Here is a 115,343-nt window from a genome sequence, read left to right as displayed (position 1 = left end):
CGCCAAGGGCGAAGAATTCAACCATGTGCTGAAAATGGGTCGTACTCAGTTGCAGGACGCCGTGCCAATGACCCTGGGTCAGGAGTTCCGCGCCTTTGCCACCACCCTGACAGAAGACCTCAACCGCCTGCGCAGCCTGGCACCGGAGCTGTTGACCGAAGTGAACCTGGGCGGCACGGCCATCGGCACCGGCATCAACGCCGACCCTGGCTACCAAAAGCTTGCCGTCGACCGCCTGGCGCTGATCAGCGGCCAGCCTCTGGTGCCGGCAGCCGATCTGATCGAAGCGACCTCCGACATGGGCGCGTTCGTACTGTTCTCGGGCATGCTCAAGCGTACTGCGGTCAAGCTATCGAAGATCTGCAACGACCTGCGCCTGCTTTCCAGCGGCCCGCGCACCGGGATCAACGAAATCAACCTGCCGGCACGCCAGCCCGGCAGCTCGATCATGCCCGGCAAGGTCAACCCGGTAATCCCGGAAGCGGTCAATCAGGTTGCTTTCGAAATCATCGGCAACGACCTGTCGCTGACCATGGCCGCTGAAGGCGGACAATTGCAGCTCAACGTGATGGAGCCACTGATCGCTTACAAGATCTTCGACTCTATCCGCCTGTTGCAGCGCGCCATGGACATGCTGCGCGAGCACTGCATTGTGGGCATCACGGCCAACGAACAGCGCTGCCGCGAGCTGGTCGAGCATTCGATCGGCCTGGTGACCGCACTGAACCCCTACATCGGTTACGAAAACTCCACCCGTATCGCCCGCATCGCGCTGGAAACCGGCCGCGGCGTGCTGGAACTGGTGCGTGAGGAAGGTCTGCTCGACGATGCCATGCTCGACGACATCCTGCGCCCGGAAAACATGATCGCTCCGCGTCTGGCCCCCTTGAAGGCCTGACAGGAAATGACCTGCGCACCAAGCTCACCAGATTGAGGGCCTAGACACCCCTCAATTTTTTGAGGGTCTGGGAGTGATTCTCCAGACCCTTTTTTTTGCCTGCAGCAAAGGGCTCCGACACTGGACCCAGAGCCTTCGGCAACCCACCTTGGCGGAGTAATCCGTGGAAGTATTCATTCATCGTCGCGAATGAAGAATCAGACGTCCAAGAAAGCGACTACAGACGTAAAAACTTTGCACCGGTATAGTGCGCCCCCTCAAAAGTAGCGAGGAATAACAAAAATGCTGGAAATGATTAACGACTTTCTCTCCGGTAAGGTACTGATCGTACTTATCGTTGGCCTGGGTAGTTACTTCACGATCCGCTCGCGTTTCGTTCAGTTTCGACACTTTTTCCACATGTTCTCGGTTTTTCGCGACAGTCTGCGCAGCAGCGCGGGTCAGTTGAGTTCGTTCCAGGCCCTGATGCTCAGCCTTGCGGGCCGCGTCGGAGCAGGCAACATCGCAGGCGTCGGCATTGCCGTAACGCTGGGCGGTCCGGGCGCCGTATTCTGGATGTGGGTCACCGCACTGGTCGGCATGTCCAGCAGCTTCATCGAGTGTTCACTCGCTCAGCTCTATAAACGCAAGGATTCCGAAGGACAATTCCGCGGCGGTCCGGCGTTTTACATCCAGCACGGTCTGGGCAAGCGCTGGCTAGGCATGGTCATGGCCGTACTGTTGCTGGTGACCTTCGGTTTTGCCTTCAACGGCCTGCAATCCCACGCCGTGACCGACTCGCTGAAAAGCGCGTTCAACATCGACACCCGAACCACCGGCATCTGTCTGGTCGTGCTGCTGGGTCTGGCCTTCGTCGGCGGCATCAAGCGTATCGCGGCAATTTCCGACCTGCTGGTTCCAGTCAAGACCCTGATCTATATCGCGGTCACCATCTACGTCATCGTTCTGCAGATCGACCACGTTCCCGGCATGCTGATGACCATCGTCAGAAGCGCCTTCGGTCTTGACCCGGTATTCGGCGGCCTGATCGGCAGCGCTATCGTGATGGGCGTCAAGCGTGGCGTGTTCGCCAACGAAGCCGGTCTGGGCAGTGCGCCCAACGTGGCTGCCGTGGCGCATGTAGAGCACCCGGTTGCACAAGGGTGGTTCAGGCGTTCAGCGTGTTCCTCGACACCTTCGTAATCTGCACCTGCACGGCCTTGCTGATCCTGCTGTCCGGTATCTACGACATCGGTTACGACGGCAACGGCATCGTTCTGGCGCAGAACTCGCTGGCCGCAGTGGTCGGTGACTGGGGCCGAATCTTCATCAGCGTGGCGCTGGCACTGTTCGTCTTCACCTCGATTCTCTACAACTACTACCTGGGTGAAAACAGCCTGCGGTTCCTGTTTGGCGAGAAGATCCAGACCATCATCATCTACCGTATCGCGGTGCTGGTACTGATCATGTGGGGTGCCGTCGTCGACCTGAAAGATGTACTGGCGTTCGCCGACATCACCATGACCATGCTGGCGTTCGTTAACCTGATCGCACTCGCCATGCTGTTCAAAGTCGTCAAGCGCATTCTGAACGACTACGATTCGCAGCGTCGCGCTGGCATCAAGGCGCCGGTGTTCGATTCCAGCCAGTTCCCTGATCTGGACCTGGATCGCAATGCATGGCCAGCCAATCCGACCCGTCAGTCGACACAGGACGCCGAAGCGGCAGCCAAGCCTGTACCCGAAGCACGATAACCAACGCGACCTTACGCCGGAGAACAACCATGACTGATCATGCACATAAACCCGCTCAGAGCGTCATGGTTCTTTACACCGGCGGCACTATTGGCATGCAGGCCAGCGCCAACGGCCTGGCACCCGCCTCGGGTTTCGAGGCGCGGATGGCCGGGCAACTGGCCGAGCACCCGGAGCTGGTGGTGCCGCAGTGGCGCTTTCGCGAGATGTCGCCGCTGATCGACAGCGCCAACATGACCCCTTCCTACTGGCTGCGCCTGCGTGAGGCGGTGATCGAGGCGGTGGAGGTCGATGGCTGCGATGCGGTGCTGGTGCTGCATGGCACCGACACCCTGGCGTACAGCGCAGCGGCGATGAGCTTCCAGTTGCTGGGGTTCAGCGCACCTGTGCTGTTCACCGGCTCTATGCTGCCTGCCGGCGTGCAGGACAGCGATGCCTGGGAAAACGTCAACGGTGCCCTGCTGGCGCTGGGTTCGGGTCTGGCGTCAGGCGTTCAGCTGTATTTCCACGGGCAACTGATGACGCCTGTGCGCTGCGCGAAAATTCGCAGCTTCGGTCGTCAACCGTTCGCACCGCTGCAACGCTCGCGTGGCGGTCATGCGGTGGTTTCGCTGCCCGATGCACTGAACTACCTGCAGGAGAAGACGCTTGCAGAGGTCGCCGTGTTGCCGCTGTTTCCCGGCGTCGGCGCAGCTCAGCTGGACGGTCTGATCAACAGCGGTATTCGGGGTCTGGTGCTTGAGTGCTTCGGCAGCGGCACCGGGCCAAGTGATGATCCGCAGTTTCTGGCCAGCCTGGAAAATGCACGAGCGCTTGGTATCTGCGTGGTGGCGATTACCCAGTGCCACGAAGGCGGTGTCGAGCTGGATGTCTACGAAGCGGGGAGCCGTCTGCGCGGTGCAGGCGTGCTCTCCGGTGGCGGCATGACCCGTGAGGCAGCGCTTGGCAAACTGCATGCACTGCTGGGGGCAAGCCTGACGACCGAGGAAGTCAGGCGGCTGGTCGAACTGGACCTGTGTGGCGAGTTGCGTTAAGCCGCCGCAATCTCTGCGTTATCCGAGGCGTTCTGCACACGCGTAACGCCTCACCCTCTTTACGAAGCCTTGCTTTCTTCCTGCGCACCCCTGAGCATCGAATCCAGATTACGCTCGATGTTTTCGCACAAAGCCGTCATCTGAATCTCATGTTCGCTGGCACGGAACGGACTCTGCAGGTCGGTGCCGATCTTTTCGATGGCCAACAGCATGAAACCCACCACCGTCGACGCCAGTGGCGTGAACCAGCCCAGGGTCTCCACCAGGCCAATCGGTACGATCAGGCAGAACAGCGTGATGAACAGACGCGGAAAAGCGACGTACGGATAAGGCAATGGTGTGTTGGCAATACGCTCCATACCGCCCTGGCAATTGGAGATGTCCACCATGGTCGACTCAAGACGCGCCAGACGAATGCTGTCCAGCCGCCCCGCCTGATACTCCTTGGCCAACAGCGCTGCGGAGGTGTTGAGCAGGTCGTTAGGGAAATTGTTGGTGTCGTGACGGCGCTCGAATTCCTCGCGGGGAATCAGCATCTGAATCTCGTCGCCACACTTGGCGCCTTTCAGGTGCGCGGACAGGCATTTCACGTAGGCGACATGGCGACGCAACAGCGTGGCCTTGACCGGGTTGATCCCGTCGTCATCCTCGACCAGCGTCAACACCTGCCGAGCGAAGCTGCGCGAACTATTGACCAGCGCGCCCCACAACGTTCGTGCTTCCCACCAGCGGTTGTAGGCGCTGGAATTACGAAAGCTGGTGAGGACCACAAGTGCCGAGCCCAGCAGGGTCAACGGCATGGAAGGCAACGTGATCTTGCGCTCCAGATACAGCATGAAGTCGACCGTGACGATCACATCCCAAATCAACAACCAGAAAAGCGACCAACCCACGTAACCGATGGTCTTGCCGAGAAAACGGATTTTCGAAATGATCGTTTGCTGCAAAAGAACTACCCCATCGAAAAATAAGCGAATCGCAGGCTGACATCTGCCGCATGGCCTTTGAATGCCAAACCGGCAGATGGTTCGCAAACGACCCGCTTTATCTTGGGATTACAGACTTCCTCAGCAGCCAGTCAGCGCCACTTGCGGGCGTTCGCCAGCAAAGAAAATCGGCCTCAAACGCACGCCGATCACGTTACCGGCGTAGGCTGCAACCAGCCATAGCCAGCCGTGCAGGCTACCCGAGGCAATACCGCTGAAGTACGCGCCGATGTTGCAGCCGTAGGCCAGTCGAGAGCCATAACCCAGCAGCAACCCGCCGATGACCGCAGCAACCAGCGAGCGCGTGGGAATGTCCAGGCTCGGCGCAAAACGGCCGGCCAGCCCTGCCGCCAGCAAGGCACCGAGCATGATGCCGATGTCCATCACACTGGTGACGTCTTCCCACACCGGAGCCGCCAACGCCTTGGCATTCGCCGCGCTCTGCCAGAACACCCAGCTGCCGACGTCCACACCCAGACCACTGGCTACCTTCGCGCCCCATAGCGCAAACGCCGAGGTGATGCCCCACGGACGACCCGCCAGCGCCAGTGTTGCGTAATTGAGCAGCGCCAGCGCGACAGCGCCCCAGGCCAGAACCCATGGCCCGCGCAGCACCCGGCTCAACCCACGATGGTCAGTGGTAACCGGCGTTTCAAGCTGTCCATGACGCCGCTTTTCGAGCTTCACGGTTATGAAAGCGATCAAGGTGAACAGAGCGAGATTCACGATCAGCGCAGGCAATACGCCGAAGGTCTTGACCACCGAAACTGCCGGGAACGAAGGCAGGGCCAACCACCAGTCGACGTGATGGGTCGCAATCAACGAACCGAGGATGAAAAACAGCAGCGTCACCAGCATGCGTGCATTGCCGCCACCTGCGGTGAACAACGTACCGGACGCACAGCCACCGCCCAGTTGCATGCCGATACCGAAGATGAACGCCCCCACGACGACCGAAATTCCGACCGGCGCAACCAGTCCGGTAACGGGCTGACCGAACAGCGTGCCAGCACCCAGCGCAGGGAAAAACAGCACCACAGCCACCGCCAGCATGACCATTTGCGCCCGCAAACCCGCACCGCGCCGCTCACGGATAAACACCCGCCACGCCGAGGTGAAGCCGAATGCCGCGTGATACAGCGTCACGCCCAGCGCTGCACCAACGATCCACAGCATTACCTGGCGGGTGCCGACACTGAGCAGCAGAAACTGGGCGCCCATCAGCAGCAGGAACAGCGCAGCCAGCGGCGCGCCGAACTTGCGTCCGGGTGTTGCAGTAAGAGAGTTGTTCATGGGTATCTCAAGGACAAGTAACAGAAAGTGCAGATTATACGCCTGCCAGCGGGACTACTCGGACCAGGCCTTGCGCAGCCTGTTCAATGCATCGGCAATCTCGACCTCGGGCACGGCGGCGAAACCCAAAACCAGCCCGGCGCGGTTATCCACAGGCTCACTGAAGTCGGGCAGCCAGTAATCACTCAAGGCATTCATCTCGACGCCAACGCTACCAGCCTTGGCAATCAGTGCCTGCTCACGCGCGACACTGTCTACCTTGACCATCACATGCAGCCCTGCAACCACCCTGGGCATTGCAGCGCACCCTGCTATGTCGGCAGGCCAGTTATCCAGCAGCGCATTGCGACGACTCAGCGCCGCGCGACGCATACGACGGATGTGTCTTTGGAAATGCCCCGACGCAATGAATTGCGCCATGACCGCCTGCACGCCAATCTCGGTATGGCGCATGTCTACCGCCTTGCGCTGGCTGAACGGGCGGACAAGTTGCTCAGGCAGAACCAGATACCCCAGGCGCAGCGCCGGAAAGGCGACTTTTCCGAATGTGCCGACATAGAGCACTCGACCACTCTGCTCCAACGCAGCCAACGGGGCCAATGGCGAACCGCTGTACCGATACTCCCCATCGTAATCGTCCTCGACAATCCAGCTCTGGTGCCTCTCGGCCCAGGCCAGTAACTCCAGGCGCCGTGCCAGGCTCATGACTACGCCAGTCGGGTACTGATGCGAAGGGGTCACATACGCCAATCTGCAATCGGCCTGCTCAAGCTCGGCGCAACGCATGCCCTCGTTATCCACAGGCACGCCGTGCAATCGCGCACCTGCCAGTGCAAACGCATGACCCGCCGCGCGATAGCCTGGATTTTCCACAGCAACGCTATCGCCCGGCGTCAAAAGCAACTGTGCACAAAGGCTGATTGCATGTTGCGCGCCGCTGGTGATCACAATTTGCTCAGCCGTGCAGTGCAACCCACGCGATGAACGAAGATAAACGGCAATCAACTCACGCAGCCGCAAATCTCCCGCAGCGGGGCCGTAACCCAGCTGAGCAAGGTCCGGCTTGCGCCAAAAGGCCGTATACAGCTTGCCCCACAAGGCAAATGGAAAAAGATCGAAGGCTGGAACGCCTACTCGAAAAGCCCGCGGCCTACCCGTCGGCGGCTCGTGCAAATGATGCTTTTCGAGCAGCACGCGTGTCGCGCTGTGGATAACTTCATCGGAACAATTCGACGGCATTTCCGCCGCAATTGTGGACAAACCTGTGTGTAACCCTGTGGATACACCTGTGGGTAAGTTGGTGGATAGTTTTTTACGGCTTGGCCGTCGAGGCGCAGCGCTTCGTTCAGACAGCTGCGCAACATACGTACCGTCGCCAACGCGCCCTTCAATAAAACCCTCGGCATACAGCTGGTCATAGGCCCGTATGACGCTGTTACGGGAGATGCCCAGTAAATGCGCCAAATCGCGACTGGCGGGCAGACGCATGCCGCCACTCAAGCGCCCATCCAGCACTTGCTGGCGCAAAATCTCGTAGAGCTGCTTGCTCAAGCCGTGATTCGGGTCCAGCTCAATGCCGGTAAGCGTGGGTGGAAACGCGACAGGGGCGATGGGCATGAATTGGCCCCATGAAAATTATAAAAAATGGATCTTACATCAGATCAACCTTGCCTACGATCGTTTCATCAGCCAAGGAACATGGACCATGTACATACCTGCTGCCTTCAAGGAAAACGACACGCTCAGCCTGCACGAGCAGATGGATCGAACTCGCCTGGCTATTCTTGTTACACAGGGTGAAGAAGGATTGCACGCGACTCACTTGCCGCTGCTGTTGCGCCGCGATGAAGGCCCGCACGGCACGCTTTACGGGCATCTGGCCAGAGCCAACCCACAGTGGCAGCAGTTGAACTCAGGTGTCGAGGCGCTGGTGATTTTTCCCGGCGGCGATGCCTATGTGAGCCCGTCTTTCTACCCGAGCAAGGCAGAACACGGCAAGGTTGTACCTACCTGGAATTATCTGGCCGTGCATGCCTATGGGCAGGCCACGGTTTTTACCGATGCAGCGCAACTGCACCAATTGCTGGCTGACCTGACCCATCGCCATGAATCCAGCCGCCCGCAACCCTGGTCAATCGAGGATGCACCTGCGGACTACATTGCAAAAATGCTGGGGGCGATTGCAGGGTTTGCAATTCCCGTGCAGCGGCTGCAAGGCAAACGCAAACTCAGCCAGAACCGCAGCGCTTCGGACATGGCCGGTGTACGCGACGGCCTCGCAGCAAGCGAGAATGCAAACGACCAGCAAATCGCTCGTTTGATGAGCGCAGGGAGAACGTTTTGACCGATGTCCGGATTCGCGTCGTTACTGTCAACGACCATAAAGCCTGGCTGCCGCTATGGCAGGCCTATCTGCGCTTCTACAATACCGAGCTGGACGAAAGTGTCAGCGACGTCACCTGGCAACGCCTTGTGGATTCGCACGAGCCGACCCACTCGGCGCTGGCCTGGCTGGATGGCGAAGCGGTGGGCATGGTGAACTTCATCTACCATCGCTCCAACTGGAGCATCAACAATGCCTGTTACCTGCAGGACCTGATTGTCGCGCCCGAACAACGCGGAACAGGCATTGGCAGGCAGCTGATCGAGTTTGTTTACGCCACGGCCAAGTCAGACGGTTGCGACAAGGTGCATTGGCTGACCCACGAAACCAACGCCACGGCCATTCAGTTGTACGAAAGGATTGCCGAACGACCTGGCCTTATACAATTTCGCAAAGCGCTCTGAAACAGGAAGTGATTGATGTCCGACACTCTGCTGGACTGGCAAGCCGCTGCATTGCCCACCACCAACACACTGACAGGCCGTTTCATTCGCCTGGAAAAACTCGATGCCACACGTTACGCCGATGACTTGTGGGCTGCGCTTCAGGGCCCGAATGCCGACCCGAAACTGTGGGATTACCTGCCTTACGGGCCTTTTATCGAGCGCAGTGCCTTTGATGCATGGCTGTCCGGGCATCAGGCAGCGTCCGACCCATGGTTTTATACGGTCGTCGATCAGCAGACCGGTAAAGCCGAAGGTGTCATCAGCCTGATGTCGATCGTCGCCGCCCATGGGCGTATCGAAATAGGTCATGTCACTTTCAGCGCGGCCATGCAACGAACCCCCAAAGGCACCGAAGCCATTTACCTGCTGGCCAGGGAAGCATTCACGCTGGGCTATCGCCGCCTGGAATGGAAGTGCAACGCCAACAACGCCCGCTCCAAACGCGCAGCCCAACGTTTCGGCTTCAGCTACGAAGGCGCCTTCCGCCAGCACATGGTAGTCAAGGGCCAGAGCAGGGACACAGAGTGGTACTCGATACTCGACAGCGAATGGCCTGAATTGCAGAAGGCCTTTGAATGCTGGCTGGCTGTGGATAACTTCGCGGACGGGCAGCAGATCAAAGGGCTTGAGGCGTTTCGCTGATCCTGAGGACGCAGAGCGTCGAGAACGGCATTCCCACGCTGGAGCGTGCGCAACGATAGCGGTGACAACCGGGCCCGCCTGCACAGAATAAAAAAAGGGAAGCCACGAGTGCTTCCCTGAGGTAAATCGTTGAATTATCTGTATGTGCCCGGTCAGCCTTCGATCTCGACCAGAACCTCACCCGGATTGACGCGGTCGCCCTTGGCAACGTGAATCGCCACAACCTTGCCCGCGACCGACGCCTGGACCTCGGTTTCCATCTTCATGGCTTCGGTGATCAATACCGCCTGCCCTGCTTTGACCATATCGCCTTCCTTGACCAGCACATCGACGATATTGCCCGGCATGGTGGTGCTGACGTGGCCCGGTGCATGAGCCTGCTTGCGTTTGCTGGCACCGCCGCCGACAAATTCGTTGAGCGGTTCGAACACCACTTCTTCCGGCATGCCATCGATGGATAGGTAGAAGTGGCGCTTGCCCTCGGCTTTGACGCCCACGCCGGTGATGTCGACCCGATAGGTTTCGCCGTGCACATCAATCACGAACTCGGTCGGCACGCCCTCGCCGCCCGCTCTGGCCACGCTTCCGGCTTCGGGAATCGGCAGCAGCGCTTCCGGCGTCAGCGTTCCAGCTGCACGCTCTTCAAGAAACTTGCGGCCGATGTCCGGGAACATGGCAAACGTCAGCACGTCCTCTTCGGATTTGGCCAGTGCGCCGATATCGGCACGCAGCTTGGTCATCTCCGGCCTGAGCAGATCGGCCGGGCGAACATCTATCAGTTCTTCATTGCCAATGGCCTGACGACGCAGCTTTTCATCCACCGGCCCCGGCGCCTTGCCATAACCGCCCTGTAGATAAAGCTTCACTTCATTGGTGATGGTCTTGTAGCGCTCGCCAGCCAGCACATTGAAGAACGCCTGAGTACCGACGATCTGTGAGGTCGGCGTTACCAGCGGTGGATAACCGAGGTCTTTGCGCACGCGCGGAATTTCAGCCAGCACTTCGCCCATGCGATTGAGCGCGCCCTGCTCCTTGAGCTGATTGGCCAGGTTGGAAATCATCCCGCCAGGCACCTGATTGACCTGCACACGGGTATCGACCGCCGTGAATTCGCTTTCGAACTGGTGATACTTCTTACGCACCGCGTAGAAATACAGACCAATTTCCTGCAACAGCTCCAGGTCCAGCCCGGTGTCGAACTCGCTGCCCTTGAGCGCCGCAACCATCGACTCTGTGCCCGGATGACTGGTGCCCCAGGCAAAGCTGGAGATCGCCGTATCAATATGATCCGCGCCGCTTTCAATGGCCTTGAGCTGGCACATGGCAGCCAGGCCTGCGGTGTCGTGGGAGTGAATGAACACCGGCAGCGACTGTTCGGCTTTCAGCGCCTTGACCAGTTCACCCGTGGCATAGGGAGTCAGCAGACCGGCCATGTCCTTGATCGCCACCGAATCGCAGCCCATCGCTTCCATCTGCCGGGCCTGTGCGACGAACGCTTCGATGGTGTGCACCGGGCTGGTGGTGTAAGCGATGGTGCCTTGCGCATGCTTGCCCGCAGCTTTTACCGATTCGATGGCAACGCGCAGGTTACGCACATCGTTCATGGCATCGAAAATACGGAACACATCGATACCATTCACCGCCGCCTTGGCGACGAACGCCTTGACCACGTCATCGCTGTAATGCCGATAGCCCAGCAGGTTCTGGCCGCGCAGGAGCATTTGCAACCGGGTATTGGGCAAGGCCGCGCGCAGTTGACGCAGGCGCTCCCATGGATCTTCCTTGAGAAAACGCACGCAGGCATCGAAGGTCGCGCCGCCCCAGACTTCCAGCGACCAGTAACCGACCTTGTCGAGCTTGTCGCAGATCGGCAGCATGTCCTCGGTACGCATGCGGGTCGCCAGCAATGATTGGTGAGCGTCACGCAGGATGGTGTCGGTTACGAAAATCTTCTTGGACATTTCACTATTCCTTACAGACCGGCGTGTGCGGCAATGGCGGCGGCGATGGCCAGAGCCAGCTCTTCGGGTTTGCGCTTGATCGAATAATTGGTCAGCTCGGGGTGGCTCTCGACAAAGCTGGTGTTGAATTCACCGCTGCGAAATTCCGGGTTACGCAGAATTTCCTGGTAATAGGCAGCCGTGGTCTTCACTCCTTGCAGGCGCATGTCATCCAGCGCACGCAGGCCACGGTCCATCGCCTCCTCCCAGGTCAGCGCCCAGACGATCAGCTTCAGGCACATCGAGTCGTAAAACGGCGGAATGGTGTAGCCGGTGTAAATCGCCGTATCGGTGCGCACGCCTGGTCCTCCGGGCGCGTAATAGCGGGTGATCTTGCCGAAACTGGGCAGGAAGTTGTTCTTCGGGTCTTCGGCATTGATCCGGAATTGCAGGGCAAAACCGCGGTGAATGATGTCTTCCTGCTTGATCGACAGCGGCAGGCCGGACGCAATACGGATCTGCTCGCGAACAATATCGATGCCGGTGATTTCTTCGGTGATGGTGTGCTCGACCTGAACCCGGGTATTCATTTCCATGAAGTACACCTCGCCCTCGGCGAGCAAAAACTCCACGGTCCCTGCGTTCTCGTAACCGACAGCCTTGGCCGCACGCACCGACAGATCACCGATATAAGCACGCTGCTCGGGAGTCAGTTGCGGGCTGGGGGCGATTTCGATGAGCTTCTGGTTACGGCGCTGAATCGAGCAGTCGCGTTCGAACAGATGCACTACATTGCCGAAGCTGTCACCGAGAATCTGCGCTTCGATGTGCTTGGGATTGACGATGCACTTCTCGAGAAACACTTCCGCCGAGCCAAAGGCCTTGGTTGCTTCGGAAATCACCCGGGGGAAGGCCTGCTCGAGCTCTTCGCGGCTGTTGCAACGGCGTATGCCGCGCCCGCCGCCGCCGGAGGTGGCCTTGAGCATTACCGGGTAACCAATACGCTCGCCTTCGACCAGCGCCTCGTCGATGTCCGCGACGTTGCCTTCGGTGCCGGGCGTAACCGGCACACCGGCCTTGATCATGCTGCGCCGCGCTTCGGTCTTGTCACCCATGCGACGAATCACTTCTGCGGACGGACCGATAAACTTAATGCCACGTTCAGCACAGATGTCGGCCAGCTCGGCGTTCTCCGACAGAAAGCCATAACCGGGATGCAGCGCATCGCAGCCAGTCTCTACCGCCAGATTCACCAGCTTGCGCGGGTTCAGGTAACCGGCCAACGGTTCGGCACCAATGCTATAGGCTTCGTCAGCACGCTTGACATGCAGGGCATGCCGGTCGGCATCGGAAAAGATCGCGACCGAGCGAATACCCATCTCGGCGCAGGCACGCACGATCCGGACGGCAATCTCCCCGCGGTTGGCGATCAGAATTTTTGTTATCACTGGCGTTTTCCTCGACCCGTTTTTGTAACAGGGCATGTGACTGAATGCCGCAGGGACACCCTATGCCGAATCAAGGATTAACAAAAATGAGTAAAAGTTGGGACATGCATAAGTAAAAGCTTATAGTTGACGCTTCTTGTCGTCTCAGGAAGCTTGTATAAATGCGTAAGTCATTGATGCGTATGACATTGCGTCAGCTGCGTATTTTCAATGAAGTATGTGATCTGCGCTCATACAGCCGTGCAGCCGAAGAGATGTCTCTGACGCAGCCTGCCGTCAGCCTGCAGATTCGCCAGCTTGAAGAGCTGATCGGCCAGCCGCTGTTCGAATACGTCAGCAAAAAGCTCTACCTGACTGAGGCGGCGCAGGCACTGCAACTGGCCAGCCGGGATATTTTCGGACGCCTGGAAAGTCTCGACATGCAGCTTTCGGACATGCAGGGCTCGCTGCAAGGCCAGTTGAAGCTGGCGATTGAATCCAGCTGCAAGTATTTCATCCCTCACCTTTTCGCTGCATTCAAACGCCAGCACCCGGAAGTCAGCCTGAGCCTGATGGTTGTCAATCGTGCACAGATAATCAGGCGATTATCGGACAACCGCGATGATCTTGTAGTGATGTCAGCGGTTCCGCTGGATATGGGTCTGGAGTTTCTACCCTTTCTCAACAACCCGATTGTGGCCGTAGCACCACCCGACCACCCGCTGAGCAGCCATGCGACGCTGAATTTGAAAGACCTGGAGCCCTGGCCGTTGCTGACCCGGGAAACGGGGTCAGGTACACGCCGGGCCTGCGAGGAGTACTTCAAAGAGAAACGCGTGCATTTCACGCAGACGCTGGAGGTGTCTTCCAGCGAGGCGCAACGTGAATGCGTGGTCGCCGGACTGGGCCTGGCGATGCTGACACGGCATGCGGTCTGCCAGGAACTCGCCACCGGTGCCCTCGTGGAGCTACCCGTGGCGGAGCTGCCGCTGTATCGAAGCTGGTGCGTGGCTCAGGCCCGAGACAAACGCCTTTCACCCGTGGCACATGCCTTTCTTGCGTTCATCCGCACCGAACGTGCGCAGATCAACCAGCTTGTCGAGCGTTTCGACGGTCGACCGCGGGCAACTTGATAGTCTGCCATACAGCGTTGTCGATACCATCCATGTAGTCACACAGCTCCTGATTAAGCTGACGCGCTTCACTGTAGCTCTCAATAGCCCGACGAAACTCCATGCGGCGCTGGTCTTCCTGCTGGCGGCGGGTTTTCACGGTGCTGGTAGGTAAATCATCGTAATGCCGAGCCATATCCTGTCTCCCAATACGTTTTGTGGGAGCACCAGAATGGAGCGCGACAGTGACAATCAGGCGGCATGCAGATGACAGATCGATGAATTACGCTCGGTTGAGCGATCAGTCTTCGTGAGTCTTTATCGACTTCGGCGACAGACGCAAGCCGCGCAGGCTGCGCTTGACGCTCTTGAGGTGATTGACCAGGCTCGGGCCGCGGGCCATTGCCACGCCCATCGCCAGCACATCGATCACCACCAGGTGCGCGATACGGGACGTCAGCGGCGTGTAGATTTCGGTGTCTTCATGTACATCGATGGCCAGATTGACCGATGACAGCTCGGCCAGCGGCGTCTGGCTTGGGCACAAGGTAATCAGCGTCGCGCCGCTCTCGCGGACCAGATTGGCGGTGATCAGCAAGTCCTTGGAGCGCCCCGACTGGGAAATGCATACCGCGACGTCTGTCGGCTTGAGCGTGACCGCCGACATCGCCTGCATGTGCGGGTCGGAATACGCTGCCGCGGTCAGCAGCAAACGAAAGAACTTGTGCTGCGCATCGGCAGCCACTGCACCGGAAGCGCCAAACCCATAAAATTCGACCCGATTGGCCCCGGCCATGGCCGTGACTGCCATCTGTAAAGCATGGGGGTCGAGGTTTTCGCGCACTTCCATGAGCGTGTGCAGGGTAGTGTCGAAAATCTTCAGGCTGTAGTCGGCGACCGAATCGTCTTCGTGAATCGCGAACTGGCCGAAACTCGCACCCGCTGCCAGACTCTGCGCCAGCTTGAGCTTGAGGTCCTGAAACCCGGTGCACCCAATGGCGCGGCAGAAGCGCACGATGGTTGGCTCGCTGATGCCGACGCTGTGCGCCAGATCCGCCATGGAACTGTGCATCACAGCCGCAGGGTCAAGCAGCACATGATCGGCAACCTTGAGCTCCGATTTGCGCAGCAAATTACGTGACTGGGCGATGTGTTGCAGCAGATTCAAGGGGCAGACTCGGCAAAAGGAAGATGGGCTGGGTTGTAGCTTTCTTGTAGTTATACTACATGACCTGCAAACCGCCCAGTTAAACGACGCTGAAACCTGTTACACGGGCCCTGAATGGGTGAATCGAAAAAAATTGTGGGAATAATCCTACATTAAGCGGAATCCTGCGCCTGGCCTGCGAATGGCCAATCTTCAAGGTCGACTGACCGCGCTCGACCCTGCAACGCTCGACGACCGGTCGTCAGCACCCGGTCATTTTTATTGCCTGACGCAAAGCATGGTTTGCCCGGCATGACGCAGCACCCTAGAATGCGCGGATGCGCGATGATCTCTCTCTTCTTCTGAATTCCCTCAACGATGCCCAACGTCAGGCCGTAGCCGCCTCATTGGGTCGTCAGTTGGTCCTGGCTGGTGCTGGCTCCGGCAAAACCCGTGTGCTGGTGCATCGCATCGCATGGCTGATGCAGGTCGAGCAAGCCTCCCCGCATTCGGTTCTGTCGGTGACGTTCACCAACAAGGCTGCCGCCGAAATGCGCCACCGCATCGAGCAGCTGATGGGCATCAGCCCTGCTGGCATGTGGGTGGGCACCTTCCACGGTCTGGCCCACCGCCTGCTGCGAGCGCACTGGCAGGAAGCCGGGCTGGTGCAAACCTTCCAGATTCTCGACAGCGATGACCAGCAGCGCTTGGTAAAACGCGTGATGCGCGAGCTGGGCCTGGATGAGCAACGCTGGCCTGCACGTCAGGCACAGTGGTTCATCAACGGCCAGAAAGATGAGGGCCTGCGCCCGAAACATATTCAGGCCAGCGGCGATCTGTTCCTGACCACCATGAAAAGCGTCTACGAAGCCTACGAGGTCGCCTGTCAGCGGGCTGGCGTCATCGACTTCTCCGAACTGCTGCTGCGCGCACTCGACCTGTGGCGCGATAATCCGGGTTTGCTCGCGCATTATCAGCGTCGTTTCCGCCATGTATTGGTGGATGAATTCCAGGACACCAACGCCGTGCAATACGCGTGGCTACGCCTGCTCGCTCAGGGTGGCGACAGCCTGATGGTGGTCGGCGACGACGATCAGTCCATTTACGGCTGGCGTGGCGCGAAGATCGAGAACATTCACCAGTATTCCTCTGACTTCCCGGACACCGAAGTCATCCGCCTGGAGCAGAATTACCGCTCCACAGCGAGCATCCTCAAGGCCGCCAACGGCTTGATCGTCAATAACAGCGGCCGACTGGGCAAGGAGTTGTGGACTGACGTCGGCGATGGCGAGCTGATCAACCTGTATGCCGCTTTCAACGAACACGATGAGGCGCGCTATGTGGTCGAGACCATCGAAAGCGCGCTGAAAACCGGCATCTCGCGCAACGACATCGCCATTCTGTACCGTTCCAACGCCCAGTCGCGGGTGCTGGAAGAAGCCCTGCTGCGCGAACGTATTCCATATCGCATTTACGGCGGGCAGCGCTTCTTCGAACGCGCCGAAATCAAGAACGCGATGGCGTATATGCGCTTGCTGGAAGGTCGTGGCAACGATGCAGCGCTGGAGCGGGTGATCAACGTTCCGGCTCGCGGCATCGGCGAAAAGACCGTCGAAGCGATTCGCGAACATGCGCGTCATGCCGACGTCTCCATGTGGGAAGCCATGCGCCTGCTGGTCGCCAACAAGGGCCTGACCGGCCGCGCCGCCACGGCCCTGGGCGGGTTCATCGAGCTGATCGAGAACCTGTCGGCGAAGGTCATGGAGATGCCGCTGCACCTGATGACCCAGACGGTTATCGAGCAGTCCGGGCTGATCACCTATCACGAGCAGGAAAAAGGCGAGAAAGGCCAGGCGCGGGTAGAAAACCTTGAGGAACTGGTCAGCGCGGCCCGTGCTTTCGAGAATCACGAAAGCGAAGAAGACCTGACGCCACTTGCAGCGTTTTTGGGGCATGCCTCGCTGGAAGCAGGCGACACCCAGGCGCAGGAGCATGAAGACAGCATTCAGCTGATGACCCTGCACAGCGCCAAGGGCCTGGAGTTTGCGCATGTGTTCCTGGTGGGCATGGAGGAAGGGCTGTTCCCGCACAAGATGAGTCTGGAAGAGCCGGGGCGCCTGGAAGAAGAGCGACGTCTGGCTTATGTCGGCATCACCCGCGCCATGAAACAGCTGGTGATGACCTACGCCGAAACGCGTCGTCTGTACGGCAGCGAAACCTACAACAAGGTCTCGCGTTTTGTACGCGAGATTCCGCCGGCGCTGATCCAGGAAGTACGCCTGTCCAACAGCGTGAGTCGCCCGTTCGGTGGCACTCCGAAGTTCAACAGCAGCAGCCTGTTCAACGGCACCGGCATTCCGGAAACCGAGTTCACCATGGGCCAGCGTGTACAGCATGCGGTGTTCGGCGAAGGCGTGATCCTCAACTTCGAGGGCGCTGGCGCTCAGGCACGGGTGCAGGTCAACTTCGCCGAAGGCAGCAAGTGGCTGATGATGGGCTATGCGAAGCTGGTGCCGTTGTAGCGTTCAGGGTTTGGGCGCGGTGCCAGTTCTTGTTCCCGCGCTCGGCGTCATACATTAGTCCGCTTTTGATTCTGGCCGCAGGCCGTGGGAGCGAGCTTGCTCGCGAAGGCGCTGTTTCAGTCGATACATTTTCGGCGATTATAAAGACCTTTTCGCGAACAAGTTCGCTCCCACGCCCTTCGGGCAGAAGCACAGAGGCCATTTATTCCGGGCGTTTCAAGACCTGTGTATAACCTCGGTGCGTGGGGCTAATCACAAGTCTTACGAAGCGTGCTGAAAAGTCCTACGCTATTTGTGTAAAAGTCCGAAACACTAACGCGCTGGTCATGTCGTCGCACGCTGTGCAACATGGCGCGCGTGCAATCACAAAACGGGAATACCCTTATGCAACGTTTTTTAAGCATCGCGATGGCGCTGTGCATCGGGCTCACCATGAGTCTGGATGTGAACGCCGCGCGTTTCGGTGGCGGCAAAAGCATGGGCTCGGCGCCTACGCATCAGACACGTCAGGCCGCACCCTCCACGCCTGCGGCAGCGCCTAACGCTGCGGGCCGTCCTGCGCCTGCGGCAAGCGGTGCGTCGCGCTGGCTGGGCCCATTGGCCGGTATCGCTGCCGGTGGCCTGCTCGCGTCGATGTTCATGGGTGACGGCTTCAACGGCCTGCAACTGTTCGACATCCTGATCATGGGTCTCATCGCCTTCCTGATCTTCCGCTTCATTGCGCGTCGTCGTCAGCAGCAACAGCCGAAAATGGCCGCTGCCGGCGCACCGTACCAGCGTGAAAGCAGCCAGCCTGCGCAGAACCCGATCTTCGGCAGTTCCTCACCGGCCTCCGCTGCGCCAGTGATCAACGCCCCGGCCTGGTTCAACGAAGAGCGCTTTCTGGAAGCCGCTCGTGGCCACTTCCAGTCGCTGCAGCAGCACTGGGACGCCAACGAAATGGACAAGATCGCCGAGTTCGTTACCCCGCAAATGCTGCAGTTCCTGAAAAAGGAACGTGCGGACCTGGGCGATGGCTTTCAGTCGACCTACATCGACAACCTCCAGGTTCAACTGGACGGTGTGGATGATCGCGCCGACAAGACCATCGCTACCCTGACCTTCTCGGGCGTGTCCAAGTCGTCGCGCTTCGACCAGGGCGAAGTGTTCAGCGAAAGCTGGAATATGGAGCGCCCACAGGGTGATAACCAGCCGTGGCTGGTAGCAGGAATTCGCCAGAACGGTTGAACCAGATTCCTTTCTCGCGTTCAGAACCCCGGACATGTCCGGGGTTTTTGCTTATCCGTTCGGATAGTTATTTTGAGAAAGGCTTTACGCTACTGTATAACCCGCGCCATCAAGTGAGAGGATCTGTGTCGTGGAAGAAGTCATCGAACAACTGCGTGAAGCAAACGAACCGGTCCCGGTTCCGCTTGAGCTGCCAGACGAAGACCAACTGGTCGAAATTGAAGAACAGCTGTTCATCAATATTCCGTTCGTCTTCAAAGAGTTTCTCCTGACGGTCAGCGATGTGGTGTACGGCAGCCTTGAGCCCGTCACCGTGACCGATGCGCAGTCGCACACCTATTTGCCGGACGTGGCCGCCACGGCCTGGGATCTGGGCGTGCCGCGCGAGCTGATTCCGATCTGCCAGGACGGCGACGACTACTACTGCGTCGAAGAAGACGGCACGGTAGTGCTGTGGTCCGCCGAAGAGGAACTGGTCACCGAGGAAAGCTGGGAGTCAGTCTGGCACTGGGCTCGGGATATCTGGCTGGAAAGCTGAGACACCCCGTTTGGTAAAGACTGTAAGGTAATCGCCGGGCTCAATGCCCGGACGATTCCTGATTATTGCCCAGCGTCTCCAGCAGCGCGATCTGCATCCGCGTATGCACGCGGATCAGCCAGCGCCAAAGCAGTGCCGCAACCAGAGCGGCAATCAGGGCGATGACCAGCAGCAATTCGTTGGCAGGCAGAATGCTTGCCGACAATGCTGCCAGCATCACGAAAATCACCACCAGCGACAACAGCGGAATCACTTCCGCCACGACCTTGCGCACCCGCACGGTATGTCGGCCCGCCATCTCGGGTTTGACGCCCATCTCCGCCAACAGCATCGACAGCGCCTTGAGCTTGCGATACGCCGCAATCAGAAACGGCAGCGACAGCAGCAACGCCGCGCCGCAGATCCAGGCTTTCTGGTGACTGACATCCGCCACCCATTCGTCCATGTACCCGCCAAGATGCTCGGCAAAATAGCCGCCGCTGAAGAAAATCGCCATTACCAGCGCCAGATTGACCCCGACCTGTAGCAGAATCCTCCGGATCATTCCGGCAAGCACTGCACTTTGCCCTTGTGGCTGAATACTGCGCAGCCATTCACCGTACATGCCGAACACCCGCGCAACCCGCCGGGGCATGATCGACGCCAGCTTGAGTGACAGCGGATCAGCACCGCGAATCAGATAGGGCGTCAGCAAAGTAGTAATGGCTGATACCGCCACTGCCACCGGGTAGAGAAAGTCGCTGGTGACCTGCAGGGTCATGCCCAGCGCCGCGATGATGAAGGAGAACTCGCCAATTTGTGACAGCCCCATCCCCACGCGCAATGAGGTGCGACCGTCATTGCCGGCGATAAACGCCCCAAGGCCGCAAGACAGCATTTTGCCCAGCACCACAGCGACAGTGATGACTGCAATCGGCCAGGCATATTCCAGCAGGATTTTCGGGTCGATCATCAAACCGATGGCGACAAAAAAGATTGCGCTGAACATGTCGCGAACCGGTTCTATCAATCGCTCGATTTTCAGCAGCTCACGCGACTCGGCCATGATAGCGCCGATCAGGAACGCGCCCAGCACCATGCTGTATTCCAGCTTGACCACCAGCAGGCAGAAGCCGAAACACAGGCCCAGCACGGTAATCAACAGCATTTCATTGCTTTCGAACCTGGCGACATAAGACAGCAAACGGGGCACCAGCAGAATCCCGACCACCAGCGCTACGATCATGAACAGCGACAGTTTGCCGACCGTGGAAAACACTTCCCCCGAACTGACGGAGCCGCTGACTGCGATGCCGGACAACAGCGCAATAATGCCGATGCCGAGAATGTCTTCGACGATCAGCACACCGAAGATCAACTGGGCAAAATGCTGGTTCTTCATCTTCAGGTCGTTGAGCGCCTTGACGATGATGGTGGTGGAAGAGATCGCCAGAATCGCGCCGAGAAACAGCGAGTCCATGGTTTTCCAGCCAAAGAACTGGCCGATCTCGTAGCCGATCCAGATCATCAGGGCAATTTCCAGGAAAGCCGCGATGAACGCCGTCGCGCCGACCTTGAACAACTTGCGCAGGCTGAATTCCAGCCCCAGGCAGAACATCAGGAAAATCACTCCCAGTTCGGCCAGAATCTTGATGGTGTCCTCATCGTGAATCAGGCTGACCGGTGGTGTATGCGGACCGATAATGAAGCCCGCCACGATATAACCGAGCACCACTGGCTGCCTGAGACGGTGAAAAAGGATGGTCACCACGCCGGCCACCAGCATGATCACTGCCAGGTCCTGAATGAAATTGATGGCATGCATGGGGATACGGCTCCTTGTGGGTGATGACTCCTAAAACCGCTGGCGCTGTTCTTGCAACGGCGTCGGCGGGTAATTGCGCCATCAAAATCGGATGAAAGCGTAGGAAAATTCCCGATCCACGGTTTTTTGCAGGTTAACACCGCCCCCTTCGACATAAAGCCGGTGCAATATATGGAAACAGATAGTTATGACGCGTGACGGCCGCCTGCTGGCCAGCGTCCCGATAACTGTCGCAAGCCCCATTGAGCGCCAGCATAGGCGCCCCTTGAACACCTTGACCGTGTGAGTACGCTATGGAACCCGGAAACGCCCAGCTGTCGATGACTGTATTGATGACCCCGGACATGGCCAACTTCTCTGGCAATGTACACGGCGGTACGTTGCTCAAGTACCTGGACGAAGTGGCCTACGCGTGTGCCAGCCGCTACGCCGGACGCTATGTGGTAACGCTGTCGGTGGACCAGGTGATTTTTCGCGAGCCGGTGCATGTCGGCGAACTGGTGACCTTTCTCGCCTCGGTCAATTACACCGGCAACACGTCCATGGAGGTGGGCATCAAGGTGGTCACCGAAAACATCCGCGAGCGCTCGGTACGCCATTCCAACAGTTGCTTCTTCACCATGGTTGCCGTGGACGACAATCGCAAACCCGCCAGCGTACCGCCTCTGGAACCGGAAACACCGGAAGGCAAGCGTCGTTTCATTCAGGCGCAACAACGCCGCCAGATTCGTCAGGAACTGGAAAAGCGTTACCAGGACATCAAGGAAGAAGCCTTGTAAAGGACAGGCTCAGACATGGATGCTGAGCCCTCGGTTGCATCTGAAGGTTACAGACGCACAGCGTCGAACTTCACCCGTGGGTGCGCGATGCGATCCTGGGCGCGCACCAGTTCCAGCTCGTAACTGCCGCAAGCCTGCGTTTCGAGCAGCACTTCGTGGACTGCCGCTGCGGTGAATTCGAACGCTGCGACCAGATCGTCGCCCAATAAAATGCGTGACAGAAACAACCCGGACGTCAGATCCCCCACACCGACCGGCTGGCGTGGAAATGCCAATAGCGGGCGACGCAGGTGCCAGCTTGCCTCGGCGGTCACCAACAGCATTTCAAAGCCGTCGGCAGCCTTGCCGGGGTAATCAAGGTGTTTGACGACAACCGCTTTGGGGCCACGCGCCAACAAAGCCCGCGCCATCGCCAGGCAGTCGGCCAGCGATTCGGGCTTGCGGCCAGAGAAGCTGTCCAGCTCCAGTTGATTGGGGCACATGAAATCAGCCATGGCCGCAGCCTCTTCCAGCAGGAAGTCGCTGACTTCAGGCGCAACGATGCAGCCTTTTTCAGGATGGCCCATCACCGGGTCGCACAGGTACAGCGCCTTCGGATTGGCAGCCTTGATGCGCGCCACGCCGGTCAGAATCGCCCTGCCCTGCGCCGCACTGCCCAGATACCCGGACAGCACGGCATCACAGTTGCCCAGCTCGCCGATGGCGGCTATCCCCTCGATCAGCGCGGGAATCTGCTGCGGGGCCAGCACTTCGCCTGTCCACTGCTTGTATTGCGTGTGGTTGGAAAACTGAACCGTATTGAGCGGCCAGACATTGACCCCGATACGCTGCATCGAGAACACCGCTGCGCTGTTGCCGGCGTGGCCGAATACCACATGGGACTGGATAGCGAGCAAGTGAGGCGTACGTTTCATTGGGGGCGGAATCCTGAACACGATGCAAATGCAATAATGAGAAATATAAGTTGCGCAGTATGGCTGTAAATCACTCAGGGCAGTTAAGCTGGTAACTCCTACGCTGGAGCACTCCGTCATGCTGACCCTGGGAAACATCTTCGTGCTGATGCTGTTCGCAAGTGCTGCGGCCTGGTGGTGGCATGCCCATGGTCTGCGAGAGAAAGCGCTGGCGCGCGTCAAGCAGCATTGCGCACGCCTTGAGCTGCAACTGCTGGACGACGCCGTTGCCCTGCGCCGCCTGACCTTCGCCCGCGACGCTCAAGGCCGCAAGCGCCTGGCCCGCGTGTATGGCTTCGAGTTCACCGTGACCGGCGAGCAGCGTCACCCTGGCACGATCACCATGTTCGGCGCGCACACTGCGCAAATCGAACTGGCACCCTACCCGTTTGAAATCAAGACGCCACCACCCAGCGCTGAAATTATTCAAATGAGCGAGTGGCGTCAATCGCATCAGAAATGGAAGCAGTAGCGGCTGGTTAAATGCAAATCGTTGTGGGAGCGAGCTTGCTCGCGAAGAGGGCGTCAAAGCCCCCGAAAAGAGGGCGTTGAAGGGTCGCCTTCGCGAGCAAGCGGCGCATCACGCCAGACACTCCACCATCTGCGCCTGCAACTTATCCACATCCTGCGGTGTAGAGAAGATCAATTCCAGGCGTGAATCCTGACGCCATTCGCTGATTTGCCAGGCCAGCGGAGCACCGTCGACCACATTCCCGGAATACCAGCCGCCTTCGCTGTGGATAACCATCTTTGCCCGCCGCCACTCAATGCTTTCCAGCCAGTACAGAATGCGCTGCAGGTCGAAGCGCTGCGAGGGATGCCAGCGCCAGCCGATGCTCCAGCCTTCAGCACTTGCCTGAATCAGGCAGATCGGTACCTTCGGGTCGACCCATAGCGCAGGCAACTGGCCAACGCTGTTGGGCAGCATCAACTTATCCACAGCCTGTTTATCCACAACGGCAGCGGCGTTGAACCCCGGTATTTGGCTCGGGTGCAGCTCCCCGTATCGGGTCCAGATCAAGGCGTGCGGCAGCAACTGTTCGGCCAATGCCAAGCGAGAGACTTCATCCAGCTGCTCGGACTTGTTCATGACCACAAGCCCTGCATCCGCCAGTGCTTCCTGTTGAGTGCTCGGCAACGGTTGTCCGGCGAGCATTGCTTGCGCGTCCAGCACCACCACTCCGGGCTGAACATTCAGGACGCCACGCCAGGGCGCCTCGCGCAATTGCGCCATGAGTTGCGCAGGATGACCCAACCCCGAAGGCTCGATCAGCAGACGATCAGGCCGGGCCTTGCGCAACAACCGCCCCAGACCGATCTGGAACGGCACGCCATTGACGCAACACAGGCAGCCGCCAGCCACTTCGCCAAGTGCGATACCATCGGCATCCGTGGTCAGCAGGGCGGCATCCAGACCGATCTGTCCGAACTCATTGATTAACACGGCCCAGCGTTCATGGGCGGGTTTCTGCGCCAGCAGGCGTTTGATCAGGCTGGTCTTGCCGGCGCCCAGCGGGCCACCGATGACATGCGTCGGTATGTTTTGCAGCATGGGATCACTTTTGACGAATGCGTGGGTCATTGAAGAGCAAGGAAGGGTAATGATGCAAGTGATGTGGCTGCCCGCCCGCCTGGCACTGACGCTGCTGGCGGTGAGTTCGGGGACGGCGTGGGCCGAGGCGTGTCTGGTCCACAGCCAGGCCGAAAGGCTGGATGTGAAAGTCTGCCAGGAAAATATCAATATCCCGGCAGACCTGTTCCACGACAGCTTCTGCAAGCCACAACTGGCCGGGCAGAAGACCGAAACGACCTACTCGCAACAGTGCCCGGCAGGTGCCTTCGGTGTCTGTCGCAATGCGCAGGTCGCCAATCTGCCGTATCGCGAGCACATTCACTATTACGGGGTCGCCCGTGACGCGCTGTACCTCAAGCCCTTCTGTGAAGGCCAGAGCAAGGGGCAATGGGTAACGCCTGAATAAAGCTTCAGTCCAGCCAGTCCAGCGTCAGAATCAACCTGCGCTCGTTACGCAGCAGTTGCGGCGAGCGATGGATCAAACCGAAGCCTTCGTTACCGTGCCAGCGTTCACCTTTGAGCAACGCCACTTCCCCGCTGTTGATCTGCTGGATGTCGGCGGCATTGGTGGGCTCGGCATCGAGGCGACCGAGTTGTTTGCGGTCCATGACGTCTTCATGCAGCCACTGGCTGCCCACCCCGCCGTAAGTGGTGATGAGGCGCACCGGCACATGATCGACATGGAAACGCGGGCACATGGCTTTATCGAGCACCCGCAGGCGCAGGCCAACGCACTCGGCACCCAGCAGACAGGCATAAGCGCTGACCAGCCAGGAAACGTCGGCAATGAAACCCTGATACCCCTGCAAATCGGAATATCCCCGAGCCAGCGTGGTCAGGTCAGGCTCGACTTCACCCCCCCTTACTTGCAGGGGCATGGACTCGGCAAGGGGCTCGCCCATCGACAGCAACAAGGCACCGAAATCTTCGATGTGCGCAGGCAGCTGACGCTGCCAGACCGCAAGGTTGACGTCATCCTGGAGGATCTCGCTCAATACCTCAGGCGTGCCGCCGTGTGCCTGACGAACGGCGTTCTTGTCATTCAAACGATAGGCCAGCATCAGGCAGCCACCTCTTCTTCGTACCAGTCGCCAAAAGGATCGGCCAGCGTGCGCCAGCGCTCGACACCCGCCGCCATTTCCGCATCGGTGAGCAGGCAGTTATCCAGCTCGGCGGTCAGCCGTGCAAAATCGATGTTCTGGCCAATGAACACCAGTTCCTGACGGCAGTCACCGGTTTCAGTCGACCAGTTCTCCAGAATGGATTTGACGCTTTCTCTGTCCTCTGGCCAGCTTTCACGGTTCACGAAGCGCCACCAGCGTCCGGCAAAACCGTGGCGCATCAAGCCGCCCGCCTGCGACCAGCTACCTGCATCCTTGTATTTGCTGGCCAGCCAGAAGAAGCCTTTGGAGCGCAGCAGTTTGCCATTGGTCCACGGGCGATTGATGAAATTGAAAAAACGCTCCGGATGGAACGGGCGCCGGGCACGATAGGCAGTTGATGCTATGCCGTACTCTTCGGTTTCCGGCGTGTGTTCGCCGCGCATTTCCTTGAGCCAGCCCGGTGCCTGAGACGCGCGCTGGAAGTCAAAACGCCCGGTGTTGAGAATCGTCGCCAACGGCACCTGGCCCATCACCATCGGCACAATCTCGGCTTCGGGGTTGAGGCGCTTCAGGATCGCCATCAGCTCTTCACGCTCACTGGAGCTGATCAGGTCGATCTTGCTGAGCAGGATGACGTCGGCAAATTCGATCTGCTCGATCAGCAGGTCGGTAATCGAGCGGTCATCGTCTTCACCCAGGCTTTCACCGCGTGTGGACAAGCCGTCCGCCGCTTCGTAGTCGAGCAGAAAATTCACGCCATCGACGACGGTGACCATGGTGTCCAGACGCGCCAGATCCATCAGGCTTTTGCCAGCTTCGTCACGAAAAGTGAAGGTCTCGGCCACTGGCAGTGGTTCGGAGATTCCAGTGGATTCGATCAATAAATAGTCAAAACGACCGTCCTGAGCGAGGCGACTGACCTCTTCGAGCAAGTCCTCGCGCAAGGTGCAGCAGATGCAGCCATTGCTCATCTCGATCAGCTTTTCTTCGGCACGGTTCAGGCTGACATCGCGCTGAACTTCGCTGCCATCGATATTGATCTCACTCATATCGTTGACTATTACGGCAACCCGCAGGTTTTCACGATTGCGCAGCACATAATTGAGTAAAGTGCTTTTACCGGCCCCTAGAAAACCGGACAGAACGGTAACGGGTAGAAGATTTGCCATCAGGATTCTCCAGGCAGCTGCAAGGCTTGAACCTTGTTCATGTCGGCTGCAACGAATCCCTCAGGCAGCCGGTTCTAATCACATCGAGATGTTATAGTATAACAACACACAATAGCTACGGCCTTGGTGAAGGGATCTTCATGAGACGGGTTTCAAGAGGTTTGTTGGCGATGTTGATCAGCGCACACTTGATGGCAGCACCACCCAGGCCTTCTGCCGACCTCGCCACCTGTACGCGTAGCGCGACGGTGCTGGCGTGCAGCGATGCCCAAGGCAATAGCTACAGCGTGACCACAGCCGGATCGACGACCTGGTTGAAGGGTTACGAGGTACTCAATAAGCGCCGCTGGACGCAGACCAACAGTCGCTATGGTCAGCTGACGTTTTTTACCGGGCTGGCTTCCAATGGCGAAGCCTGGGTAGGCACTGTCCAGCGCGTGGGCTGGACAACAATCACGCGGGTGTCCAGCTCAAGCGGTACGCGCAGCAAGATCACCTGCAGCCGGCTGAACGGCTGCCGTTGACCTGATCAGACCTGCTGCTCCTGCTCCTGCTTCTGCGCTTGCAGCCAGGCCATGTGCGAATCCACTGGCGGGTTGCGCTGGAAATAGCGCTGCAGGCCATCGAACAAGCCGTCTGCAACGGCCTGCTGATGACGCGCTGTGACCAGACGCTGACTGTCTCGACTGTTGGAGATAAACCCGGTTTCGACCAGAATCGACGGTACGTCCGGTGACTTGAGCACGGCGAACCCGGCCTGCTCGACACGCTTCTGATGCAACGTGGTAATGCCTTCCAGACTGCCGAGAACGGTGTGGCCCAGTTGCAGGCTGGCTGCAATGGTAGCGTTCATCGACATGTCGAGAATCACCCCGGCAAGCATCGGGTCCTTGTCCTTGAGGTTGAGCAGCGACGAGGCACCCAACAAATCGGCACCGTTTTCTCGCTGAGCCATAAAACGCGCCGTTGCCGAGGTTGCACCGCCTTCGGAAAGGGCAAACACCGAAGCACCAGAGGCCGTCAGACGAGGCGCTGCGTCGGCATGTACGGAGATGAACATGTCTGCGTTGGACTTGTGCGCGAACTCGACGCGCTTGCGCAGCGGTACGAAGAAGTCATCGTTGCGCACCAGACGCACGTCGAAACCCTTCTCGCGCTTCAGGCGTTTGGCCAGCAACTGCGCGATGGAAAGCACCACATCTTTTTCGCGTTCACCCCGAGAACCTACAGCGCCCGGGTCCTTGCCGCCATGACCGGCATCGACCACCACCATGATGTCGCGTCCGGTGTGCGCCTTGTTGGTCTGGATCGGGACGGGCACCGGTGGCGGCAGCTCAGCCATCTGCACGGGCGCATGGGCCGTGGAACTCATGTCCAGCACCAACCGGTGTCCCTGCCCACCTTCCGGGCCGAGCAGGAAACTGTTGAGTTGCACTGGCGCGGTCAGGTCCAGCACGATGCGCGTGTCGTCACCCTGGCCGTAGTGCCCGGAGCGAATGGACTTGATAACGGTACGGTCCAGCGCCAGTTGGCTGAAGTCGCCGGTCAGCCGCGAACCGCTGACATCGATGATCAGACGGTCGGGGGCGGTAAGCGTGAAAGTTTTGTACTGCACCGGGCCGCTAAGGTCGAGGACCAGGCGCAGCTTGTCGTTGGTACGCCACAGGCGGGCGTTACGAATCTGTGTGGCATAGGCACCCAACGGCAACGTCAGAGCCGCGCTGGCCAGCAGCATGTTGAGCAACACTTGGCGTCGGTGCATGGAACATCTCAAAGAGCAAATTGAGCATCCCGGCTCACGAAGGGTTCATCCACATCATTAGTAATAATATAACATGCAGTTACGAACGAAAGATGAAGCCCTTCATGAAGATTCCGTCATCTGGCGCCCCGCCAACGTGACAAAAAATCACCGCCTTCAGACAGAGTGTTCCACGTGGAACATAACCCTCTGAATTTGATCAGGTACGCGGGGCGACATTGCCGCACTGTGGCCCCAGCCATACAGCGCGAGTGTCCATGCTGCCATTCTGTTGCTGACCAGTGGCGTTAAAAGTACCTACCACGTTTGTGGTGAACTCACGATCACTAAGGAACTGCGCCTGCCCGGTGCCCTGAGCTTTTGGGCAGCTAAACTGAAAGTTCCAGGTCTTGCCATTTCGCGCGGTGATTTTTTGCGTGCACCCGGAAGCCGGATCAGTCAGCGGGATGTTGTCAGACTGTACCTGAGCCTGTGTCAGGCAGGCTCTCACGCCCTTGCCGCCGAGCGACACGCCCTGCTTCTTCATCATCTGTTCCATCATGGCGCGCTGCTCAGGCGGCAGATTCTGCAATTGCCCCAGCATCAATTGCATGTCCGGCAATTGCTGTCCGTCCACCTTCATATTGCTCGACGTCAGTTCCCACAAGCCGGGTTGCAGCATCTGCGCTTGAGCCAGGGGGGTAGCCAGGCAAAACATCCAGGCCAATATGCGTTTGTTCATTTCAAGATTCCTGATGGACGATTGCAGATGTAAACGGGGCCGGAATCATCCAGCCGGAAGATAAGCCTTAGACGGCACAGGAGTCGCCCAGTTGCATGGGGAATAAAATACGTTCAGCTGTGGTCTGTTAGGCAGCAAAGACGAGGAGCATTGTTCCACATGGATTATCACGACCCGTACTTTTTTGGTTATGTCCTCGGCTTCATTCATTTGCTGGGCACAGGCGCCGCCATTCACGCCCTGCTGACGGTGCGTACCTCTCAAGGTGCGATTGCCTGGGCGATGCCGCTGCTGTTCATTCCGTATTTCACCCTGCTGCCTTATCTGGTGTTCGGCAGAAGCTCGTTCGACGCGTATATCAAGGCGCGTCGACAGGCCAACCAGGAAATGCGCATTGCGATTGGCAGCCTCAACTGGCGGCCGTGGATCGAGGAAGCTGTGGCAGCACGTCGCTCGGATGCCTATGCAGCGTTGCGCGCCATGCCCAAGTTGGGAAACATGCCTGCACTGGCCAACAACAAGGTCAGGTTATTGATTAATGGTGAGGAAACCTTCGGAGCGATCTTCAAAGCCATCCGTGAGGCGAAAAAGACAATCCTGATTCAGTTCTTCATCATTCATGACGACAACCTCGGTCGCCAACTGCAAACACTGCTGCTGGAAAAAGCCGCCGAGGGCGTAGGCATCTTTGTCCTTTATGACCGGATCGGTAGCCACGCACTGCCGGGGGCCTACATCGACAAATTGCGCGACGGTGGCGTGCAGATAAAAGCCTTTGCCACACGTGGCGGCTGGCTGAATCGCTTTCAGATCAACTTCCGCAACCACCGCAAGATCGTCGTCGTCGATGGCCTGAAAGGCTACATGGGCGGGCATAACGTCGGTGATGAATACATGGGGCTGAAGCCGCCGCTGGCACCCTGGCGCGATACCCATGTAGAAGTCATCGGCCCGGTGGTCGCCTGCCTGCAGGAGTCGTTCGCCGAAGACTGGTTCTGGGCCACCCGCGAGCTGTCACCATTGAGCCTGCCTGATGAGTTTCCCGAGGATGGTGTGCTCTGCCAGTTGCTGACCAGTGGCCCGGCCGATGCGCAGGAAACCTGCTCGCTGTTCTTCGTCGAAGCCATCCACGCTGCCGAAGAGCGCGTATGGATCACCAGCCCTTACTTCATACCTGACGAAGCCGTGACCGCTGCGCTGACCCTGGCGGTACTGCGCGGGGTGGATGTGCGCCTGCTGCTGCCCTCACGACCTGATCATTATGTGGTCTATGCCGCCTCCAGCCTGTACGCCTTCGATGCCGTGCGTGCCGGCGTGCGGGTATTCCGTTACGAACCAGGCTTCCTGCACCAGAAGGTCGTGCTGGTCGACAACGACATCACTGCCATAGGCAGCGCAAACCTCGACAACCGCTCGTTCCGCCTCAACTTCGAACTGATGCTACTGACGGTCGACAGCGACTTCTCCAGCCAGGTGGAATCCATGCTCACTGCCGACTTCAACCTCGCCCGCGAAATATCCGTGCAGGAAAGCCACGAAACGCGGCGCCTGCATCAACTGGGTATGCGCGTGGCGCGGCTGATTTCGCCGATTCTGTGACGCCCCTGCTCACTCAACACGCATGAGCGGGAACAACAGATAAGTCTCATCCATAAATATCCTCCCGCGTCAGCGGCAACCCGGTCTTGCCATCGGCAAAGGGCTTCACGGCGAGTATCTGGTGCAGGTTGATCCAGCCCTTGGCGAATCCATAGGCGCAGCCCGCCAGGTACAGACGCCAGATGCGCAGGGTATGTTCGGGCACGATACGGGCGGCTTCGCCGAGCCTTGATTCAAGCCGCGCGCTCCAGTGTTCCAGCGTTCTGGCGTAGTGCGGGCGCAGGCTTTCCACGTCGACTATTTCCAGCCCGGCTTCACTGATATGGGCGCTGATCATGGCCAGGTGCGGCAGCTCGCCGTTGGGGAATACATAGCGGTCGATGAACTCCCCGGCACCGCGCCCGACAGGACGCCCGTCCGTATGCCGGGCGGTGATCCCGTGATTCATGACCAGGCCGCCCTCCTTCACCGCACCGAACAGGCATTGCGCGTACAACGGCAAATTAGCGTGCCCTACGTGCTCGAACATACCGACGCTGACCACCTTGTCGAAGCGCGCATCCTGCGGCAGGTCGCGGTAGTCGAGCAGTTGCAGGTCGACCTTGTCCTGCAAGCCCTCGGCCTGCACTCGTTGACGGGCCAGCGTCAGTTGTTGCTCGCTGAGCGTGATGCCGAAAACCTTCGCGCCATATTCGCGAGCGGCAAACCGCGCCAGTCCGCCCCAGCCGCACCCCACGTCCAGCAGATACTCACCTGGCTTGAGCCGTAACTTGCGGCACAGGTGGTGGAATTTATCCTGCTGCGCCTGCTCGAGCGATTCGTCACCGGTCTTGAAGTACGCGCAGGAGTAGACCATCTCTTTGTCGAGCCAGAGCTGGTAGAAGTCGTTGGATACGTCGTAATGGTAGGCAATCGACGCGGCGTCAGTGTCCTTGTCATGCTGGACGCGGATCGGGTTGTCGGTGCTGTCATCATCATCCACAAGGGCATGAGTCAGTTCATCGCAAACCCGGACAACTTCGCTGATCGAACCTTCCAGCTCCAGCCGCCCCTCTACGAAGGCACTGCCCAGCAAGCCCAGGCTGGGGTGGTTGAAATCGGAGACCAGTTGCGGGTCCTTGACCACTATCGTGACGCTGGGCGCAGGCCCCAGGTCCATCTGATGGCCGTCCCAGAGCTTGAGCCGTAACGGCAGATGAAGATTCTGCAAGGTCGTTGGAAGTTGTGTAAGCATTCAAAATCACCCCCTTATCCAGAAACTCAAAAAGAGTAATCCAGCAAGGGCCCCGCAAAAGGGCCCGCAAAGGCTATTGGCGACGGCAAAACTGCAATGAATCAACTTCGGGGAACAGCCCTGTGCCCACTGATTCGAGCCGAAAGACAGCCTGAATTTGGATCACGCACTGAAATACAGCGCTTAATTTGTAACAGAATTCGTCAAAGCTCAAGCCGTTTTATAGCGCTGATCAGCGCCGCTAGCCTGAGCCTTGTCGTTCACCAAATGCCTAGAGCTTCAGCAATGGCTCCTGAAAGCGCAGCAGGCGACCGGCATTGCCCAACACCAATAAGGTGCTCAGATTGTGCAGGATAGCCGCGACCATTGCGCCGGCAGCGCCGAGCAGACCAAAGGCGGCCAGCGCAACGATGGCCAGCGTCCAGCCCAGACCGATGATCACGTTGACCTGTAAGGTCTGACGGCACTGACGGCTGAGCCGCACACAGGTGCCCAGACGACGCAGATCGCTGCCGATCAGCACGATATCGGCGGAAGCCAGGGCAATGTCCGCCCCGCCCGCCCCCATCGCGACGCCGACCACGCCTGCCTTGAGAGCCAGCGAATCGTTGACCCCGTCACCGACCACCATCGGCCAGAAGCCACTGGCGATCTCGCCCATGACACGGTTCAGTTTGTCCTCCGGCAATGCCTGCGCCTGAACGTCTGCTATGCCAATATCGTGTGCCAGGTTGTCGGCCACGCTTTGTCGGTCGCCGGTCAACAGCAACTGCCGTCCCATGCCCAGCTCACGTAATTCAAACAGCGCAGCCTGCGCTTCAGGCTTGACGCTGTCGGCCAGCAGCAGCCAGGCCAGGAAAACGCCATCCAGCGACAACCCGGCCAGCGGGCCGTCATGTGCAGGTACGCCGGGGGTGACAATGCCCAACTGCTCGAACAATTCCGGACGACCCAGCGCTGCCTCACCCTGCCCGGTGGACGCCACCACACCCAGTCCCTGCCGCTCACGGGTGTCCAGCAACGGCAGCAGCCGAGTGTTATCCACAAGCCCGGCCAATGCACGGCTGACCGGGTGACTGCTGGCCGACCCCAGGCTGGCCGCCAGTTCGAGCAATTGCGGATGCTGCACCCCGTCAGCCTGCACCGACTGCAAGCGCAGTCGGCCATAGGTCAGGGTGCCGGTTTTATCCACAACCAGTGAGTTCAGGTCAGCCAGTTCTTCGAGAAACGCCGAACTACGGATCAAAATACCGTGCCGTGCGGCGACTGCGATACCGGCGATAGCCGTGGCCGGAGCCGAAAGCACCAGTGCGCAGGGACAGGCAGCCACCAGCACCGCCAGCATCGCCTGAGCATCCTGAGTAATAAACCAGGTCAGCGCCGCGATCAGCAAAACCAGCACCATGTAGCTGCCTGCGTAGCGTTCCAGCAGGCGTGTGATCGGCGGCTTGGAGCGTTCCGCGCTCTGCATTAGCGCGATGACCTTGCCCAGCGTAGACTCATCGCCGATGCGGGTCACTTCGATACGCAGCAGCCCGTCCAGGTTGATCGCCCCACCAAACACTTCGATGCCGATACTGGCTTCCAGCGGCACCGACTCGCCGGTAATTGATGAAGTGTCCAGACTGGCCTGCCCGGAAAGAACCCGACCATCGGCCGGGACGCGGTCACCCGCACGCACTTCAACCTGATCGCCAGCCTTGAGCATTGCGTTGTCGACCTCGCGAATATTGCCGTCAGGCCCGAGTAAACGTGCCTGACTGCGGGTCAGACGACCCAGCGCTTCGATGGCTTCCTGCGAGCCGATCACGCTGCGCTCTTCCAGCACATGGCCAAAGATCATGATGATCGGCAGCAAGGCGGCGGTCATCAGATCGCCAGTGGCCCAGGCACCGAGCATCGCCAGCGCGATCAACTGATCGGTGATGCCATGCAGGCTTGGATGCCGCAGGCTGTGCCAACCGGCGCTGATCACAGGTATCGCCACCAGCAGCGAGGCAGCGCCCAACAGCAATTGGCTGACACCTGCCTGTTCCGGAGCGAAAAAACGCCAGACCAGACCCAATGCCAACAGGCCCAGCGCCAGCATCGCGAGGGTCAATTGCCGGGCTGCGCTACGCTGCTCTGCGTTGCTCAGCAGACTGCCATCCGCTTGCGGTTTGATGGCGTGATGGGTGTGAACGGCTTCGCCACTCATTGCGGTGCTCCCTGAATGATCAGGCGGGAATTGTCTTTGGGATCGACGGTGGTGACCGAACCTGCCTGATGCAGAATGCCCGGCACACGTTCACGGTAAAGGCGCTGCATGAGGCCGGGATCGCTGCGGTTCTCGGCAGATTGCGTCAGGCTGACGACGGTCGCGGTGGCTGCCTGTGCCTTGGCCAGGCGCTCGGAAGCTTGTGCGTGCGCCACTTGCAGGGTCCGATCAGCGTGTTGATTAGCGGTCTGGGTCAGTTTTTCTGCATCCGTGCGTGCGTTGGCCACGGCCTGGTCGGCCTGCTGACTGGCCGTCAGCACGGCATTGAAAGCATTGACCGCCGACGTCGGCAGGCTCGACTGCACATCCACCCGAGCGACTTCGACGCCAATGCCCATCCCGGTCGCGTTGAGTTCAGTCAGGTGTTGATTGATACCGCGCACCAGGTCGCCGCGCAGCCGCTCACGGCGCTCTGCTGCCTGGCTGTCAGCGCCGATCAGCTCGGGGCGGGCAACCAGAATGGTGTCCAGGTCTCGCGCTGCAGTCAGCGCCACGGCGCTGCGATTGACCAGCCGGTCCAGTGCGGGCAATACATGATCGCCCTGCAATACGAAGGCGTTGGGGTCAGTCACTTTGTAGAACACGGTGACGTCCAGCTGCACCACACCGGCATCACCGGTCAGCAGAAAACCGGAACCAGCCAGAGCATCGCTCATTGGCGCCGACAGGGTCGCGATTTCATCGGCTTTCAGTGCCGCTGGCGAACGCAGCAAGGTTTCCACCCGTCGCTCGATCACCCGATCAGCCGAGGGCAGCAGTACTACCTGCTCGAACGGCTGCGGCCAGGCGGTCAGCAATCCTGCGTTCTGCACCCGCTCGAGCGCGCCGAAGCGCATGACCACGGCACGGTTCTGCGGATCGATCTGGCGCACGTTGGACGTCGCCCAGGCAAGCGCAGCCAGCAGGGTCACGCCATACAGCCCGATGAACGCCAGTCGGCTCGCCTGCAACCATGGGCTATTGGCAGGCGGTCGTTGCGTTACGGGCTCGTCGACCGGTTGGCTCATGGCTGAGTTCCGCTCTTGCCGTCCAGCGTAGGCGGGCCATCTACCAGCACGCGGAATGGGGCGGCGTCGGTGCGCAGTATCAGGCGAGCACCCGGCGTCACGATGGTGCCCAGCGTGTCCAGCGAGCGCAGCAGGTTGTAGAGCTGCGGCGAACCCGCATAGGCGCGGCCATAGATCTGCGCGGCTTCAACACGGGATTGCGCTTCGATATCGGCCGCCTTGACCGTGGCATCGGCCTCGACAATGCGCGCGTCGCGCTCGGCTGCCGAACGAATCTGCGCCGCTTCACGCTTGCCCACGGCGGTCCGCTCGGTGGCGATGGTCTCGCGCTCGGCGCGCATGCGGTCCACCGTGGCGTTGAGCGTCACCGACGGCAAGGTCAGTCGTTCTACGCCTACCTGCAGAACACGAACGCCATAGGTCGCCAGCAGTTGCTGATCGATCTGCTGACGCAACTGATTTTCGAACGCGGTGATATTCACCTTGTTGGCGTCGGTGTTCACCAGGCTGGACAGGTCGAAACTGCTCGCGGTGGTTTCCAGCGCCGAGCCTACAAAGGTGCGGATCTGCCGCGCTGCTTCGTCGGGCTGGTTTTGTACCGCGCGCATGAAGCGCTGCACGTTGTCGGCATCGCCCTGTACCTGCCACGCCACATAGGCCTGAACGATGATGCGCAAGCCGTCACGGGTGCCGACATCCTGCAAACCGCTGGACGTGGTACGCAGGCGCAGATCCACCGGAATGGTCGCTTCGAACGGTGCGGGCCAGCGCCAGTTAAGGCCCGGGTCGAGCAGAACGCGGGAAGGATTGCCGAAGCGGGTGACGACGGTCGCTTCACCCGAGCGCACCTGCACCAGGCTCGCCGCCGCAATCGCGAAGGCGATCAGCACCGCCGCCAGGCTTGCCCGTCGCCAAGGGAACGCTGCCGGACCGGTCGCGCCATGATGATGGTGATGATGGCCGTGGCCGCCATGACCGTGACTGTCATGGCTATCGTGGTCGGCGTGATCGTGATGATGATGAAACAGACTCAAGGGACGACTCCTTACTGAACGGCTTTACGCGGCGCCGTTGGGTCTGCCGGTGGGGTGAAGGTACGCAGGTCGATGGTCGGCGCGTTATCGCCGCCCAGACGGTGGTCGAGTATCAGCAGCTTGGCATTGCCCAGGCCTTCGGTCAGTTGCGCCAGGTATTGTTCCAGCAAAAACGCCTGCCCTGCCTTGGCATAGGCCTGGCGCTCGGCACTGAAGCGCAGGTCCGCGCCTTGCGCTGTGGCCAGAACTTCACGGGCTGCGGCACTGGCCTGATCGCGGGCAACGCTGGCATTGAGTTGCGCCTGGTTGGCCTTGTCACTGGCCGCACCGCGTTCGCGGGAGATCAGCGCCTGTGCGCCGATCTGCGCAGCCTGCACGGCATGATAGGCATTGGCGGCACCTGCTGGCGGATGGATGGCTTCGACCACCGTGGCGAGCAGTTCAACGCCGCTGTCCAGACGCTGCAAGTCAGCCTGCACGGCTTTGCCGATGTCATCGGCCAGCCCGCTGCGCTGTTCGCCGAGCAGCTCGTCCAGCGTGCGCGAGGCAAAGTCATGCACCAGCACGCGGCTGGCCGTGCTGCGGATCAGAGAAGAAATATCGGCGCTGTTATAGGTCGAAGCCATCGCCGCGGCATCTGTCAGGCCGATGCGGTAGACGAACCGCACATCCATATTGACGATCTGAAAGCTCTGCTTATCGCCGACACTGCTGGCAATGACCTGGGATTTTTCGTTGATATGGCTGGCATCCCACAGCCGGTTGGCGCTGCCCGGCGGCGGGCCTTCGGCCGGGTCCAGCGTCTGCTCGGCCGCGTCGGCCGCAGAAACACTGGTCGCAAGCTCATGTACCACGCCGTTTTCAACCGCCAGAACCCGGCCGAACGGCCAAGGTAAACCGACATGCAGACCCGGTCCGAAGACTTCGACCGGCTTGCCGAACCGCTCATAAATGCCTCGCCCCTGCATCGGAATTTCATGCACGCCGCTCAGCGCCCACCCCAGCGCTGCAACCACCGCCAGCACCGGCAAAAAGGCGCGGCGCATGTAGGTAAAGGCCCAGATCTGGCGCAGATCAATACCGAAGCGGTTGTGCAGCTCATGCTGCAAGGCGAGCAACGGGCGCGGCGGCCAGCGCAGCAGGTCAGCGATAAAACTGGCGGCCAGCAGGCGCGGCTCGAGACGCGGAGTGCGCGGGCTGAACACCGACAACACAGCCCGCAACAGAAATTCAAGCGCCACACCCAATGGCAGCAGGCCGGTCAACACAGCCAGCCGTGCAGACCAGACGCGATCAGCGCTGGAGAAGAACAGGCACAACGCGCCGACCAGCAGAACGATAAGCGTCATGCGCACCAGCTGCGCCAGCGCCCCGGCCTCTGGCGACTGGCCTTCGGGCTCGCTGCTCAGTTGCCGCTCGATGACCAATAGCCCGAACGCCAACAGCAACAGGATACTGCCCACCAGATTGCCTGAAGTGGAAAGGTCGGAGCCAGACAACGTCAGGTTCCAGAAGGCGCGGATGACGATCAACGCCAGCACTGCCCACCCGGCAAGCCACAGGGTCGAGCTGCCGATGTGCCGAACCAGTGACTCGCCCGAATCGCTCAGCCGGGTAAGCAGGCGCTCATACCAGCCGGTTTCATCGAGCGCTTGCGCCGTTGCGGGAGAGTCTGCGGCAACAGGTGCAGCCAACGCGCGGGCACGCCACATCGCGACGTGCCTGGCCGACTGCAGGCCCGCAGCGAGCAGTATCAGCGCCGCCGACGCATTGCCCAGCACGGCCATCCACAACGAACCAGGGGAAAACAGATCGATGGACAGCGCCAGCAGCAGCCCGAACGCGCCCACCCCACCGCTCACATACATCAGTCGCCCGAGACGCCGAACCTGTTGCACCGCCATTTGAAAACGCGGCAGGCCTTCGAGGCCATCGTGCTCACCCAAATCAACCCGCATCACTACCCCGGCACCCGCTGATTATTGCCCTGTGGAGAGCCGTGTATCGGCATCCATTAATGCAGCTGCATCATAGCGTTACGATATAACACGCAGAGTGAAACTTTCGTCAGGACTATTGCCTGAACGAATGCGATATAGCGGCAAATGATTGGGCTGGATATCGTGCAGATGCTCCGCGCCAGCATGCGGTACTGGACGCTCTGCCTGCGGCAGACTGACATTTGCTCAGTCTGCGACCCGGCAAAATGGTTGCTGAATATTGCGCGCATATTCGGGCGCTCTGCGCCAACGCACCCTATCGTCCTGACCGGCGCTGCGCGCCCACCTCGCTCGCAAGCCTTGCGCCAAGCGGTGCCGAGCGCATTCAACCCACCCCAACAGGCCTGAAAAACGTCCATTCCTGCCATCTGGATGCCGCTTCCATTGAGCACAATCGGCGATTTTTTTTGACTGATTTCCGAACGGGATCTCGTCTTTGTTATCTGTTGTGGGTAGTTTGCGTTCGGCAAGGAGTCGTTGGCGCGCCATTTTTTGTGCAGGACGCACAGAATTACTCAGAGGCTTCACCCTTATGAATCGCAGAAATCTCCTGAAAGCGTCCATGGCGTTGGCCGCTTACGGCAGCGTGTCGGCCTCAGGGCTTTATGCTGCGCGAGCACTGGCCGCCGCAGCCGATGGCGAGATCGAACACTTCGATTTTGCAGAGCTGCAAGCCCATGCCAAGAAGCTCGCAGGCAAAGGCTATGTGAGCAACAAGCAAGTGCTGCCACCCGTCCTGGCAGATATGACGCCGCTGCAATTCAATGCCATTCGCTACGACCCGAACCACTCACTGTGGAAAGACGTCCACGGTCAGCTCGACGTGCATTTCTTCCACGTCGGCATGGGTTTCAAGACGCCGGTGCGCATGTACAGCGTCGACCCGCAGAACAAGCAGGCGCGCGAAGTGCATTTCCGCCATGACCTGTTCAACTACGAAAGCAGCGGCATCGACAAGAATCTGGTCAAGGGCGATCTGGGCTTTGCAGGCTTCAAGTTGTTCAAGGCGCCGGAAATCGCCATCAACGACGTTGCTTCGTTCCTCGGTGCCAGCTATTTCCGGGCCGTGGACAGCAACAAGCAATACGGTTTGTCGGCCCGCGGCCTGGCCATCGACAGTTACGCCAAGCGTCAGGAAGAATTCCCCGACTTCACCAAGTTCTGGTTTGAAACGCCAGACAAGAACGCCACACGCTTTGTGGTTTACGCACTACTCGACTCGCCCAGTGCAACCGGTGCCTACCGCTTCGACATCGACTGTCAGGCTGGCCAGGTAGTCATGGAAATCGACGCGCACATCAATGCCCGTACCGATATCCAGCAACTGGGCATTTCGCCGATGACCAGCATGTTCAGTTGCGGCACTCACGAGCGCCGCATGTGCGACACCATCCACCCGCAAATTCACGATTCGGATCGCCTGTCGATGTGGCGCGGTAATGGTGAGTGGATCTGCCGTCCGCTGAACAACCCGGCCAAACCGCAATTCAGCGCGTTCGCCGACACCGACCCGAAAGGTTTCGGGCTGGTGCAAAGCGATCACGAGTTTTCCAGCTATCAGGACACCGTAGTCTGGTACAGCCGCCGTCCGAGCCTGTGGGTCGAGCCGATTACCGCGTGGGGCGAAGGCGAGGTCAGCCTGCTGGAGCTGCCGACCACGGGCGAAACGATGGACAACATCGTGGTGTTCTGGACACCGAAGACGCCGGTCAAGGCCGGGGATTCGATGAACTACGGCTACAAGCTGTTCTGGAGCCCGTTGCCACCTGTAAGCACGCCGCTGGCGCAGGTCCACGCCACTCGTTCAGGCATGGGCGGCTTCCTCGAAGGCTGGGCACCTGGCGAGCATTACCCGAAAACCTGGGCGCGCCGCTTTGCTGTGGATTTCAACGGCGGCGGTCTGGATCGCTTGCCGGAAGGCACCGGGATCGAGCCCATCGTCACGGTCACGCATGGCAAGGTGCAGGACTTCAACATCCTCGTATTGCCGGACATCAAGGGCTACCGCGTCACCTTCGACTGGGTACCGGACAGCGACTCGGTCGAGCCGGTTGAAATGCGCATGTTCATCCGCACTGGCGACCGTACGCTGAGCGAAACGTGGATGTACCAGTACTTCCCGCCAGCACCGGACAGACGCAAGTACCCGTAGTCCGCAGATAGGTGACGCAGAGCGTCACGAAAGGCATTCCCACGCAGTGAACTGCCCCCAAGAAGTTGGACACCAATCCGACCTCACGGGGGTGTTCAAATGGGTAAGTATTCAGAGCAGTTCAAGCTCACTGTCGTCAAAGCGTATCTTGAAGACAACATGGGCTTTCGTATGGTAGCCCGCCAGTTCTCGATCGATTTCAGCCTGCTTCGACGCTGGGTCGCTAACTACAAGAGTCATGGTCACACCGGCCATCGCAAGCCTGGTCTTCGATACAGCGAAGCTTTCAAGCGCTCAGTGCTTGAGCACAGGCGTGAACACAAGCTATCGCTCCGTCAGGCCGCTGCGCATTTTGGTATCGGGGATCCCGGCCAAATAGTCATTTGGGAAAAGCGGCATTACAGTAGCGGTACAGCCCCGTATGTTCCTGCCAGAAGAAAGCCTGTCGCCATGCCAAAAAGAAGCCTTATCCCGCCAAACCAGTAACCGCCGACGATACGCAGAAGACGCGCGACCAGTTGATGAGCGAGCTTGAATATCTGCGCATGGAGAACGCTTACCTAAAAAAGTTGGAAGAGCTGAAGGAGCAGAAACGACGGCAACCGAAAAAGCCCTGAGCATCAAGCAACTGAGGGGCCGGTTCCCGCTTTGCGCTCTGCTGAGGCTGGCGGGCTTGGCACGCAGCACGTTTTACTATCAGGTTCAGGTGCAATCCAGACCCGATCCCTATGCTGCTTTGAAACAGTTAGTCGAAAGCATTTACCACGAGGAGAAAGGCCTTTATGGCGCTCGGCGTATCACGGCGGTCATTCGCACTGCAGGTATTTTGGTCAACAAGAAGGTTGTAGAACGACTGATGGCAGAACTGGGCCTGCGATCAGTGGTGCGCCCCAAAAAATACCGCTCCTCTAAGGGCGTAATCGGAACCATTGCGCCGAATTTGCTGGAGCGCAATTTCAGCGCGCAACGCCCGAACCAGAAGTGGGTGACCGATGTGACTGAGTTCAAGGTAGGCAATCGAAAGCTGTATCTCTCACCCGTGATGGACTTGTACAACGGTGAAATCGTGGCGTATGAAGTGTCGACAAGGCCGAGCTTTGAGCTGGTCACCAGCATGCTGGACAAGGCGCTTCAGCAGTTGCAGGACGAGCCGAAGCTTGTGATGCACTCGGACCAGGGCTGGCAGTATCAACACGCGCAGTATCGCCATAAGCTATCGGTACGAGGCGTCAAACAAAGCATGTCCCGTAAGGGCAACTGCCTGGACAATGCGGCAATGGAAAGCTTTTTCGGTACACTGAAATCCGAGTTTTTCTACCTGAAACAGTTTGAAAGCATCGATGAGTTGAAAGCAGGTCTGGATGAGTACATCCACTACTACAACCATGACCGCATCAAGCTGAAGCTCAACGGCCAAAGCCCCGTAAAATACAGGGCTCAGGCGGCAAGCTAAAACCGTCCAACTATTGGGGGGCAGTTCACGGAGCGTGAGGAACGATAGGTGCAACTATCGTGCGACGCTCTGCGTCGCATGCCTTTCTGGACGCTCCGCGTCCAATCCCTGGCACAAAGTGCAGCGCATAGCCCTTAATCCTGACTAATTAATTGACAGTTGCCCGAACTGCGACTGATATACCTGTTGTCACGCCGTTGCGAGCGTTCGCTCCAGACCTTTCATCTCCCAGAGCCTTCCTGTGTCGACACATGCCCGTGATCGTCGGGCGGTAGCTTTGTCCGCGCAATTCCCCTGACGCATATCCAGAAGGCAGCCAGCATGGCGTTGACTACTGCGAACAGCGCCGACACCAGGTCGTCGGTGATGTCCTTTGATAAATCCACGGTGGTGGTGTGGGTCGCCATCAGCCTGATTCTGGTCGAGACCTTCTCCGGCGGAGCCTTGCGCTTCTACTTCGATCAGGCAGGCATCAGCCCCCTGCTCTACATGCCCAAAGCTGCCTGCATCCTGTTGTTTGTGCTTGAGCTGTGCACCTTCAAAGCGGGACGGTTGTTCTGGGCGTTCATGGTGGTGTGGCTGATTTCCGGGCTGCTGGCCATGCTGCATCGCGCCAGCGTCCACAACCTGGCGTTCAGTCTGTTCGCCCTGAGCCCGCTGGTGTTCGGCCTGGTGTGCAGCAAGCACCTGCTCTACCGCCGCACGCTGTTGTACCGCGCCATCGGCTTTTGCCTGCTGGCCTCACTGCTGGGCATTGCTCTGGACAAGTACACCTCGGTGCCCTGGAAGGGCTACAGCTACAGCGTCGGTGAAACCGAACTGAGCGCCAACACCACATGGAGCGCGGACGAGGTAGACCGCATTGCCGGTTTCGCCAGAGTGTCCAACGTGCTGTCGATCATGATCGCCTTCTACACGCTGTACCTGATCATTTTCGTGCGCTCACGCCTGATGATGATGCTGCTCAGTGCCGTGGCGCTTTACGCCATCGTGCTGACCACCAGCAAAGCGCCAGCCGCGGCATTCGCCCTGACCCTCATTCTGCTGTTGCTGCGGCGAATGAGCTGGACCTGCCGAACGCTTTGCATCGTGGTGGTAGGCATCGGCCTGCTGCTACCGACTCTGGGGCTGATTGTGAGCCCCGATGCCTATGCGGTGAGTAGCGGCGGCTCTCTGGCCTCGCTGTATGACCGGATGATCAATACCTGGCCCAACCTGATAAATGCCATGAGCCGCGAAGGCTGGATGATCAGCGGCGCGGGCTTCGGCATGGTCGGCAGCACAATGGGGCTGTTTCCGGTCGAAGGTGCCGGCGTATTTCTCGGCATGGACAGCTCGGCCCTGTATCTGTGGGCGATGCTGGGCGTGCTGGGGCTGTTGCTGTATGCGCTACAGATTCCTCTGTTGTTCCGACTGATCGATGATCAGACCCGCATCGGCCACATGCTGCTGGCGATCAGCTTCTGCTGGTGCCTGATCAGCTGGACCACCGACATGTTCGAGGTCGCTGTCGCCAATCTGTTTATAGGCGTGGCCATTGGTCATGTGATTGCCAGCAGACAATCCGCTGCAAGCCATGCGCTCAGGCTGCCCTCCACTGCCCACTGACGGACCGCCAGATAACTTCCCGGCCGCTGCGCTGCACTGCGCCACTCTCCCTCACGATCATCCACCGGATGGCTTTCTCAAATGGACTTCAGAAAAGACATCAATGGGCTGCGCGCCATCGCGGTGGCTGCGGTGCTGCTCTTTCACTTTCAACCCGCCTGGCTGCCTGGCGGTTTCGCCGGGGTGGACGTGTTTTTCGTGATCTCGGGGTATCTGATTACCGGGATCATCCTGCGCGGCCTGAGGAGCGGCAAATTCAGGCTGGCAACGTTCTACACGTCACGGGCCAGACGCATCGTCCCGGCCCTCGCGGTGCTGTGTCTTGCCTTGCTGCTGCTGGGCTGGTTCTCTTTGCTGCCGCTGGACTACAGCGCGTTGGGCACTCATGTGGCCAGCAGCCTGGGATTCGTTTCCAACGTTGTCTATTGGCGCGAGGCCGGTTATTTCACCGCCAGTGCTCATGAGAAATGGCTGCTGCACACCTGGTCGCTGTCGGTGGAGTGGCAGTTTTACCTGCTGTACCCGATTGCACTGTTGCTCCTCAGTCGCGTTGTCGCGCTGCACAACCTGCGCTGGTGGGTGCTGGGCGCAAGTCTGGCGGGCTTTGTGCTTTGTGTGTTTGCCTCGTCCCGATGGCCAGAAGCCGCGTTTTACCTGCTGCCGACCCGTGCCTGGGAGTTGCTCGCGGGTGGCGTGGCCTGCCTGTTCCCGCTGCAACTCAGGCCCCTACAGCAGCGAGTTCTGGAACAGGTCGGACTGGCGCTGATCGTTGCCGGTTTCTGTCTGCTGTCCGTACAGGATACGTGGCCAGGGTATCTGGTGCTGATGCCGGTGCTGGGGACTTTCGCGGTGATCGCGGCGGCCCGCAATGATTCGCTGCTGACCTGCAACCCGCTGTTTCAATGGGCAGGCAAACTGTCGTACTCGTTGTACCTGTGGCACTGGCCGGTGGTGGTGTGGATGAACTACACCGGTTTGCTGGGCGACACCCGCACGGTGCTATTGGGCATTGGTGTGGCCCTGACACTGGGGCTGATCTCATGGCGGTTGATCGAGCGGCCCGCCAGCCCACATCAACCTGACCAGCGCCGGAAATTTGCCATGCCCGCCGCACTGGTCGCTCTGGTCTTCGTGGCGGGGGCGCTGGTGGGTGCGACGCGAGGCGCGGTATCGCCACTTCGCCCGATCAGTGTTTCGGACAAGGCGCATTTCATCCAGGAATACGTCGATCGACAGCACAACCTGTACGAGCCCTACTGGCTGAAATGTGACGCCTTTTCCGCCCTGACCCAGCGTGGCCAGTCGGCCATCGACGAGACCTGCACGCGCAAACAGGGGCCGGGCGGAGTGTTCTTGTGGGGCGATTCTCACGCCCAGGCGTTGTCACTCGGGCTGCGTACCTTGCTGACACGCACGACCCCCTTCTATCAGGTGGCCTCGGCCAGTTGCGTTCCCGACCTGAATGACCACGAGGGACGCGCGTCAGCGACCTACTCCAACAGGACTGCCCTGCAGAGCATCGAGAGGCTGCGTCCGGACATCGTGGTCATCGCGCAGAAGGATGGCCACGACAAGACCGACTGGAAGCGGATTGCGACCCGCCTCAAGGGCTTTGGCGTGAAACATATCGTGTTGATCGGCCCGATGCCGTCGTGGAGCCCATCGCTGCCCAGTGTCATCGTCAACCGTCATTGGGGGCTGAGCGAGTCGTATATCCGCGATCCGGCGCTGGATCAAAGCGTCATGCGGGTGGATCAGGCAACCCGCGCGCTGGCTGTATCGGCGGGCATCCAGTTTGTGTCGCTGATCGACAAGCTGTGCATCGCCGATGCCTGCCGGGTACGCCTGGAAAACAGTAGCTCATTGCTGCAGATCGACTCGGGACACTTGAGCGCAGAGGGTTCGTTGTACGTGGTGCGCAACTACGTATTGCCACAACTGGTGAATGAGTCGAGCACGCAGCGCGGCGCAGAGTTGTGACGCGGAGCCTCACGCAAGGCGGTCACACGCTGGAGCGCAAGGAACGACAGGTGTGCGGGCGTGGGTTAATCAACGGAGCTCTTTGAGCCGCTCGGCAAACTTGACCAGGTCAGCCAGCGAGTCGGCTTCCATCTTGCGCATGACCGAGCCACGCCGGACCTTGACGGTGATTTCACTCACGTTCAGGCGGGCTGCAATCTGTTTGTTGAGCAAGCCACTGACGACCAGTTCCATCACCTGCTGTTCGCCATGATTCAGGCTGGCGTGACGGCGCTGCAACTCGGCTTCCACGGCTGAGTTGCGGCGACGGCTGCGGTCTCGCTCAAGCCCTTGTTGGAGCGCGTCCAGCAAGTCCTGGTCACGGAAGGGTTTGGTCAGAAACTCCACCGCACCGGCCTTCATCGCCCTTACGGACATAGGGATGTCGCCATGCCCGGTGATGAAAATGACCGGCAGAAAAATCCCCGACCTGGCCATGTGCTCCTGAAAATCCAGGCCACTCATGCCGGGCATGCGAATGTCCAGAATCAGGCAGCCCGGCGCATCAGGACGAGGGGTGTCAAGGAACTCGCGGGTCGAGCCGAACAACATGCTGCGCAAGCCGACTGACGCCAGCAGGTCTTCCAGCGAAGAACGCACCGAGAGGTCGTCATCGATGACAAAGATGACCGGCTCTTCGGCCTGCGGTGCAGTGGCGGCTGTGTTCATCAGGTTTCCATTTTTCCAGTGGGCAGCGTGAAATGAAACGTGGCCCCGATTGAGGGGTTGGGCGTCACCCAGATTCGCCCGCCATGGGCTTCGATGATAGACCGACTGATCGCCAGTCCAATCCCCATGCCTTCCTCTTTGGTGGTGTAGAAAGCGTCGAAAAGCCGGTCGGCTGCTTCCGGCTGAATCCCTACACCGCTGTCGCTGACAGTGAACTCGATTTCCCCTCCTCCGCGCCACTCGGCCCGCACGTCCAGTTGCGCCTGTTCCGGTTCGACTTTCCTCATCGCGTCCATGCCGTTGAGCATCAGGTTCAGCAGCACTTGCTGGATCTGCACCCGGTCAGCCAGCAGCGGTGGCATTCCCTCCGGCACGTCAACCGACAGTGTGACGCCCTGCCCGTCTATCTCGCTGTGCGCAAGCGCGACAATCTCGGCCACCGTGTCCGCCACACTGATCCACTCTTTGTGCGTCGACGAGCGCTTCGCCAGGGCGCGCACGCGCACAATGATGTCCCCGGCGCGATTGGCATCACCGATCATGCGCTCGACTGCCTGACGGGCCTTTTCCAGATTGACCGGCTCGGTGGCCAGCCAGCGCTGACAGGCGTTACCGCTGATGACAATCGCCGACAGCGGCTGATTCACCTCATGGGCAATGGACGCAGCAAGCTCACCCAACTGATTGACCCGTGCGATGTGCGCCAGCTGCGAGCGCGCTTCATGAACCGTGCGGATGGCCCGCGCCATACGCAGCGCCAGCCAGGTGGTCATGGCGATGGCGGCCAGGCTGATGACGCAGTTGATCAGCCCGGACGCCTCGCTGCCTCTGGAGGTGGTCATTTCGTAACTGACCACCGTCAGCAGCATGCACACCGCCGCCATGACAATAACGCCCCTGACCGGCAAAAGCCTGACCGCCAGCAACACCACCGCGATCTGGAACACCCCCACGGCGATCTCCAGATCGGTCAGGGTATCGGCAATCGCGATGACCAGCGCCAGCGCCAGCAAAGCGACCCACCTGACGACCATCGCGGCTCTGCTACAGGATTCTGGCTCGTGCATCTGCACCATCTCGCTCTTCAAAAGGCCTGCCGAGTATGTCGTACAAACCTCAGGACGGGTTATCCAGACTGAACTGATCGGCCAGCTCATCATAAGCGAACAGCTCGGCGTAACGCCCCCATTGCGTAACGACATTCAGGGTCTGCATGGCATCGCTTTCCGACATGAAGTCTTCCAGTTGATCGCGAAAACGCCGCGCCGGTGCCGTGTGCGTGGGGCGATCATCCAGCACTCGCCGAATGTGCGCGACCAGCGGCACGAAGCTCAGCAGGTGCTGGGCAAACATTTGCTTGCGTTCGTCCACATCCGCCAGCGCATAGCGATTTGCGGCAGGCAACAAGCGAATATCACCGCCCTTGAGCTCTGCAAAACGCAGCAGTTGCAGGACCTCGGCAATCGGGAACAGCTCGTCGGCGTTGTAGTGCAGCGCGCTGGCCAGTTCCGGCAGGTCCGCTTTGAGGCTGTAGGGCGGCGCATGAATGGCTTCGATCAGCCCTGCCAGCGCATTGGTGGACACCTGCGGCAAGACCATGCCCAGCCCGGTGCCTGGAAACACGCCCTGACGTATTTCGCCTGCATCGTTGTCCTGGGTCATCAGCACGTAGATCTCCTCCACCAGCGCCCGGAAGATCGGGTCCTGGCGGTTGCGCGGCTGAGGCAGATCGACCTTGATCTCGCTGATCACCCGACCCGGATTGGAGGAGAACAGCAGAATGCGATCGCACATCAGCACGGCTTCGGCAATGTTGTGCGTCACCATCAGGATCGACTTGATGGGCATGCGCCCTTCGCTCCACATATCCAGCAAGTCGGTGCGCAGGGTTTCGGCCGTCAGCACATCGAGCGCGGAAAACGGCTCGTCCATCAGCAGTACATCAGGGTCGATGACCAGCGCACGTGCCATGCCCACGCGCTGGCGCATGCCGCCTGAAAGCTCTTTGGGGTAAGCACTCTCAAAGCCGTCCAGACCGATCAGGTCGATGGCCGCCAACGCGCGCTTGCGACGCACGGCAGGTGGCACACGTTGCGCTTCAAGCCCGACTTCGACGTTTTCCAGCACCGTCAGCCACGGGAACAGGGCAAAGCTCTGAAAAACCATGCCTACCGACATCGCCCGCCCCTGCACGCGGCGAGGAAAATTCACTTCGCCTTCCGTGGGCACCACCAACCCCGCGATGGAGCGCAGCAGGGTGGACTTGCCCGAGCCGGAGCGACCCAGCAAGCCCACAATTTCGTTCTCATTGAGCGTCAGTGTCACGTCATCCAGCACCAGGCGCTCTTTGCTGCCTTTGCCGTACACATGTCGGACTTTCTGAACATCTACCAGGCAACGCGTTTCGACAGCCATCATGATGGCGCCCTCCTCAATCAAAATCACACAAGACTCAGACGCCGCTCGGCAAACCCGTACAGCGGACGCCACAGCAACCGGTTGAACGCGATGACGAAGATCGACATGACAACAATGCCCAACGCAACGCGTGGAAAGTCTCCCGCCTGAGTCGCGTTGGCGATGTAAGAACCCAGCCCTGCCGCTTCCAGATGCTGATCACCCCAGGACACCGCTTCAGCGACGATGCTGGCGTTCCATGACCCACCCGATGCGGTCAGCGCCCCGGTGACGTAGTAGGGGAACACCCCCGGCAAGGCCACACGCCGCCACCACTGCCAGCCGCGCATGTTGAATATCGTGGCCGCTTCGCGCAGGTCAGTCGGCAAGGCGCTGGCCCCTGCGATCACGTTGAACAGGATGTACCATTGGGTGCCGAGCACCATCAGCGGCGAAAGCCAGATGTCCGGGTTCAGGTGCAGGCCGACAATCGCAATCACTGCAAAAGGGAACAGTACGTTGGCTGGAAAGGCCGCCATGAACTGCGCTATCGGCTGCAAGCGTTCAGCCCAGACCGGACGCAAGCCGATCCATACACCGACAGGGACCCAGATCAGGCTGGCAATGACGATCAGGACAATCACCCGCACCATTGTTGCCAGCCCCAATCCCAACGCGGTGACCAGGTCGCTCATGCCCAACGATGTCTCGATGAACCTGAACAGGTAAACACTGCCGGTCAGGCAAGCAGCCATCACCAGGGCCAGCCATAGATAGTCGAACAACCGGGCAACGCCAGGCGTGAGCTTTACGTTCCACAGCCGGGATACCACGCGCCAGTCGATCAGCATCAGGCATTTGCATGGCGTAGCGAGGATCGAGCCCAGCATCGGTGCCACCCGCGAGCGACCCAGCAGGCTGTACATCCAGGAGCGCGGACGCTTTGACGACGCGGTTTGCTCGAAGCGAAACTTGTCCGCCCATGCCACGATCGGCCTGAACAACAATTGGTCATAGGCCAGGATCACCAGCGCCATTGCGCCCACCGCCCAGGCAATCGCAGCAAGGTTTTTCTGCTCGATGGCCAGCGCCAGCCACGAGCCGATGCCGGGCAAATTGACCGTGGTGTCACCGACCGAAATGGCTTCGCAAGCGACCACAAAAAACCAGCCGCCGGACATCGACATCATCATGTTCCACACCAGGCCCGGTACGGCGAACGGCAGCTCCAGACGGGTAAAACGCAGCAGTGGAGACAGTCCGAACTGCCGGGTGACTTCATTCAGGTCGCTCGGCACGGTACGCATTGACTGATAGAAACTGAATGCGAGATTCCATGCCTGGCTGGTGAAAATGGCAAAAATCGCTGCGCATTCGACACCCATTTGCCGACCGGGGAACAGGCCCATGAAGAAGGTCACTGTGAACGTCAGAAACCCCAGGACCGGAACCGACTGAAGAATATCCAGCGCCGGGATAATCACCTGCTCGGCCTTACGGCTTTTGGCCGCCAGCGTGGCCACGACAAACGTGAAAACCAGCGAAGCCGCCAGCGCGATGAACATGCGCAGCGTGGTGCGCAATGCATATTCGGGCAGGCGCGCAGGGTCGAGGCTCATCGGGCTTGAGTTCAGCGCGGCAAGTGGCTGCATCATCTGGCCCACGCCATACAGCACCAGCGCAATAAACACGGCAATAACGACCAGGCAAATACCATCGGCCCAATAAGGAGTGCGCGCACCGGGTTTTACAAAACGGGGCGTGCGCAGGCTTTTACCGAATTCAAATATCGAATGCATTGTTCACCTCGAATCGGCTGTGCAGGCGCGTACCCGCCAGCGTGATAAACAAACAGGCGGTCGGCGATAACAGAAAAAGGCAGTGAGTTAATAGTTGCCGGACAGTGAGTAAAGCTTATCGAGTTTTGAACAACTGTTAAAACCTGCAAAAGTAGGTCATGTTTATCTGTGAGTATGAGTTATATATACCAACGTATATTTGCAGGACTAACGGGTATGCCGTTCTGAATGTTCTGCGCCCGATCGTGAACAGTCGGCGCGGCGCAGAGTTGTGACGCAGAGCGTCACCCAAGGCATTCCTACGCTGGAGCGTGAGGAACGATAGGTGTCTGTGAGAACGCAAGCTATCGTGCGACGCTCTGCGCCCGTTCCCGATTCAGCGGCGCTGCGTAGATTTGTGACGCGGAGCGTCACCCACGGCATTCCACGCTGGAGCGTGAGGAACGATAATCTAAGCTATCGTGCGACGCTCTGCGTCGCATGCCGTTCTGGACGCTCTGCGTCCTCTTTATGACTTCTTAGCTGGAGCGCAGGGTAACGATAGGTATCCGAAAGAACACCTCACGCGCCCCGCGCCGCACGGGCACAACAGTGCGCTGGTTCAGACGCGGAAGTGGCTGACCATCGTTTGCAACTGGCCTCCCAGACGCGCCAGTTCGACGCTGGAGGCTGCGGTTTCTTCGCTGGCTTCGGCGGTCTGTTCGGATACGTCGCGAACGTTGACGATGCTGCGGCTGATTTCGTCGGCCACCGAGCTTTGTTGCTCGGCGGCGGCTGCGATCTGCTGGTTCATCGCCTGAATATTCGACACGGTCCGGGTGATGCTTTCCAGTGACGTACCGGCCCTGCGCGTCAACTCGACACTGCTGTCAGTCAGTGTGCGGCTGCCAAGCATGATGCCCGACACCTGACGCGTGCCATTCTGCAATGCAGCCACCAGGCCCTCGATCTCCTCGGTGGACTGCTGGGTCCGTTGCGCCAGGCCGCGGACCTCGTCGGCCACCACGGCAAAACCGCGACCGGCTTCCCCGGCACGCGCGGCCTCAATGGCCGCGTTGAGCGCCAACAGATTGGTCTGTTCGGCAACCGCCTTGATTACATCCATAACCTTGCCGATCTTGTCGCTTTCCTGCTCCAGCACGTTCATTGCATCGGATGAGCGAACCACCTCGGCGGCCAGTCGCTCGATCTGCTGGATGGCTTCGCCGACGACCTTGTCACCCTCACGGGCCTGCTTGTCGGCATCGGAGGCAGCGACGGACGCCTGCTCGGCATTGCGTGCCACTTCGTGCACGGTGGCCGACATTTCATGCATCGCGGTCGCCACCTGATCGGTCTCGACCTTCTGGCTGTTGACCCCGGCGCTGGTCTGCTCGGTAACCGCCGACAGCTCTTCGGCAGCGCTGGCAATCTGCGTGACGCCGTCACGAATACCGGAAATCAGCTCGCGCAGGGTGGTGCCCATGCGCTGGATGCCCTGCTGCAACACGCCCAGTTCGTCACGTCGGGTGACGGCTTCGGTATGAGTCAGGTCGCCAGCAGCGATGCGCTCGACAATCGCCAGCGTGTCGCGCAGCGGCCGGGTGATCTGCCGGGTAATGACGATGGCCGCAAGAATGCCCAGCAACATGACCAACAGCACGCAACCGATCTGCAGATTACGCGCCTGAGCAGTGTCATCCTTGCCCATCTGCATCTGAATGCCATACAGCTCTTCGCCCAGTTTGACGATGGCAGCCCCTTGGGAAGTCAGGTCCTTACGCACGCTCGCAGCAGTCTGAGTGGTGGCCTTGAAAGCGTCGACCGAGCTGCGGTAGCTACGAAGAGCGCTTTCAAACTGGGCAATCTGTTCGCGGTTGGCAGCGCCAAAAGTGGTTTTGAGCCTGTCCAGATGACTGATCGCCGTATCCAGTTGCTGAAAAGCTGCTGTCTCGGTCTTGTCATTGGGGTTGCTGGTATAACCACGTACTTCATAGCGAACCAGAATCAGGTCTTGCCTGGCGGCAGTCGCCAGTTGGGCCTGATCAAAACGCGCCGGGTCCGCAGGATCGATCTGCGTGACGGCATCGTTCAACGAGTCGACAGCCCGCATGGCAACCATGGCATTGGCGGTCATCTCGTTACGCACTTTGGCGCCAGCCTGAAACGCAGCGCGCATGCTGTTCAACGAGGCTTCATAGTCACGGGTGACATCGGCCAGTTCGCGCAGAGGCTTGAGGTTGAGCGGGTTGTTGAAGCTGATGAGCAGTGATTGCTGCTGCGCCTTGAAGACATCCAGCTTGCTCTGCATGTTTTGTGCGGCGGTTTCATCGCCGTCAGTCAGCATATATTGCAGGCGCGCGACCCGCAGATTGGTCAAGTTGTCACTCAACTCAGTGATGTCGCCGATTCTGTCGGTGCTATTGATGAGTTTATCGAGGCTGGTCCAGCCAACCAGGGCGAGAATGGCAGTGAAAAAAAGAACCGTCCCAAAGCCCAATGCCAACTTCATGTTGACGCTGATATTCGCAAAGCTGCTGTTCATAAAATCTCCTGAAAATGCTTTTTGTGCGCGACGAAAGAGCTGAAGATTTGTTTTTATGGACAGCAAACCCGCGCGCCAGAGCTATCGGCTGCAGAAGAGCAAAACTTGATCAAAAAAAAGGCAATCAGCGTTCGAACGCCGATTCGAGAGGAGAATCGGGGGGCTGCAAGCCCCCGATCCGGTCAGGCAGTCAGCTTGAAACGCGCCACGACATTGCGCATGTCAGTGGCAACTCGCGCCAGTTCTTCGGCAGTGACCGCATTGTTGTCGATACCCAGCATCAAGGTCCCGGAGCTGTTGCGGATCTCCATGACATTACGGTTGATGTCTTCGGAAACCGCATGCTGCTGCACCGCGGCGCTGGCGATCTGAGTGTTCATCTCGACGATACGCTCGACGCCCTGGCTGATGCTCGACAGGCTGCCAGAAGCATCGCTGGCGGCACTGATGCACGCTTGAGCCTTTAGCTGGCCGGCCTGCATCTGCTGCACGGCAACATCGGTGGCACTTTGCAGTTGCTGGATGATGTTGCGGATTTCTTCGGTCGACGCCTGAGTTCGCGAAGCCAGTGTGCGGACTTCATCAGCCACCACAGCAAACCCACGGCCTTGCTCGCCAGCCCGGGCCGCTTCGATGGCAGCATTCAGGGCCAGCAAGTTGGTCTGATCGGCAATCGTACTGATGACCTGAATAACCCCACCAATAGACTGACTGTGCAGGGCCAGCGCCTGGACTTTCTGGGCGCTGACTTCCACTTCTTCAGCCAGAGCCTGAATGGTCGAGTGGGCCTGATGCATGATGCGCAGCCCGTTACGCGAGGCGGTGTTCGCTTCATCAGCAGCCAGCGCAGCACCTTCGGTGTTCTGCGCTACGTCGGCCACGCTTGTGGTCATTTCGTTGATGGCCGTCGCCACTTGCTCGGTTTCAGCCTGTTGCGCGTTCATCGACTGCTTGGCCAGACCGATGGAGGTGCCCAGTCGGGCAGCCACATCAGACAGTTCGTATGACGTGCGGTCCATGTGCGAAATGGAGCTGGCGAATGCTTCGGCCATCAGGTTCAGACCGTTGGCGATGTCAGCCACTTCGTCCTTGCTGCTCACCTGTACACGGGCACTCAGATCACCGTCGGCCAGGCGACGGGTGACGCCCAGCAGACCATCAATGGTCAGGCGCAGGGCACGGTAGATGCTGAAGAACGCATAGAGCAACAGCAAGCCCATGATTACGCACATGGCAATCACGACTTCGCGTTGCAGCAAGAGCGCGTCGTAACGCGTATCCAGTTCACCTTGAAGCGCACTCTGGATTTCGTCCTGGGCCTTATAAAGCCCGGCTACCACGGCGTTACCGCGCGCGCTCAGCGCCTGCCCCTGCTGCACCGAGAACTCTGTACCTTTGACGTAGGCGTGCAGGTCGTTGCGAAAACTGTCCATCGTCGAGGTGGCCGAAGCGATAGGGTCGCCAATGCGGGCAGCAAGCTCTGGAGCACGACGCTTGAGCAGTCGAATGCTTTGCTCCAGCTCCGCGCGAAATTGCAGTTCGATCTTCAACAGGCTTTCAAGCGAGCCGCGCATCGGTACGCTTAGCCCCTGACCGGTACTCAAACCGGCTGTGATACCCCGGATCTGACCAGCCACGTTGATTTCTCTGGGCATACGAATGGTGCTCAGGTCGATCAGAAACAGCGACGCATAATCTTCGTCGAGCACCATGCCCGAGGTAGCCGAGACGTAATAGATAAAGTTGAGTGTCTGGGCCAGTTGCTCATTCCACTGTGCAAACACCTCGTCTTGCGAAAGACCAGGCTTGAGACTTTCCATCAGGGAACGCGCACCTTCGCGAAGACGCTGCACGCGACTCTCGGTCTCCAGCAGACGTCCTTGACGGGCATCCATGTCGGCGAGGTTACCAAGCGCTGTTTCAAGCTGGGTGCGGTTGCTGGCCAGATCCTGGGCAGCGGAGGCATCACCGGCGAGCAAACGGTTGGTTGCTGCACGCTGCAGCATGGAGAGTCGCAGAACGGGTGTCATGACATGCAGGTATTCACGACCGATACGTTCCTGGGCAACGGTGTCGATGCTCGCATTCAGACTGTTGAAAACCCGAAGACCAAGAACGATCAGCGGGATGACGATGATGATGGCTAAAACGGCAAACTTGGCAGGGAAGCGCAGGCGATTGGTAAGGTAAATACCAGGCGAAAGGATGTTCATAGTGGTCTCTATTTTAATTAGGGTGCCCGATCCAGCTGAAAAAGCTCCTTTATTTCTTTGCATCACGGCAGGTGCAAGGTCAGTGGTACCACCTCGAAGGGAATCATCCATTCAGATAGAGGCATAGTGACATCACTTCAGAGCTGTGCCCTATCGGGGAAGTTCAATGAGGCCATAATCTGATACCGGGCTATCGGCAGGGCCACGTAGAACGTGAGGTTGCGGGGATTTGCGGCGGGGAGCGGAAGCGGGGTGTGAGGTGCGGAGCTTGCGATGAACGCTGATCCAAATGAGGTGAATTCAGCTCAGTATGGCGGGAAACGGGTGTCCATCCGGCAGATCTGCCGACCACAGATTTTTCAGCGCGTACACCGTCGTGCGGCATCGTGACGCACGACGGTGAGCTTCATAGCGTTTTGAACGAGGACCTTTCAAGCCCTCGTCCACTCCACGTTCGACAACCCGAGCTTTTCAGCTTGAGGCTTGCTCAGCTTTGGTACCGGGTCGGAACGGTACTTGGGGATCGCACCGAATCCTGCATCCACCGACGCCCAGTGCCAGGCTTCTTTATTGTCCATGACAACCGCTCTTATATAGAACGTCTTGTAACTGCCATGCAGCAGGTAATCGATACGGTAGTGTTTTTCATCAGCCATTGTGGTGCTCCTGCTTTGTCGACTCGCAAAACAGATCGCAGGGTTTTCGAAAAATTCAAAATATTAATGCCATCATGTAAGCGATATCATATAGCCACCCTCACTCATGCCGATAGGGATGGCCGCAAGGCTATGACAACTAATAGACTTTGTTTATAACCCGTCTTTTTTGAATTTTTCGCCAACACAGACGGCTTACGCTCTGAGCATTACCTGCGGGGCCTCTGAACTAAGAGTGTGTTGTTTTTCAAACATTCAGCGAATAAGAAAATTCTATTGAACCCGGATTTTCAGGCCGTTCATCCCGTTCACTAAAGTTATACGCAACGTCTACATCCCCGCTTTCTCATATCCAGTGACTGCGTTGAATAAAACCCATCCAGGTGGGTTGACGCTTCCCAAAAGATCACGCCTGAGGACACGACATGTTTATTCATAACAAGCGGCTTCAATATACCGTGCGGGTAGCTAGACCAAACCCTGGACTGGCCAATCTTCTGCTGGAACAGTTCGGCGGTGCCCAAGGCGAGCTGGCAGCAGCTGGACGTTATTTCACTCAAGGGTTGAGCGAGGAGGATCCAGGCCGTAAAGACCTGCTGATGGACATCGCCACCGAAGAGTTGAGCCACCTGGAAATAGTCGGCTCGATTATTGTCATGCTCAACAAAGGCGCCAAAGGTCAATTGGCTGAAGGCATCGAAGAAGAAGGCGAGCTTTACCGCTCCATCAACGGCAATGGCAACGACTCCCATATCACCAGCCTGCTGTACGGGGCCGGTGCGCCGTTGACCAACTCTGCCGGTGTGCCTTTTACGGCGGCCTACATCGATACCATTGGCGAGCCAACGGCTGACTTCCGCTCCAACATCGCTGCGGAATCCAGAGCGAAGATTGTTTACGAGCGTTTGATGAACGTGACAGATGACCCGGGCGTGAAAGAGGCACTGGGCTTTCTGATGACACGTGAAATCGCTCACCAGTTGTCTTTCGAAAAAGCCCTGCACGCCATCCAGCCCAACTTCCCGCAGGGCAAGCTGCCAGGCATGCCGGAATTCACCAACAAGTACTTCAACATGTCCGGTGAACCCAATGTACGCGGTCCGTGGAACCAGGGCGGTGTCTGGGAGTATGTGGAATCGCCACAACCGGCTGTCGATGGCGGCGATGGCACTGCTTCCGTCACGCTGGATGCCAAGGATGCAGAAGTGCTGGAAATGATGAAGGAGCGGACCCAGTCCGATCCGACTGCCAACCCTATTACCGGTGCGGATCTGGGTTCTGGTTTTGTACAGGGCAAAAATGTTTGAAACGGGTTTAAGCCTGCCTTGTTCAGGAGAACGGAATCATGAAAAACTTCGCTCCCGCAAACCTCTCCCGTCTCAGGGCGAGTTGGATACTGCGTTGACCGACGCGGTGTTTGTAAAAGGGCTTCGTGCTTTCGAGGCTCAGGCGCTGCTCGCACGTCGGGGTCTTCAGGTGGTGATGGCTATGAAGGTCTTCGGGGTTGGAACCTTGCTTGATAACAACCTGCCCGAACGCTGATCACATCTGGTCACCAATGGCATACGGTCTATAAGACGAGTCCCCGGGCAGGCTGGACACCAGCCTTGCCTGTGGATAAGTCACTCGGTTACTGAAAAGGGTATAACCATGACTCGTATGACCATAGAAGATTTGTTCATTCACGAACGCTCAGATGTTTGCAGCGCAGAGAGTCATATCATTCAGTGACGTATCAATAGCCGCATGACGTTACCTCTCGCCAGGAAGATGTCATCATGTGCAATATCCCATCACGTTTTTACAGTTACATCACTTTTTGGCAGCGTCGTCGCCATGCGCAGCTGCAAGTTTTTTCGCATGTTCAAGATGCTGCTCAAGTGTTGGCAACGTGGCTTTGGCAAACGCCTTGAGCTCGGGGTCATCACCGTTCTCGGCCTCTTCCTTGTACAGTTTGGTCGCCTGCTCATGCGCAATGACCTGATTATTGGCATACGCTTGATCAAACGACTTCTTGTGCATTTCCAGAATGGCGGCCTCGGCTTTGTCCATCAGTATGGGGTCCTCGGACAGTTCAAGGTTCTTGCTTTTGGCAATCGCTGCCAGCTTATCGTTAGCAGCCGTGTGGTCTGTGACCATTTGCTGAGCAAACTTCTTCACGTCGGCAGACACACCCTTCTCATCCTGTACAAGCTTGCCGACCAGAACTTCTGCGATCCCTCCTGCAGAAGCATCTTTTACAAAGTCATCAGCGTCCTGCGCAGCGGTAGCCACTTGAGAGCCTAGGGTCTGTTCCCGTTTCACATTGGCAGCCACAGAAAAGCGCAGGCCATTGCTATGACGCTTTCATAGTTTCTCTTGAGTTTGTCGAACCGAGAAGCCGCCGCCCGGAAATGCTTCAACCGGGCAAAGGCGTTTTCTACGAGATGTCGATTGCGATATAACCCTTTGTCCAGATCTGCGTTCCCTTTCAGAGAATTGCGCTTTCGTGGAATCACCACTTTGCTGCCTTGCTGCTCGACCTGAGCGCGTATCGCTTCAGTGTCGTAGCCCTTGTCCGCAATGATCACTTCTGCATTGGGCATCTTGGCAATCAACGAGGCCGCCTGCGAACAATCATTGGTCTGGCCTCCGGTCACGTCAAATGCAATGGGCAGCCCACAAGCGTCTACAGCCAGGTGAATCTTGCTGGTGTTACCGGCTCGGCTTTTTCCGATGGCCTGGTCCTGCGTGCTGGCAGCACCTGCACTGTGCTGATGAGCCTTTACATAGCTGCCATCAATGAAAACCCACTCCATGTCAGGATCGGTCATCAGCACCTCAAGCACCTTGACCCACTTGCCTGAAGCAGACCAGGCATTGAACCGCTTGTAGACCTTGCTCCAGTTTCCAAACGCTTTCGGCAGGTCTCGCCAAGGGCAACCCACACGCATGCGGTACAGCATGCCTTCAACCGTGGTGCGCAAATCTCGCTTGTTGTAGATCGATTCGTGCAGCAAAATTTCTCGAAGCTTCGGCCAGTGCTCATCACTGAGCATTAATCGGGGCATTGCAGGCTCGTATTGGTGTTGTGTGAGAACTCCAACAATACGGGCCTGTTCTCATAGAGATCAATGGGTTACGTCGAAACGGGAACAGACCCTAGCGAAAGCACGATGGCAATGGCGCTCATGCGAAAATAATTGTTCATTTTCGATCATCCTTGTGTGGGCTGAATACGTCATCGTTATCGACGATATAGACGTTTTGACCCACGCCCAAAACCTGTGTTCAGCCTGTCCGACCGCTTGCAGCAAAAGGCCGATGTCGATGATCCTGAACCCAGCAGGTGAGCCAGCCAGCTTATGTATTCAGACTGAGCAGTCGTAAAACTCGCTCAAGACAGTCATCCATTGATAATTGACTGGTATCAAGACAAAGGGCGGCGCCAGCAGGCGGTTCGTAAGGGGCGCTGATGCCGGTAAAATCTTTCAACTCGCCTGCCAACGCCCGGCGATAAAGCCCTTTAGGGTCACGCTGAATGCAGGTTTCAAGCGGTGTGCTGATAAACACTTCGATGAAGCGTTCGTGGCCAATGATCGAGCGAGCGGCTTCCCGGTCGGCCTCATAGGGCGAAATGAATGACGAGATAACGATCAGGCCTGCGTCATTCATCAACCGGGCGACTTCAGCGATGCGCCTGATGTTCTCCGCAGCAAACCCCAGATCCCGGCACAAACCCTGACGTACGTTGTCGCCATCCAGGGTATACGCAAGCCTGCCACGATCCATCAACGCTCGCTCCAGTGCAAACGCTATGGTGGACTTTCCGGAGCCGCTGAATCCGGTCAGCCAGACTGTTTTCGGCGTTTGCTTCAAATGCTGCTCACGGTCTGTCGAGGACACTTGGCTGGTTTGCCAGACAAGGTTCTGTACGCCATGTGAGTTGTCCATGATCGCCTGTTCCTGATGTGCACACAGAACGAGAATACATTTTTTCCGCGAGGCATTCGTGCTTATGGAATAACCACATCTGCCACCTATCGGCCCTCGGCAAAATACGCTGAATTTCCCCGTATCACGATACTCACTTATCTACGCTGCATAGAAAACAGAAAGTCTCGCGTGACCGCGTCAATCGTGATTTTCAACTGCCGAGGTACGATTTTCATGACGTCTCTTCAAGTGATGACTGGCAATGCCGTCGTCAAAACCGTCGTTGAAGAAGCCTGTTCAAAAACCGTCTATCAATCATGGATGAGTGAACGTGCTCCAGAATATCAACACGATGCGGTCATGTTTCTGAATCACTGCCTGGCCCAGGCCGAGCGGGAAAACTGCGACCTTCCGGCTCAGCCTGAAGCGCTGGAACACTGGATGGAGCAGAACGTAGGGGTCGTAGCCGATCACTATGCGCTCTACCTTGAACAACGTCGCGCCGGGCAGCCCAGGCGATTTTTCAAGACCAAGGCTCACGCGATGTATTTCATTCAGCAGGTCGCGCCGACCAAGCTGGTTGACGGCGCATGGCTGTATGGCTTGCTGCCGCATTGGGCAGACTACCGTTTTCACGGTCTGATTCGTACTTACCTGGAAGAACTGGGCGACGGCGAACAGGCGCAGAATCATGTCTCCCTTTATCGCAAGTTGCTGGCCGACCTGGACTGCGACACCAGCGCCCCACTGGCAGATGACGCCTATCTGCAAGGCGCCATTCAGCTGTCATTGGGGCAACTGAGCGAGCAGTACCTTCCCGAGGTGATTGGTTACAACCTGGGCTATGAACAGCTGCCGCTGCATTTGCTCATCACATCGTTCGAACTGAATGAACTGGGCATCGACCCTTATTACTTCACGCTGCATGTGACGATCGATAACGCCAGCACCGGCCACGCACGCAAGGCTGCGCAGAGCGTTCTTGAGCTGTTGCCTGTGGGCCAGGAACGCGACGAATTTTATCGCCGTGTCGCCAATGGCTACAGGCTGAACGAGTTGGGCATGGGCTCGACTGCTGTGATCCAGTCGTTCGATCTGGAGCAGGAGGTGATCGCCATGCTGGAGCGCAAGCGGACCTTCGGTCAGCACATGCATTCCGACTATTGCCGTCTGGACGGCAAGACAGTCAACGAGTGGCTTGCCGAGCCCGACCAGATCCCGGAGTTTCTTGCCGTGCTGCAAAACAGGGGCTGGATCAAGCGTCACGAAGACCCTCTCAATAGCCGCTTCTGGAAACTGTTCGAAGGGGTCGGTGCACCGATGTTCGGCGTGTTCAATGGCTACGAAAAGCAATTGGTGCACGACTGGATCGCCGGCGAATGGCTGTCGGATGGCAGCGCTCAGCAGCCTGTCGGCAAGCGGCTGCCGGAAGCATTTCGATCCCGTTTCCGCAATCTGCAAGGCGGTGCTCAGCCATTGCCGGTTCTTGCCGTGCCTGCATCGGCGGATGCTGACCCGGATGTGCGCGAGCTGCACATGAAACTCGAGTCGGCAGCAGCGTCCGAGAAGATGTCTACGTTGATCGAAAGCATGTCTCCGGCAAGGCACGCGACAGCCGCCGGGCTGCATGCCACTCGCCTGTTTGTCAGCAGCATGGCCGAACGAGTGACAGGAGCCCGCCCATGACTCAATCACTGCCCGACAGCGCCGCGCTGATTGCGCTCGCCCAGCGCCTCAAAACCAGTGGCTATCGTTTCATCACGCCCACGCCGTTGACTCATCAACACGTCAATCAACGCCCGGAGAACCGCACTGCGGTATCGCTGCGGGATGTCTTCGGATGGAGCCGTACGATACCGGAGTCCATGCTTCCGGTTGCAGAGGCTCAAGGGCTTTTGGAAGCCGGTATTCTTCAACGCAGCGAAGACGGCTTGAAGAGCCGGGTGAGATTTTCAAGCCTGGATGACTTGTTGCTGGTGCATTCCGCGTTTCCTACCGGCGATGAAGACTCGGTGTTTTTCGGTCCGGATACCTATCGCTTTGCGCACTCCATCAATCGTCATCTGCAAGGCACTTCACACTCGATCAGCCGTGCTGTCGACATCGGCTGTGGCACCGGCGCTGGTGCCCTGCTGATCGCAGTTGCGCGCCCGCAGGCGCAGGTATACGCCGTCGACATAAACCCCAAGGCCCTGCATTTCGCTCAGACCAACGCCAGGGTGGCCGGGCTGGAAAACATGCAATGCTGCCACAGCGACATCCTCTCGGGTCTGACGGGCAACTTCGACCTCATCGTTGCCAACCCGCCGTACATGAAAGACGCCAAACGCCGCGCCTACCGCCACGGTGGTGACGCATTGGGCGCGGACCTGTCAGTGCGCATCCTGCGCGAATCACTGGATCGCCTTACCCCGGGCGGCTCGTTGGTGCTCTATACCGGCGTGGCCATGGTGGGCGAGCACGACCCGTTCTTCGAGGCCGTACGCGGCGATATCGATCATGCGGCGCTGGCATGGACCTATCGCGAACTGGACCCGGATGTGTTTGGCGAAGAGTTGCTTGAAGAGGGTTACGAAGACGTGGACCGCATTGCAGCGGTGGAGCTGGTGGTGACAAGGCGGGCATGAGTAGCCAGAACCATGCAGCCTAGGTTCTGTACGAAAAGTCGGCGAGCGAAGGCCAGGCAAGGCAAAAACAGGCGAGGAACGGCCGGGGTCGCGCTCGACTCTACGTGTTGTAAATGAGCATTCCGATCGGACTCGCGCTCGAGCCTGTTTTTAACGCAGCATCACCGAGCGCAGCCACTTTACGTACAGAGCCTAGTGCCCCCTGAGCCAAAAGCCTTTCTTAAATACGATCATAAATACTGGTGCTGGTCATCGGCTCGCTACCTCAGTCATTGACTCTGACCGGCGCGCCGGTGATTTGAGTTGTGCCCTTGCTCACTGTGGTAATGGCATTGCCTTTGATCTCTATTCCGTCCGGCGTAAGGGTGATGCTGCTTTCGCCTACCTGAAGAATGATGTGCTGCTTGGCATTGACATGGATGAACTGGTTATCAACCTGAATCGTCAGTGAGCCTTCCTGAACACTCATCACAGCGTCTTTCTTGATGATCTCGGTTTGCATGCCATCAATTGTCATCAAGCGGTTGTTACCGACTTTGTGCGTCTCGTCGAATTCAATCTCGGTGTCCATGTTGCGCTCGGCGTGCATGATGACTTGCTCAGCACCGGCCTTGTCTTCAAAGCGAAAGAAGTTCGCTGTGCCGCCATGGCCTTTCATCGACCGGGTCAGGAAGCCACTTTGAGTCTTGTTGGCCGGGAGAGACCATGGCGGCGTGTTCTGGCTGTTGTAGAGACTGCCCATGATCAGCGGGCGGTCAGGGTTACCGTCGAGGAATACCACTACGACTTCGTCGCCGACACGAGGGATCTGAATGCTGCCGAAACCGCCGCTGGCACCGGATTGGGCAACGCGGACCCAGCAGGAGCTTTTGTCGTCGAACTGGCCATAGCGGTCCCAGTGAAACTGCACTTTTACACGGCCCATTTCATCAGTGTAGATTTCTTCGCCGGGGGGGCCGACGATGATGGCGGTTTGCGGGCCGCGGATTGCAGCCCGCGGTGTAGAAAGTCTATGCCTGTAAGGGATCTTACGACGGATGCACTCAAATGAATTCTGGTAACCGGGCTCACCGTGACTGAGATAGTTGTTCTGGCCTGAGTGATTTACGCTCAGCAATAAAAACTGCCTGTCCTCCTGGCTATCTTGGTCATGATCGTAGTGCTGCGTCAGCTCAAAGAAATATCCAGGCTCCATGACACGGCAGTTACTGGAACCCGAAAACTGCTTGCCTAATACCTCCATCGCCTCTAGCCGGTTTCGGGCTTTTTGTTGGCCATCTTCAAGATCAGTGTAACCGTATACCCCCTCATAATCGAAGGTTTCAAACTCTCCCACCTCGCCCTGTTTGGCGATTGATTTCATCTGTACCAGTTGCGGATCTCTGGGCTGTTTATAGTCGAAAGACTTCATGGCCAACTGAGTAGGCTGTAGGTTACGAGAGGACGACCACGTGGTGATCGAGTCAGCCTCTTCGGTGACAGATGCGCGATGATACCGAATGACGGGTTGAGCAGGCAGCGCAGGAAGATCGCGACTGTCATCCATGATCATCATGCAGTGTTCATCTTGGGAATGTTGAAACGTAAAAAATAAACCTTCAGCTTCGAGGAGACGAAGAATAAAATTTAAGTCTGACTCCATATACTGAGTACAGTAACTCATTTTCTTTAGAGGACGAGTCAGACGAAACTCAAATACTGCGAGGCTCTGATAATAGGAAAAAATTTCCCTTACAACCTCTTCTACTGTTTTGTCCTGAAAAACGCGCGAATCACTGCGCCTGCTAAGCAGCCAGACCCACGGCACCAGCCGCGCATGATAGCTGGCGACGCCTCCATCGGCCCCCAAATGCACGAAGTCCGATACGTGAGCACTAAGATGACGCACATTTCCATCAGCAAGGGTGAGACCGAGGGAAACCTTCTTGCCCACAAGCTTTTTCAACTCAATTCGAGCGTCACTTGATATCAGCGTGGCCTCAAACGCAAAAAGTTCAGAAATCGCTTCACGTCCTGAAAAATTTTCCAGACGCAGCTCTTGCTCGGGAGGCAGTGGCGAGTCAAAGGTGATTAGTCGACTGTTCTGCTGAGTCAACTGTTCATGTATAGGAATTTCAATAATTCCTATACAAGGTAATCCGCCAAAAAAGGTCCCCTCGGCGTGATGCCAACGTGGCGTCGATGGCGGCAAAAAGCTTTTTTTACCCATCACCCACGCCGAAAAATGGATTGAAAGCGACTTTTCTTTACCTTTTCCAGATTTTGGACGCACCTCTCCCGTATCAGGCCGGCACGTACCTCAATTGCGCGATGCTGTGGGCATTGTTGACCAGGCCCTGCACGGTCAGGCCGGCGATGGCTGCGGTGTACACCATCCGCGCTCCGCACAGCACGCAGCTGAACGGATCCCGATGCAAGAACGCTTTACTCATCTGCGCAAAATACAGTTTTGGCGCTTTGCCACGCCTTTCCATGCGTAGCGCCTCATACACCCGGGGTAGCTGTCGGCCACAGACGCGGTTGGCCAGAAATCCAAAATACCGGATCATCCGAAAGTGCTTCTCCGGGATGTGCTGCACCACCCGGCGCAGCATGTCGGTCTGGCTCAGCGTTTCCTGCTGATAGGTCTTGGTGCGGTGATCCAGGTAGGTAAAACTCAAGGTCGCGCTGTTGGTGTAATGGGCCAATCGGCTGCCCGAGATGGGCGGTTTTTTCAGGTAGCGGCCCAGGTAATTGACGGTCTTTCGGCCGTTTTTCGTCTTCTTCGACAAGTGGATGTGCCAGTGCTGGCCACCAGCGGTCAGTATCAGACGGCGCCAGTCGCTTTCACAGTGGATGTGGGCCAGCTGCGGCGGCATCGTCAATTGCGAAAGCGGCTGTCCCAGCAGGTAATCGCGCACCAGCCACATCCAGCGCCGCCGCAGGGCCTCTTTGTGGAACGACAGATTTTTCCAGACGCCCTGCTCATCCAGGCCGCCCGCGGTCACCGACAGGTGGACGTGGGGATGCCAGTTGAGCCGCCGGCCATAGGTGTGCAGCGCACCGAAAATCCCGACGCGCAAACCGCGCCGCTTGGCGGTGTAGATCAGGTTATCGGCCGCCAGACGAAACAGCGCATCGAGCAGCCAGCGGTTGTAGAAGAACAGGGACCACAGCGTGTCGGGCAGCGTGAACACCAGATGCTGCCAGGGGCAGTCGGGCAGACGGTTGTTTTGCACGGCGATCCACTGGTCGGTGGCCTTTTTGCCGCAGGAAGGACAGGCCCGGCAATGGCAGGTGTTGCACAGGTATTTGACGTGCGGGCAATGCTCATTGGCACAGGTGTAGTGTTTGACGCCCAGTATCGAGGTGCCGCAGGCGAGCATTTTGCTGATCGACTCCACTTCGATTTGGCGCAGACCGCCGGCTTCCAGCAAATCTGCCCAGCAGCCGTTGGCCGTGAAGAGGTTTTTGAGCGGTCGAGGTTTGTAAGCAGGCGGTGCAGAGGCCACGTCAGCAGGGCGGCTCCTCATCGTGGTGAATGACGGCGGTGATGGCGAATCCGCCTGGCCCTTCTCTCATCTAAACGCTTACGCAAGAAGCGTCGGGAAACCTGTCGTTCAGATACGTTGTCTGGCAGCAACTACAAAGATCGACATCACCGAAAGGATCGATATCGAAGGAAAAGTCGGTATCGGGCACGAAGGTAGTATGCCCGGCGCGTTGGAGACGGGTCTGCTTTGCCTTGGCTTTTGCCCGGCTCGCCCGTTTACGTTTTTTGGTCTCTGACGCCATGTGTAAGCCTGTGCTGAGGAGGGATCGACTCGATTTCGGCTATGATAACCGATTTCAAAATCCCACAATTTGCAGCCGCAGGCTGCCCAGTTCAACAGGCTGGACATCACCGATGCCGAAGGTCTGTCCGCCCTGTTCTCGCACAATGAATTCGAACAGGTCATCCACCTGGCAGCCCAGGCCGGTGTGCGTTATTCGCTTGAGCAACCGAATGTTTACGCCCAATCCAATCTGGTCGGCTTTATCAACGTGCTCGAGGCCTGTCGGCAGTACAGACCAGCGCACCTGATCTACGCGTCGAGCAGCTCGGTCTACGGCGCCAATACGCGCATGCCGTTTCAGGTTGAGGATGCCGTCGACCGGCCGCTGTCCCTGTATGCCGCCACCAAGCGCGCCAATGAACTCACCGCCTACAGCTATTCCCACCTGTACGGCCTGCGCGCCACAGGGCTGCGTTTTTTCACCGTCTACGGACCTTGGGGCCGGCCTGACATGGCGCTGTTCAAGTTCACAAAAGCCATGTTGGCCGGACAGCCTGTGGATATCTACAACCATGGCGAAATGGCCCGGGACTTCACTTACATCGACGATATTGTCGAAAGCATCCTGCGTCTGCGCTTGCTGCCGCCCGACACGGTTGGCAGCGAGCCACCTCACCAACTCTTCAACATCGGCCGCGGTCAGCCCGTCAAGCTGCTGGAGTTCATCGATTGCCTGGAGGCCGCGCTAGGCCTGCGCGCCGAGCGACGCTACCTGCCTTTGCAAGCAGGCGACGTATTGAAAACCTGGGCTGACGTCAGTGCGCTGAGCCAATGGATCGACTTTCAACCACAGGTCTCGGTCGACACCGGCGTCAGGGCCTTCGTCGACTGGTATCGGGAGCATTATCAGGCCCGGCTCTGTGTGCCACTTCAATAACAAGGACTTCCATGACCACGCCCACCTTTCTCTCCGTCGTGATACCGGCCAAAAATGAAGCCGATAACCTGCCCAGCCTTATAAAAGAGATTTGCACAGCGCTGGACGGTGAGCGCTACGAGATACTGGTCGTTGACGACGGCAGCACAGACGACACCTTGAAAGTGCTGACTCACCTCAAGGACAGCGGGCTGACCGTGTTGCGGATCCTGCGCCACGAGCAGTCGCTCGGGCAGAGCACCTCGGTCTATCACGCGGCACTGGCGGCCAACGGCACCTGGCTGGCGACCCTGGACGGTGACGGTCAGAACGACCCTGCGGACATTCCAAGAATGCTGGCGTTGGTACGCGCTCACGAAGCAGGCCCCGGGGCGATCCAGCTGGTGGCAGGGCACCGTGTGAATCGTCGCGATACGGCCAGTAAACGCTGGGCCTCGCGATTCGCAAACGGCCTGCGTAGTCGCCTTCTCAAGGACGCTACCCCAGACACCGGTTGCGGTCTGAAACTGATTGAGCGAGCAGCTTTTCTGCGCCTGCCGTACTTCGACCATATGCACCGGTTCATTCCAGCGCTGATTCAGCGGCATAACGGCCGTATGGTCACGCACCCCGTCAACCACCGCCATCGCCAGGCCGGCGTGTCCAAGTACGGCAATCTGGACCGCGCACTGGTGGGCATTCTGGATCTGGTCGGCGTCTGGTGGCTGATCCTCGGCTTTGTCGGGCAGGCCGTCTTTACCGGACGCTTTGTCCTGCAATGGCTGTACAGCGAATTCAAGAAGCGCAGCATCATTCCGGTGGGCTTCTGGTACCTGAGCATGCTGGGCAGCACTATCTTGCTGGCTTACGCCATTTATCGACAGGACCCGGTCTTCATTGCCGGCCAGTCCTTTGGTCTGCTGGTGTACATGCGCAACCTGCAGCTGATCAGCCGACAGGCCAAGACACCCGAGGGGCAATGACATTGCGAACTCAACTTTCGCCTCGCCTCGAGGGATGGCTACTGGTCGCACTGGCCGTTTTACTGGTCGGTGCCGGCCTGGGCCTGCGTCTACCGCAGAACGTGGACGAAGAACGTTTTCTGGGCGTTGCTCTGGAAATGCTGCAGAACGGCTCGTGGTTCGTCCCGCACAGGGCCGGGGAGATTTATGCCGACAAGCCGCCGCTGTTCATGTGGGCTACCGCATTCTTCATCTGGTTGACGGGCAGCCCGAACATCGCGCTTTACCTGCCCGGGCTGCTCTCTGCAGGCGCGACCACCGCAGTCCTCTACGATCTGGGCAGCCGTCTGTGGAACCGACGTATCGGACGGTACGCCGCCTTGCTGTTCCTGGCGACCTATCAGACCTACAGCATCCTGCGCACCGGACAAATCGATAGCTTCCTGTGCTTATGGATTGCGCTGGGCTTCTATGGGCTGGTTCGCCACTTGTTGCTCGGACCGGCCTGGGGCTGGTTTTATTTCAGCTGTGCGGCCATGGGCCTGGGCATTATCACCAAGGGCGTCGGTTTTGTTCCCGCATTGATGTTGATCCCTTACGCCTATGCCGCGCGTAAAGGCTGGTCCGGTGTCGTGGCCATGCCTGGACAGATAGGCCGCTGGGCGCTGGGTCTACTGGCGTTATTACTTGCATGCTGCGTGTGGCTGGTGCCGATGGTTATCTCGGTCGTGCGTGATGGCGGGCCGGAAGGCTTCGCCTATGTGCAGGAAATACTCTTGCACCAGACGGCTAATCGCTACGCCAGCGCCTGGGACCATCGCGAGCCATTCTGGTATTTCTTCGTCAAAGTCATCCCCCAGTATTGGCTGCCATTGGTGCTGGTGCTGCCCTGGCTGATCCCGGCATGGCGCCGACAACTGAGCAAGCGGGATGGCCGGGTTATGGTACTGCTCGGCTGGGTCTTGCTGGTGCTGTTGTTCTTCAGCCTCTCCAGTGGCAAACGCAAGATCTACATCTTTCCGGCGCTGCCCGGTCTGGTACTGGTCGCTGCCCCCTTGCTGCCCTGGTTGTTGAAACGCTGGTTCCACGACCGCGTCAGGGCTGGGCGACTGGTCCCCGCAGTGGTGGTTGTCTGGCTCAGCCTGTGGTTCGCCAGAGGGTTCATCGAACCCGTCATAGAGGGAGAAAATCCACACAAGAGCCTGATGGAACAAGCCGCCAGCGTCACCCAGGGAGCCGACCTGGTACTGGTCAACTGGCGCGAGGGCCACTGGCTGTATGCACGCCAACCCATCGTGCATTTCGGTTTTGCCAAGCCGTCGGCAATCGAACAGTCAGCCCGTTGGCTACGAGAACATCCCGACACCTTTGCTCTGGTCCCGGGTGAACAATTGGCCAATTGCTTCTTGCCGGAAAAAGCCCGGCCGCTGGGTCAGACCTCCAGAGCTGACTGGTTCATCGTCGATGCCGATGCCGACAACGGCCTGTGTAAACCGGAACCGCTCATGAAAGCCTATCGCTTCGCCTGGCAGCAGAATGTTGATTAATCACCCGCCCAGCCGCCCGACACGCGGGAGTGCCTGAAGCCATGCAGTCGGAAACGATCAAGGCAAAGCGGCTGACGTGGTCGAATGTCGCTCGAAGGCAGGTATCACTCGCACAGATAGTGCTGAGTGCAGGTGCTCTCGGGGTTCTGCTGCTGGCTTACGCCGTGTCGGCACACTTTCATGTCCACCAACAGCTGTACCACTACGGTCGCACCTGGTTGAAGGGCAATACGGCAGCCGAAAAGAATATCTGGTTGCCGGATTTCCATGTGGTTATCGACGCCAAACCACTTGCCCCGGACGTCGCCAATATCTCCGGGATAACCTACGACTACGACAATGATCGACTGCTGGCAGTGACCAACAAAGGCCCCATGCAACTGCTGGCGCTTGACGCGAACGGCGACATAATCGCTCGTTACCCATTGATCGGTTTCGACGACACAGAAGGCTTGGCTTATCTGGGTAACGGTCGCATCGTGCTGTGCGATGAAGATCTCCAGCAACTGGACATCATCACGTTGCCGACGCAAGCACGCCCAATCCACGTCGAGGAAGCCCAGTTCATTGCGCTACTGATCAACCCAAGTAACCAGAACAAGGGATTCGAGGGCGTGACCTATGATCCTGCCAACGACCGCCTGTTCGCGATCAAGGAACGCGATCCGCGCCAGATGTTCGAGGTTTCCGGAGTCCTGCGCTCCATTGATCAGGGCCGTTTGCAGATCAAAATTGCCGACCGGCTGGACTGGATCACGAAAAGCGTCGCTGCACGCGACCTTTCAGACGGTTACTTCGATCCGCGTACCGGTCATTTACTGCTGCTCAGCGATCAGTCACGCTCGATCACAGAACTGGACGGTAAAGGGCGTTTCGTCAGCATTCGATCACTGCTGGGTACATTTTCCGACCTCCAGAACAGCGCTCCCCAACCTGAAGGCCTGACCATGGATCACGACGGCAACCTGTACGTCGTCAGCGAGCCAAATCTGTTTTACAAGTTCTCTAAAGTGCCGAAACAACCCGTTGAAGAAATCAGGCCCTGAGCGCAGCGATGAGTTGAGAGCCTGAATTTTCACTGGCACATCTGAACTACCGCACTAGAACCAGGTTTCCATCTGGATGCCGAACTGCCAGACACCACCGGAGTTGAAATCACTTTTGCCGAAGTTGCCGGTCGTGCTGTAGCGGTCCAGATCCGAAGACCAGTTCATGAGGCTTGCGAACACTCGCAATTCGGGACGCGTTAGCAGGTCACCCATGTCCGGCTTGAAGGTCGGCGCAACCGTGAACTTCCAGAAGTTGCCGTCGACTGCATTGCGTTGCAGGTAGCCTTTGGGGTCAAGGTCCATGGTTTGCCAACTCAACTCGTAGGCCATCTCGAAGTTACTGTTGATCTCGTTGGCCAGGCGCATGTTCAGAGTGAGCCAGCGGTAATCGTCGCCTTTGACGTAGCGGTCTTTGCTCTGCTCGGCCAGCAAGCTCGGGCCGATGCGCCATCCCGGCGCAATAGGCGTCTCGCCGTACATCGCCAGACGCACCGCGCGGGCGTCGTCGATCAGTTCACCATCTGCGCCAATGTCCTTGACCTGAGCCCCCAGGCCCTGCCCATAGAGCAACGCCGTCTTGAAGAAGCCTTCCCTGCCGAAAAAGTCTTTCTGGTGATTGGCCAACATGGTGTGCAGGCCTGAATCTGCAGGCGCAAAACCCGCTTGATTAGTGCGCGTACCGACGTCGTTTTTCTTTGCGCCAATGGCGTTGAACATCCACTGCCACTGACCATTGTCGAAGAATTGGTTGGAGGTCAGGATGTAGCTTTCCACATCGGCATCGACGCCGCCCTCACTGAAATCGCCGTAGTTACGTCCGATCAGGGAGTAGTTCGAGCGCCAGTCCTTGGTCATCTGCACATCGTAGATACCGCCACCGGTCCCGGCCAGAAAGACCACGTCCGAGTCCAGCCAGTGGATATCGAAATTATCCCTGTCGAAGCGCTTGCCGGCCCACAGCGTGGCGTTTTCGAACACTGAATTCCCCTTGAAGGCGGCAATGTGGTCGAGTTCGGTAAATACCTGACGCACGTTCAGGCTGCTTTCGGTGGCCGTCCAGTCGTTATAGCTTTCAACGCCGTCGGCGATGGAGACGGTGAACTTGGAGCGCGTGCCGTTCTGCGCGTAGATCTCTTTCGACAGATCGAAGCGCATGTAGGTGTCGTCTTCGTTACCCAGGCGCCCGACCGCACCACCGACTGAACCTGCGGGGGTTGTATAAGGCCCACCGCGACCGCCGCCCAAACCGTCGTTGATCAACAGACCGGAACGAGCGTAGCCCTTGAAGCTGAACCCGTCGGTGAGGTGTCCGGCACTGCCTGGCTTCTCCATGCTTTGCTGGCGGGCTTCGAGTTTTGCCACGCGATCATCCAGAGCCGGCTGTGAACTGGCCGCAACGGTGGACGCAGAAGTGGGTGCGGCAGGCTGCAAAGCGGGGGTAGAGAGTTTGAGTTGCTGAAGCTCCCTGGCGAGCGCCTGGGTTTGCTGTTCGGCTGCGGCTGCACGTTTTTCCGCAGCGCTGGCACGGGCTTCGAATGCGGCCATCCGCTCTTCCAGAGTCGCGGCCTGAGAGACGGTTGTCGAGGTGCCGAGTACCCCTGCGAGTAGCCATCTTGATGCGTTCTGCATGTGGACTTCCTGTTTTGTTTTTATTGTTTTCGTGACGTTGGCCGAGCCCTTTTCCTTCAGCACAAAATTGTGCAAATCGGAGAAAAAAGGGTGCCACATCGAAAATACGCTGTTACATTGATGATGTTAACGTTAACTTTTATAAAAACAAAAATAAAGAGGGCTCTATGAAACAGCTGAAATCTCTTCTTCCCGCCGCGCTGCTCACCCTGTCTGCCGGGTTTTCTGCGCTGTCGAACGCATCTGATCTAACGATCTCGTGCGGGGCCGTCGGCGCTGAATTGCAACTGTGCAAGGATGCAGTCGATAGCTGGTCAAAACAGACCGGCAACAACGTTCAAGTGGTTTCCACGCCTAACTCGGCAACCGAACGCCTGTCGTTCTACCAGCAGATCCTCAGTGCCAAGTCCACCGACATCGACATCATTCAAATCGACATGGTGTGGCCGGGGATGCTCGCCAAACACCTGACGGATCTGCGCGAACTGCTTCCGGCAAATGCGACACAAGGCTATTTCCAGGCACAGGTGGACAACGCCACCGTCGACGGCCGGCTGGTGTCGATGCCCTGGTTTACCGACTCGGGGCTGCTGTATTACCGCAAGGATCTGCTCGACAAGTACCAGCAGCCGGTCCCCCAGACCTGGGAGGACATGACCGCTACCGCCAAAAAAGTGCAAAAAGCCGAACGCGATGCGGGGAATGCCACTATGTGGGGCTACGTGTTCCAGGGGCGCGCCTATGAAGGCCTGACGTGCAACGCCCTGGAATGGATCAGCAGCCAGCCGGACGGCGGACTGGTCAACCCGCGCGGAGACATCGTGGTCAACAGCCAGGCCTCACGAGTCGCGCTGACCCTGGCAAAAAGCTGGATCGGCGAGATCTCACCGCCCGGCGTACTTAACTACACCGAGGAAGAAGGCCGTGGCGTATTCCAGTCGGGAAATGCGCTGTTCATGCGCAACTGGCCTTACGTCTGGGCCTTGGTGCAAAGCAAGGACAGCGCGATAAAAGACAAGGTCGGCGTCGCGCCCCTGCCCAGTGGCGGCGCAAACGGCACCCACGCTTCAACGCTCGGAGGCTGGGGCCTGGCGGTTTCGCGCTACAGCCGCAACCCCAAACTGGCGGCAGAACTGGTTGCCTACCTTACCAGCGCCCAGCAGCAAAAACAGCGTGCCCTGGCAGGTGCCTACAACCCGGTCATCGAGTCCCTGTATGCCGACCCCGAGTTGCTCGCGGCGATGCCTTACTACCCGCAGCTGCACAGCATCCTCAGCAATGGGGTCATGCGCCCCGCCGCGATAACGGCCAACGGCTACCCACGCGTCTCCAACGCATTCTTCGATCGGGTGCATAGCGTGCTGGCGGGCGATATTCCGGTCGATCAGGCACTGGTCGAACTGGAACGCGAACTGACCCGCATCAAACGCCGGAACTGGTAAGCCACACGTAAGGAAATCAACATGCCCGTCTCTTCTACCGACTTCCCCGGAGACGACGAACTCGTCACCCGGGAAACGCCTGTACAACGTCGCAGGCTACGCGCCGCCTGGCTGTTTCTGACGCCGATGCTCGTGTGCCTGGTCCTGGTGGCGGCCTGGCCGTTGCTGCGCACATTCTGGTTCAGCCTGACCGATGCCGATCTGTCGGATACCGGCAGTGGCTCATTCGTGGGCCTGAGCAATTATCTGCTCTACGACGGCGTCATCTGGTCTGGCGTGCTGGTCGATCCGCAATGGTGGAACGCGGTGCGCAACACCCTGCATTTCACCGTGGTGTCGGTCGGGCTGGAAATGGTCCTGGGACTGATGGTGGCGTTGCTGTTGAACGTCAAGTTCACCGGCCGCGCGCTGGTCCGTGCGTTGATTCTGATCCCTTGGGCGATTCCGACCATCGTCTCGGCGAAGATCTGGTCGTGGATGCTCAATGACCAGTTCGGCATCATCAACCATATGATGCTGAGCCTGGGCCTGATCGACGCGCCGCTGGCCTGGACGGCAGATGCGGACCTGTCGATGTGGGCAGTGATCATCGTCGACGTCTGGAAGACCGTACCCTTTGTCACCCTGCTGATGCTCGCGGCACTGCAGATGCTGCCAAGCGATTGCTACGAAGCCGCCCGGGTCGACGGCATTCATCCGGTGCGGGTGTTCTGGCGAGTCACCTTGCCGTTGCTGATGCCAGCCTTGTTGGTCGCCGCGATCTTTCGCATTCTCGATTCGTTGCGGGTCTTCGACGTCATCTACGTCCTGACCTCCAACTCTTCGAGCACCATGAGCATGTCGGTCTATGCCCGCCAGCACCTGGTGGAGTTCCAGGACGTCGGCTACGGCAGCGCCGCCTCCACCCTGCTGTTTCTGGTCGTGGCAGTGATTGCCATGCTTTATCTGTACCTCGGACGTCGCCAGCTGGAGGTGCGCTCATGAACCTGCACCCACTGAAGAAAGCGCTGCTGCGCCTGGCCTTCTGGGGCCTGGTCGGGGTCGTGCTGCTGTACGCGATCTTCCCTTTCTATTACGCCATCCTGACCTCGCTGAAACCGTCCAGTGCCTTGTTTGAAGTGAGCTACTGGATCACCGAAGCCGACTTCTCCAATTACGCAGCGGTCCTCAGTCAGGCGTCATTCCTGCAGGCCATCGCCAACTCGCTGGTGGTTGCGCTGAGTGTGGTAGTGCTGGCGCTGTTCCTGGGCCTGACGGCGTCCTACGCCCTGGGCAGGGTCAAGTTCCGAGGCCGCGGCACGGTGCTGATGATGGTGCTCGGCGTCTCGATGTTTCCTCAGGTCGCGGTGCTGTCGGGGCTGTTTGAAGTCATCCGCGCACTGGGTCTGTACAACACCTCATGGGCACTGATCCTGAGCTACACGATTTTTACCCTGCCCTTCACCGTCTGGGTGCTGACCACGTTCATGGGGCAACTGCCGCATGAGCTGGAAGAAGCGGCAATCATGGATGGCGCATCGCCCTGGGTCACGCTCACCCGTGTGCTGTTGCCGCTGCTGTGGCCCGCGCTGGTCACAACCGGCCTGCTGGCTTTTATTGCCGCGTGGAACGAGTTCCTGTTTGCCCTGACCTTCACCCTGACAGACGCGCAACGAACGGTCCCGGTCGCCATCGCCCTGATTTCGGGTGGCAGCTCCCACGAATTGCCTTGGGGCCTGTTGATGGCGGCGTCGGTGCTGGTGACCGTCCCACTGGTGATTCTGGTGCTGATCTTCCAGCGCCGCATCGTTTCCGGCCTCACTGCCGGCGCGTTGAAAGGTTGATGCACACAACTGACAAGGAACAGCATCGTGATGAAATTGAAGCTAGCCAACATCAACAAGCAATTGGGCGGCACGCGCATTCTGCGCGATGTCAGCCTGGAGATCGCTGCGGGTGAGTTCGTTGTGTTCGTCGGCCCTTCGGGCTGCGGAAAGTCGACGCTGCTGCGCTTGATCGCCGGACTGGATTCGATCTGTGCAGGCGACCTGCTGATCGACGGACGACGGGTCAATGACCTGGAACCGCGCGAGCGTGGTGTTGGTATGGTCTTTCAGTCCTACGCCCTGTACCCGCACATGAGCGTCTACGACAACATCAGTTTCGGCCTCAAGCTGGCCAAGACGGAAAAAAGCAGCCTGCGCGAACGCGTGCTGAAAACCGTGCAGATCCTGCAACTGGACAAACTGCTGCAGCGCAAGCCCCGGGAATTGTCCGGCGGGCAGCGTCAGCGCGTGGCCATGGGCAGAGCCATGGCGCGGGAACCGGACATCCTGTTGTTCGATGAACCGCTTTCCAACCTGGACGCCTCGCTGCGGGTCCAGATGCGCAACGAAATCGCCCGGCTCCACAAGCGGCTGGGCTCGACGATGATCTACGTCACCCACGATCAGGTAGAGGCCATGACCCTGGCTGACAAAATTGTCGTCCTCAACGGCGGTCAGGTCGAACAGGTTGGCTCACCACGCGAACTCTATGAGCGCCCCGCCAGCCTCTTCGTCGCCGGTTTTCTGGGCTCGCCAAGAATGAATTTTCTGCCAGTCCGCTTGCACGCACCAAGCCGCAACAGCCTGATCGATATCCCGGCACTGGGCATGACATCCCTGCCCTTCGACAGCTCGAACCTGGCCGACGACGCGCAATTGACCCTGGGTGTCCGTCCGGAACACATATCTCTAAGTGCAGCGAACAGTGGCACTGGCGTCACCGTGACCAGTGTCGAATACCTGGGTAGCGAGGTCTATGTGCATCTGGCTACAGACGAGAACGAACCCTTGATCTGCCGGTGCGAGGCAAAAGCCGGATGGCAGGTGGACGACCGGGTCGCGCTGCAGTTCGATACCGAAAATCTGCACGTGTTCGACGCCGATGGCCTGGCCTTGAAACGCCACTCTGACGCCGACCAACACCTGACACACGACACCACGCCGCACTTCGTACAAGCGGGTTCCCTATGAGTTTTTCTGTGAATGCCATGAACGGTCCAATATCCACCGCCCTTGAGCGCGCGCACCATGCATTGAGGGATAGCCTGGCGCAGGTAATCCACGATTATCGACCCGGTTATCACCTGGCCCCGCCTGCGGGCTGGATGAACGACCCTAACGGGGTGGTGTTCTTTCGTGGCGAATATCACGTGTTCTATCAGCACCACCCGTTCGACGCGAAATGGGGCCCGATGTACTGGGGCCATGCAAAGAGTGCCGATCTGGTCCATTGGCAGCACCTGCCCATTGCCCTGGCACCCGGTGATGACTTCGACCGGGACGGTTGTTTTTCCGGCAGCGCAGTGGTGTGTGGCGACACCCTGGCACTGATCTACACCGGGCACACCTGGCTGGGTGAGGTAGGCGACGAGCTTTTGATCCGTCAGGTGCAGTGCCTGGCCACCAGTCTCGACGGCATCAACTTCGTCAAACACGGTGCCGTCATCGACAGCCCGCCGCAAGACACGATCATTCATTTCCGTGATCCGAAGGTCTGGCAGCAGGATGACCACTGGTACCTGATTGCCGGTGCGCGTCTGGGCGACAGGCCGTTGCTGCCGTTGTATCGGTCTGTGGACCTGCACGCGTGGGAATTCGTGAGCTATGTATCCAGCGGCAACGAAGGCGATGGTTATATGTGGGAATGCCCTGACCTGTTTCGCCTTGATGGACGCGATGTACTGCTTTACTCCCCCCAAGGCATGCCAGCCCAGGGCTACGAGCGACTGAACAAGTTTCATACCGGCTACCGAGTGGGCCAAATCGACAGCCAGTGGCAGTTCAACGGCGGGCCTTTTATCGAACTGGATAACGGCCATGACTTTTATGCTGCGCAGACCCTCGTGGCTGCCGATGGCAGACGTCTGGTGTGGGCGTGGCTCGATATGTGGGAAAGCCCGACCCCCACAGCAACCCATCACTGGCGCGGAATGCTCGGCCTGCCACGCGAACTCGAACTGCGCGACGATCGCCTTTGCGTGCACCCCGCACGCGAACTGACAGCGCTGCGCAATGCGTCATTGCCAGGCACTCCCTGGTGGAGCGAAGCGGGCACTCAGTGGCTGAATGACGTACACGGCGATCTGCTGGAAATCCACGTGCACCTGGACCTGCTCGACTGCATCGAAGGTCACCTGGGAGTGGCGTTGCGTTGCAGTTCAGATGGCAAGGAGCAAACTCTGCTTTACTACGATGCGTCGCTAAAACGTTTGATACTGGACCGCGATCAGTCGGGCAGCCACGTCAGCGGTCAACGCAGCGTAGCAATAGATCCACAACAGGACCGGCTTGAGCTGCGAGTCTTCCTGGATCGCTCGTCGATTGAGGTGTTTGACCAAAACGGCAGCTTCAGCTTCAGTAGTCGCCTTTATCCAAAGACCGACAGCCTGGGGGTCAAGCTTATTGCCAACGGAACCGGAGGCCGGGTGTGCATTGCCAACGCATGGGAACTCTCTTCGGGATGCTTACAGGTAAATCATTGAAGTCGCGAAAAAAATCAGGCCTCTGTAGCATGATAATTATCAGTCAACCTGACAGGCCCCGCCTTGCATGACCTCAGTTAAAGACGTTGCACGATTGGCCGGTGTGTCCCTGATGACGGTATCCCGGGCGCTCAATAATCCGGAAAAACTGAGCCCCGAGACGTATCAGCGAGTCCGTAGCGCGATTGACGAGCTTCAATTCGTACCCAGCCTGTCAGCGCGCAGGATTCGCGGCGACAACTTGCAGACACGAACCATCGGAGTGTTTGCGCTGGACACCGCGACAACGCCGTTCGCAGTAGAGCTGCTGCTGTCCATCGAGCAGACCGCACAGCAGGCAGGCTGGAACGTATTTATCCTCAACCTGCTAAGCAACCCGCCCACTGACCAGAACGTCGACCTGATGCTGTCCCACCGACCTGACGGGTTGATCTTCAGCGCCATGGGGTTGCGCGAAGTGACTATTCCCCAGCGCTTGAAAAGCAAACCGCTGGTGCTCGCCAACTGCGTAGCCGATGACAGCAGCCTCGTCAGTTATGTGCCGGACGACGAAACAGGGCAGTACCGCGCCTTGCACCATGCGTTCAGCCAGGGCTACCGACGTCCGTTGTTTATCAATCTGCCAAAAAAGAGCCTGGCCTGGAAAATTCGCCAGGCGGGTATGCAGCGTGCCTGCCAGGCATTCGGCCTGGCTACCGGCGAACTCTTGCAATACGACCTCTCCGAGCATGACGCCTATGGGGAAACCGCAGCCATCCTTGAACGGCACATGATTGATGGCCGTCCGCAGTTCGATATTCTGATCTGCGGCAATGACCGCATAGCCTTTTGTGCCTACCAACTGCTGCTGGGCCGTGGCCTGAAAATCCCCGGTGATGTCGCCGTGCTGGGCTATGACAATATGATCGGCATTTCCGAACTGTTCATCCCCGCGCTGACCACGGTGCAACTGCCGTATTACGAGATCGGTCGCAATGCCGCCCGGTACTTGATCGATGGCCTCGAAGTCTCGGGTGCCCAGCCGGTAGATTGCCCGCTTGTGGCCAGGGAATCGTTATGAAGGGCTTGCGGTTTCGGTAACGTCAGTTCGAAGCTGGCTTTGTAACCGCCAACATCATCACAGAGCAACTTGATCAGCGATCGGTTGCTATCGACTCGCGTCAACCCAGCGCTTGACGACCCGACGATGACAATCGGCCGGAGTCAGCACCTTGCCCGCCTTGGAACGTACGGCGATGGTTTCTACTGACTCCGACAATTCATTGTCGAGCAGCACCGAGTAGCTCTCCCCTGCGTTGAACAAGTAGCGCTCCCCCCACTGGCGCATGCTGACGACGATGGGGAACACCGCGCGGCCCATATCAGTCAGCACATATTCTTTGTAGGCACTGCCGTCGGAGGCCGGCTGAATGTCGAATACGCCCAACTCCACGAGCATTTTGAGCTTGACCGTGAGGATGTTCTTGGCGAGACCAAGACGTTTCTGAAATTCACTGAAGCGGCGAACGTCGTCGAACGCGTCGCGGATGATCATTAAAACCCAGCGATCTCCGATTGCTTCAAGCGTGCGGGCGACAGGGCATTCGCTCTGCGCCAATAATTGCTGTTTGGCCATGGGGCTCCTGGAGGCGAGGTAGCAGGAAATGTAAAAAGTTCTAACGTCAGACGAAAATGTTTTACACATGTGGTTGCATTTAACAACCTCGTTTGTTAAAAGTTCACACAAGGTTTTCTTTTGCAACCACATATTCCAAGGATGGAGCGATGCCGTTCAAGTCTCGTGCCCCGGTAAAGATGGAAATCGAAGCCGAAAAATCCAGCGGTGGGTACACGCAAGCTCCCCAACCCCGGGACACCCCCAAGCTTAGTCGCTATCAAACTTTTCTTTTTGCAATTACCTGCGCCATGGCGGTCGCAAACGTCTACTTCGCCCAGCCTTTGCTGGAATCGATGGCTGCCAGCCTGTCGGTTTCGCCGGGCACGATTGGTATCGTAGTGACCGCGACGCAAGCGGGTTATGCGGTCGGATTGTTGTTCATCGTTCCGCTGGGTGATTTGCTCAATCGCAAGAAACTTATCCTTACACAAATGCTGCTGTCGGCTCTGGCCCTGTGCGCAGTTGGTCTGTCGCAGGATTGGGGCATGTTGCTCGGCTCGATGGTGCTCGTGGGCCTGATGGCAGTCGTGGTGCAGGTGGTGGTTGCCTACGCCGCTTCGCTGGCGAGTCCCGAGCAGCGTGGCGAAGCCGTCGGCACCGTGACCATTGGCGTGGTGCTGGGAATTCTGCTGGCCCGCTTCGTCTCCGGTGCAGTGGCTGATCTGGCCGGCTGGCGCGGCGTTTATTTTGTCTCGGCCGCCCTGATGACCGGCATGGCACTGGTGCTGATGCGCGCCATGCCTGCCTCCACAACGCCACCAGCTAAAGGCGGCTACTGGCAATTGCTGCGATCGGTGTTCCAGTTGTACCTGACCGAACGTGCATTGCGTGTCCGGGGCACCTTCGCCCTGCTGATCTTCGCCGCATTCAGTGTGTTATGGACGTCGATGGTACTGCCGCTCAGCGCCCCCCCGTTGTCGCTGTCACACACCCAGATTGGTTTGTTCGGACTCGCCGGTGTGGCCGGTGCGCTGGCAGCGGCACGGGCCGGACGGCTCGCCGACCAAGGGCTCGGCAATCGCACCACGGGCGTCGCGCTGGCACTGTTGACCTTGTCCTGGTTGCCTACGGCGTTCGTTGAACACTCATTACTCGCCATGGTGGTGGGTGTGGTGTTACTGGATTTCGCCGTGCAAGCCGTCCATGTCACCAATCAGAGCCTGATCTTTGCCGCACGCCCCGATGCGCAAAGCCGACTGGTGGGTGCTTACATGTGTTTCTACTCGGTAGGCAGTGGTCTGGGTGCCATCGCTGCGACTTATACATATGCACACTTTGGCTGGGTCGCCGTTTGTAGTTTGGGTGCCGCCATCAGCGCAGTTGCCCTGCTGTACTGGACCTACCTGGAACTGACGTCCACATAACGTTCAACCCTTAATAAACTTCTCGCGATCGTCAGTTAACGGATGGCGTGAAACAGTGGGAAGCCGGTGGCAAGAACATCATCCCGCTGGGCTGCCGCGTCGGGGATGACCACCTTCACCAAGGCAAATAATCCATGAAACCACTGCACGTAGTGTTGGCTGTATTGATAACGGCAATCTGGGGTGTGAATTTCTCGGTGATCAAACTGGGACTGGCCACCGTCGATCCGCTCATCCTGGCGGGTATACGCTTCAGTCTCTGTGCATTACCGGCGATTTTCTTCATCCGTAAACCCGACGTGCCGTGGCGCTACATCATCGGCTATGGCCTGGTGTTCGGCATTGGTCTGTGGGGCGTGGTCAACCTGGGTATCAAGGCAGGGCTGTCGGCGGGCATCGCGTCCTTTGTGCTGCAGTTCAGCGCGTTCTTCACCATCCTGCTCGGCGGTTGGGTGTTCAAGGAAGCGCTGACCCGCTTCCAGGTGCTGGGCATGTTGATCGCCCTCGCGGGGCTGTTGTGCATCATCAAGATCAGTGACGGTTCGGTGAGCCTCACCGGCGTGTTACTGGTGCTGATGGGCGCAGCGTCCTGGAGCGTTGCCAACATCATCAACAAGAAAGCCAGCACCAAGGATGTCTTCGGCTTTCTGGTCTGGTCCAGCGCGTTTGCACCGATTCCGCTGTTCGCCCTCGATTACGCGGTGAACGGCAGCGCCGGCTACACCGCGTTTGTCAGTCAGGTGAATACGACTGCCGTGTTGTCGATCCTGTTTCAGGTCTATCCCAACACGCTGTTCGCTTACTGGATATGGAACTCGCTGCTCAAAACCTATCCGGTTTCCACAGTGGCGCCGCTGTCTCTGCTGGTGCCTATCTTCGGCATGCTCGGCTCGGTATTCGTGTTCAACGAAAATGTGCCGGTGAGCAAAGTACTAGCGGTGGTGTTGATCGTACTCGGCCTAGCAGTCGGCCTCTACGGTCAGCGTATGTTCAATGCTATGTTCGCGCGTCGTGCACGCACTTCAATGTGAGCCCAAGGGGCAAGATTTAACAACTCGAACACGACAAGAAAGCGGTTCTGACACAGCACTCTTGGCATGGTCTGTTTTATGCTTTTTGGCCCCTGGGGGATTCAAGCGCAGCGGCTAAGATGCTTGAGCGAAGTCTTGGCCGCCGGCCTGCTTCCGTCCCAATGAAACCTCAAGGATATGAGTGCAATGTCGCGTAAAGTTTTCGTAGCCGGCGCATCCGGTGTAATCGGCAAAGCCCTGCTCAAGCTCTTGGTAGCTGCGGACTACAGCGTATATGGCGCTACCCGTCGCGCCGAAAAAGTGAAGGACATTGAGGCCACGGGTGCTACGGCAGTGGTGGTCGATGTCTATGACGCCGAGCGTTTAAACCAAGAGTTGGTGCGCATACAGCCATGGGCTGTTATTCATCAACTGACAGATCTGCCTCGTGGCCTGAGTCCCGAATTGATGGCAAAAGCGGTCGAGAACAACGCGCGTATCCGTACAGAAGGAACGCGTAATCTGGTAGCCGCCGCTCGGGCTGCTGGCGCTACGCGTCTGATAGCTCAAAGCATCGCCTGGGCCTACCGTCCAGGCGAAACCCCTTATCTGGAAACCTGTCCTCTGGACGAGGAGGCACAAGGCAGTCGCGGCGTCAGCGTGGGTGGTGTGGCGGCCTTGGAACAGCAAGTGCTGAGCGAGCCTGCATTGAACGGAACCATCTTGCGCTATGGCCAGTTATACGGGCCCGACACTGGCACTGACGAGCCGACCGGCACCAGCCCTGTACACGTACAAGCCGCTGCCCGCGCAGCACTGCTGGCGTTGCAAACAGAGCAAAGTGGTGTTTTCAATATCACCCAGGACAGCCCGACCGTCAGCAACGAAAAAGCCAAGCGCGTACTGGGGTGGTCGCCTACCGAAGAGGCTTGACGCGCCAACGCAGCTATTCCGTACGAAGACAGGCTTTCTATCTCCAGTTGCTTGCCTGCCAAGGTCAACAGATGGCAACTTTCAGACAGGAAGTGCTATGAAACCACTGGACAATGTTTTTCATGAGTTGCACAAGAATGGCCTTTTGATCCTGGCCAATGTCAGCGATGCAGGCGGCGCAAGAGTCGTAGAGTCATTGGGTGCCACCGCGATCGCCACCAGCAGTGCGGGCATGGCATGGGCGCATGGTTACGCCGATGGCAACCAGCTCCCCCTTACGCGGCTGGCGGCCAGCGTTGAATCCATGACGCGAATACTGCACGTCCCCCTGACCGTAGACATTGAGGCCGGTTACTCCGACGACCTCCAGCACGTTGTCAGGGTTGTCGAAGCAGTTGTCACTTCAGGTGCGGTGGGTATCAACATCGAAGACGGTACCGCACCACCGGAGGTACTTGTGCGCAAAATCGAAGTTGCCCGAGAAGTCGCCAACAAACACGGCGTTAACCTATTCATCAATGCACGCAGTGACGTCTACCTGAAAAGCCTGGTGCCCGCCTCCCAGCGTCTCGATGAAATCATCCGGCGTGCAGCGCTTTATGCACAAGCAGGAGCCAACGGCCTTTTCGCCGCAGGTATGGTCACGCCCGCCGAGATTTCCACACTGTGCAACGCCTCCACACTACCGGTGAACCTGCTTGCCCGCGACGGGCTGTCGGCACCCGAAGAATTGCAGCGCCTAGGCGTTAGACGCTTGAGCGCCGGTTCAAGTATTGCGGAGTTCCTGTACGGCGCGATGGAAGGGCTGGCCCGCTCTTTCATCGAGCGCGGACAGCTGGATACGCAGGCGCTCACGGGTTTTACGTATGGGAAGTTGAATGGGTTAATGGGGGAGCGTGGATAAAGCGACAGGCCCTTGGGCAGATTGAGCGAAAAGTGCTCAGGAGCATGGGGCCATGACGTCTTCCGCGACATCCCTACTTAGGTAACGCGGCGCGGTGATAGGCCATTTAATGAACATCACCGCGGATGCAGAACACTCCGGACCGGTGCTTTTCAGGGACCTAAGCCAGCGATGTTCGTGGCTTAAGGGAAACACGTGGGGAAAAGCGGCGGCGTGCGAAAGTTTTAATTCACAAAAACACTGATTTTAGAGAATTAAAACTGTCTCAGCCAGTAACGACGCGGCTTTCACGTAGTTTTGTCAGCACCGGTGGCTAGTTAGTCGCCGCCAGATCGCGCTGGGCGCTCATCCAGGCTTGCAGCATGTCCATGATCGAGACGGCTTTTTCTTGCCGTATTCGGCGCCGTAAATCCAGTTCCAGGTCGCGGACTTCGCTCTCGATTTCGTACAACAACTGGATGTAACGCAGTGCTTGCTCAGCAAGCTTGCTTTTATTCGTAGCGTGTAGTTCGAAGAACTTGCGCCGCGTATGAGCCACGCAGCCAATCTCGGTCACGCCTAGTTCGAAGCTGGCTTTGTAATCGCCAAAATCATCGCAGACCAGCTTGCCCGGCCAGTCATTCAGGAAGTTGCGAGCGTGCTCTCCGGCGCGGCTAGGGGTGTCTTTGCAGAAGCTTGAGCCGTGTGCTGGAAAACTCCCATGCAAGGTTCTTAGGGGTTGGACACGGGCAACTGCGTCTGACTACCCTACAACCAGATGCGGCCATGACCCGTATGCGTATATGAAAGATGTTCTCACGCGCCTGCCGACGCATCGGGCGAGTGAGATTGGTCAATTACTGCCGCATAACTGAAAACCGGTTTAATTACGCGAGAAGGGATGCCCGGACGGATACCTTTGACGGGCTTTTTCCAAGGAAGGCTGATGCGGTTGCATTCGGTGAGGCCAAGCGTGCAGCGCTTGCCGGAAACCTGAAGAGACGTCAGGAAGGACTGCTAAGGCAACTACTGGAGTTGCAGAAATACGAATGAGATTTACTTGGATAAAGCGTCTACAAGAGTAGGTAGCGGGTCTCTCCAGAATCGGAGGTGCATTTATGCCGACCCGTTGCCCGTGGACTCGCCAGCTATTCGTGGCACACGCAACCAGGCGGTAGCGGCACGAACAACACATGCCTTGAGCAACAGTCACCCATTCACTGTGCCTAGAAAGCTCTTGGGATATATTACCGGCTAACACGTGCGCTACGCACCCGCATATCCTCGATGCCCGGTTCGCCGCGGCAGTCAAAGGCATTCCAAATGCGTTCCGGCCCAATGGCGTAGACCTCACCGCTCAGTAAGGTCGCTCAACTGCCTCATGGCACCACATAATCCACTTGGTGACGCGCCACCCGCAGCGCTCCCAGCTCTTGCTTCACCCGCAAGTGCTCCGGGTGTACAGCGTAATTGGCCAATGCCTGTTCGGACTCGAACTCGGTGTAGAGCACGACATCACAGGCGTAATCAATACGGCTAATGTCCACCCCCACCTCGATTTTAATCAGGCCTGGAATCCGGCCTGCGAGGCCCTCGAAACAAGCTTTGAGAAACATGCAGGCCTTAAGATTTGCTTGCGGGGTTTCTCCCGCCAGATTCCACATTACGATGTGCTTGATCATTGAGGCCCCCTTGCGGTGCTGTCCAGGCTTGGCATATCAACCCTTGTTTTTTTGATAGACGTCGACGAAAACCGCTGCGAGCAACACGGCGCCCTTAATCATTTGCTGGTAGTCGATGCCGATGCCCATGATCGACATACCGTTGTTGAGCACGCCCATGATAAAGGCGCCGATCACTACGCCGACCACCTTGCCTACACCGCCCGACGCCGATGCACCGCCGATGAACACGGCAGCGATTACGTCCAGTTCAAAACCGGTGCCCCCCCGGGGGGTCGCGCTGTTGAGGCGGGCGACGAAGATCAGTCCGGCCACGGCAGCCAGCACGCCCATGTTGACGAAGGCAAAGAAGGTCACCTGCGAGGCATTGATGCCCGAGAGTTTGGAGGCCTTCAGGTTGCCGCCCACCGCGTAGACCCAGCGCCCGATGACAGTACGGTTCATTACAAAGGTGTAGACGCCAATCAGCACGCTCATGATCACCATAACCGTCGGAATGCCGCGGTAGGTCGACAGTAGGTAGCAGAAGTACAGAATGAGAGCAGTCACTACACCATTCTTGAGCACAAACACAGCCAACGGCGCGACCACGCTACCGCTACGTACCGTGCGTCGGCGGCTACGGTATTCAACGACGCAGAACAGTGCGGCCACCGCCGCGCCCAGCAGCAGCGATGTCAGGCGCAAACTGTCATTGGCGAATAGCTCTGGAATAAAGCCCGAGCTCAGCGCGGTAAAGCTCGGTGGAAACGGCCCAATGGATTGCCCTTGAGAAATAGCGATGGTGGCTCCACGGAAAATTAGCATTCCGGCCAACGTCACGATAAAAGACGGCATACGCCAAACGGCCACCCAGTAGCCTTGGGCAGCCCCGATCAGGCCACCGGCAATCAGACAGATGACGGTCACGCTGAAGAAATCCATGTTGTACTGCACCATCAGTACCGCAGCAATGGAGCCGATCACGCCCACCACCGAGCCGACCGATAGGTCGATGTGTCCGCACACAATCACCATCAGCATGCCGAGCGCCATAACCACGATGTAGCTGTTTTGCAACAGTAGGTTGGTCAGGTTTAACGGCTGCATCAAGGCGCCGTCGGTAGCCACCTGGAAGAAGATCATGATGACGATCAAAGACGCCAGCAGTCCGTACTCACGGGCGCCGCGTTTGAAAGAGGCCATCGCCGCAGGTTGGGATGAGTGAGGCAAACTGACTTCGCTCACTGGATCACCTCGTTTTTCATGATTGCTTGCATTATTTTTTCCTGGGACGCCTCGGCAATCGTAAACTCGCCCACGAAACGGCCTTCATTCAACACATAGATGCGGTCGCAGGTGCCGAGCAGTTCTGCCATTTCTGAAGAAATCATGACAACGCACCTGCCCTCGCTGACCACTTGATTGACCACGGCATAGATTTCATATTTGGCGCCTACATCTATACCCCGGGTGGGCTCATCGAGAATCAGCACTTTGGGGTCGGAGAACAACCATTTGCCTAAGACGACCTTCTGTTGGTTCCCGCCCGAGAGCGTCTCCACGGATTGTTCAACGTTGGGACTGCGAATGTGCAGGCGCGAACGAAAGTCCTGGGCCACGGCGGTTTCGGCCAGACCATTCATCACCCAACGTTTGGAGACAGCCGCCAAGTTCGCCATGCTGGTATTGCGGGTAATGCTGTCACCCAACACCAAGCCGGCGTCCTTGCGGTCTTCGGTGGCGTAGGCCAGCCCAAGGTCAATGGCCTTGCGCACGGTGCGCACATCGACTTCCCTGCCTTCCAAACGCGCCGTGCCGCGAAAGTGAGTACCGTAGGAGCGGCCGAACACGCTCATGGCCAGTTCGGTACGGCCGGCCCCCATGAGCCCGGCAATGCCGACGACCTCGCCACGCCGTACATGGAAACGAACATCGCGGATACGATCACGGCCGGGCTGGTCGGGGTCCCCGACCGACCAGCCTTCGACCTCGAACAACACCTCGCCGATATTTGGCACTCGTGTGGGATAGCGGTCCGACAACTCCCGCCCGACCATGGAGCGGATCACCCGTGTTTCGTCGATGGGTTCGGCACGGCAGTCGATGACATCCACCGTCCTGCCGTCGCGAATCACCGTGATTTCGTCCGCTACCCGTCCGATCTCGTTGAGTTTGTGCGAAATAATGATGGAGGTGATGCCGCGTCCCTTGAGCTCCAGCATCAGTGCCAGCAGGGTGTCGCTGTCCTGTTCATTCAGGCTGGCTGTGGGCTCGTCAAGAATCAGCAGGCGCACATCTTTGGCCAGCGCCTTGGCGATCTCGACCATTTGTTGCTGGCCGATACTCAGGCTAGCCACAAGCGTCTGGGACGGCACTTTCAGCCCCACGCGGCTGAGCAGTTCGCGGGCGCGCCGATGCGCCCTGTCCCAGTCGATCACGCCGCGGGTGGCTATCTCGTTGCCCAGAAAAAGGTTTTCGGTCACCGACAACATTGGCACCAGGGCCAGCTCTTGGTGAATGATGCAAATGCCCAGGGCCTCGCTGTCGCGCAGATTGTAGAAGGTGCGCGCCTGACCGTCGAAGAGCACCTCACCCTCGAAGCTGCCGTGCGGATACACGCCGCTGAGAATTTTCATCAAGGTTGACTTGCCTGCGCCGTTTTCGCCACAGATGGCATGGATGTCGCCTTCATCCACCTTGAGGCTCACGCAGGTCAGCGCTTTGACCTCACCGAAACTCTTCTGGATGTTGCGCATGTCGAGAATTGTTTTAGTCATGATCGTTCTCCCGCCCGACCACGGTCGTCAGCGACCGTGCTCTGTACACTTAACTAGCGCAACTGTTCCAGGGTGTAGAAGTGAGCGTCGTCGACAAGAATTTTTTGCCAGTTGCTGCGATCCACCAGCTGAGGGGTGAGCAATTGGGTGGGCACGATCATTGAGCCGTTGTTGTAGGACTTGGAGTCATTGACCGTTACTGCCTTGCCCGTTAGCTCGGCGTCGACCATCTGTGCCGCCGTACCCGCCAGCGCACGGGTGTCTTTGAAGATAGTCGAGGACTGATTGCCCGCGATGATCGACTTGACGCTGGACACTTCAGCGTCCTGGCCTGTCACAATCGGCATGGCCGAGGTGCCGCTGCCATAGCCCACACTGAGCAGCGAGGAAACCACGCCATTGGCGATCTGGTCATTCATCGCCAGCACCGCATCCAGGTGCGCGTTGCCATAGAAGGCGCTCAACAGGTTGTCCATTCGCGACTGAGCCAAGGCACCATCCCAGTTGGGTGTGGCGGTCTTGTCCATGTCAATCTGACCACTGCGAACCACCAGTTTGCCACTGTCGATAAAGGGCTTGAGCTGCGACATCACCCCGGCGTACACCACGTGCGCGTTATTGTCGTCGGTGGAGCCCGCGAAAATTTCCAGATTGAACTGGGCAGCCTGCGGCTGCAAATTGTGGGATTTTGAAATCGGTTATCATAGCCAAAATTGAGTCGATCCCTCCTCAGCACAGGCTTACACATGGCGTCAGAGACAAAAAAACGTAAACGGGCAAGCCGGGCAAAAGCCAAGGCAAAGCAGACCCGTCTCCAACGCGCCGGGCATACCACCTTCGTTCCCGATACCGAATTTTTCTTCGATGTCGATCCTTTGGGTGATGTCGATCTTTGTAGTTGCTGCCAGACAGCGTATCTGAACGACAGGTTTCCCGACGCTTCTTGCGTAAGCGTTTCGATGAGAGAAGGGCCAGGCGGATTCGCCATCACCGCCGTCATTCACCACGATGAGGAGCCATCCTGCTGACGTGGCCTCTGCACCGCCTGCTTACAAACCTCGACCGCTCAAAAACCTCTTCACGGCCAACGGCTGCTGGGCAGATTTGCTGGAAGCCGGCGGTCTGCGCCAAATCGAAGTGGAGTCGATCAGCAAAATGCTCGCCTGCGGCACCTCGATACTGGGCGTCAAACACTACACCTGTGGCAATGAGCATTGCCCACACGTCAAATACCTGTGCAACACCTGCCATTGCCGGGCCTGTCCTTCCTGCGGCAAAAAGGCCACCGACCAGTGGATCGCCGTGCAAAACAACCGTCTGCCCGACTGCCCCTGGCAGCATCTGGTGTTCACGCTGCCCGACACGCTGTGGTCCCTGTTCTTCTACAACCGCTGGCTGCTCGATGCGCTGTTTCGTCTGGCGGCCGATAACCTGATCTACACCGCCAAGCGGCGCGGTTTGCGCGTCGGGATTTTCGGTGCGCTGCACACCTATGGCCGGCGGCTCAACTGGCATCCCCACGTCCACCTGTCGGTGACCGCGGGCGGCCTGGATGAGCAGGGCGTCTGGAAAAATCTGTCGTTCCACAAAGAGGCCCTGCGGCGGCGCTGGATGTGGCTGGTGCGCGATTACCTGCTGGGACAGCCGCTTTCGCAACTGACGATGCCGCCGCAGCTGGCCCACATCCACTGTGAAAGCGACTGGCGCCGTTTGATACTGACCGCTGGTGGCCAGCACTGGCACATCCACTTGTCGAAGAAGACGGAAAACGGCCGAAAGACCGTCAATTACCTGGGCCGCTACCTGAAAAAACCGCCGATCTCGGGCAGTCGTCTGGCGCATTACACCTGCGGGGCCACGTTGAGCTTTACCTACCTGGATCACCGCACGCAGACCTATCAGCAGGAAACGCTGAGCCAGGCCGACATGCTGCGCCGGGTGGTGCAGCACATCCCGGAAAAGCATTTCCGGATGATCCGGTATTTTGGTTTTCTGGCCAATCGGGTGTGTGGGAAATACCTGCCGAAGGTGTATGAAGCACTGAAGATGGCGACGCCAGGACCGGTACCAAAGCTGTATTTTGCGCCGATGGCCAAAGCCTTTCTAAACGTCGATCCGTTCCGCTGCGTGCTGTGTGGCGCGCGGATGGTCTACACGGCGGCAATCAGCGGGCTGACGGTGCAGGGACTGGTCCTCAACGCTCAGGCGATCGCGCAGATGAGGTACGTGAAGCCCTGACAGGGGGAAGGTGCGTCCGCACCTAGGCTCAGCGGTAAAATAAACTGTGTTAATGCGGATTTATAGGGATTTTCACTGCATAAGTAACGCATCAGCGTCTTCCTACGCATCGCTATGAAGGCATGACGCCTCCTTCACAGCGTCAGGTTCATGCATAGGCATTTTGAAATTCCTATGCATGAACAGGGCAGCCTGCGGCTGCAAATTGTGAGATTTTGAAATCGGTTATCATAGCCGAAATTGAGTCGATCCCTCCTCAGCACAGGCTTACACATGGCGTCAGAGACCAAAAAACGTAAACGGGCGAGCCGGGCAAAAGCCAAGGCAAAGCAGACCCGTCTCCAACGCGCCGGGCATACCACCTTCGTGCCCGATACCGACTTTTCCTTCGATATCAATCCTTTCGGTGATGTCGATCTTTGTAGTGGCTGCCAGACAGCGTATCTGAACGACAGGTTTCCCGACGCTTCTTGCGTAAACGTTTCGATGAGAGAAGGGCCAGGCGGATTGGCCATCACCGCCGTCATTCACCACGATGAGGAGCCGCCCTGCTGACGTGGCCTCTGCACCGCCTGCTTACAAACCTCGACCGCTCAAAAACCTCTTCACGGCCAACGGCTGCTGGGCAGATTTGCTGGAAGCCGACGGTCTGCGCCAAATCGAAGTGGAGTCGATCAGCAAAATGCTCGCCTGCGGCACCTCGATACTGGGCGTCAAACACTACACCTGTGCCAATGAGCATTGCCCGCACGTCAAATACCTGTGCAACACCTGCCATTGCCGGGCCTGTCCTTCCTGCGGCAAAAAGGCCACCGACCAGTGGATCGCCGTGCAAAACAACCGTCTGCCCGACTGCCCCTGGCAGCATCTGGTGTTCACGCTGCCCGACACGCTGTGGTCCCTGTTCTTCTACAACCGCTGGCTGCTCGATGCGCTGTTTCGTCTGGCGGCCGATAACCTGATCTACACCGCCAAGCGGCGCGGTTTGCGCGTCGGGATTTTCGGTGCGCTGCACACCTATGGCCGGCGGCTCAACTGGCATCCCCACGTCCACCTGTCGGTGACCGCGGGCGGCCTGGATGAGCAGGGCGTCTGGAAAAATCTGTCGTTCCACAAAGAGGCCCTGCGGCGGCGCTGGATGTGGCTGGTGCGCGATTACCTGCTGGGACAGCCGCTTTCGCAATTGACGATGCCGCCGCAGCTGGCCCACATCCACTGTGAAAGCGACTGGCGCCGTCTGATACTGACCGCTGGTGGCCAGCACTGGCACATCCACTTGTCGAAGAAGACGAAAAACGGCCGAAAGACCGTCAATTACCTGGGCCGCTACCTGAAAAAACCGCCCATCTCGGGCAGCCGATTGGCCCATTACACCAACAGCGCGACCTTGAGTTTTACCTACCTGGATCACCGCACCAAGACCTATCAGCAGGAAACGCTGAGCCAGACCGACATGCTGCGCCGGGTGGTGCAGCACATCCCGGAGAAGCACTTTCGGATGATCCGGTATTTTGGATTTCTGGCCAACCGCGTCTGTGGCCGACAGCTACCCCGGGTGTATGAGGCGCTACGCATGGAAAGGCGTGGCAAAGCGCCAAAACTGTATTTTGCGCAGATGAGTAAAGCGTTCTTGCATCGGGATCCGTTCAGCTGCGTGCTGTGCGGAGCGCGGATGGTGTACACCGCAGCCATCGCCGGCCTGACCGTGCAGGGCCTGGTCAACAATGCCCACAGCATCGCGCAATTGAGGTACGTGCCGGCCTGATACGGGAGAGGTGCGTCCAAAATCTGGAAAAGGTAAAGAAAAGTCGCTTTCAATCCATTTTTCGGCGTGGGTGATGGGTAAAAAAAGCTTTTTGCCGCCATCGACGCCACGTTGGCATCACGCCGAGGGGACCTTTTTTGGCGGATTACCTTGTATAGGAATTATTGAAATTCCTATACATGAACTGGGCAGCCTGCGGCTGCAAATTGTGGGATTTTGAAATCGGTTATCATAGCCGAAATCGAGTCGATCCCTCCTCAGCACAGGCTTACACATGGCGTCAGAGACCAAAAAACGTAAACGGGCGAGCCGGGCAAAAGCCAAGGCAAAGCAGACCCGTCTCCAACGCGCCGGGCATACTACCTTCGTGCCCGATACCGACTTTTCCTTCGATATCGATCCTTTCGGTGATGTCGATCTTTGTAGTTGCTGCCAGACAACGTATCTGAACGACAGGTTTCCCGACGCTTCTTGCGTAAGCGTTTAGATGAGAGAAGGGCCAGGCGGATTCGCCATCACCGCCGTCATTCACCACGATGAGGAGCCGCCCTGCTGACGTGGCCTCTGCACCGCCTGCTTACAAACCTCGACCGCTCAAAAACCTCTTCACGGCCAACGGCTGCTGGGCAGATTTGCTGGAAGCCGGCGGTCTGCGCCAAATCGAAGTGGAGTCGATCAGCAAAATGCTCGCCTGCGGCACCTCGATACTGGGCGTCAAACACTACACCTGTGCCAATGAGCATTGCCCGCACGTCAAATACCTGTGCAACACCTGCCATTGCCGGGCCTGTCCTTCCTGCGGCAAAAAGGCCACCGACCAGTGGATCGCCGTGCAAAACAACCGTCTGCCCGACTGCCCCTGGCAGCATCTGGTGTTCACGCTGCCCGACACGCTGTGGTCCCTGTTCTTCTACAACCGCTGGCTGCTCGATGCGCTGTTTCGTCTGGCGGCCGATAACCTGATCTACACCGCCAAGCGGCGCGGTTTGCGCGTCGGGATTTTCGGTGCGCTGCACACCTATGGCCGGCGGCTCAACTGGCATCCCCACGTCCACCTGTCGGTGACCGCGGGCGGCCTGGATGAGCAGGGCGTCTGGAAAAATCTGTCGTTCCACAAAGAGGCCCTGCGGCGGCGCTGGATGTGGCTGGTGCGCGATTACCTGCTGGGACAGCCGCTTTCGCAATTGACGATGCCGCCGCAGCTGGCCCACATCCACTGTGAAAGCGACTGGCGCCGTTTGATACTGACCGCTGGTGGCCAGCACTGGCACATCCACTTGTCGAAGAAGACGGAAAACGGCCGAAAGACCGTCAATTACCTGGGCCGCTACCTGAAAAAACCGCCGATCTCGGGCAGTCGTCTGGCGCATTACACCTGCGGGGCCACGTTGAGCTTTACCTACCTGGATCACCGCACGCAGACCTATCAGCAGGAAACGCTGAGCCAGGCCGACATGCTGCGCCGGGTGGTGCAGCACATCCCGGAAAAGCATTTCCGGATGATCCGGTATTTTGGTTTTCTGGCCAATCGGGTGTGTGGGAAATACCTGCCGAAGGTCTATGAAGCATTGAAGATGGCGACGCCAGGACCGACACCGAAGCTGTATTTTGTGCAGATGGCCAAAGCCTTTCTAAACGTCGATCCGTTCCGCTGCGTGCTGTGTGGCGCGCGGATGGTCTACACGGCGGCAATCAGCGGGCTGACGGTGCAGGGACTGGTCCTCAACGCTCAGGCAATCGCGCAGATGAGGTACGTGAAGCCCTGACAGGGGGAAGGTGCGTCCGCACCTAGGCTCAGCGGTAAAATAACCTGCACAAATTCGGATTGATAGGGATTTTCACTGCATAAGTAACGCATCAGCGTCTTCCTACGCATCGCTATGAAGGCATGACGCCTCCTTCACAGCGTCAGGTTCATGCATAGGCATTTTGAAATTCCTATGCATGAACCTGGTGCGGATGAGTTCGGAGGGGACGCAAGTGGCACTGGAACGGCGCGGGTTGATTGCTGCGGCCAGTTGAGGGAAACACTATCGTGCGGCGCTCCGCGTCGCATGCAGTTCTGGACGCTCCGCGTCCGATCTTGAATGCGCGGCGCGGCGCAGATCTGTGACGCGCCGCGTCACGCACGGCATTCCCACGCTGGAGCGTGCGGAACGATAACCTGACTATCGTGCGGCGCTCCGCGTCGCATGCAGTTCTGGACGCTCCGCGTCAGATCTTGAATGCGCGGCGCGGCGCAAATCTGTGACGCGGAGCGTCACGCACGGCATTCCCACGCTGGAGCGTGCGGAACGATAACCTGACTATCGTGCGGCGCTCCGCGTCGCATGCAGTTCTGGACGCTCTGCGTCCGATCTTGAATGCGCGGCGCGGCGCAGATCTGTGACGCGGAGCGTCACGCACGGCATTCCCACTCTGGAGCGTGCGGAACGATAACCTGACTATCGTGCGGCGCTCCGCGTCCGATCTTTCCTAGTACCAGCGCGCTTCGCCTGCCGGGCGTTTCTTGAAGCGTTTCATGGTCCACATGTACTGGCTCGGGTAGGCCCGCACGTATTTCTCGACCACTTTGCTCATCGCCGCTGCCGAGGTTTCGGTGTCGGTGCTGTACATGGCTTCAGGGGCCGCTTCGAGTACCACTTTGTAACCCGAGCCGTCCGGCAGGCGCATGGCGTGCAGGAATACACCGACCGCCTTGCCGCCTGCCAGCATGTTCGGTACGAACTTGCTGGTCAGCGCCTGGGTGCCGCAGAAGGGCACGAAGATGCCCGCTGATTCGGCCGGCTCCGGATCGGCCGGAATACCCACCGAGCCGCCTTTGCGCACTTCCTTGATTACACTGAGAATGCCTTCCTTGGTCGACGCCGCAACCCGGTTGCCCAACTGCACACGCTGCTTGCGCAAAAGGTCGTCGACCGCCTTCAGCTTCGGTGGACGATAGAAAATGATCGGCTTGCACTGGCTGCAATAGAAGTGATTGAGCACTTCCCAGTTGCCCAGGTGACTGGTGATGCCGACTACGCCCTTGCCGGACGCCAGCGCATCCTTGAGCACATCGAGCCCTTCGACTTCACGCACCAGGTCGATCGATTTCTGTGCTGGCCAGATCCACGCACAGGCGCTTTCGGTCAGGGTCTTGCCGATGTCCATCAGGCTGCGGCCAACGAGCTTTTCCAGCTCCGGCTCGCTCAACTCGGGGAAACACTTGGACAGGTTGATCCGTGCCACTTCCCGCGAACGGTTGGGCAGCTTCCACATCAGCCAGCCAATCGCGGTACCTGCCCATTGCACCGCGCGCCACGGCAACAGCGCAAACAATCGCAACGCCCCGACCATTACGGCGCCTTTGAACTTATCCACAGATGACTCCCAGATTCTCGAGGCGGGTAGTGTAACCGTCAGCGGCTCAGGATCGCATACCGATCACAATCTACAGTGTGATCCATGACCATACCGCTGGCCTGCATATACGCATAACAGATGGTCGGGCCGACAAAGGTGAAACCGGCCTTTTTAAGTTCCTTGCTCATTGCTTCGGCCTCGGCGGTAATCGCCGGGACTTCGCTGCGATCCTTGAAGTGATTGATCTTCGGTGTACCGCCGACAAACGACCAGAGCAGCGCGACCGGGTCTTCCAGCGCCAGCCAGGCCCGCGCATTGGTGCGCACGGCCTTGAGCTTGAGGCGGTTGCGGATGATGCTCGGACGAGCATCAGCGTCTCTATTTCGGCATCGCTCAACTGCGCCAGGCGCTCGACGTCAAAGCCGTGCAGCACTTCGCGATAACGCGCCCGCCGCTTGAGAATCGTGATCCACGACAGCCCGGCCTGGAACCCTTCGAGCAAAAGCAACTCGAAGAGCTTCTGCGCATCGCGCAGCGGCACTCCCCACTCCTGATCGTGATAAGCGATGTACAGGGGGTCTTCGTTGCACCAAAAGCAGCGTGTCATAGGGCTCCCAAGGAGTGGACGTGCGGCCGAATCGGGTATACTCCCGCTCTTTGAATCGCAGCCCAGCACAGGTGAAATTTGTGAGCCAGCCTACGCCAGCCGTGCGTACCTTCCAAGACTTGATCCTCGCCCTCCAGCAATACTGGGCAGAACAAGGTTGCGTGGTACTTCAGCCCTACGATATGGAAGTAGGCGCCGGCACGTTCCACACTGCCACGTTTCTGCGCGCCGTAGGCCCGGAAACCTGGAACGCCGCTTACGTACAGCCAAGCCGTCGCCCGACTGACGGCCGCTACGGCGAAAACCCGAACCGCCTGCAGCATTACTATCAGTTCCAGGTGATTCTCAAGCCCAACCCGGACAACTTCCAGGAACTGTACCTGGGTTCGCTCAAGCACATCGGCCTCGATCCGCTGGTGCACGACGTACGTTTCGTCGAAGACAACTGGGAATCGCCGACGCTGGGCGCCTGGGGTCTGGGCTGGGAGATCTGGCTCAACGGTATGGAAGTCTCGCAGTTCACCTACTTCCAACAGGTCGGCGGCCTGGAGTGCTACCCGGTTACCGGCGAAATCACTTACGGCCTTGAGCGTCTGGCCATGTACCAGCAAGGCGTGGACTCAGTCTACGATCTGGTCTGGGCTGACGGCCCGTTCGGCAAAGTGACTTACGGCGACGTGTTCCATCAAAACGAGGTGGAACAGTCGACCTACAACTTCGAACACGCCAACGTCGACAAACTGTTCGAACTGTTCGATTTCTACGAGAGCGAAGCCGCACGTCTGATCGAGCTGGAGCTGCCGTTGCCGGGCTATGAAATGGTCCTCAAGGCCTCGCACACCTTCAACCTGCTGGATGCCCGCCGCGCGATTTCCGTGACCGCGCGTCAGCAATACATCCTGCGCGTACGCACGCTGGCCCGCTCGGTGGCTCAGGCCTACCTGCAGGCCCGCGCCCGTCTCGGTTTCCCGATGGCGCCGCCCGATCTACGCGATGAAGTGTTGGCCAAGCTGGAGGCAGCGCAATGAGTGCTCAAGATTTTCTGGTTGAACTGGGCACTGAAGAACTGCCACCCAAGACCCTCGTTTCCCTGGCAGATGCATTTCTGGCCGGTATTGAAAAAGGCCTGTCGGGCGCAGGTCTGACCTACAGCGCCAAACAGGTCTACGCCGCACCGCGTCGCCTGGCCGTGCTGATCACCGCGCTGGCCACGCAACAACCGGATCGCAGCGTCAACCTCGACGGCCCGCCGCGTCAGGCAGCGTTCGATGCGGACGGCAACCCGACGCAGGCAGCACTGGGCTTTGCCAAGAAGTGCGGCGTCGATCTGAGCGAAATCGATCAGAGCGGCCCGAAACTGCGCTACAGCCAGACCATCCTCGGCAAGCCGACCACGTCGCTGCTGCCGACTATCGTCGAAGACTCGCTGAACGACCTGCCGATTGCCAAGCGCATGCGCTGGGGTGCCCGCAAGGAAGAGTTCGTGCGTCCGACCCAGTGGCTGGTGATGCTGTTCGGTGATCAGGTGGTTGACTGCACGATCCTCGCCCAGAGCGCGGGTCGTCATTCTCGTGGTCATCGCTTCCATCACCCGCAAGACGTGCGTATTTCTTCGCCTGCCGGTTACCTCAGCGACCTGCGCGCCGCGCATGTACTGGCCGACTTCAACGAACGTCGCCAGATCATCAGCAAGCGCGTCGACGAGCTGGCCACCCAACAGGAAGGTACTGCCATCGTACCGCCAAGCCTGCTTGATGAAGTAGCCGGGCTGGTCGAGTGGCCGGTTCCGCTGGTGTGCTCTTTTGAAGAACGTTTCCTGGAAGTACCTCAGGAAGCGCTGATTACTACCATGCAGGACAACCAGAAATACTTCTGCCTGCTGGATGCCGAAGGCAAGTTGCTGCCGCGCTTTATCACCGTGGCCAACATCGAGAGCAAAGACCCGGCGCAAATCGTTGCCGGTAACGAGAAGGTGGTTCGTCCACGCCTGACTGATGCCGAGTTCTTCTTCAAGCAGGACAAAAAGCAGAAGTTGGAAACCTTCAACGATCGTCTGAAAAACGTCGTGTTCCAGGCACAATTGGGTAGCGTGTTCGACAAAGCCGAGCGCGTCTCGAAACTGGCTGCCTACATCGCCCCGCGCATCGGCGGCGACGCCCAGCGTGCGGCACGGGCTGGCCTGCTGTCCAAGTGCGACCTGTCGAGCGAGATGGTCGGCGAGTTCCCGGAAATGCAGGGCATTGCCGGTTACTACTACGCCAAGGCTGACGGCGAACCTGAAGATGTTGCGCTGGCGCTCAACGAGCAGTACATGCCACGTGGCGCGGGCGCCGAACTGCCGACAACGCTGACTGGCGCTGCGGTGGCCATCGCCGACAAACTCGACACGCTGGTCGGTATCTTCGGTATCGGCATGCTGCCCACCGGCAGCAAAGACCCCTATGCGCTGCGTCGTGCTGCGTTGGGTATCCTGCGTATTCTGATCGAGAAGAAGCTCGACCTGAACCTGGTCGAAACGGTGAAATTCGCAGTCACGCAGTTTGGCGCGAAGATCAAGCCTGCCGGTCTGGCGGAGCAGGTACTCGACTTCATCTTCGACCGTCTGCGTGCGCGTTATGAAGACGAAGGCGTCGATGTGGCTGTGTACCTCTCGGTACGTGCGCTGCAACCTGCTTCGGCGCTGGATTTCGATCAGCGTGTTCAGGCGGTCCAGGCTTTCCGCAAACTGCCACAGGCCGCTGCACTGGCCGCGGTGAACAAGCGCGTATCGAACCTGTTGAGCAAGGCCGAGGGCAGTATTGCCCAGACCGTCGAGCCCAAGTATTTCGACAACGCCAACGAGTTTTCGCTGTACTCGGCTATTCAGCAGGCTGACCACGCGGTCCAGCCGATGGCTGCCGAGCGTCAATACAGCGAATCGCTGGCGCGTCTGGCGATGCTGCGTGAGCCGGTCGATGCATTCTTCGAAGCGGTAATGGTCAACGCGGAAGACGCCAATGTGCGCGCCAACCGTTATGCCTTGTTGTCGCGTTTGCGCGGCCTGTTCCTTGGCGTTGCCGATATCTCGCTGCTGGGCTGAGAAGGAGTCGATGGTGAAACTGCTGATACTTGATCGAGACGGAGTCATCAACCATGACTCCGATGCTTACATAAAGTCAGTGAAGGAGTGGGTGCCCATTCCCGGCTCGATCAAGGCTATCGCAGATCTGAGCAAGGCCGGCTGGACGGTGGCCGTCGCCACCAACCAGTCGGGCATTGCCCGAGGTTATTATGATCTGGCCACGCTGGACGCCATGCATGAGCGCTTGCGCAAGCTGGTGGCAGAGCAGGGTGGCGAGGTCGGTTTGATCGTCTACTGCCCGCATGGGCCAGACGATGGCTGTAGCTGCCGCAAGCCCAAACCCGGGATGCTGCAGGCCATCGTCACTCATTACGCAGTAGACCCCAAAAGTCTCTGGTTCGTGGGCGACAGTAAAGGTGACCTACAGGCCGCTTTGGCCGTCGATTCTCAGCCTGTGCTGGTGATGACCGGCAAAGGCCGCAAGACGATGGAAGGCGGAGTGCCGGCAGGCACGTTGATTTTTGACGATCTGGCGGCAGTTGCCGCAGAACTTATCCACAACAGCGTTCACTGAACAGTCAGCTCTTCAGGTTCAGGACGCTCAAGGAGCGGGCACCTGCCCGTACGGTAAACGTAACTATGTCGATCATGCAGGCAATCAGGACCTTCTTCTTCTACCTGTTGCTGGGCACCAGCTCGCTGTTGTGGTGCACGTTGAGTTTTTTCATTGCGCCTTTTCTGCCGTTCAAAGCCCGCTATCGCTTCATTAACGTCTATTGGTGCCGCTGCGCCATCTGGCTGACCAAGGTGTTTCTGAACATCCAGGTTGAAGTGACTGGCGCCGAAAACGTACCGAACCCCCCCTGCGTGATCATATCCAACCATCAGAGTACCTGGGAGACTTTCTTCCTGTCGGCGTACTTCGAGCCGATGAGCCAGGTCCTCAAGCGTGAATTGCTGTATGTGCCGTTCTTTGGCTGGGCGATGGCAATGCTGCGCCCGATCGCCATTGACCGCGAAAACCCGAAAGCCGCACTCAGGGAGATTGCCAAGAAGGGCGACGAGTTGCTCAAGGATGGCGTCTGGGTATTGATCTTCCCGGAGGGCACACGCGTGCCTTACGGCCAGGTCGGAAAATTCTCTCGCGGCGGTACTGCGTTGGCGGTAAACGCTGATCTGCCAGTCCTGCCTATCGCTCATAACGCTGGCAAATACTGGCCTCGAGATGGCTGGGCGAAAAAGCCAGGCACTATCCAGGTGGTGATTGGCGAACCGATGTACGCAGAGGGTACAGGCCCGCGCGCCATTGCTGCGTTGAATGACCGTGTGCAGGCCTGGAATGAGGAAGCACAGCGCGCGATGGGCTCGCCTGTTACACCAGCAGCAAGCCCTGGAAAAGTCCCGGCGTGATTTTGTGGATAACCTGTGTACGGTTTTTCTGAAATCCGTCAAAAACCTTGGCTAACTCTTTAATTCGTATACATATTTTTTCGGGCTATAAAAACCGGAAAAACGTGCATAAGTTTTGGTGATGTATCAAAAACCGACCTGCAAAAGGTCGGTTTTTTATTGCTTGGGCTAACGCCCGAGGCGAAGCCGATTTCAGTCAGGCCAACGCACCGCTCCAATATTTCTGAAAGGGCAGCAGGGGAACATGTCCCGTTCAATCTGGCTGCAACGTTTCCTCAAATCCTCGCGCTTGGACCACTCTTATTGCTGCCATAACGCCTACCTTCAGGTAATCTTGCATTTTTGTAATGGAGTACGGCGATGAGCAATTTACCTTTTACAGCCAAAGGGTCTAACGGCGAGATTACATTCATCGGATCTGAGGTTCTAATTCGCCGCACAGGACTGTTTGGTGCACTGCGACAATTCTCAGGCATGGGCAAAGGTAACAAAGATATTCCAATATCAGCCATTTCAGCTATTCGCCTGGAGCCCGCCTCACTGCTTAATAAAGCTTTCTTCCAAGTGATCCACGCTGGTGATTTGGCTTTTCGCGGCGGTTCAACAAATATTGCAAACGATGACAATTCCGTATTCTTCGGCAAGGGCAGCAACGCGGATTTTGAGCAGATCAAGAAAATGATTCTCGAGGCAGTAGCAGCGTCGCACCAACCAGCCAAGACCTCGTCGGCTTCGACAGAGGACATCCCTGCAATGTTGAAAAAACTCTCCGACTTAAAGGACCAAGGCGTCCTGACCGAAGATGAGTTTCTGATAAAGAAAGCAGATCTGCTTTCACGGATGTAGACCGTAACGAGCCTATAGGTAGTGGACACCTGATTCCGGACACGACGTTAAATTTCCGCTAGGACTGAGCGGTTGCCTGGTCCGTTATTGAAAGGGCGTGGCCGGCTCCATTGATGCGTAAAATAGTCACTGATATCCCAAAACCATGGTGTTCCACGTGGAACACCAGTCGTAAGTTTTCTCAGCTCCAATGCGCGCACAGTTATCGCGGTGACTACGCCGATGTAAGCACAGCAGTCACTGTGGATCGCTCGTCGTTTCAATCAAAAATCTGCCACCTTACCCCAAGATGAGCCGTGGAAACGGTCTGGGTGATAGGGTTTAGGGTCAACGATAGGGGCGACACCACTGACAATGTCAGCGATCAGGTCACCTGCTCCTGGTCCAATACCGAAACCATGGCCGCTGAACCCGGCGGCCAGGACGAGGCCGGGCAGGCTGGCGATTTCACCGATCCCGGGCACACCATCAGGTGTGCTGTCGACATAACCAGCCCAGGCAGCAGTGACCGACGATTGCTTGAGAGCGGGGACCATCGCCACCGCACGCTTGTAGGTCAACTCCACCGCAGAGGCATCTACCTTTGGATCAAGTATGCGCATCTTCTCCATAGGTGTCGGCTGGTCGAGACGCCACTTGCCGCGACCCTCGTGGCCTGAGCGCAAGCCTTCCAGGCCTCCCGATACCAGGTTGCGCCAACGACGCTGAAACATGGGCAGGAACTGTGTGTCACCGCCACTGTAAAAATGACCCCCTAACGCCAACCTAGAATTGACCCCCTGGGTAAAACTGGCGGCTTTGAGCTGCCAATATGTTGACCCAGGAGCAGTCTGTGGAAATTAAAGTATTGGCCCGTCAGGGCCATGGCATCAAATTCATCGCCCGTGAGCTGGGTATTTCGCGTAACACCGTGCGCAAGTACCTGCGAAAGGCCCGGTCGCTACCCAGTGACAAGGTGAGACCCGCACGTCCGTGCAAAATCGACCCCTTCAAGGACTACCTGCATGAGCGTATTGAGGCAGCGCGCCCGCACTGGATTCCGGCGACCGTCCTGCTGCGTGAGATCACGGCATTGGGGTACAGCGGCGGCGTCAGTCGTCTGAAGGCTTATATTCGCCCCTTCAAACGTAAGGCAGAAGAGCCGGTGGTACGTTTCGAAACTCTGCCCGGCAAGCAGATGCAGGTGGACTTCACCACCATTCGACGAGGCCGTCAGCCGCTTAAGGCGTTCGTGGCGACACTTGGTTTTAGTCGAGCAAGCTTTGTCCGTTTCTCCGAGCGAGAGGACAGCGAAGCCTGGCTGACAGGGCTTCGGGAGGCGTTCGCTTACTTTGGCGGCGTGCCCGAGCAGGCATTGTTTGATAACGCCGGAACCATCATCACCGAGCGAGACGCTTTTGGGGAGGGCCTGCACCGTTGGCATCCCCGATTGGCTGCGCTGGCCGATGAGTTTGGTTTTATTCCCAAGGTCTGCCGCCCTTACCGTGCCCAGACCAAGGGCAAGGTTGAGCGCTTCAACGGGTATCTGAAGGGCAGTTTCATTACCCCGTTGGCCGCTACGCTCAAGAGTGCGGGTCTGACGCTGGATGTGGTGACGGCCAACGCACATATCGGCCAATGGCTCGACGAAGTCGCTCATCAGCGGATTCACGGCACGACGGGTGTTCAACCAGCGGTACGTCTGGCCGAAGAGCAGCAGGTACTATTACCACTGCCAACACAGAGCCTGCGCCCACAACCCGCCCAAGGCCTACGCCTGGGGCGGGTCCTGCCGTACGAGAGCTTGCAGCATCCGCTGTCGGTTTATGAGCAACTGCTGGAGGTGAGAGCATGAACCTTCAACATGCTCGCCTGACAGAACTATGCAAGGGGCTAAAGCTTGAGCGCGTCGGGGTGGACTGGCCGCACCTTGCCCAACAAGCAGCAAGCGGCGAAGACAGCTTTGCCGACTTCCTCGAAAAGCTGCTGGCTGCCGAGACCGATGCCCGAAGTGAACGCTCTCGACAGGCCCTGCTGAAAACTGCCGCGCTGCCCGCCGTGAAAACGCTGGAGCAATACGACTTCGCGTTTGCCACCGGCGTCCCCCGGGCACAGCTCCAGGAGCTGGCAGCATTGAGTTTTGTTGGGCGTACCGAGAACATCGTGTTCCTGGGGCCTAGTGGTGTAGGCAAGAGCCACCTGGCCATCGCCCTGGCCTACCGGGCAGTGATGGCCGGTATCAAAACCCGCTTCGTCACTGCGGCTGACTTGATGCTGCAACTGACCGCTGCGCACCGCCAGGAACGGCTCAAGGAATACTTCAGTCGTGTGGTGATGGCCCCCGGGTTGTTGGTCATCGATGAAATCGGTTACCTGCCGTTTGGTCGTGATGAAGCCAACCTGTTCTTCAATGTTGTCGCCAAGCGCTACGAGCAAGGCAGCCTGATCCTCACGAGTAACTTGCCGTTTACCCAGTGGGCCGGAACCTTTGCGGATGATCAAACACTGACAGCGGCCATGCTGGACAGGCTGTTACATCATGCCCATATCGTGCAGATGACAGGTGAAAGCTATCGACTCAAGGACAAGCGCAAAGCAGGAATCAAATCGTCTCGGGCCGAACCGGCTCGAAAATATGAACCCGAGGGGGGTCAAAACTAAGTTGGCGATTTAGCACGGAAGGGGGTCACTTTTTAGTTGGCGTTGACAACTGTGTAGCAAAACCAAATAACTGTGGCGTAGGATCAACCCTTCCACGGCCGCTGATTGCCAGCGTGTAGCTACCGTCATAGCGGCGAGTCATGGAGATATTTGAAGTATGCAACGCCGCCACCAACTCGTCGGTCGGCGGGGACACTGACATTACCGTCTGGCGAATAGTGGCTTGGGGAAAACTGATACCGTACTGGCGACAGAACGAAGAAGCCCACGCGCCTCCGGCAAGTACCGCGAGCCGGGTACGAATGGTGCCGTGCTCAGTGACCACAGCGGACAATCGCCCACCTTCGGTTTCAAGCCCCCGAGCGGCGCAACCTTGATGCACGGTGCCGCCCAGCGCCATGATCGCTCTCGCAACAGCTGGCGCTGCACGAGATGGATCGGCAGTACCATCCGTAGGCGCATAGACTCCGCCCTTCCATTGCTTGCCTGTAGCCTTGCCGCGTTCAGCGGCCTGCTGGGCGTTCAACATGTAAGTCTGGACACCTACAGTACGGGCAAATTCTCCCCAGCGCGCCCATCCCGCAAGTTCTTTCTCGTCGTTGCTCAAGTAAAGCAGGCCACAGCGGGTGAAGCCTGTCTGCTCGCCGCTCTGCTTGGCAAACTGCTCCCACAGGTCCAGGCTTTTGGTTGCCATCGGCAGCTCCCGGGCATCCCGATTCTGCTGCCGGCACCACCCCCAGTTACGACTCGATTGTTCGGCACCGATACGGCCTTTTTCAACCAGAGCGACCTTCATGCCGCGCAGTGCGAGGTAGTAGGCGGTGAAGCTGCCTATTATGCCTCCGCCAATGACAACTACATCTGCCTCGAACTGGGCAGCCTGCGGCTGCAAATTGTGGGATTTTGAAATCGGTTATCATAGCCAAAATTGAGTCGATCCCTCCTCAGCACAGGCTTACACATGGCGTCAGAGACAAAAAAACGTAAACGGGCAAGCCGGGCAAAAGCCAAGGCAAAGCAGACCCGTCTCCAACGCGCCGGGCATACCACCTTCGTTCCCGATACCGAATTTTTCTTCGATGTCGATCCTTTGGGTGATGTCGATCTTTGTAGTGGCTGCCAGACAGCGTATCTGAACGACAGGTTTCCCGACGCTTCTTGCGTAAGCGTTTCGATGAGAGAAGGGCCAGGCGGATTCGCCATCACCGCCGTCATTCACCACGATGAGGAGCCATCCTGCTGACGTGGCCTCTGCACCGCCTGCTTACAAACCTCGACCGCTCAAAAACCTCTTCACGGCCAACGGCTGCTGGGCAGATTTGCTGGAAGCCGGCGGTCTGCGCCAAATCGAAGTGGAGTCGATCAGCAAAATGCTCGCCTGCGGCACCTCGATACTGGGCGTCAAACACTACACCTGTGGCAATGAGCATTGCCCACACGTCAAATACCTGTGCAACACCTGCCATTGCCGGGCCTGTCCTTCCTGCGGCAAAAAGGCCACCGACCAGTGGATCGCCGTGCAAAACAACCGTCTGCCCGACTGCCCCTGGCAGCATCTGGTGTTCACGCTGCCCGACACGCTGTGGTCCCTGTTCTTCTACAACCGCTGGCTGCTCGATGCGCTGTTTCGTCTGGCGGCCGATAACCTGATCTACACCGCCAAGCGGCGCGGTTTGCGCGTCGGGATTTTCGGTGCGCTGCACACCTATGGCCGGCGGCTCAACTGGCATCCCCACGTCCACCTGTCGGTGACCGCGGGCGGCCTGGATGAGCAGGGCGTCTGGAAAAATCTGTCGTTCCACAAAGAGGCCCTGCGGCGGCGCTGGATGTGGCTGGTGCGCGATTACCTGCTGGGACAGCCGCTTTCGCAACTGACGATGCCGCCGCAGCTGGCCCACATCCACTGTGAAAGCGACTGGCGCCGTTTGATACTGACCGCTGGTGGCCAGCACTGGCACATCCACTTGTCGAAGAAGACGGAAAACGGCCGAAAGACCGTCAATTACCTGGGCCGCTACCTGAAAAAACCGCCGATCTCGGGCAGTCGTCTGGCGCATTACACCTGCGGGGCCACGTTGAGCTTTACCTACCTGGATCACCGCACGCAGACCTATCAGCAGGAAACGCTGAGCCAGGCCGACATGCTGCGCCGGGTGGTCCAGCACATCCCGGAAAAGCATTTCCGGATGATCCGGTATTTTGGTTTTCTGGCCAATCGGGTGTGTGGGAAATACCTGCCGAAGGTGTATGAAGCACTGAAGATGGCGACGCCAGGACCGGTACCAAAGCTGTATTTTGCGCCGATGGCCAAAGCCTTTCTAAACGTCGATCCGTTCCGCTGCGTGCTGTGTGGCGCGCGGATGGTCTACACGGCGGCAATCAGCGGGCTGACGGTGCAGGGACTGGTCCTCAACGCTCAGGCGATCGCGCAGATGAGGTACGTGAAGCCCTGACAGGGGGAAGGTGCGTCCGCACCTAGGCTCAGCGGTAAAATAAACTGTGTTAATGCGGATTTATAGGGATTTTCACTGCATAAGTAACGCATCAGCGTCTTCCTACGCATCGCTATGAAGGCATGACGCCTCCTTCACAGCGTCAGGTTCATGCATAGGCATTTTGAAATTCCTATGCATCAAGGGAAGCTTGGGGGAGGTCTCGACGGGGATCAGAGGTGCGGGCATTTTTGCTATTCCTGCCAATATCGTAGTGATACGTGCAGCCTTGAGCGGCTGCGATATTGATCAGGTTAATCGCTCAGCGAAGTCATCTGCGCTGAAGTTCTCCGCGCAAACGTACGGATCGACTGTTTTGGCCACTATAAACGGCAGATTCATTCAACGTTCATCGTGGCCAAGTCCATGCATAGGAATTTCAAAATGCCTATGCATGAACCTGACGCTGTGAAGGAGGCGTCATGCCTTCATAGCGATGCGTAGGAAGACGCTGATGCGTTACTTATGCAGTGAAAATCCCTATCAATCCGAATTTGTGCAGGTTATTTTACCGCTGAGCCTAGGTGCGGACGCACCTTCCCCCTGTCAGGGCTTCACGTACCTCATCTGCGCGATTGCCTGAGCGTTGAGGACCAGTCCCTGCACCGTCAGCCCGCTGATTGCCGCCGTGTAGACCATCCGCGCGCCACACAGCACGCAGCGGAACGGATCGACGTTTAGAAAGGCTTTGGCCATCTGCACAAAATACAGCTTCGGTGTCGGTCCTGGCGTCGCCATCTTCAATGCTTCATAGACCTTCGGCAGGTATTTCCCACACACCCGATTGGCCAGAAAACCAAAATACCGGATCATCCGGAAATGCTTTTCCGGGATGTGCTGCACCACCCGGCGCAGCATGTCGGCCTGGCTCAGCGTTTCCTGCTGATAGGTCTGCGTGCGGTGATCCAGGTAGGTAAAGCTCAACGTGGCCCCGCAGGTGTAATGCGCCAGACGACTGCCCGAGATCGGCGGTTTTTTCAGGTAGCGGCCCAGGTAATTGACGGTCTTTCGGCCGTTTTCCGTCTTCTTCGACAAGTGGATGTGCCAGTGCTGGCCACCAGCGGTCAGTATCAAACGGCGCCAGTCGCTTTCACAGTGGATGTGGGCCAGCTGCGGCGGCATCGTCAGTTGCGAAAGCGGCTGTCCCAGCAGGTAATCGCGCACCAGCCACATCCAGCGCCGCCGCAGGGCCTCTTTGTGGAACGACAGATTTTTCCAGACGCCCTGCTCATCCAGGCCGCCCGCGGTCACCGACAGGTGGACGTGGGGATGCCAGTTGAGCCGCCGGCCATAGGTGTGCAGCGCACCGAAAATCCCGACGCGCAAACCGCGCCGCTTGGCGGTGTAGATCAGGTTATCGGCCGCCAGACGAAACAGCGCATCGAGCAGCCAGCGGTTGTAGAAGAACAGGGACCACAGCGTGTCGGGCAGCGTGAACACCAGATGCTGCCAGGGGCAGTCGGGCAGACGGTTGTTTTGCACGGCGATCCACTGGTCGGTGGCCTTTTTGCCGCAGGAAGGACAGGCCCGGCAATGGCAGGTGTTGCACAGGTATTTGACGTGTGGGCAATGCTCATTGCCACAGGTGTAGTGTTTGACGCCCAGTATCGAGGTGCCGCAGGCGAGCATTTTGCTGATCGACTCCACTTCGATTTGGCGCAGACCGCCGGCTTCCAGCAAATCTGCCCAGCAGCCGTTGGCCGTGAAGAGGTTTTTGAGCGGTCGAGGTTTGTAAGCAGGCGGTGCAGAGGCCACGTCAGCAGGGCGGCTCCTCATCGTGGTGAATGACGGCGGTGATGGCGAATCCGCCTGGCCCTTCTCTCATCTAAACGCTTACGCAAGAAGCGTCGGGAAACATGTCGTTCAGATACGTTGTCTGGCAGCAACTACAAAGATCGACATCACCGAAAGGATCGATATCGAAGGAAAAGTCGGTATCGGGCACGAAGGTAGTATGCCCGGCGCGTTGGAGACGGGTCTGCTTTGCCTTGGCTTTTGCCCGGCTCGCCCGTTTACGTTTTTTGGTCTCTGACGCCATGTGTAAGCCTGTGCTGAGGAGGGATCGACTCGATTTCGGCTATGATAACCGATTTCAAAATCCCACAATTTGCAGCCGCAGGCTGCCCAGTTCATAAGATCGTTGCGACACAGGATAGGCCTGAAAGACACTCAAATGAAAAAGGCCAACCCTGGGGTTGGCCTTATCAAGCCGAAATCACCTTGGCGGGATAACGGCTAGCTTTTCTGTGAAGCTACACGTCCATCAGAAGTCCAGGTTGGACACTGCCAGCGCATTGCTCTCGATGAAGTCACGACGTGGCTCGACCGCATCACCCATGAGGGTGTTGAAGATCTGGTCAGCGCCAATGGCGTCTTCGATGGTCACTTTCAGCATACGGCGCACACTTGGGTCCATCGTGGTTTCCCACAATTGGTCCGGGTTCATTTCACCCAGTCCTTTGTAGCGCTGGATGGTGTGGCGCTTGGTGCTTTCGGCCATCAACCAGGCGAGGGCTTCGTTGAACTCGGTGACAGGCTTCTTGCGCTCGCCACGTTGTACATAGGCACCTTCTTCCAGAAGTGTGCTGATCTGCAGTCCCAGAGCGGTAACGGTCTTGTAGTCATTGCTGCCGAAGAAGTCACGGTTGAAGGTGACGTAGTTCGACAGACCATGAGAGATCAGTTCTACCTCTGGTAGCCAGACGTTACGTTCACGGTCTTCACGCAGGCTGGCCTTGTAGACCAGACCCGATTTCTCGCCGGTGCGCAGACGCGCGTCGAACAGTGCCAGCCAGGCCTGCATGCCCTCGTGGTCGGACAGTTGCTCCAACGAGATCGGCGGCAGGTAGACGAAGTGTTCGGTCAGTTCCTGTGGATAAAGACGCGACAGACGCTTGAGAGTCTTCATGACCATGCGGAAGTCATTGACCAGTTTCTCCAGCGCAGTACCAGAGATGCCCGGTGCCGATTCGCTGAGGTGCAGGCTGGCGTCTTCGAGGGCCGATTGGGTCATGTACTCTTCCATGGCCTCGTCGTCCTTGATGTACTGCTCCTGCTTGCCTTTCTTCACCTTGTACAGCGGTGGCTGAGCGATGTAGATGTAGCCACGCTCGATCAGCTCAGGCAACTGACGGAAGAAGAAGGTGAGCAGCAGGGTGCGGATGTGCGAGCCGTCGACGTCAGCATCGGTCATGATGATGATGTTGTGATACCGCAACTTGTCGATGTTGTACTCTTCACGGCCGATGCCACAGCCCAGCGCGGTGATCAAAGTGCCCACTTCCTGGGAAGAGATCATCTTGTCGAAACGCGCTTTTTCAACGTTCAGGATCTTGCCCTTGAGTGGCAGGATCGCCTGGGTTCTGCGATTACGCCCCTGCTTGGCTGATCCGCCAGCAGAGTCCCCTTCCACCAGGTACAGTTCGGAGAGGGCAGGGTCCTTCTCCTGGCAGTCGGCAAGCTTGCCCGGCAAGCCAGCGATATCCAGCGCACCTTTGCGGCGAGTCATCTCGCGAGCCTTGCGCGCTGCTTCGCGGGCACGGGCTGCGTCGATCATCTTGCCAACGACGGCTTTGGCTTCGTTCGGGTTTTCCAGCAGGAAGTCGGAGAAGTACTTGCCCATCTCCTGTTCCACGGCAGTTTTGACTTCAGAAGAAACCAGTTTGTCTTTAGTCTGCGAGCTGAATTTCGGGTCAGGTACTTTGACCGAAATGATCGCAGTCAAACCTTCACGCGCATCGTCGCCCGTGGTCGCGACCTTGTGCTTCTTGGCCAGACCTTCCTGCTCGATGTAGTTGTTCAGGTTACGCGTCAGTGCGGAACGGAAGCCCACCAAGTGAGTACCACCGTCACGCTGTGGAATGTTGTTGGTGAAGCACAACAGGTTCTCGTTGAAGCTGTCGTTCCACTGCAGGGCAATTTCGACACCGATTCCATCATCACGCTGGATGTTGAAGTGGAACACTTCGTTGACCGGCGTCTTGTTGGTGTTCAGGTATTCAACGAAGGCACGCAGACCGCCTTCGTATTTGAACAGCTCTTCCTTCCCGCTGCGCTCGTCTTTGAGGACAATGCCAACACCGGAGTTCAGGAACGACAGTTCACGAATTCGCTTGGCCAGGATGTCCCAGCTGAAGTGGATATTCTTGAACGTGTCAGCAGAAGGCTTGAAGTGGATCTGAGTACCGGTGGTATCACTTTCACCGACGATTTTCATCGGCTCCTGTGGAACACCATGCACGTAGGTCTGTTCCCAGATCTTGCCGCTACGACGAACCGTCAGCAGCAGAAGTTCCGAAAGGGCGTTAACAACCGATACACCTACACCGTGCAAGCCGCCGGATACTTTGTAGGAGTTGTCATCGAACTTACCGCCAGCGTGGAGCACGGTCATGATGACCTCGGCTGCCGACACGCCTTCTTCTTTATGCACGTCTACCGGAATACCGCGGCCGTTGTCGCGCACGGTGATAGATTCGTCTGGATGGATGATGATGCTGATGTCGTCGCAATGGCCTGCCAATGCTTCGTCGATCGAGTTATCAACCACCTCGAACACCATGTGGTGCAGACCGCTGCCATCGTCTGTATCACCGATGTACATTCCCGGACGCTTGCGTACGGCATCAAGTCCTTTCAGCACCTTAATGCTGGACGAGTCGTACGTTTGGTTTTCGCTCATGCAATCACTCCCGATGGTCGTGGGTCTGGGTGATACGGCCTTGTTCCACGTGGAACAAAGCGACTGGCGTTTCCGTCTGCCAGCCTTCCCTCAAAAATTCTTGATCTACACAGGTGATAAACACCTGGCAGCGTAATTCTTCCAGCAAGCGGCAAAGCGCGCGTCGATGGTTGTCATCCAGTTCGGAGGGCAAGTCATCCACCAGGTAAATACACTGGCCGCGACGGACCTGGCTGACCAGGTGTCCCTGAGCAATACGCAATGCGCAGACCACCAACTTTTGCTGACCGCGAGACAATATATCCACCGCGTTATGAGCGCCTAATCTAAGGCGCAGGTCAGCTCGTTGTGGTCCAGCCTGGGTGTGGCCCATTTGCTGATCACGATGCAGGGAAGAGGCGAGCACTGTACTCAGCTCTTTTTCCTTGTCCCATCCTCGGTAATAGCTCAGGGTCAAACCTTCAAGCTCAACAAGTTCGCTCAAAGTCTGTTCAAAAACGGGCTTCAATGCCTTGATATAGGCGCGACGAAATTCATCTATTTCGTCACTTGCCGAGCACAGCTCTCGGTCCCATGCCGCCTGTGAAGCGGCGTCAAGTGTACCATGCCGAAGCCACGAGTTTCGCTGCTTGAGGGCCTTCTGCAGGCGCTGCCAAGTGACCATGAATCGAGGTTCCACGTGGAACACTCCCCAATCCAAAAACTGCCTGCGTATCTTCGGGGCACCTTCCAGCAATCTGAAGCTGTCCGGATTGATCAGTTGCAGCGGCAATATTTCAGCAAGCTGAGCGGCACTTCTCGCATTTTGCCCGTCAATACGAATCTGGAATTCGCCTTGTCGGTCGCGTGATACTCCGAGATTGCTGTGACCACCTTGCGCAAGATCGACCTGTCCAAAGACGGTGCAAGAGGGCTGCTCGTACTGGATGACAGGAAGCAGGCGACTGCTACGAAACGAACGCGCGATCCCCAGCAGGTGGATGGCTTCCAGAACACTGGTTTTGCCACTGCCGTTTGCGCCGTAGAGGATATTGATACGCGGGGAGGGGGAGAGGGTCACCGGGTGCAGATTGCGCACCCCGGTGACCGAGACGCGACTAAGAGACATCTAGGTTGCGCTGGACATGAAGTTACAGACGCATCGGCATGACAACGTAGGCGGAATCGTCGTTATCCGACTCTTGCACCAAGGCGCTGCTATTGGAGTCCGACAGAATCAGGCGTACCTGCTCGGTCGTCATCACACCCAACACGTCGAGCAGGTAGCTCACGTTAAAACCTATCTCCAGCGAATCGCCGTTGTACTCGACGCTGATTTCTTCCTCTGCCTCTTCCTGCTCTGGGTTATTGGCCTGAATTTTCAATTGACCATTGGCCAATTGCAGGCGGATACCGCGGTACTTCTCGTTGGACAGAATTGCGGTGCGACTGAACGCTTCGCGCAATGCCTGACGGTCACCCAACACCAGTTTGTCGCCGCCTTTAGGCAACACGCGCTCGTAATCCGGGAATTTGCCATCGACCAGTTTGGAAGTGAAAGTGAACTCGCCGGTAGTCGCGCGGATGTGATGCTGACCCAGAACGATGCTGACCATGCCGTCCTGCTCAGTCAGCAAGCGCGCCATCTCGAGAATACCTTTGCGCGGGACGATCACCTGATGACGATCGGCATGTTCGATATCGGCAGACATCGAGCACATCGCCAGGCGGTGACCATCAGTGGCGACGGCGCGCAAAATACCGGCACTCACTTCAAGCAGCATGCCGTTGAGGTAGTAGCGAACATCCTGCTGGGCCATCGCAAAGCTGGTGCGTTCAATCAGGCGGCGCAACTTGCTCTGCACCAGATTGAAGGTCAACGAGCCCGGGCCTTCTTCCACCGTCGGGAAATCATTGGCAGGCAACGTGGACAGAGTAAAACGGCTACGACCTGCCTTGACGATCAGCTTGGAGTCATCGAGTTTGACATCGATCAGCGCGTCATTGGAAAGGCTTTTGCAAATGTCCATGAGCTTGCGCGCAGGAACCGTGATTTCTCCAGGTTCAGCGGGCTCTTCCAGCTGAACGCGGCCAACCAGTTCGACTTCCAGATCCGTACCGGTCAGCGACAGTTGCTGACCTTCGACGACCAGAAGCACATTGGAAAGAACCGGCAAGGTCTGGCGGCGTTCTACCACGCCGGCGACCAATTGCAGGGGTTTCAACAGGGCTTCGCGTTGAATGGTGAAATGCATGGTCTAGTCCCTTGCCTTAATAAGCTGCACTGGCGTTATCACGTAGTCAGAGTGCGCAGCAGGTTCTTGTAGTCCTCGCGGATATCCGCATCGGATTCCTTGAGCTCGTTGATCTTTCTGCAGGCGTGCAAGACAGTCGTATGGTCCCGACCACCAAATACGTCACCGATTTCCGGAAGACTGTGGTTGGTGAGTTCCTTGGAAAGCGCCATTGCAACCTGGCGAGGCCGGGCAACAGAACGGGAACGACGCTTGGACAGCAGATCGGAGATCTTAATCTTGTAGTACTCGGCGACAGTACGCTGAATGTTATCCACACTCACCAGCTTGTCCTGCAACGCCAGCAAATCTTTCAGCGATTCGCGAATGAGTTCGATGGTGATGTCGCGGCCCATGAAGTGCGAGTGAGCGATGACACGCTTGAGCGCGCCCTCCAGCTCTCGAACGTTGGAGCGAATCCGCTGGGCAATGAAGAACGCAGCGTCATGAGGCAGATCGACCTTGGCCTGATCCGCTTTCTTCATGAGGATAGCCACACGGGTTTCCAGCTCCGGAGGCTCGACAGCAACTGTCAGACCCCAGCCGAAACGCGACTTGAGTCGTTCTTCAAGGCCTTCGATTTCTTTCGGATAGCGGTCGCTGGTCAGAATGACCTGTTGCCCGCCCTCCAGCAGCGCGTTGAACGTGTGGAAAAACTCTTCCTGTGAACGTTCCTTGCGAGCAAAAAATTGAATGTCATCGATCAGCAATGCATCGACTGAACGGTAAAAGCGCTTGAACTCGTTGATTGCATTGAGCTGCAAGGCCTTGACCATGTCTGCGACGAAGCGCTCCGAGTGCAGGTAGACAACCTTGGCGTTCGGATTCTTCTTTAGCAGGTGGTTACCCACAGCATGCATCAAGTGAGTTTTACCAAGACCTACACCACCATAAAGGAACAGCGGGTTATAGCCGTGCTTGGGATTATCGGCAACCTGCCAGGCTGCAGCGCGTGCCAGCTGGTTGGATTTACCCTCGACAAAATTCTCGAACGTGAACGTGCGGTTCAGGTAACTGGTGTGCTTGAGCGCGCCTTCGACCTGCACGGTACGTTGCTCCGCACGAGCGGGCGCCTGTTGCGAGCTGGCACCAGCCATTGGGTCGAAGCTGTCGCGTGAAGGCTCGTCGTGTGCTGCAACGTTCTGAACCGGTGCAGGCACCGCGACAGGAGCAGCCGGAGTAGCCATGGCGGGTGCAGACGACGAGACGCTGCTGACCGAATTGGCAGACAGCGCCTGGGACGCCGCGGCAGCTAATGGCGCATTCGGAGCGGCACGTGGTGCAGAGCTGCGCTTGCTTCCTATTAATAAGGAAAGGGCAGGTGCCATGCCTTGACCATGCTCGCCAAGAAGCTCCAGCAAACGGCCGAGGTATTTTTCGTTGACCCAATCGAGAACAAAACGATTCGGTGCGTACACACGCAACTCGTCGCCTTCGGCTTCGACCTGTAGCGGACGGATCCAAGTGTTGAATTGCTGGGCAGGCAGCTCATCGCGCAAAAGCTCCACGCACTGCTGCCAAAGTTCCACTGACAC

At 58.2% G+C, this 115,343-nt stretch carries 93 protein-coding genes and 11 pseudogenes (1 of these 104 running past the window's edge); 54 read left to right on the top strand and 50 right to left on the bottom strand.

The features are described 5' to 3' along the window. From aspA to AC4ANK_RS00510, 3 genes and pseudogenes are all read left to right on the top strand, one after another. On the top strand, positions 1-898 hold the 3' portion of the coding sequence (gene aspA / locus AC4ANK_RS00520; protein WP_002555902.1) for an aspartate ammonia-lyase. Its footprint begins 527 nt before the window's first position; only the last 898 of its 1,425 coding nucleotides appear in the window; its start codon lies off the left edge, out of view; the stop codon is at positions 896-898. Positions 899-1,180: 282 nt separating this feature from the next. Continuing rightward, positions 1,181-2,631 (top strand): annotated as a pseudogene (locus AC4ANK_RS00515) (alanine/glycine:cation symporter family protein). Between the two features lie 29 nt (positions 2,632-2,660). Then, positions 2,661-3,665 (top strand): asparaginase, encoded by a 1,005-nt coding sequence (locus AC4ANK_RS00510; RefSeq protein WP_002555904.1) that lies wholly within the window; start codon positions 2,661-2,663, stop codon positions 3,663-3,665. Between the two features lie 59 nt (positions 3,666-3,724). Here the strand turns inward: AC4ANK_RS00510 and AC4ANK_RS00505 are convergent, their stop codons facing one another. From AC4ANK_RS00505 to pdxR, 3 genes are all read right to left on the bottom strand, one after another. Beyond that, positions 3,725-4,612 carry a bestrophin family protein gene (locus tag AC4ANK_RS00505; protein ID WP_002555905.1) on the bottom strand — a complete coding sequence of 296 codons (888 nt, stop codon included), beginning with the start codon at positions 4,610-4,612 and terminating at the stop codon, positions 3,725-3,727. A gap of 120 nt (positions 4,613-4,732) precedes the next feature. Beyond that, positions 4,733-5,944, bottom strand: a complete 1,212-nt coding sequence (locus tag AC4ANK_RS00500; protein WP_460383927.1) for a YeeE/YedE family protein — start codon at positions 5,942-5,944, stop codon at positions 4,733-4,735. A 54-nt stretch (positions 5,945-5,998) separates the two neighbouring features. After that, positions 5,999-7,561 carry a MocR-like pyridoxine biosynthesis transcription factor PdxR gene (gene pdxR, locus AC4ANK_RS00495; RefSeq protein WP_002555907.1) on the bottom strand — a complete coding sequence of 521 codons (1,563 nt, stop codon included), beginning with the start codon at positions 7,559-7,561 and terminating at the stop codon, positions 5,999-6,001. Positions 7,562-7,649: 88 nt separating this feature from the next. Here pdxR and AC4ANK_RS00490 point away from each other — a divergent pair, with 88 nt between their 5' ends. Genes AC4ANK_RS00490 through AC4ANK_RS00480 form a run of 3 tightly spaced genes read left to right on the top strand, consistent with a single transcriptional unit; the run spans position 7,650 to position 9,415 of the window. Beyond that, on the top strand, positions 7,650-8,288 hold the full coding sequence (locus tag AC4ANK_RS00490; RefSeq protein ID WP_002555908.1) for an FMN-binding negative transcriptional regulator: 639 nt from the start codon (positions 7,650-7,652) through the stop codon (positions 8,286-8,288). Then, on the top strand, positions 8,285-8,731 hold the full coding sequence (locus AC4ANK_RS00485) for a GNAT family N-acetyltransferase (protein ID WP_002555909.1): 447 nt from the start codon (positions 8,285-8,287) through the stop codon (positions 8,729-8,731). The genes AC4ANK_RS00490 and AC4ANK_RS00485 overlap by 4 nt, the downstream gene beginning before the upstream one ends. Before the next feature lie 15 nt (positions 8,732-8,746). After that, positions 8,747-9,415 (top strand): GNAT family N-acetyltransferase, encoded by a 669-nt coding sequence (locus AC4ANK_RS00480; protein ID WP_002555910.1) that lies wholly within the window; start codon positions 8,747-8,749, stop codon positions 9,413-9,415. Between the two features lie 152 nt (positions 9,416-9,567). Here AC4ANK_RS00480 and oadA read toward each other — a convergent pair whose 3' ends face one another. Both oadA and AC4ANK_RS00470 read right to left on the bottom strand, forming a co-directional pair. After that, a complete protein-coding gene (gene oadA / locus AC4ANK_RS00475; protein WP_031595766.1) occupies positions 9,568-11,376 on the bottom strand; it encodes a sodium-extruding oxaloacetate decarboxylase subunit alpha in 1,809 nt (602 codons plus the stop codon). A gap of 11 nt (positions 11,377-11,387) precedes the next feature. Then, on the bottom strand, positions 11,388-12,803 hold the full coding sequence (locus AC4ANK_RS00470; RefSeq protein WP_002555912.1) for an acetyl-CoA carboxylase biotin carboxylase subunit: 1,416 nt from the start codon (positions 12,801-12,803) through the stop codon (positions 11,388-11,390). Positions 12,804-12,964: 161 nt separating this feature from the next. Here AC4ANK_RS00470 and AC4ANK_RS00465 point away from each other — a divergent pair, with 161 nt between their 5' ends. Then, positions 12,965-13,915, top strand: a complete 951-nt coding sequence (locus AC4ANK_RS00465) for a LysR family transcriptional regulator (protein ID WP_002555913.1) — start codon at positions 12,965-12,967, stop codon at positions 13,913-13,915. Here AC4ANK_RS00465 and AC4ANK_RS00460 read toward each other — a convergent pair. Together AC4ANK_RS00460 and hexR are read right to left on the bottom strand one after the other, a co-directional pair. Continuing rightward, positions 13,869-14,054 (bottom strand): PA3496 family putative envelope integrity protein, encoded by a 186-nt coding sequence (locus AC4ANK_RS00460; RefSeq protein ID WP_004659112.1) that lies wholly within the window; start codon positions 14,052-14,054, stop codon positions 13,869-13,871. The genes AC4ANK_RS00465 and AC4ANK_RS00460 overlap by 47 nt on opposite strands. A 141-nt stretch (positions 14,055-14,195) precedes the next feature. Then, positions 14,196-15,062 (bottom strand): transcriptional regulator HexR, encoded by an 867-nt coding sequence (hexR, locus tag AC4ANK_RS00455; RefSeq protein ID WP_002555915.1) that lies wholly within the window; start codon positions 15,060-15,062, stop codon positions 14,196-14,198. A gap of 317 nt (positions 15,063-15,379) precedes the next feature. Here hexR and uvrD point away from each other — a divergent pair, with 317 nt between their 5' ends. From uvrD to AC4ANK_RS00440, 3 genes are all read left to right on the top strand, one after another. Then, entirely contained in the window at positions 15,380-17,563 is a 2,184-nt protein-coding gene (uvrD, locus tag AC4ANK_RS00450) for a DNA helicase II (RefSeq protein ID WP_002555917.1), read from the top strand. Between the two features lie 384 nt (positions 17,564-17,947). After that, positions 17,948-18,790: a Tim44 domain-containing protein gene (locus AC4ANK_RS00445; protein ID WP_002555918.1), complete on the top strand. Its 843-nt coding sequence runs from the start codon at positions 17,948-17,950 to the stop codon at positions 18,788-18,790. 130 nt (positions 18,791-18,920) lie between these two features. Then, a complete protein-coding gene (locus tag AC4ANK_RS00440; protein WP_002555919.1) occupies positions 18,921-19,328 on the top strand; it encodes an SMI1/KNR4 family protein in 408 nt (135 codons plus the stop codon). A gap of 40 nt (positions 19,329-19,368) precedes the next feature. Here AC4ANK_RS00440 and AC4ANK_RS00435 read toward each other — a convergent pair whose 3' ends face one another. Beyond that, positions 19,369-21,132 (bottom strand): cation:proton antiporter, encoded by a 1,764-nt coding sequence (locus AC4ANK_RS00435; protein WP_002555920.1) that lies wholly within the window; start codon positions 21,130-21,132, stop codon positions 19,369-19,371. A gap of 293 nt (positions 21,133-21,425) precedes the next feature. Between AC4ANK_RS00435 and AC4ANK_RS00430 the strand changes: the two genes are divergently transcribed. Next, positions 21,426-21,911, top strand: coding sequence for an acyl-CoA thioesterase (locus AC4ANK_RS00430; protein ID WP_002555921.1), 486 nt, complete (start codon positions 21,426-21,428; stop codon positions 21,909-21,911). Positions 21,912-21,958: 47 nt separating this feature from the next. Here the strand turns inward: AC4ANK_RS00430 and pdxY are convergent, their stop codons facing one another. Continuing rightward, a complete protein-coding gene (gene pdxY / locus AC4ANK_RS00425; protein WP_002555922.1) occupies positions 21,959-22,825 on the bottom strand; it encodes a pyridoxal kinase PdxY in 867 nt (288 codons plus the stop codon). A 118-nt stretch (positions 22,826-22,943) separates the two neighbouring features. On the opposite strand from pdxY, the gene AC4ANK_RS00420 reads away from it, so the two are divergent. Further along, positions 22,944-23,336 carry a DUF3301 domain-containing protein gene (locus tag AC4ANK_RS00420; RefSeq protein ID WP_002555923.1) on the top strand — a complete coding sequence of 131 codons (393 nt, stop codon included), beginning with the start codon at positions 22,944-22,946 and terminating at the stop codon, positions 23,334-23,336. Between the two features lie 108 nt (positions 23,337-23,444). On the opposite strand, the gene AC4ANK_RS00415 is transcribed toward AC4ANK_RS00420, so the two are convergent. Next, complete coding sequence (locus tag AC4ANK_RS00415) at positions 23,445-24,416, bottom strand: CobW family GTP-binding protein (protein ID WP_002555924.1); 972 nt, start codon at positions 24,414-24,416, stop codon at positions 23,445-23,447. A 52-nt stretch (positions 24,417-24,468) separates the two neighbouring features. On the opposite strand from AC4ANK_RS00415, the gene AC4ANK_RS00410 reads away from it, so the two are divergent. Beyond that, on the top strand, positions 24,469-24,843 hold the full coding sequence (locus AC4ANK_RS00410; protein ID WP_002555925.1) for a hypothetical protein: 375 nt from the start codon (positions 24,469-24,471) through the stop codon (positions 24,841-24,843). Positions 24,844-24,847: 4 nt separating this feature from the next. On the opposite strand, the gene AC4ANK_RS00405 is transcribed toward AC4ANK_RS00410, so the two are convergent. Both AC4ANK_RS00405 and zigA read right to left on the bottom strand, forming a co-directional pair. Beyond that, positions 24,848-25,498, bottom strand: a complete 651-nt coding sequence (locus AC4ANK_RS00405) for a DUF1826 domain-containing protein (protein ID WP_002555926.1) — start codon at positions 25,496-25,498, stop codon at positions 24,848-24,850. Then, entirely contained in the window at positions 25,498-26,709 is a 1,212-nt protein-coding gene (gene zigA / locus AC4ANK_RS00400) for a zinc metallochaperone GTPase ZigA (protein WP_002555927.1), read from the bottom strand. Before zigA ends, AC4ANK_RS00405 begins: the two co-directional genes overlap by 1 nt. 140 nt (positions 26,710-26,849) lie before the next feature. Between zigA and AC4ANK_RS00395 the strand changes: the two genes are divergently transcribed. Beyond that, positions 26,850-27,233: a hypothetical protein gene (locus AC4ANK_RS00395; RefSeq protein WP_002555928.1), complete on the top strand. Its 384-nt coding sequence runs from the start codon at positions 26,850-26,852 to the stop codon at positions 27,231-27,233. 5 nt (positions 27,234-27,238) lie between these two features. Here AC4ANK_RS00395 and AC4ANK_RS00390 read toward each other — a convergent pair whose 3' ends face one another. Together AC4ANK_RS00390 and AC4ANK_RS00385 are read right to left on the bottom strand one after the other, a co-directional pair. Beyond that, positions 27,239-28,471, bottom strand: a complete 1,233-nt coding sequence (locus AC4ANK_RS00390; RefSeq protein WP_057425472.1) for an N-acetylmuramoyl-L-alanine amidase — start codon at positions 28,469-28,471, stop codon at positions 27,239-27,241. Positions 28,472-28,670: 199 nt separating this feature from the next. Next, entirely contained in the window at positions 28,671-29,192 is a 522-nt protein-coding gene (locus AC4ANK_RS00385) for a DUF3617 domain-containing protein (protein WP_002555930.1), read from the bottom strand. 159 nt (positions 29,193-29,351) lie between these two features. Between AC4ANK_RS00385 and cls the strand changes: the two genes are divergently transcribed. Beyond that, positions 29,352-30,791: a cardiolipin synthase gene (gene cls, locus AC4ANK_RS00380; protein ID WP_002555931.1), complete on the top strand. Its 1,440-nt coding sequence runs from the start codon at positions 29,352-29,354 to the stop codon at positions 30,789-30,791. Positions 30,792-30,837: 46 nt separating this feature from the next. Here the strand turns inward: cls and cfaB are convergent, their stop codons facing one another. The 5 genes from cfaB to hflK (AC4ANK_RS00355) form a co-directional block, all read right to left on the bottom strand. Next, the gene (gene cfaB, locus AC4ANK_RS00375; RefSeq protein WP_002555932.1) at positions 30,838-32,025 is read right to left on the bottom strand and encodes a C17 cyclopropane fatty acid synthase CfaB; all 1,188 of its coding nucleotides are present in this window, start codon (positions 32,023-32,025) and stop codon (positions 30,838-30,840) included. 271 nt (positions 32,026-32,296) lie between these two features. Next, on the bottom strand, positions 32,297-34,222 hold the full coding sequence (locus AC4ANK_RS00370; protein WP_460383917.1) for a cation-translocating P-type ATPase: 1,926 nt from the start codon (positions 34,220-34,222) through the stop codon (positions 32,297-32,299). After that, positions 34,219-35,289, bottom strand: a complete 1,071-nt coding sequence (hflK, locus tag AC4ANK_RS00365) for a protease modulator HflK (RefSeq protein ID WP_460383915.1) — start codon at positions 35,287-35,289, stop codon at positions 34,219-34,221. The genes AC4ANK_RS00370 and hflK (AC4ANK_RS00365) overlap by 4 nt, the downstream gene beginning before the upstream one ends. Next, complete coding sequence (hflC, locus tag AC4ANK_RS00360) at positions 35,286-36,323, bottom strand: protease modulator HflC (RefSeq protein ID WP_460383913.1); 1,038 nt, start codon at positions 36,321-36,323, stop codon at positions 35,286-35,288. Before hflC ends, hflK (AC4ANK_RS00365) begins: the two co-directional genes overlap by 4 nt. Positions 36,324-36,334: 11 nt before the next feature. Next, a complete protein-coding gene (gene hflK / locus AC4ANK_RS00355; RefSeq protein WP_460383911.1) occupies positions 36,335-38,281 on the bottom strand; it encodes a protease modulator HflK in 1,947 nt (648 codons plus the stop codon). Between the two features lie 574 nt (positions 38,282-38,855). On the opposite strand from hflK (AC4ANK_RS00355), the gene AC4ANK_RS00350 reads away from it, so the two are divergent. The 4 genes and pseudogenes from AC4ANK_RS00350 (at position 38,856) to AC4ANK_RS00335 (ending at position 45,516) form a co-directional block, all read left to right on the top strand. Next, positions 38,856-40,475 carry a glucan biosynthesis protein D gene (locus AC4ANK_RS00350; RefSeq protein ID WP_002555832.1) on the top strand — a complete coding sequence of 540 codons (1,620 nt, stop codon included), beginning with the start codon at positions 38,856-38,858 and terminating at the stop codon, positions 40,473-40,475. 99 nt (positions 40,476-40,574) lie between these two features. After that, positions 40,575-41,928, top strand: a pseudogene (locus AC4ANK_RS00345) (IS3 family transposase). Between the two features lie 321 nt (positions 41,929-42,249). Continuing rightward, the gene (locus AC4ANK_RS00340) at positions 42,250-43,536 is read left to right on the top strand and encodes a membrane protein (RefSeq protein ID WP_031598524.1); all 1,287 of its coding nucleotides are present in this window, start codon (positions 42,250-42,252) and stop codon (positions 43,534-43,536) included. A gap of 81 nt (positions 43,537-43,617) precedes the next feature. Beyond that, positions 43,618-45,516 (top strand): acyltransferase family protein, encoded by a 1,899-nt coding sequence (locus AC4ANK_RS00335; protein ID WP_460383908.1) that lies wholly within the window; start codon positions 43,618-43,620, stop codon positions 45,514-45,516. Between the two features lie 69 nt (positions 45,517-45,585). Here AC4ANK_RS00335 and AC4ANK_RS00330 read toward each other — a convergent pair whose 3' ends face one another. From AC4ANK_RS00330 to AC4ANK_RS00290, 9 genes and pseudogenes are all read right to left on the bottom strand, one after another. Further along, positions 45,586-46,224: a response regulator transcription factor gene (locus tag AC4ANK_RS00330; protein ID WP_005744911.1), complete on the bottom strand. Its 639-nt coding sequence runs from the start codon at positions 46,222-46,224 to the stop codon at positions 45,586-45,588. Further along, positions 46,224-47,291 carry a sensor histidine kinase gene (locus AC4ANK_RS00325; protein WP_029241026.1) on the bottom strand — a complete coding sequence of 356 codons (1,068 nt, stop codon included), beginning with the start codon at positions 47,289-47,291 and terminating at the stop codon, positions 46,224-46,226. The genes AC4ANK_RS00330 and AC4ANK_RS00325 overlap by 1 nt, the downstream gene beginning before the upstream one ends. 49 nt (positions 47,292-47,340) lie before the next feature. Continuing rightward, on the bottom strand, positions 47,341-48,645 hold the full coding sequence (locus tag AC4ANK_RS00320) for an ABC transporter ATP-binding protein (protein WP_170947356.1): 1,305 nt from the start codon (positions 48,643-48,645) through the stop codon (positions 47,341-47,343). A 20-nt stretch (positions 48,646-48,665) separates the two neighbouring features. Then, positions 48,666-50,420, bottom strand: a complete 1,755-nt coding sequence (locus AC4ANK_RS00315; protein ID WP_044423950.1) for an ABC transporter permease — start codon at positions 50,418-50,420, stop codon at positions 48,666-48,668. A gap of 601 nt (positions 50,421-51,021) precedes the next feature. Next, a complete protein-coding gene (locus tag AC4ANK_RS00310) occupies positions 51,022-51,726 on the bottom strand; it encodes a methyl-accepting chemotaxis protein (RefSeq protein WP_370684024.1) in 705 nt (234 codons plus the stop codon). A 198-nt stretch (positions 51,727-51,924) separates the two neighbouring features. Further along, positions 51,925-52,911, bottom strand: a pseudogene (locus tag AC4ANK_RS00305) (methyl-accepting chemotaxis protein); the annotation flags it as partial. 215 nt (positions 52,912-53,126) lie between these two features. Beyond that, on the bottom strand, positions 53,127-53,837 hold the full coding sequence (locus tag AC4ANK_RS00300) for a methyl-accepting chemotaxis protein (protein WP_370684023.1): 711 nt from the start codon (positions 53,835-53,837) through the stop codon (positions 53,127-53,129). Positions 53,838-53,996: 159 nt separating this feature from the next. Then, positions 53,997-54,164 (bottom strand): annotated as a pseudogene (locus tag AC4ANK_RS00295) (HAMP domain-containing protein); the annotation flags it as partial. A 1,424-nt stretch (positions 54,165-55,588) separates the two neighbouring features. Further along, positions 55,589-55,813, bottom strand: coding sequence for a DUF6555 family protein (locus tag AC4ANK_RS00290; protein ID WP_002555969.1), 225 nt, complete (start codon positions 55,811-55,813; stop codon positions 55,589-55,591). Positions 55,814-56,238: 425 nt separating this feature from the next. On the opposite strand from AC4ANK_RS00290, the gene AC4ANK_RS00285 reads away from it, so the two are divergent. Together AC4ANK_RS00285 and AC4ANK_RS00280 are read left to right on the top strand one after the other, a co-directional pair. Continuing rightward, a complete protein-coding gene (locus tag AC4ANK_RS00285) occupies positions 56,239-57,120 on the top strand; it encodes a manganese catalase family protein (RefSeq protein WP_002555970.1) in 882 nt (293 codons plus the stop codon). Further along, positions 57,113-57,355 carry a hypothetical protein gene (locus AC4ANK_RS00280; protein WP_460383904.1) on the top strand — a complete coding sequence of 81 codons (243 nt, stop codon included), beginning with the start codon at positions 57,113-57,115 and terminating at the stop codon, positions 57,353-57,355. The genes AC4ANK_RS00285 and AC4ANK_RS00280 overlap by 8 nt, the downstream gene beginning before the upstream one ends. Before the next feature lie 270 nt (positions 57,356-57,625). Here the strand turns inward: AC4ANK_RS00280 and AC4ANK_RS00275 are convergent, their stop codons facing one another. From AC4ANK_RS00275 to cysC, 3 genes are all read right to left on the bottom strand, one after another. Next, a complete protein-coding gene (locus AC4ANK_RS00275; protein WP_460383902.1) occupies positions 57,626-58,129 on the bottom strand; it encodes a DUF4142 domain-containing protein in 504 nt (167 codons plus the stop codon). Further along, positions 58,114-58,863 (bottom strand): IS5 family transposase, encoded by a 750-nt coding sequence (locus AC4ANK_RS00270; RefSeq protein WP_460382697.1) that lies wholly within the window; start codon positions 58,861-58,863, stop codon positions 58,114-58,116. Before AC4ANK_RS00270 ends, AC4ANK_RS00275 begins: the two co-directional genes overlap by 16 nt. 292 nt (positions 58,864-59,155) lie before the next feature. Further along, positions 59,156-59,746, bottom strand: coding sequence for an adenylyl-sulfate kinase (gene cysC, locus AC4ANK_RS00265; protein WP_460383900.1), 591 nt, complete (start codon positions 59,744-59,746; stop codon positions 59,156-59,158). A gap of 216 nt (positions 59,747-59,962) precedes the next feature. Here cysC and AC4ANK_RS00260 point away from each other — a divergent pair, with 216 nt between their 5' ends. Both AC4ANK_RS00260 and AC4ANK_RS00255 read left to right on the top strand, forming a co-directional pair. Beyond that, positions 59,963-61,414 carry an iron-containing redox enzyme family protein gene (locus AC4ANK_RS00260; RefSeq protein WP_002555974.1) on the top strand — a complete coding sequence of 484 codons (1,452 nt, stop codon included), beginning with the start codon at positions 59,963-59,965 and terminating at the stop codon, positions 61,412-61,414. Then, positions 61,411-62,355: a N5-glutamine methyltransferase family protein gene (locus AC4ANK_RS00255; RefSeq protein WP_002555975.1), complete on the top strand. Its 945-nt coding sequence runs from the start codon at positions 61,411-61,413 to the stop codon at positions 62,353-62,355. The genes AC4ANK_RS00260 and AC4ANK_RS00255 overlap by 4 nt, the downstream gene beginning before the upstream one ends. Before the next feature lie 265 nt (positions 62,356-62,620). On the opposite strand, the gene AC4ANK_RS00250 is transcribed toward AC4ANK_RS00255, so the two are convergent. Together AC4ANK_RS00250 and AC4ANK_RS00245 are read right to left on the bottom strand one after the other, a co-directional pair. Next, positions 62,621-64,474 carry a type VI secretion system Vgr family protein gene (locus AC4ANK_RS00250; RefSeq protein WP_460385232.1) on the bottom strand — a complete coding sequence of 618 codons (1,854 nt, stop codon included), beginning with the start codon at positions 64,472-64,474 and terminating at the stop codon, positions 62,621-62,623. A 163-nt stretch (positions 64,475-64,637) separates the two neighbouring features. After that, positions 64,638-65,867: an IS91 family transposase gene (locus AC4ANK_RS00245; RefSeq protein WP_082301315.1), complete on the bottom strand. Its 1,230-nt coding sequence runs from the start codon at positions 65,865-65,867 to the stop codon at positions 64,638-64,640. Positions 65,868-66,204: 337 nt separating this feature from the next. On the opposite strand from AC4ANK_RS00245, the pseudogene AC4ANK_RS00240 reads away from it, so the two are divergent. The 5 genes and pseudogenes from AC4ANK_RS00240 to AC4ANK_RS00220 form a co-directional block, all read left to right on the top strand. Then, positions 66,205-67,047, top strand: a pseudogene (locus tag AC4ANK_RS00240) (NAD-dependent epimerase/dehydratase family protein); the annotation flags it as partial. Positions 67,048-67,058: 11 nt separating this feature from the next. Then, positions 67,059-67,757: pseudogene (locus tag AC4ANK_RS00235) on the top strand (glycosyltransferase family 2 protein); the annotation flags it as partial. Next, complete coding sequence (locus tag AC4ANK_RS00230) at positions 67,734-68,009, top strand: lipid-A-disaccharide synthase N-terminal domain-containing protein (RefSeq protein WP_460385231.1); 276 nt, start codon at positions 67,734-67,736, stop codon at positions 68,007-68,009. The pseudogene AC4ANK_RS00235 and the gene AC4ANK_RS00230, both read left to right, overlap by 24 nt. After that, positions 68,006-69,535, top strand: a complete 1,530-nt coding sequence (locus AC4ANK_RS00225) for an ArnT family glycosyltransferase (RefSeq protein WP_044423900.1) — start codon at positions 68,006-68,008, stop codon at positions 69,533-69,535. The genes AC4ANK_RS00230 and AC4ANK_RS00225 overlap by 4 nt, the downstream gene beginning before the upstream one ends. 41 nt (positions 69,536-69,576) lie before the next feature. Then, entirely contained in the window at positions 69,577-70,581 is a 1,005-nt protein-coding gene (locus AC4ANK_RS00220; RefSeq protein WP_031597014.1) for an SdiA-regulated domain-containing protein, read from the top strand. Between the two features lie 54 nt (positions 70,582-70,635). Here AC4ANK_RS00220 and AC4ANK_RS00215 read toward each other — a convergent pair whose 3' ends face one another. After that, positions 70,636-72,213: a carbohydrate porin gene (locus tag AC4ANK_RS00215; RefSeq protein ID WP_032074469.1), complete on the bottom strand. Its 1,578-nt coding sequence runs from the start codon at positions 72,211-72,213 to the stop codon at positions 70,636-70,638. Positions 72,214-72,380: 167 nt separating this feature from the next. Between AC4ANK_RS00215 and AC4ANK_RS00210 the strand changes: the two genes are divergently transcribed. The 6 genes from AC4ANK_RS00210 to AC4ANK_RS00185 all read left to right on the top strand — a co-directional run bounded on the left by AC4ANK_RS00210 (position 72,381) and on the right by AC4ANK_RS00185 (position 79,222). Further along, entirely contained in the window at positions 72,381-73,655 is a 1,275-nt protein-coding gene (locus AC4ANK_RS00210) for an ABC transporter substrate-binding protein (protein ID WP_031597018.1), read from the top strand. Between the two features lie 21 nt (positions 73,656-73,676). Beyond that, on the top strand, positions 73,677-74,639 hold the full coding sequence (locus AC4ANK_RS00205) for a carbohydrate ABC transporter permease (RefSeq protein WP_003430789.1): 963 nt from the start codon (positions 73,677-73,679) through the stop codon (positions 74,637-74,639). Further along, positions 74,636-75,478, top strand: a complete 843-nt coding sequence (locus AC4ANK_RS00200; protein ID WP_460383895.1) for a carbohydrate ABC transporter permease — start codon at positions 74,636-74,638, stop codon at positions 75,476-75,478. Before AC4ANK_RS00205 ends, AC4ANK_RS00200 begins: the two co-directional genes overlap by 4 nt. A gap of 27 nt (positions 75,479-75,505) precedes the next feature. Then, complete coding sequence (locus AC4ANK_RS00195) at positions 75,506-76,651, top strand: ABC transporter ATP-binding protein (RefSeq protein ID WP_274521411.1); 1,146 nt, start codon at positions 75,506-75,508, stop codon at positions 76,649-76,651. Beyond that, positions 76,648-78,162: a glycoside hydrolase family 32 protein gene (locus AC4ANK_RS00190; protein WP_031597023.1), complete on the top strand. Its 1,515-nt coding sequence runs from the start codon at positions 76,648-76,650 to the stop codon at positions 78,160-78,162. The genes AC4ANK_RS00195 and AC4ANK_RS00190 overlap by 4 nt, the downstream gene beginning before the upstream one ends. 67 nt (positions 78,163-78,229) lie before the next feature. Further along, positions 78,230-79,222 carry a LacI family DNA-binding transcriptional regulator gene (locus AC4ANK_RS00185; protein WP_031597025.1) on the top strand — a complete coding sequence of 331 codons (993 nt, stop codon included), beginning with the start codon at positions 78,230-78,232 and terminating at the stop codon, positions 79,220-79,222. A gap of 87 nt (positions 79,223-79,309) precedes the next feature. On the opposite strand, the gene AC4ANK_RS00180 is transcribed toward AC4ANK_RS00185, so the two are convergent. Further along, positions 79,310-79,777: a winged helix-turn-helix transcriptional regulator gene (locus tag AC4ANK_RS00180; protein WP_031597027.1), complete on the bottom strand. Its 468-nt coding sequence runs from the start codon at positions 79,775-79,777 to the stop codon at positions 79,310-79,312. Positions 79,778-79,926: 149 nt separating this feature from the next. On the opposite strand from AC4ANK_RS00180, the gene AC4ANK_RS00175 reads away from it, so the two are divergent. From AC4ANK_RS00175 to AC4ANK_RS00160, 4 genes are all read left to right on the top strand, one after another. Continuing rightward, positions 79,927-81,183 (top strand): MFS transporter, encoded by a 1,257-nt coding sequence (locus AC4ANK_RS00175; protein ID WP_031597028.1) that lies wholly within the window; start codon positions 79,927-79,929, stop codon positions 81,181-81,183. Between the two features lie 134 nt (positions 81,184-81,317). Next, positions 81,318-82,214, top strand: coding sequence for an EamA family transporter (locus tag AC4ANK_RS00170; RefSeq protein WP_010217114.1), 897 nt, complete (start codon positions 81,318-81,320; stop codon positions 82,212-82,214). Between the two features lie 186 nt (positions 82,215-82,400). Continuing rightward, positions 82,401-83,126: an NAD-dependent epimerase/dehydratase family protein gene (locus AC4ANK_RS00165; protein ID WP_010217116.1), complete on the top strand. Its 726-nt coding sequence runs from the start codon at positions 82,401-82,403 to the stop codon at positions 83,124-83,126. A gap of 97 nt (positions 83,127-83,223) precedes the next feature. Further along, positions 83,224-84,030, top strand: a complete 807-nt coding sequence (locus AC4ANK_RS00160; protein ID WP_031597030.1) for an isocitrate lyase/PEP mutase family protein — start codon at positions 83,224-83,226, stop codon at positions 84,028-84,030. Between the two features lie 328 nt (positions 84,031-84,358). On the opposite strand, the pseudogene AC4ANK_RS00155 reads toward AC4ANK_RS00160, so the two are convergent. Continuing rightward, positions 84,359-84,691, bottom strand: a pseudogene (locus AC4ANK_RS00155) (IS66 family transposase); the annotation flags it as partial. 100 nt (positions 84,692-84,791) lie between these two features. Between AC4ANK_RS00155 and AC4ANK_RS00150 the strand changes: the two are divergent. Then, a pseudogene (locus AC4ANK_RS00150) lies at positions 84,792-84,884 on the top strand (transposase domain-containing protein); the annotation flags it as partial. A gap of 504 nt (positions 84,885-85,388) precedes the next feature. On the opposite strand, the gene AC4ANK_RS00145 reads toward AC4ANK_RS00150, so the two are convergent. The 4 genes from AC4ANK_RS00145 to AC4ANK_RS00130 are packed head-to-tail and all read right to left on the bottom strand — an operon-like array spanning position 85,389 to position 89,127. Then, a complete protein-coding gene (locus AC4ANK_RS00145; RefSeq protein ID WP_031597034.1) occupies positions 85,389-85,691 on the bottom strand; it encodes a Dabb family protein in 303 nt (100 codons plus the stop codon). Positions 85,692-85,727: 36 nt separating this feature from the next. Further along, positions 85,728-86,918 (bottom strand): multiple monosaccharide ABC transporter permease, encoded by a 1,191-nt coding sequence (mmsB, locus tag AC4ANK_RS00140; RefSeq protein WP_031597036.1) that lies wholly within the window; start codon positions 86,916-86,918, stop codon positions 85,728-85,730. Then, positions 86,915-88,450, bottom strand: coding sequence for a multiple monosaccharide ABC transporter ATP-binding protein (gene mmsA / locus AC4ANK_RS00135; RefSeq protein WP_031597037.1), 1,536 nt, complete (start codon positions 88,448-88,450; stop codon positions 86,915-86,917). Before mmsA ends, mmsB begins: the two co-directional genes overlap by 4 nt. A gap of 53 nt (positions 88,451-88,503) precedes the next feature. Further along, positions 88,504-89,127 carry a substrate-binding domain-containing protein gene (locus tag AC4ANK_RS00130; RefSeq protein WP_460383889.1) on the bottom strand — a complete coding sequence of 208 codons (624 nt, stop codon included), beginning with the start codon at positions 89,125-89,127 and terminating at the stop codon, positions 88,504-88,506. A gap of 69 nt (positions 89,128-89,196) precedes the next feature. On the opposite strand from AC4ANK_RS00130, the gene AC4ANK_RS00125 reads away from it, so the two are divergent. From AC4ANK_RS00125 to AC4ANK_RS00100, 6 genes are all read left to right on the top strand, one after another. Further along, positions 89,197-89,478, top strand: coding sequence for a hypothetical protein (locus AC4ANK_RS00125; RefSeq protein ID WP_015062535.1), 282 nt, complete (start codon positions 89,197-89,199; stop codon positions 89,476-89,478). Beyond that, positions 89,459-90,688, top strand: coding sequence for an IS91 family transposase (locus tag AC4ANK_RS00120; RefSeq protein ID WP_460382827.1), 1,230 nt, complete (start codon positions 89,459-89,461; stop codon positions 90,686-90,688). The genes AC4ANK_RS00125 and AC4ANK_RS00120 overlap by 20 nt, the downstream gene beginning before the upstream one ends. Positions 90,689-90,961: 273 nt before the next feature. Continuing rightward, a complete protein-coding gene (locus AC4ANK_RS00115) occupies positions 90,962-91,243 on the top strand; it encodes a hypothetical protein (RefSeq protein ID WP_460383887.1) in 282 nt (93 codons plus the stop codon). Further along, positions 91,224-92,453 carry an IS91 family transposase gene (locus AC4ANK_RS00110; protein WP_460383885.1) on the top strand — a complete coding sequence of 410 codons (1,230 nt, stop codon included), beginning with the start codon at positions 91,224-91,226 and terminating at the stop codon, positions 92,451-92,453. The genes AC4ANK_RS00115 and AC4ANK_RS00110 overlap by 20 nt, the downstream gene beginning before the upstream one ends. Before the next feature lie 10 nt (positions 92,454-92,463). Beyond that, the gene (locus AC4ANK_RS00105) at positions 92,464-92,673 is read left to right on the top strand and encodes a hypothetical protein (protein ID WP_460414681.1); all 210 of its coding nucleotides are present in this window, start codon (positions 92,464-92,466) and stop codon (positions 92,671-92,673) included. Positions 92,674-92,989: 316 nt separating this feature from the next. After that, on the top strand, positions 92,990-94,219 hold the full coding sequence (locus tag AC4ANK_RS00100; protein ID WP_440137792.1) for an IS91 family transposase: 1,230 nt from the start codon (positions 92,990-92,992) through the stop codon (positions 94,217-94,219). 709 nt (positions 94,220-94,928) lie between these two features. Here AC4ANK_RS00100 and AC4ANK_RS00095 read toward each other — a convergent pair. Further along, entirely contained in the window at positions 94,929-95,816 is an 888-nt protein-coding gene (locus AC4ANK_RS00095; protein ID WP_002551328.1) for a lysophospholipid acyltransferase, read from the bottom strand. 38 nt (positions 95,817-95,854) lie between these two features. Then, positions 95,855-96,405 (bottom strand): annotated as a pseudogene (locus AC4ANK_RS00090) (DNA-3-methyladenine glycosylase I). Between the two features lie 80 nt (positions 96,406-96,485). On the opposite strand from AC4ANK_RS00090, the gene glyQ reads away from it, so the two are divergent. The 5 genes from glyQ (at position 96,486) to AC4ANK_RS00065 (ending at position 101,722) form a co-directional block, all read left to right on the top strand. Continuing rightward, positions 96,486-97,433 (top strand): glycine--tRNA ligase subunit alpha, encoded by a 948-nt coding sequence (gene glyQ, locus AC4ANK_RS00085; RefSeq protein WP_002551326.1) that lies wholly within the window; start codon positions 96,486-96,488, stop codon positions 97,431-97,433. Continuing rightward, entirely contained in the window at positions 97,430-99,484 is a 2,055-nt protein-coding gene (glyS, locus tag AC4ANK_RS00080; RefSeq protein ID WP_002551325.1) for a glycine--tRNA ligase subunit beta, read from the top strand. Before glyQ ends, glyS begins: the two co-directional genes overlap by 4 nt. Positions 99,485-99,494: 10 nt before the next feature. After that, positions 99,495-100,040 carry a D-glycero-beta-D-manno-heptose 1,7-bisphosphate 7-phosphatase gene (gene gmhB / locus AC4ANK_RS00075; protein WP_002551324.1) on the top strand — a complete coding sequence of 182 codons (546 nt, stop codon included), beginning with the start codon at positions 99,495-99,497 and terminating at the stop codon, positions 100,038-100,040. Positions 100,041-100,105: 65 nt separating this feature from the next. Next, entirely contained in the window at positions 100,106-100,876 is a 771-nt protein-coding gene (locus AC4ANK_RS00070; protein ID WP_460383881.1) for a lysophospholipid acyltransferase family protein, read from the top strand. A gap of 360 nt (positions 100,877-101,236) precedes the next feature. Continuing rightward, positions 101,237-101,722 carry an SHOCT domain-containing protein gene (locus tag AC4ANK_RS00065; protein ID WP_031596765.1) on the top strand — a complete coding sequence of 162 codons (486 nt, stop codon included), beginning with the start codon at positions 101,237-101,239 and terminating at the stop codon, positions 101,720-101,722. Between the two features lie 263 nt (positions 101,723-101,985). Here AC4ANK_RS00065 and AC4ANK_RS00060 read toward each other — a convergent pair. Further along, positions 101,986-102,450 (bottom strand): annotated as a pseudogene (locus tag AC4ANK_RS00060) (NAD(P)/FAD-dependent oxidoreductase); the annotation flags it as partial. Between the two features lie 83 nt (positions 102,451-102,533). Here AC4ANK_RS00060 and istA point away from each other — a divergent pair. After that, entirely contained in the window at positions 102,534-103,556 is a 1,023-nt protein-coding gene (gene istA, locus AC4ANK_RS00055; RefSeq protein ID WP_460383174.1) for an IS21-like element ISPsy4 family transposase, read from the top strand. Continuing rightward, positions 103,553-104,362, top strand: coding sequence for an IS21-like element ISPsy4 family helper ATPase IstB (gene istB, locus AC4ANK_RS00050; RefSeq protein ID WP_460383172.1), 810 nt, complete (start codon positions 103,553-103,555; stop codon positions 104,360-104,362). Before istA ends, istB begins: the two co-directional genes overlap by 4 nt. A gap of 49 nt (positions 104,363-104,411) precedes the next feature. Here the strand turns inward: istB and AC4ANK_RS00045 are convergent. Further along, a pseudogene (locus AC4ANK_RS00045) lies at positions 104,412-105,272 on the bottom strand (NAD(P)/FAD-dependent oxidoreductase); the annotation flags it as partial. Between the two features lie 51 nt (positions 105,273-105,323). Here AC4ANK_RS00045 and AC4ANK_RS00040 point away from each other — a divergent pair. Both AC4ANK_RS00040 and AC4ANK_RS00035 read left to right on the top strand, forming a co-directional pair. Then, positions 105,324-105,605, top strand: a complete 282-nt coding sequence (locus AC4ANK_RS00040; RefSeq protein ID WP_104720438.1) for a hypothetical protein — start codon at positions 105,324-105,326, stop codon at positions 105,603-105,605. Then, complete coding sequence (locus AC4ANK_RS00035) at positions 105,586-106,815, top strand: IS91 family transposase (RefSeq protein ID WP_460382827.1); 1,230 nt, start codon at positions 105,586-105,588, stop codon at positions 106,813-106,815. Before AC4ANK_RS00040 ends, AC4ANK_RS00035 begins: the two co-directional genes overlap by 20 nt. Positions 106,816-107,400: 585 nt before the next feature. On the opposite strand, the gene AC4ANK_RS00030 is transcribed toward AC4ANK_RS00035, so the two are convergent. The 6 genes from AC4ANK_RS00030 to dnaA all read right to left on the bottom strand — a co-directional run bounded on the left by AC4ANK_RS00030 (position 107,401) and on the right by dnaA (position 115,343). Next, complete coding sequence (locus AC4ANK_RS00030) at positions 107,401-108,630, bottom strand: IS91 family transposase (protein WP_460383867.1); 1,230 nt, start codon at positions 108,628-108,630, stop codon at positions 107,401-107,403. A 49-nt stretch (positions 108,631-108,679) separates the two neighbouring features. After that, on the bottom strand, positions 108,680-108,892 hold the full coding sequence (locus AC4ANK_RS00025) for a hypothetical protein (RefSeq protein WP_460382897.1): 213 nt from the start codon (positions 108,890-108,892) through the stop codon (positions 108,680-108,682). Positions 108,893-109,117: 225 nt separating this feature from the next. Next, positions 109,118-111,535, bottom strand: coding sequence for a DNA topoisomerase (ATP-hydrolyzing) subunit B (gene gyrB / locus AC4ANK_RS00020; protein WP_002551319.1), 2,418 nt, complete (start codon positions 111,533-111,535; stop codon positions 109,118-109,120). Positions 111,536-111,539: 4 nt separating this feature from the next. Continuing rightward, positions 111,540-112,643 (bottom strand): DNA replication/repair protein RecF, encoded by a 1,104-nt coding sequence (gene recF, locus AC4ANK_RS00015; protein ID WP_002551318.1) that lies wholly within the window; start codon positions 112,641-112,643, stop codon positions 111,540-111,542. A 22-nt stretch (positions 112,644-112,665) separates the two neighbouring features. Beyond that, positions 112,666-113,769 (bottom strand): DNA polymerase III subunit beta, encoded by a 1,104-nt coding sequence (dnaN, locus tag AC4ANK_RS00010; RefSeq protein WP_002551317.1) that lies wholly within the window; start codon positions 113,767-113,769, stop codon positions 112,666-112,668. A gap of 38 nt (positions 113,770-113,807) precedes the next feature. Next, positions 113,808-115,343, bottom strand: a complete 1,536-nt coding sequence (gene dnaA, locus AC4ANK_RS00005; RefSeq protein WP_002551316.1) for a chromosomal replication initiator protein DnaA — start codon at positions 115,341-115,343, stop codon at positions 113,808-113,810.

It is taken from the genome of Pseudomonas sp. Pmew2, from assembly GCF_058129885.1.
This window is presented reverse-complemented; position numbering and strand designations above follow the sequence as displayed.

Bases quoted from the DNA above. Each gene is read 5' to 3' on its own strand.
- AC4ANK_RS00125 (WP_015062535.1), top strand. From the start codon at position 89,197: ATGGCGTCAGAGACAAAAAAACGTAAACGGGCAAGCCGGGCAAAAGCC.
- AC4ANK_RS00255 (WP_002555975.1), top strand. From the start codon at position 61,411: ATGACTCAATCACTGCCCGACAGCGCCGCGCTGATTGCGCTCGCCCAG.
- AC4ANK_RS00025 (WP_460382897.1), bottom strand. From the start codon at position 108,892: ATGGCGTCAGAGACCAAAAAACGTAAACGGGCGAGCCGGGCAAAAGCC.
- AC4ANK_RS00465 (WP_002555913.1), top strand. From the start codon at position 12,965: ATGCGTAAGTCATTGATGCGTATGACATTGCGTCAGCTGCGTATTTTC.
- AC4ANK_RS00065 (WP_031596765.1), top strand. From the start codon at position 101,237: ATGAGCAATTTACCTTTTACAGCCAAAGGGTCTAACGGCGAGATTACA.
- AC4ANK_RS00175 (WP_031597028.1), top strand. From the start codon at position 79,927: ATGCCGTTCAAGTCTCGTGCCCCGGTAAAGATGGAAATCGAAGCCGAA.
- AC4ANK_RS00430 (WP_002555921.1), top strand. From the start codon at position 21,426: ATGGAACCCGGAAACGCCCAGCTGTCGATGACTGTATTGATGACCCCG.
- mmsA (WP_031597037.1), bottom strand. From the start codon at position 88,450: ATGACTAAAACAATTCTCGACATGCGCAACATCCAGAAGAGTTTCGGT.
- AC4ANK_RS00120 (WP_460382827.1), top strand. From the start codon at position 89,459: ATGAGGAGCCATCCTGCTGACGTGGCCTCTGCACCGCCTGCTTACAAA.
- uvrD (WP_002555917.1), top strand. From the start codon at position 15,380: ATGCGCGATGATCTCTCTCTTCTTCTGAATTCCCTCAACGATGCCCAA.
- AC4ANK_RS00070 (WP_460383881.1), top strand. From the start codon at position 100,106: ATGTCGATCATGCAGGCAATCAGGACCTTCTTCTTCTACCTGTTGCTG.
- AC4ANK_RS00405 (WP_002555926.1), bottom strand. From the start codon at position 25,498: ATGCTGGCCTATCGTTTGAATGACAAGAACGCCGTTCGTCAGGCACAC.
- hflK (WP_460383915.1), bottom strand. From the start codon at position 35,289: ATGAGCCAACCGGTCGACGAGCCCGTAACGCAACGACCGCCTGCCAAT.
- gmhB (WP_002551324.1), top strand. From the start codon at position 99,495: ATGGTGAAACTGCTGATACTTGATCGAGACGGAGTCATCAACCATGAC.
- AC4ANK_RS00285 (WP_002555970.1), top strand. From the start codon at position 56,239: ATGTTTATTCATAACAAGCGGCTTCAATATACCGTGCGGGTAGCTAGA.
- AC4ANK_RS00510 (WP_002555904.1), top strand. From the start codon at position 2,661: ATGACTGATCATGCACATAAACCCGCTCAGAGCGTCATGGTTCTTTAC.
- AC4ANK_RS00210 (WP_031597018.1), top strand. From the start codon at position 72,381: ATGAAACAGCTGAAATCTCTTCTTCCCGCCGCGCTGCTCACCCTGTCT.
- AC4ANK_RS00480 (WP_002555910.1), top strand. From the start codon at position 8,747: ATGTCCGACACTCTGCTGGACTGGCAAGCCGCTGCATTGCCCACCACC.
- AC4ANK_RS00100 (WP_440137792.1), top strand. From the start codon at position 92,990: ATGAGGAGCCGCCCTGCTGACGTGGCCTCTGCACCGCCTGCTTACAAA.
- AC4ANK_RS00420 (WP_002555923.1), top strand. From the start codon at position 22,944: ATGCTGACCCTGGGAAACATCTTCGTGCTGATGCTGTTCGCAAGTGCT.
- AC4ANK_RS00110 (WP_460383885.1), top strand. From the start codon at position 91,224: ATGAGGAGCCGCCCTGCTGACGTGGCCTCTGCACCGCCTGCTTACAAA.
- istB (WP_460383172.1), top strand. From the start codon at position 103,553: ATGAACCTTCAACATGCTCGCCTGACAGAACTATGCAAGGGGCTAAAG.
- AC4ANK_RS00370 (WP_460383917.1), bottom strand. From the start codon at position 34,222: ATGAGTGGCGAAGCCGTTCACACCCATCACGCCATCAAACCGCAAGCG.
- hflK (WP_460383911.1), bottom strand. From the start codon at position 38,281: ATGCGGGTTGATTTGGGTGAGCACGATGGCCTCGAAGGCCTGCCGCGT.
- AC4ANK_RS00390 (WP_057425472.1), bottom strand. From the start codon at position 28,471: ATGCACCGACGCCAAGTGTTGCTCAACATGCTGCTGGCCAGCGCGGCT.
- AC4ANK_RS00385 (WP_002555930.1), bottom strand. From the start codon at position 29,192: ATGAACAAACGCATATTGGCCTGGATGTTTTGCCTGGCTACCCCCCTG.
- recF (WP_002551318.1), bottom strand. From the start codon at position 112,643: ATGTCTCTTAGTCGCGTCTCGGTCACCGGGGTGCGCAATCTGCACCCG.
- AC4ANK_RS00300 (WP_370684023.1), bottom strand. From the start codon at position 53,837: ATGACCACAAGCGTGGCCGACGTAGCGCAGAACACCGAAGGTGCTGCG.
- cfaB (WP_002555932.1), bottom strand. From the start codon at position 32,025: ATGCTTACACAACTTCCAACGACCTTGCAGAATCTTCATCTGCCGTTA.
- AC4ANK_RS00270 (WP_460382697.1), bottom strand. From the start codon at position 58,863: ATGCCCCGATTAATGCTCAGTGATGAGCACTGGCCGAAGCTTCGAGAA.
- AC4ANK_RS00290 (WP_002555969.1), bottom strand. From the start codon at position 55,813: ATGGCTGATGAAAAACACTACCGTATCGATTACCTGCTGCATGGCAGT.
- AC4ANK_RS00490 (WP_002555908.1), top strand. From the start codon at position 7,650: ATGTACATACCTGCTGCCTTCAAGGAAAACGACACGCTCAGCCTGCAC.
- dnaN (WP_002551317.1), bottom strand. From the start codon at position 113,769: ATGCATTTCACCATTCAACGCGAAGCCCTGTTGAAACCCCTGCAATTG.
- istA (WP_460383174.1), top strand. From the start codon at position 102,534: ATGTTGACCCAGGAGCAGTCTGTGGAAATTAAAGTATTGGCCCGTCAG.
- AC4ANK_RS00115 (WP_460383887.1), top strand. From the start codon at position 90,962: ATGGCGTCAGAGACCAAAAAACGTAAACGGGCGAGCCGGGCAAAAGCC.
- AC4ANK_RS00245 (WP_082301315.1), bottom strand. From the start codon at position 65,867: ATGAGGAGCCGCCCTGCTGACGTGGCCTCTGCACCGCCTGCTTACAAA.
- AC4ANK_RS00415 (WP_002555924.1), bottom strand. From the start codon at position 24,416: ATGCTGCAAAACATACCGACGCATGTCATCGGTGGCCCGCTGGGCGCC.
- pdxY (WP_002555922.1), bottom strand. From the start codon at position 22,825: ATGAAACGTACGCCTCACTTGCTCGCTATCCAGTCCCATGTGGTATTC.
- AC4ANK_RS00190 (WP_031597023.1), top strand. From the start codon at position 76,648: ATGAGTTTTTCTGTGAATGCCATGAACGGTCCAATATCCACCGCCCTT.
- AC4ANK_RS00500 (WP_460383927.1), bottom strand. From the start codon at position 5,944: ATGAACAACTCTCTTACTGCAACACCCGGACGCAAGTTCGGCGCGCCG.
- AC4ANK_RS00145 (WP_031597034.1), bottom strand. From the start codon at position 85,691: ATGATCAAGCACATCGTAATGTGGAATCTGGCGGGAGAAACCCCGCAA.
- pdxR (WP_002555907.1), bottom strand. From the start codon at position 7,561: ATGCCCATCGCCCCTGTCGCGTTTCCACCCACGCTTACCGGCATTGAG.
- AC4ANK_RS00200 (WP_460383895.1), top strand. From the start codon at position 74,636: ATGAACCTGCACCCACTGAAGAAAGCGCTGCTGCGCCTGGCCTTCTGG.
- AC4ANK_RS00165 (WP_010217116.1), top strand. From the start codon at position 82,401: ATGTCGCGTAAAGTTTTCGTAGCCGGCGCATCCGGTGTAATCGGCAAA.
- oadA (WP_031595766.1), bottom strand. From the start codon at position 11,376: ATGTCCAAGAAGATTTTCGTAACCGACACCATCCTGCGTGACGCTCAC.
- AC4ANK_RS00350 (WP_002555832.1), top strand. From the start codon at position 38,856: ATGAATCGCAGAAATCTCCTGAAAGCGTCCATGGCGTTGGCCGCTTAC.
- AC4ANK_RS00260 (WP_002555974.1), top strand. From the start codon at position 59,963: ATGACGTCTCTTCAAGTGATGACTGGCAATGCCGTCGTCAAAACCGTC.
- AC4ANK_RS00205 (WP_003430789.1), top strand. From the start codon at position 73,677: ATGCCCGTCTCTTCTACCGACTTCCCCGGAGACGACGAACTCGTCACC.
- AC4ANK_RS00185 (WP_031597025.1), top strand. From the start codon at position 78,230: ATGACCTCAGTTAAAGACGTTGCACGATTGGCCGGTGTGTCCCTGATG.
- glyS (WP_002551325.1), top strand. From the start codon at position 97,430: ATGAGTGCTCAAGATTTTCTGGTTGAACTGGGCACTGAAGAACTGCCA.
- AC4ANK_RS00225 (WP_044423900.1), top strand. From the start codon at position 68,006: ATGACATTGCGAACTCAACTTTCGCCTCGCCTCGAGGGATGGCTACTG.
- AC4ANK_RS00315 (WP_044423950.1), bottom strand. From the start codon at position 50,420: ATGCATTCGATATTTGAATTCGGTAAAAGCCTGCGCACGCCCCGTTTT.
- AC4ANK_RS00330 (WP_005744911.1), bottom strand. From the start codon at position 46,224: ATGAACACAGCCGCCACTGCACCGCAGGCCGAAGAGCCGGTCATCTTT.
- AC4ANK_RS00335 (WP_460383908.1), top strand. From the start codon at position 43,618: ATGGACTTCAGAAAAGACATCAATGGGCTGCGCGCCATCGCGGTGGCT.
- AC4ANK_RS00445 (WP_002555918.1), top strand. From the start codon at position 17,948: ATGCAACGTTTTTTAAGCATCGCGATGGCGCTGTGCATCGGGCTCACC.
- AC4ANK_RS00280 (WP_460383904.1), top strand. From the start codon at position 57,113: ATGTTTGAAACGGGTTTAAGCCTGCCTTGTTCAGGAGAACGGAATCAT.
- gyrB (WP_002551319.1), bottom strand. From the start codon at position 111,535: ATGAGCGAAAACCAAACGTACGACTCGTCCAGCATTAAGGTGCTGAAA.
- AC4ANK_RS00395 (WP_002555928.1), top strand. From the start codon at position 26,850: ATGAGACGGGTTTCAAGAGGTTTGTTGGCGATGTTGATCAGCGCACAC.
- AC4ANK_RS00215 (WP_032074469.1), bottom strand. From the start codon at position 72,213: ATGCAGAACGCATCAAGATGGCTACTCGCAGGGGTACTCGGCACCTCG.
- AC4ANK_RS00160 (WP_031597030.1), top strand. From the start codon at position 83,224: ATGAAACCACTGGACAATGTTTTTCATGAGTTGCACAAGAATGGCCTT.
- AC4ANK_RS00030 (WP_460383867.1), bottom strand. From the start codon at position 108,630: ATGAGGAGCCGCCCTGCTGACGTGGCCTCTGCACCGCCTGCTTACAAA.
- AC4ANK_RS00180 (WP_031597027.1), bottom strand. From the start codon at position 79,777: ATGGCCAAACAGCAATTATTGGCGCAGAGCGAATGCCCTGTCGCCCGC.
- AC4ANK_RS00325 (WP_029241026.1), bottom strand. From the start codon at position 47,291: ATGCACGAGCCAGAATCCTGTAGCAGAGCCGCGATGGTCGTCAGGTGG.
- AC4ANK_RS00310 (WP_370684024.1), bottom strand. From the start codon at position 51,726: ATGTCGGCCACCGTGCACGAAGTGGCACGCAATGCCGAGCAGGCGTCC.
- AC4ANK_RS00035 (WP_460382827.1), top strand. From the start codon at position 105,586: ATGAGGAGCCATCCTGCTGACGTGGCCTCTGCACCGCCTGCTTACAAA.
- zigA (WP_002555927.1), bottom strand. From the start codon at position 26,709: ATGGCAAATCTTCTACCCGTTACCGTTCTGTCCGGTTTTCTAGGGGCC.
- AC4ANK_RS00220 (WP_031597014.1), top strand. From the start codon at position 69,577: ATGCAGTCGGAAACGATCAAGGCAAAGCGGCTGACGTGGTCGAATGTC.
- AC4ANK_RS00340 (WP_031598524.1), top strand. From the start codon at position 42,250: ATGGCGTTGACTACTGCGAACAGCGCCGACACCAGGTCGTCGGTGATG.
- AC4ANK_RS00410 (WP_002555925.1), top strand. From the start codon at position 24,469: ATGCAAGTGATGTGGCTGCCCGCCCGCCTGGCACTGACGCTGCTGGCG.
- cysC (WP_460383900.1), bottom strand. From the start codon at position 59,746: ATGGACAACTCACATGGCGTACAGAACCTTGTCTGGCAAACCAGCCAA.
- cls (WP_002555931.1), top strand. From the start codon at position 29,352: ATGGATTATCACGACCCGTACTTTTTTGGTTATGTCCTCGGCTTCATT.
- AC4ANK_RS00040 (WP_104720438.1), top strand. From the start codon at position 105,324: ATGGCGTCAGAGACAAAAAAACGTAAACGGGCAAGCCGGGCAAAAGCC.
- AC4ANK_RS00170 (WP_010217114.1), top strand. From the start codon at position 81,318: ATGAAACCACTGCACGTAGTGTTGGCTGTATTGATAACGGCAATCTGG.
- AC4ANK_RS00435 (WP_002555920.1), bottom strand. From the start codon at position 21,132: ATGCATGCCATCAATTTCATTCAGGACCTGGCAGTGATCATGCTGGTG.